This is a genomic window from Frigoribacterium sp. R86507 (genome assembly GCF_044597695.1).
In the GTDB taxonomy this organism is placed as follows: domain Bacteria; phylum Actinomycetota; class Actinomycetes; order Actinomycetales; family Microbacteriaceae; genus Frigoribacterium.
Genome location: NZ_CP139002.1, coordinates 1,412,830 through 1,524,278 on the forward strand (window position 1 = coordinate 1,412,830; position 111,449 = coordinate 1,524,278).

Here is a 111,449-nt window from a genome sequence, read left to right on the forward strand (position 1 = left end):
GCTGTCGATCCCGATGAACGCCGTGAGCTCGTTCGCGTAGAGCCGGCTGTACTCGAGGGCGTAGATGCCCGAGATCGAGTGCCCCATGAGCGCGTAGCGGTCGATGCCGAGCTGGCGCAGTGCTTCGTGCACCTCGCCTGCGATGTTCTCCGCCGTGCGGGGGGAGTCGGTCTGGTCGCTCAGCCCGGTGCCGAACGGCTCGACGGCGACGACACGGTGGGTGTCGTCGAGCTCGGAGATGAGCGGCTGGAAGTCGAGGCCGGGTGCCGCCGTGCCGAGGCCTGGCAGCAGGACGATCGTGTCCGCTCCGGACCCGCTGACGACGACGTTCATCTCTTTCCCGTCGACGGGTACCAGCTCGCCGTACGAGGTGATGGCGGCCAGCTCCGACTTCGTGGCGACGACGTTGACGATCGACGTGGTCGCCAACGTCAGGACGGGCAGGGCCACGAGGGCACCGACGGTCCACAGGGCCACCTTAAGGGATGTACGCACGAGGTCCTCTCTCCGGGCGTTCGAGTCGGGTCCGAACGCTCCTCCGGAAGCACACCAGAGGGCGACGGCCTCGAGAAGTGCCGAGGCGTCACGACATCCTGTGACGGATGTCATCACCGGCCGTTCCCGCCCTCGCGGGCCGTCGCTCTCCGTTATTTTCGAGGGGTGATGAACTCTCGTGGCTCTCGATCACCCGACGGTCGCGGACGGACGGGTCTCGACCTGACCGGCCGCGATCTGACCCGCAACCCCGACGTCGTGGTCCGTGACGTCGAGGTGACCTCGGACGGGTGGCACGTGCTCCGGCGCACCACCTTCGACGTGAAGGGTCGCGACGGGCGGTGGTCGACCCAGCAGCGCGAGACGTACGACCGCGGCAACGGGGCGACGATCCTCCTGCTCGACCCGAGGCGGGGCACGGTCCTCCTCACCCGGCAGTTCCGGTTCCCCGCCTACGTGAACGACCATCCCGACGGCATGCTGATCGAGAGCGCCGCGGGCCTGCTCGACGACGACGACCCCGAGACCGCGATCCGTCGCGAGGCGCAGGAGGAGACGGGCGTCGAGGTCGGCGACCTGATCCACGTCTTCGACGCCTACATGAGCCCGGGCTCGGTCACCGAGCGGGTGCACTTCTACGCCGCCTCGTACTCCGTGGCCGATCGGACCGGCGACGGCGGTGGTCTCGAGGACGAGGGGGAGGACATCGAGGTCCTCGAGCTGCCGTTCCGGGACGCTCTCGACATGATCACCGACGGGCGCATCGTCGACGGCAAGACGATCATGCTGCTCCAGTGGGCCGCCCTGAACCCGGGCCGACTCGCCCTCCCGTCCTGAGCGAGTGGCCGCGGGTGGTCCGTGTCACGTGTTCGGGAGCCACTCCCGGATCGTGGCCGCGACCCGATCGAGGTGCGACTCGAGCAGGAAGTGTCCACCGTCGACGAGCTCGACGCGAGCGTCGAGGGCGTCGCGGGTGAACGCACCCGCACCGGCGGCATCGAAGATCTCGTCGTTGCGGCCCCAGATCGCGAGGACCGGGACGCGGGAGGCGCGGAGCCAGGAGTGCACGGCGGGGTACAGAGCGCGGTTGGTGGCGTAGTCGCGGAAGAGCGCCAGTTGGACGTCGTCCTGTCCCGGTCGGGCGAGGAGCGCGAGGTCGTGTTCCCAGGCATCGGGGTCGACGGACGTGGGGTCCGGCACGCCGTGGGTGTACTGCCACTCGACCGCCTCGCGGCCCAGGGCGGGCCGGAGCGCGTCGCGCGTCTCGGACGTCCGTTCGGCGGCGTCGGCCCAGATCGGGTCCCAGAAACCCGGCACGAAGCCTTCTTCGTACGCGTTGCCGTTCTGCGAGACGACAGCGGTCACCGCATCGGGCTCGGCCAGCGCGAGGCGCCATCCGACGGGGGCGCCGTAGTCCTGCACGTAGATCGAGTACCGCGCGACGCCGATGGTCGACAGGAAACGACCGGTCACCCGCGCCAGGGCCTCGAAGGTGTACTCGAACTCGTCGACCGACGGGGCGGAGGAGCGGCCGAAACCGATGTCGTCGGGGGCGATGACGCGGTACCGGTCGGCCAGTGCGGGGATGAGGTGGCGGAACATGTGCGAACTCGTGGGGTAGCCGTGCAGGAGGACGAGAACGGGCGCGTCGGCGGGCCCGGCGTCGCGGTAGAAGACGTCGAGCCCGTCGACGGAGACGGTGCGGTGGTGGACGGTGACCATGTCTAACCCCTTTGGATTGTTTTAGTGGTTACCCCGACGGTAGCATGGGCGAGATGCGCCGGACGGTGCGAGAGAGCGGGGAGACGTGCTTCGTGACGAAGAGCTGCTGCTGGCCGTGCTGAACAGCGCACCGGTGGTCGACGGCGTCCCGACGGACGCCCTCGAGGGCGCGGCGGGGCGAGATCTGGTGCGGACCTGGGGTGGCATCGGTTCCTCGGGCGAGGTCGCCCAGCTCCGGCGCGTGCGGGAAGCCCTGCACGCCGTCGTCCGCGGTGGCGACGACGGGGCCGTCGCCGAGCTCGCCGACGTCATGGACCGGGCCGTGCAGGTCCCGCGGACGACCCGGGACGGCGTCGTCTGGGAACTCCGGGTGCCCGACGACGACCGACTCGCGGCCGGAGCCGTGTCGGCGTGGTCGAGCGTGACCTCGACGCTGCCCGGGCGCCTCCGTGCCTGCGCGAACGACGAGTGCAACCTGTTCCTGGTGGACCACAGCCGTCCCGGCACCGCGAAGTGGTGCTCCATGGCGACCTGCGGCAACCGGATGAAGGCGCGGGCCCACGCACGCCGCGCGAAGGACTGAGCGCGCCTCCTCGGGGCCGCGCGCGTAGCGTCGCCCGGGTGGATGCTCCGGCCCTCGGCGCATCCCTCGATCGAGGGAGCGCGTCATGAAGGTCGTCATCACGGGATCACGCGGCAAGGTCGGACGCGCCGCCGTCCGCCGGTTCGTCGAGGCCGGGCACGACGTCATCGGCGTCGACCTCGTCCGGCCCGTCTTCGACACGGGCGTCGACGAGCCCGGCCGGTACGTGATGGGTGACCTGACCGACGCGGGGACCGCCTTCTCGGTCGTCGCGGGGGCCGACGTCGTCGTCCACGTCGCGGCCATCCCTCAGCCCACCGCGAATCCGGCCCACGTCGTGTTCCACACCAACCTGATGTCCACGTTCAACCTGGTCGAGGCGGCCGTGAGGTTCGGCGTGCCCCGCTTCGTCAACGTGTCGAGCGAGAGCATCGTGGGCAACTTCTTCCCCGAACGGCCCTTCCTGCCCGACTACGTGCCGGTCGACGAGGAGCACCCCCTGCACCCGCAGGACCCCTACGCCCTCTCGAAGGCGTTTGGCGAGCAGCTCATGGACGCCGCCGTCCGCCGCTCCGACCTGCGGGCGATCTCGATCCGCCCGTGCACCGTGCACGACGAGACCAACTACGAGGCGAACCTCGGCCCGCAGGTGCGCGAGGCCGACCCCGACAGTGCGAACTTCGGCAGCTACATCGACGCCGACGACCTCGCCGACGCGCTCCTGCTGGCCGCCGAGTCCGACCTGCCGGGTCACAAGGTCTTCTACATCGCAGCAGCCGACAACGCCGGCGGCCACGACTTCGCCGCCACCCTCCGCGAGCACCACGGCGACCGCATCGAGCTGCGCGAGCTCGACCGGGTCGACGCGTCGGGCATCTCCACCGCCAAGGCCGGCCGCTTGCTCGGCTGGACGGCGAAGCGATCATGGCGAGACCACCTCGACGCCGACGGTCGCCCCCTACCCCGACGGTGACATGGAGAGTCGGGTCGCCGCGCGTCGGTCGAGTCGATGGTGCTCGGTGATGCGGCCGGTCTACAGCTTGCGACCGGAGCGTCGTGCAGCACTGTGTGCCGCGATGCAGTGGGCGATCGTCTCGACGTCGTCGAGACGCCCGTCCGCGATCTCGACGATGAAGTCGTAGGCGGCGTCTTCGGTCATCGTCAGACGACGTCCGTTGACACCGAGGAACGTGATGAGACCGGCGAGTCCCAATCTCTTGTTGCCGTCGACCAGGGCGTGGTTCGTCACGAGCGAGTGCACCAAGGCCGCCGCTTTGAGGTCGAGGGTCGGGTACGCATCCGCCCCCATCACCGAGGTGCGCGGCCTCACGATCGCCGACTCGAGCAGCCCGGCGTCGCGGACGAGCACGTCGGCGTCGATCGCCCGTCGAGCGACCCGCAACATCTCGTCGAGGGTGAGGTGGATCATTCGCCGAGTCGACGCAGGGCTTCGGCGTAACGCGGGAGCTCGGTGTCGAGGACGTCATCGATGAGATCGGCGCGGCTGTGGTTCTCGACGTATTCGCGAACGGCCTGTCGTGCGACGTCTTGCATCGATCTCGATTCACGCGCCGCACGTCGGCGGAGCGCGTCTGTTTCGTCGTCGTCGAGGCGAAGCGTCATGGGCATGACCTGATGGTATCAAGGGTGATACCAGGCGGGAACCGGGTCAGAGCAGCTCGGCCAGCAGGGCGAAGGTCCGGTCGGGTGCCTCGAGCTGCATGTCGTGGTGCACGCCCGGCAGACGGCGGATCTGCCAGCCGGCCTGCTGGTAGCCCGACACGAGCCGTTCGGGCAGGACGGCGGGGGAGTCGTCGGACAGCACGATGACCGAGGGCACCGCGGGCGCCGTCGTCGCGACCGGGTGGAAGGCCACGTCGCGGAACACGCCCGTCGCCATGCCCGAGTCGAATCGGGCACGGGCCTGATCCGAGGAGGCGCGGGTCGCGTCGTCGTACCCGGCGCGCAGTCGCGCACCCTTCCGCGCCTGGGCGAGTGCCGCGACGCCCATCGTCACGGTGGGCACGGCCCAGAACAACCGTCCGGCGAGGCCCGTCGTCGGCAGGGCCAGGGAGAACCCCGGGTCGAGGTAGACGGCCGTCCGAGGCTGCAGCCGTTCGACGGCGCGGACGAGCACCGAGCCGCCCAGCGAGTGCCCGACGACACCGTCGAGGCCCCGGGGCAGGGCCGAGGCGACGTCGTCCGCGAACTCCTCGAGCCGGTACGACGACGCCCGGTCGCTCTCGCCGTGACCCCGCAGGTCGAGGGTGGTGACCGTGTACGAACCGGTCGCGACGAACCGGTCGACGATCGGCTTCCAGGTCGCGCCGTCGGCGCCGAGCCCGTGGACGAGGGCGACGTGGCGGTCGCCGTCGCCGGTGGTCGTGACGTTCAGGTGCATGACGACCATCCTGCCTGTCACCATGGGGCGTACGCCGGCCCGACCGAGCCGACGCACGCACGCACGCACGAGAAGGGCACGATCATGGCCGACGCCGGGTTCAGCAAAGAAGAGAAGGCCGCCGTGAAGCAGCGCGCCGCCGAGCTGCGGGCCGAGGCGAAGCGCCAGAAACTCGCCGACAAGTCGGCCGCCGAGGCGCAGGATGCCGCGGACGCCATCGCGGCCATGACCGACGTCGAGCGGCCGATCGCACAGATGGTGCACGAGGTCGTCGCCGAGCACGCCCCGAACCTCGCCCCCAAGACCTGGTACGGCTTCCCCGCCTACGCGAAGGAGGACGGCAAGGCCGTCGTCTTCTTCCAGCCGGGCGCGAAGTTCGGCACGCGCTATTCGACGCTCGGCTTCCAGGACGGCGCCCAGCTCGACGACGGCACCCTCTGGCCCACCTCGTACGCGGTGACCGCCGACGACGACGCGACCCGCGCCTCCGTCGCCGCCCTCGTCCGGAAGGCCGCCGGGCTCTGACACCGGCCGGGGTCGGCGCTATGATCGACCCCACAACACACGGGAGTCCGGTGAGCCGGGCTGAGAGGAAGCGAACCACGCTTCGACCGTCGAACCTGATCTGGGTCATGCCAGCGCAGGGAGGAGAAGAACCGATGTCCACGTCCACGCCCGAAAACCGTTCCACGGCGGCTCGCGACAGCTCGACCGGCTTCACGCCGAAGGCCCGCACCACCCCCACCCGGCGCTGGCGAGTCGTCGACATCGTGGTCGCCAGCGTCATCGGCGTCGCCGCCGGCGTCGTCTTCTGGGCCTGGGGCCTGGCCTACACGCCCATCGACAGCGTCCTGAGCTTCTCGGGCGGCTTCGAGGGCATCCTCAACGGCGGCTGGCTCTTCGCCGGCGTGCTCGGCGGCATCGTGATCCGCAAGCCCGGCGCCGCCGTCTACACCGAGGTCGTCGCGGCGGTCGTCTCGATGCTGATCGGCACCCAGTGGGGCTTCTCGGTGCTCATCTGGGGCATCGTCCAGGGCCTGGGCGCCGAGATCGTGCTCGCGATCTTCCTCTACAAGTCGTGGCGGATCGGCACGGTGCTGCTCGCCGGTGCCGTCGCCGGCCTCGCCGTCGGCCTGATGGACACGAGCTTCGCCTCGGCAGCCGCCTACGCCGCCGGGTCGAAGACGATCTACGTCGTGACCTCGGTCGTCTCGGGCACGGTCCTCGCCGGCCTGCTCTCGTGGCTCGCCGCCCGCGGCCTCGCCCGGACGGGCGCGCTGTCGCGGTTCGCCTCGGGACGCTCGGCGGACGCCCGGGTCTAGGCGCGCCTCGTCGTGGTCCTTCCCGTGAGCGGAGCGAGCGCCGGACGGCGGACACCGGAGGACGGTGCCCGCGTCACCGCCCGTGGCTGGGGGTGGCGGCACGCCGGTCGACGACTGCCCGCCGTCTCGCAGCTCGACCTCGACGTCGCCCCCGGTGAGCGCGTCCTGCTGCTCGGTGCGTCCGGCGCGGGCAAGTCGACGTTGCTCGCCGGTCTCGCCGGGGTGCTGGGCGGCGACGACGAGGGCGACGAGGCGGGCGACCTGCTGGTGGACGGCCGGCCCCCTGCCGAGCAGCGCGGCCGGGTCGGCCTCGTCCTGCAGGACCCGGACTCGCAGGTCGTCCTCGCGCGGGTGGGCGACGACGTCGCGTTCGGCTGCGAGAACCTGGGCGTGCCCCGCGACGAGATCTGGCGCCGCGTCGGCCACGCCCTCGACGCCGTCGGGCTCGACCTGCCGCTGTCCGCGTCGACCTCCGAGCTGAGCGGCGGCCAGAAGCAGCGGCTCGCGCTCGCCGGGGTGCTCGCCATGCAGCCGGGCCTGCTGCTCCTCGACGAGCCGACGGCCAACCTCGACCCCGAGGGCGTCGTCGAGGTGCGCGACGCCGTGGCCCGTGTCGTCGCCGACACCCGGGCGACGCTCGTCGTCGTCGAGCACCGGGTGTCGGTCTGGCTGCCCGTCGTCGACCGCGTCGTCGTGCTCGACGCCGGTGGGGGAGTCCTGGCCGACGGTCGACCCGACGACGTGCTGCGCGCCGAACGCGACCGCCTCGTCGACGCGGGGGTGTGGGTTCCCGGCGCCGCGCCTCCTGCGCCCGTCCGGTCGCGCACGACCGGTGACCTGCTGCTCACGGCGAGGGGACTCGACGTGGGGCACAAGGGGCCCAAGGGCCGCGCGGTCGCCGTCGGCATCGACCTCTCCGTCACCGAGGGGCGTGCGCTCGCGGTGACCGGCACGAACGGCTCGGGCAAGTCGACGCTCGCCCTCACCGTCGCGGGGCTGCTCGTGCCCGTCGCGGGCCACCTCGAGGCCACGCCGTCGTTCGCCGACGGTGCCGGCCCGTCTCCGATCCGCTGGAAGCCCCGGCAGTTGCTCACCCGCGTCGGCACGGTCTTCCAGGACCCGGAACACCAGTTCCTGACGGCGACCGTCCGCCGCGAGCTGGCGGTGGGTCCGGAGGCGCTGGGCGCGTCCCCGAGAGAGGTCGCGTCGCGCGTCGACCACCTCCTCGACCGGCTGCGGCTCGACCACCTCGCCGGCGCGAACCCGTTCACGCTCTCGGGCGGCGAGAAACGCCGCCTCTCGGTCGCGACCGTGCTCGCCTCACGCCCGTCGCTGCTCGTGCTCGACGAACCGACCTTCGGGCAGGACGCCCGCACCTGGCGAGAGCTCGTGGCCCTGCTCGCGGAGCTGCTCGACGAGGGCCGGGCGGTCGTCGCCGTGACCCACGACGCCGAGTTCGCGTCGACCCTCGCCGACGACGTGCTCGACCTGAGCGCACACGCTCGCCGCACCGACCCCGTCGTGGTGCGCCGATGAGCGTCCTCACCCCGGTTGTGGCGACCGGCGTGGTCGGGCGCGTGAACCCGGTCGCCAAGCTCCTCGCCGCCGTCGTGCTCGCGATCGCCCTGCTGCTCTCGATCGACTGGGTCTCGGCCGGCACCGCGCTGCTGCTCGAGGCCCTGCTGCTGCCTTTCGCCGGGTTGTCCGCCCGGCAGCTGCTCGCCCGCACGGCACCGCTCTGGATCGCCGCCCCGACGTCGGTCGTCGCCATCTCCCTCTACGGCCGCGACGGCGGGGCGTCGGTGGTCGAGTGGGGGTTTCTGTCGGTGACCGAGGGGTCGCTGGCCCTCGCCGGGGCGATCGGCCTGCGCATCCTCGCCGTCGGGGTGCCCGGCATCGTGCTGTTCGCGACGACCGACCCGACCGACCTCGCCGACGGTCTCGGTCAGGTGCTGCGACTGCCGGCACGCTTCGTGTTGGGGGGCCTCGCCGGGTTGCGTCTGGTCGGGCTGTTCATGGACGACTGGCGGCAGCTCGCCCTGGCCCGTCGCGCCCGGGGCGTCGCGGACTCGGGCGGGCCGATCGGGGCGCTGAAGCGGTTCGGACAGCAAGCGTTCTCGCTGCTCGTGCTGTCGGTCCGACGCGGCAGCAAGCTCGCCACCGCCATGGAGGCCAAGGGCTTCGGCGGCGACACACCGCGTACCTGGGCGCGTCCGTCGTCTTTCGGGCTGCGGGACGGCGTGCTCGTCGCCCTCGGCGTCGTCATCGCCGCCACGTCGGTGACCGCGGCCGTCCTGGCCGGCACGTGGGAGTTCGTCCTTGCCTGAGCGGGTCGCCGTCGACGACGCCGTCGGGGCCCTGCTGCGCCGAGCCGAGGAGGCGCGGGTCGGGTCGCGTCGCGTGGTCATGGTCATCGACGGCCGCTCGGGCTCGGGCAAGACCACGCTCGGCCGTGCGGTGGCCGCCGCGTGGCCCGCCGACCGGCTCGGACCCGTGCGCCTGGTGCACCTCGACGACGTCTACCCGGGGTGGCACGGCCTCGAGGCGGCGTCCCGCGTGGTCGAGACGTCGATCTTGTCGCCGGTCGCCCCGGGATGGCGGCGGTGGGACTGGGAGCACGCCCGCGCGGCGGCGTGGGAGGTGCTCGACCCGGCCGTCTCGCTGATCGTCGAAGGGGCCGGGGCGTTGACCCGCGCCTCCTCGTCGCTCGCCGACGTCCGGGTGTGGCTGGAGCTCGACGCCGTGGCCCGGCGTGCCCGCGCCTTGGCCCGCGACGGTGCGACGTACGAACCGTGGTGGGACGTGTGGGCCGAACAGGAGGACGCCCATCTGGCGGCGGAGGACCCGGCCTCGGTGGCGGACGTGGTGGTGGAGGGTCAGGCCCAGCCGAGTTCGTGCAGTTGGTCGTCGTCGATGCCGTAGAAGTGGGCGATCTCGTGGACGAGCGTGACGTGGATCTCGTCGGCGAGCTGCTCGAGGTCGTCGACGGCCGCGAGGTGCGGTTCACGGTAGAGGATGATGCGGTCGGGTAGCTCGCCGAAGCCGTACTGGCCGCGTTCGGTGAGGGCGACGCCGTCGTAGAGTCCGAGCAGGTCGAGCGTGCCGTCTTCGGGGCGGTCTTCCGTGACGAAGACGATGTTGTCGAGCCCGTCGACCATGTCGTCGGGCAGCAGATCGAGTTGGTCGACGACCATCGCGTCGAACGCCTCCGCGCTCACCTCCGACGGATCGATGCCCGCTGCCTGCCGTTCGTCGTCCACGTCTCCACCCTCCCACGCCGACGCCCCGGCCCCCTGAGTCGACGAGCGAAGCGACGCCTCACCCCGCAATGTCGCGACCGTGACGAGCGAAGCAATGTCGTGACCGTGACGAGCGAAGCGACGTCTCGACCGTGACGAGCGCAGCGACGTCTCGACGTTGACGAGCGCAGCGACGTCTTGACGGTGACGAGCGCAGCGACGTCTTGACCCTCGACGTCGTGGATGCGCTTGCGCATCCACGACCAGAAGGCGCCAGAGCCCGAAAAATCCCCTGCCCATCGGAGGGCAGGGGATTGCATTCGGGTGAGTAACGGGGCTTGAACCCGCGGCCTCCTAGACCACAACCAGGCGCTCTACCAGCTGAGCTATACCCACCATGCGCGACTGCCGAGGCGATCGCAACGAGAAGACTCTACTACAGCCTGGGGGCCCATTCGTCCACGACGGCCTTCGAGATCGCCTGGACGTCGTCGGTGGTGGGGCCGGGGTCGGCGACGAAGCCGGCGCGACGGTAGTACTCGAGTTCGCGAATGGATTCGAGGATGTCGGCGAGGGCGCGGTGGCCGCCGTGTTTCTGGGGGGCGTTGAAGTACACGCGGGGGAACCAGCGGCGGGCCAACTCTTTGATGGACGAGACGTCGACGCTGCGGTAGTGCAGGTGGCCGTCGACGCGGGGCATGTACTTCGCGAGGAAGGCCCGGTCGGTGCCGATGGTGTTGCCGGCGAGGGGGGCGTGCTGCTCGGTGGGGACGTACTTGAGGATGTACTCCAGCACCTCGAACTCGGCCTCGGCGAGGCTGACGCCGTTCGGGATCTCGTCGATGAGGCCCGACGAGCGGTGCATCTCGGTGACGAACTCGCCCATGTTGTCGAGGGCGGACTGGTCGGGTTTGATGACGATCGTGAAGCCCGGGTGCACGGGCGTCAGGTCGAAGTCCGTGACGACCACGGCCACCTCGACCAGTTCGTCGACCGAGAGGTCGAGCCCGGTCATCTCGCAGTCGATCCAGACCAGTCGGTCGTTGCTCGTAGCCATTCCGCGAGTCTAGTCCGGTGCCCTTCCGGCACCGCGCCTCCTGCCCCGGGCCCGTGCAGGAGGCGCGGTTCGGGTCGGTCAGATCGCCTCGCCGGCTCCGATGGCCTCCGCTTCGACCCGAGCAGGCTCGGGGCCGTCGTCGACCCGGCGCAGGGCCCCGCGCGCGGCCACCACCACCACGAAGGCGACGGCGACGCTCGAGGCCGCGAACACGTAGGCGGCGCTCGGGGCGATGGTGTCGGCGAGCAGGGTCGCGACGGGCGGGGCGACGGCGCCGCCGAGGAAGCGCACGCCCGAATACGCGCTGGACGCGACCGACCGGGGCAGGTCGGTGGCCTCCATGACGGACTCGGTCAGCACCGTGTTGAGCACGCCGAGCACGAGGCCGCCGACGACGACGCAGACCACGAGGGCGGCCGGCGTCGCGACGACGATCGCGGCGGCGACGAGGTCGAGCGCGAGCAGTGGAAGGGCGATGCGCAGGACGGTCGTCCGGCGCAGGCGTGCGGTCAGCAGCGGGGCGACCCAGACCGAGGTGATGGCGAGGCCGACGCCCCAGCCGAAGAACGTGAACCCGATGCCGAGTGCTCCGAAGCCGAGCGGGTACGGCGTGTAGGCGAGCAGGACGAAGAAGCCGATGTTGTAGAAGAGCGCGGTCGCGGCGAGGGCGCCGAGCGCCGGGTTGCCCAAGGCGCGGAACGGTGCCGAGAGCGCCGTCGGCGTGGGTTTCTCCGTCGCGCCGCCCTTGAGGAACAGCACGATCGCGATGAAGGCGATCGCCATCAGCGTGGTGACGCCGAAGAACGGGCCGCGCCAGCTGACCGAGCCGAGCAGGCCGCCGATCAGCGGACCGATGGCGATGCCGAGGCCGAGCGCCGCCTCGTAGAGGATGATCGCCGATGCCGTGCCGCCGGACGCCGCGCCCACGATGGTCGCGAGGGCGGTCGAGATGAACAGAGCGTTGCCGAGCCCCCACCCGGCGCGGAATCCGATGATCGACCAGACGTCGCCGCTGGTGGCGGCGAGCAGGGCGAAGACGACGATCAGTCCGAGCCCGATCAACAGGGTGCGCTTGGCGCCGAGTCGGCTCGACACCCAGCTGGTGAAGAACATCGCGACGCCCGTGACGGCGAGGTAGCTGGTGAAGAGCAGCTCGGTCTGCGTGGGGCTGGCCTTCAGGGACTCCGCGATGGCGGGGAGGATCGGGTCGACGAGGCCGATGCCCATGAAGGCGACGACGCAGGCGAAGGCGATGGCCCACACGGCCGTCGGCTGCTTCAGGATGCTCGGCTTCGGGGCGTGAGCACTGCCGGCCGAGGCGGGGGCAGGCGCGCTCACGCGAACACCGCCTCGGTGTCGGTGCGTTCGTCGGCACGGGTGCCGACCCGCGAGGCCAGCAGGCGGGTCGCGTGCTCGAGCACGGCCCATTCGTCGTCGTCGAGGTCGGCGAACAGGCCGCCGAGCGAGTCGGCGAGTTGCCCCCGCCATTCGGTGAGGGCCGCCGTGCCCTTGTCGGTGATGGCAATCAACCAGGCCCGGGAGTCGTCGGTGTCGGCGATGCGCCTGACCAGCTCGTCGTCGGCGAGCCCCCGCACGAGCTTGGTCATGGTCGGCTGCGAGACGCGGCTGGCCCGGGCCAGGTCGCCGACGCGCAGCTCGCCGTCCGTCGTCAGGATCGAGAGCGTCCGCCAGACGGCGGGCGAGGTGGTGCGGCCGGTCTCCTGCGCGGCGATGCGCGTCAGGCGATGGGTCGACGTCAGGAGGGATTCCAGGATGTCTGTCGGCTGGGAGGTCATCGGCCAAGTGTATAGCCAAGCTATATAGCTTGGCTATCCTTGTCGGGTGAGCGAAGCTGGGCGCCGACTCCGCGCCTCCTGGTAGACCTGTGGGCATGACAGACAGCAAGCCCACCGTGGCCGAGGGTTCCGAGTACGTCGTCTTCTTCGACGGCGGTCCGAGCGACGGCTCCACCGACACCCGCATCAGCACCGACGGTTCGTACGACGAGCAGATCACCGACTTCGTGTTGATCGACGGCATGGAGACCGGCATCGTCTACACCGCCACCGAGGCGAAGATGGTCGGCGAGCAGCTGCAGGTGCACTACTCGCTCGACGCGAAGGACAGCGACCCCGTCGACGACCCGGAAGACCGCAACGACGACCGCGACAACTGACGTCGGCGGCTCCGGCCGCGACGACGCACGAGACCGCAGGAGGCGCGGGGGAAGTTTCCCCCGCGCCTCCTCGTTGTCCTCGGCATGATGCTGGAGCTGTACACGTCCGCCTTCTGCGGTCCCTGCCACGCGGCCAGGGCGGTCGTGGCCGAGGCGAGCGGGCTCGTGCCCTCCCTCGTCGTCGACGAGGCCGACGTCGCCGCCCGGCCGGAGGCTGCCGAGAGGCGCGACGTCCGCAGCACGCCGACCATCGTGATCACGCGGGACGACGGCGAGGTCGTCTTCCGCTCGCCGGGAGTGCCGACGCTGGACCACCTGCTCGGGGCCCTCTCCCTCGCGATCTGATCACCGCGCACCCGTCATGGAAGGCTCATAGGGTCTCTGCGGCGTCGCCATCGACCGGTGCAAGGCCGCTGATGGGGTGGCGATCGATCGTGGTCCCATGCCCGATACCGACATCCTGCGTCTCGACATCGTGGTGCCCGTCTTCGACGAGGCCACCACCCTCGAGGCCAGCATCACGAGCCTCCATCACCATCTGACCCGCCACGTCACCGAGACCTGGCGCATCACCGTGGCCGACAACGCCAGCACCGACGGCACGCCGGCCCTCGCCGACGACCTCGCCCGACGCCTGCGGGGCGTGACCGTCGTCCACCTCGCCGAGAAGGGCCGAGGTCGTGCCCTCAAGCAGGTCTGGGCGGCCTCGCCCGCCGACGTGCTGGTGTACCTCGACGAGGACCTCTCCACCGACCTCTCGGCGCTCGGTCCACTCGTGGCGCCGTTGCTCTCCGGCCACTCCGACCTCGCGATCGGCACCCGGCTGAGCCGGTCGTCGCGGGTCGTGCGGGGCGGCAAGCGGGAGTTCGTCTCGCGCAGCTACAACTTCTTGCTGCGTCGGACGATGGGGGTGGGGTTCAGCGACGCCCAGTGCGGCTTCAAGGCGATCCGGCGCGAGGCTGCCGAGCGACTGTTGCCCCTCGTCGAGGACACCGGGTGGTTCTTCGACACCGAGCTGCTGATCCTCGCCGAACGCTCGGGCCTGCGCATCCACGAGGTCCCGGTCGACTGGGTCGACGACCCCGACAGCTCGGTCGACATCGTCTCCACGGCCGCCGCCGACCTCAGGGGGATGCTGCGGGTGGGCACGGGCATCGCCCGGGGCGCGATCCCGGTCCAGGCGGTGTACGACGCGATCGGGAGGCGTCCGTTCGAGCCGCCCGCGCCTCCCACGTTCTTCTCGCAGGTCGTGCGGTTCGGTGTCGTCGGGGTCGCCTCGACCGCCGCGTACGCGCTGCTCTACCTCGTCGCGCAGCAGGTGATGCCGGCCCAAGCGGCGAACTTTGTGTCGTTGCTCGTGACGGCCGTGTTCAACACGGCCGCCAACCGGCGGTTCACGTTCGGGGTGAGGGGAGCGTCTGGCGTGGCGCGACACCAGCTGCAAGGGCTGATGGTCTTCGTGCTCGCCTGGGTGCTGACCTCGGGGTCGCTCGTCGTGCTGCACGCCGCGGCACCCGCGGCAGGAGCCCAGGCCGAGCTGCTCGTGTTGACGGCCGCGAACCTCGTCGCCACCGTGCTGCGCTTCGTGCTGTTGCGCGTCTGGGTGTTCCGGTCGCAGGCGACGCACGTCACGCCGGGACCGGCCGACGAGCGGGTCGGTGCCACCGACCCCGTGTCCGACCTCACCACCCGCGTCGACGCCGTGGCCGGCGACGACGACGTCACGGCGGTCCGTCGATGAGCGCCGGGACGACGCCGGTGCCGCTGACCGATCGACGCTCGCCGTCCGGGTCGGCCGGCCAGCGCCTCCGTTCGCTCGCTCACCGTCTGGTGCGCGGGCGCGAGGACGCGGCACGGTGGGAGCGACCGGCGTTCCTCGCGCTGCTGGTCGCCACGGGGGCGTTCTACCTGGTGAACCTGTCGGCGAACGGCTGGGCGAACTCGTTCTACTCGGCCGCGGTGCAGGCCGGTTCGCAGAACTGGGAGGCGTTCCTCTACGGCTCGTCCGACGCCGCGAACTCGATCACGGTCGACAAGCCGCCCGCGAGCCTGTGGGTCATGGCCCTGTCGGTCCGGGTGTTCGGGCTGTCGTCGTTCAGCATCCTGCTGCCCGAGGCCCTGATGGGCGTCGCGACCGTCGGACTCGTCTGGGCCACGGTGCGGCGCCACTTCTCGGCCGTCGCCGCGTTCGTCGCCGGCGGAGCCCTGGCGCTGACCCCCGTCGCCGTGTTGATGTTCCGCTTCAACAACCCCGACGCACTGCTCGTGCTGCTGCTGACCCTCGCCACGTACCTGACCCTGCGCGGCGTCGAGACGGGCCGCGTCCGCTGGGTCGTCTGGGCCGGCGTGGCGATCGGCTTCGGCTTCCTGACCAAGCAACTCCAGGCGTTCGTCATCCTGCCCGTGCTGGCCGGGGTGTACCTCGTCGCGGCGCCCGTCCTGCTGCGCAAGCGGGTGCTGCACCTGCTGGCCGCGCTCGGTGCGGTCGTGGTGTCGGCCGGCTGGTGGGTCGCCCTCGTCGAGCTGGTGCCCGCGAGCATGCGGCCGTACGTCGGTGGCTCGCAGACGAACTCGTTCCTCGAGTTGACCTTCGGCTACAACGGCCTCGGACGGCTCACGGGCGACGAGACGGGCAGCGTGACGGGCGGGGGCGGCGGCACCGGCGCGGCCACCACGGGCATGTGGGGTGAGACCGGCATCACCCGGCTCTTCACGGGCGAGTTCGGTGGCCAGATCACCTGGCTGCTGCCGGCCGCACTGGTCCTGGGAGTCTCGGCCCTCGTGCTGTTCGGCTGGCGGCACCGCACCTCGGCCCGTCGAGCCACACTGCTGCTGTTCGGCGGCTGGACGGTGCTCACGGCGCTGGTCTTCAGTTTCATGTCGGGGATCTTCCACGCGTACTACACAGTGGCCCTCGCGCCGGCGATCGCGGTGACCCTCGGGGTCGCGGCCGACGTGCTGTGGCGGCGACGGGCCCGGCTGTGGGTGCGGATCGTGCTGGCGGCGTCGGCTCTGCTCACGGGCGTCTGGGCCTGGGTGCTGCTCGGACGGGCGGAGGCCTGGCACCCCTGGCTCCGGTACGTCGTCGTCGCGCTCGCCGTGGTGGGCGCCGTGCTCGTGCTGCTGCCGCGACGGGGTCGGGCGCTCACGGCGGCGACGCTCGCCGTGCTGGTCGCGGGCGGTTTGCTGGCTCCGGCGGCCTACTCGGTCGAGACCGTGTCGACGGCCCACACCGGCTCGATCGTCACGGCCGGGCCGACCGTGTCGGGTGGCACGGGCGGGTTCGGCGGTGGTGGCGCCGGTCGGTTCGGTGGTGGTGGCGGGGCCGCCGGTGGCGGGCCCGGTGGTACGGCTGGCGGCACGCCCCCGCAGCTGCCGGGCGGCACCGGCGGGGGAGCGGGCACCGCGTTCGGTCCCGGCGCCGGCACCGGCGCCGGCGCGGGAACCGCAGGAGGCGCGGGTACGGCCACGCGCGGATTCCCCGGTGGCGGGGGCGGAGCCGGCTCGTTGCTCGGCTCGGGCTCGGTCAGTGACGAGCTCGCCGCCGTGGTCGGCGCGGACGCGGACCGGTACACCTGGGTCGCCGCAGCCGTCGGGTCGAACACCGCGGCGGGCTACCAGCTCGCGACCGGCGACCCGGTCATGGCGGTCGGCGGGTTCAACGGCAGCGACCCGTCACCGACCCTGGAGCAGTTCGAGCAGTACGTCACCGACGGGCAGATCCACTGGTTCGTCGGAGGGACCGTCGGGCAGTCGAACGGCGGCAGCTCGTCCTCGAGCGAGATCGCGGCGTGGGTCGAGGCGAACTTCAGCCCGACCGAGGTCGACGGGGTCACGCTGTACGACCTGACCAGCCCGCTGGGCTGACCGGCCGGACGACGCGACCGGTCCGCCCGGCCGCCCCGCGCCTCGGGACGCGCGAGTCACTGCATTTCGTGCACCGCACCGCGACTCCTCGGGGTGTGGTGCACGAAACGCGGTGCGGAGCCTGGCTGGACCGCTACCGGGACGGAGGAGCGGGCACGGTATCGTGGACGGGTCCGCCCCCGTAGCTCAGCGGATAGAGCAGGAGCCTTCTAATCTCTTGGTCGCAGGTTCGATTCCTGCCGGGGGCACCACTCCACAGATGATCTACGCGGTGCTTCTCATCTCTTGGTCGCAGGTTCGATTCCTGCCGGGGGCACCACGCCACCGATGATCTACGCGGTGCTTCTCATCTCTTGGTCGCAGGTTCGATTCCTGCCGGGGGCACCACGCCACCGATGATCCACGCGGTGCTTCTCATCTCTTGGTCGCAGGTTCACTGTGGTGATGACGCTGGCTGCCGGGGGCACCAAGCCTCACCCCCCACGACGACGCGCCCCCGACCGAGGTCGGGGGCGCGTCGTCGTCCACGGGATCAGTCGTCCGCGCGTTCGGGTGCCGTGCGGCGGCGGACCTGGCTCGCACTGACCGGCTGTTCGTAGCGCTCGTCGTCCATCGGGTCGTCGCGGGTGTCGTCGTGGGACGCCTCACCCGACGTGACGGCCGGTGCCTCGGGCGCGGAAACCGGCGAGGGGCCCGCCAGCGGGGCGGGAGCCGTGGGTGCCCGGTAGGCCTCGTCGCCACCCCGGACCGGGGCATCGTCGAGGGCCGCGGGGCGGAGCGCTGCCGAGGGTGCGGCACCCGAGGGCGCGGAGGCATCGGTGCGTCGCTTCTCGGTCGCCGACGCGGCGCGCTGCTCGGCCTCCCAGGCCTTCTGCTTCGCGGCCGTGTCGCGGTCGACGTCGGCCTCTTCGTACTTCCAGCGGGCGAGATCGTCGCGGAAGAGCTTCTTGGCTCGCCCGGGACGTTTCTGCCACTCGACGAGACGGTCGCGGAGTTCACCCAGCGTCTGCTCGGACTGGAAGCTGAAGGACGCCGAGTTGCGCTTGATCTCGGCCAGTTCGTGAGCGGCCCAGTCGGCGGCGAGGGTGCTGCCGGTCGCGGGCAGCAACCGCAGGCGGACGTCGGCCTCGTGGCCGAGGTGATCGGCGTAGGCACGCTCCTCGACCCCGAGCGAGCTGTAGACGGCACCCTTGCGGGCCGCCGAGACGAGGGCCGCGACGGCCGCCGCCTTCGCCTCGTCCTCGTGCAACGACACGACGCGTCGCGTGCTCGCGCGGCCGATGAGAGCTGCGACGACGCCGGCCACGACGATGGCGACGAAGGGGATCACCGCATCGGTGACGACGCGCCACCCGTTGTCGGAAGAGAGCCATTCGACCAAACCGTTCCACCACTGCATGGGGCGAACACTACAGCCGAGGTCGAAGGTTGCACGGCTGCGACATGCTGGCGAGCCCGCCGTCGGTAAGGCCGTCACGGCCCCCGGTGGCGTCGTCGGGATCAGGCGAACCGGAAGCAGTCGGTGGCGTCGTCGCGACTCCAGAACTCGCCGATCTCGACGAACCGACGCTGACGGGGCAGGAACCGTTTGGCGCGGTACCGATCACCCTGCGGGTCGTCGAAGCGCTCGACGTAGCCCACGATCTCGCCACCGGGTCGGGTCACCCGGGCGAGGTCGTCGTGCACCTGGACGAGCTGCAGGCCGCCCCGGGTCGAGCGCAGGGCGGGGAGGGGAACGCCTGCGTGAGCGTGCTGGGCAGGCGGGACGATCGCGTGGTCGAGGGTGCTGCTGGTCATGAGGTGCTCCTGAGGTCATCCGGCCGATGCTGTCGAGAACACCCCTGACGCTAGGGGCGACCACCGACATCGACGTCGGACGCCTGGGAGGGCGCGGTGCCCGTCCGGCACCGCGCCGTCCGGTCAGCGGCCGGTGCCGTCGACCGCCAGCGGCTCGATCGCCGCGAGCTCGTCCTCGGTCAGCTCGGCACCGTGGAGCGCGTCCAGGCTGTCGTCCAGCTGGGCCACCGACGAGGCGCCGATGAGGGCGCTGGTCACGGCGGGTTGGCGCAGCACCCAGGTGAGCGAGAGCTGCGCGAGCGACTGGCCCCGCGCCTCCGCGATCTCGTTCAGGCCGCGGACGCGCGAGAGGTAGGTCTCGTCGAAGGCGTCCTCGGAGAACCAGCGGCCCTCGGCCGCGCGCGAGCCCGCGGGAGCGCTGCCCGAGAGGTAGCGGTTCGTCAGGAGGCCCCCGGCCAGCGGCGAGAACACGATCGAGCCGACGCCGCGGGACAGCAAGGTGTCGAACAGCCCTCGCTCGGGCCGGCGGTCGAACATGTTGTACCGCGGCTGGTGGATCAGCAACGGCACGCCCTCGGCCGCCAGGGCGTCGATCGCGGCCTCGGTCTGCGCCGGGTCGTAGTTCGAGATGCCGGCGTAGAGCGCCTTGCCCTGCCGGACGGCCGTCGCGAGCGCCCCCATCGTCTCGTCGATCGGGGTCTCGGGGTCGGGACGGTGCGAGTAGAAGATGTCGACGTGGTCCATGCCGAGCCGCCCGAGGCTGGCCTCGAGCGAGTTCAGCAGGTACTTGCGCGACCCCCCGTCGCCGTACGGCCCGGGGGTCATGTCGTAACCCGCCTTGGACGACACCACGATCTCGTCACGGTAGGGGCGCAGGTTCGCCGCGGCGATGCGGCCGAACTGCTCTTCCGCCGAGCCGTAGGGCGGGCCGTAGTTGTTCGCCAGGTCGAAGTGGGTGACCCCGCGGTCGAACGCGCGGAGCACGATGTCGCGCTGGGTCTCGAGTCCGCGGTCCGAACCGAAGTTGTTCCAGAAGCCCAGCGAGATGCGGGGCAGCTTGAGCCCGCTGCGGCCCGTTCGGACGTAGTCGAGTCGTGAGTACCGTGCGTCGTCGGCGACGTAGGGCGTGAAGGGTGATCTCATGCGGTCAGCCTAGGGCGGGGCCTCGACTCGGGAGTAGGTTCACGGGCATGACGACATTCGTTCTCGCCGGCGGTTGCTTCTGGTGCCTCGACGCGGTCTACCGCACCCTCGACGGCGTCACCGAGGTGGTCTCGGGCTACACCGGCGGAGACACCGTGCAGCCGAGCTACGACGACGTGTGCACCGGCCGGACGGGGCACGCCGAGGCCGTCGCGGTCACCTTCGACCCCGAGAAGCTCCCCGCCGACGTCGTCCTCGACGTCTTCTTCACCCTGCACGACCCGCGTCAGCTGAACCGGCAGGGCGCGGACGTCGGCACCCAGTACCGCTCGGCGATGTTCTTCGCCGACGACGAGCAGGAGGCGCTCTTCCGGGCGGCCCGCGATCGCGCCTCCGAGGCCTGGGACGGCGGTGTCGTCACGACGATCGAGCCGCTGCCCACCTGGTACGACGCCGAGGAGCACCACCAGGACTTCTTCGCCAAGAACCCCGGCCAGGGCTACTGCACGGCCGTCGCTCTGCCGAAGGTCACCAAGATCCGCAAGTCGTACGCGAAGTACGTGCTCGCCTCGTAGACGGGCCGCGCCGACCGGCGCGACCGACCGAGAGAAGAGGAAAGGGGCGCTCGACGATGAGTGACCAGAACACCTTGCACCGACAGACCTGGGTGGCCGTGGGCCCGGCAGGCGCGGTCGGCACCATCCTGCGGACCGACGACGGCTTCGCCGTGCGACTGTCCGCGAAGGGGCAGGACGGCGGCGTCTATCCGACCCTGGCCGTGGCCAAGAGCGCCCTGTTCGCGGCGTTGGGGCCGGGCGCCGACTACCCCGAGTTCCACGAACACTGAGGCTCGGTAGTCGCCGGACGACCTGCAGTCGCGTCGTCCCCCGAGCGGCCCCCGCAGTCTTTCTCCACAAGGAGGCGCGGGTGCCGTCCCGGGGGCGTCCCGCCTTCGCGAGACTCCCGTCATGACAGACACCATCACCCTCACAGGGATCATCGCGACCGACCCCCGGGCCCTCGTCACGCAGTCCGGCCTCTCCATCACGAGCTTCCGGCTCGCCTCGTCGCAACGGCGCTACGACCGCGTCAAGGGCGAGTGGGTGGACGGCGAGACGAACTGGTACACCGTCACGGCCTTCCGCCAGCTCGCCGACAACGTCCTGGCCAGCCTCCGCAAGGGGCAGCGGGTCGTCGTCACCGGGCGGGTGCGCATCCGCTCGTGGGAGTCCGGCGAACGCAGCGGCATGACGGTCGAGATCGACGCCGACGCGATCGGTCACGACCTCGTCTGGGGCAGGTCGACCTTCGAACGGCGGGTCGCGTCCGCCCCGGCCGCCGGGCCGGTGGCGCCGTCGGCCGCGGGTGGTGACGATGCGGACGCGACCCCCGACCAGAGCGGGGCGGCACCCGAGACGGAGGGCGACGGTGGGGCCGGTCAAGGTGGCCCCTCGGACGCTTCCGCGTCGGATGCGTCCGCGTCGGCCCCCGACCGGGTGGCGGTCCCTGACGACGGCGCGGACTGGGGTGCTCCACAGTCCGTCGGCGCCGACGAGGTGTTGGCCCCGTTCTGACCACCCGGGCACCCCCGTGTTCCCGGCCCGCGGGTCGGCACGCCGTAGACTCGACACGGCTGGCCGACCCGCGGCCGCCACCCGCGACGAAGGGCACCCGTGACCGGTTCGAGACCCCCACGCGGCCCGGCGCTCGCCGCGATCCTGCTGGCCGTGGTGGTCCCCCTCGTGGGCTGCACCTCGTCACCCGAGCCGGCGCCGACGACGCCGCCCACGGCGATCTCGACGGGCGCTCCGGCGTTCTCGTCCGAGTCGACGACGGCCGAGGCGCTGGCCCACTTCGACGAGGTGAACGCCGCGACCGTCGCGGCGAACGCCCGCCCGGGCGGGCGTGCGGTCGTCGACGCGCTGGTGGCCGCGGGCTTCGACAAGTCGACGATGCAGGTCACCGCCGACACGACCTCGATCGGCCGTGACGCCGACAGCGTGCAGTTCTCGGTGCTCTGGGGTCAGGACTGCTTGATCGGGCAGGTCTCGGGCGCCGGCTACACGAGCCAGACGGCGCCGGTGCTCGGCACGGGCGCCTGCCTCGTGGGGTCGACCCGAGCCATCGACTGGTGACGTCGGGGGCGGGGCCCCGCCCGATAGACTCGCTGCCATGGCCGAATACATTTACTCGATGGTGCGCGCCCGCAAGGCGGTCGGCGACAAGCTGATCCTCGACGACGTCACCATGTCGTTCATCCCGGGGGCGAAGATCGGTGTCGTGGGGCCGAACGGCGCCGGCAAGTCGACGATCCTCAAGATCATGGCGGGCCTCGACACCCCCAGCAACGGCGAGGCGAAGCTCAGCCCCGGCTACTCGGTCGGCATCCTCATGCAAGAGCCCGAACTCGACGAGACGAAGACCGTCCTCGAGAACGTCCAAGAGGGCGTGGGGCCGATCAAGCAGAAGCTCGACCGCTTCAACGAGGTCTCGGCCGCCATGGCCGAGCCCGACGCCGACTTCGACGCGCTGCTCGCCGAGATGGGCACCCTGCAAGAAGAGATCGACGCCGCCGACGCGTGGGACCTCGACTCCCAGCTCGAGCAGGCCATGTCGGCTCTGCGCACGCCTCCGGGCGATGCCGAGGTCGCGAACCTCTCCGGTGGTGAGAAGCGCCGCGTCGCGCTGTGCAAGCTGCTGCTGCAGAAGCCCGACCTCCTGCTCCTCGACGAGCCCACCAACCACCTCGACGCCGAGAGCGTGCTCTGGCTCGAGCAGCACCTCAGCAAGTACCCCGGCGCCGTGCTCGCCGTGACCCACGACCGGTACTTCCTCGACCACGTCGCCGAGTGGATCGCCGAGGTCGACCGCGGCCGCCTCTACCCCTACGAGGGCAACTACTCGACCTACCTCGAGAAGAAGGGCGAGCGCCTCCAGGTCCAGGGCAAGAAGGACGCCAAGCTCGCCAAGCGCCTCGCCTCCGAGCTCGAGTGGGTCCGCAGCAACGCCAAGGGCCGCCAGGCCAAGTCGAAGGCACGTCTGGCGCGCTACGAAGAGATGGCGAACGAGGCCGAGCGCACGCGCACCTTGGACTTCGAAGAGATCGTGATCCCCGTGGGCCCCCGCCTCGGCTCGCAGGTCATCGACGCCAAGAAGCTGCACAAGGCGTTCGGTGAGCGGGTGCTCATCGACGACCTGTCGTTCACCCTGCCCCGCAACGGCATCGTCGGTGTGATCGGCCCGAACGGCGTCGGCAAGACGACGCTCTTCAAGACCGTCGTCGGTCTCGAGCCGCTCGACGGCGGCGAGCTGAAGGTCGGCGAGACGGTCGACATCTCGTACGTCGACCAGAGCCGTGGCGGCATCGACCCGAACAAGAACCTGTGGGAGGTCGTGTCCGAGGGGCACGACTACATCCAGGTCGGCAAGACCGAGATCCCGTCGCGCGCCTACGTGTCGCAGTTCGGATTCAAGGGCCCCGACCAGCAGAAGAAGGCGGGCGTGCTGTCCGGTGGTGAGCGCAACCGTCTCAACCTGGCGCTGACCCTCAAGCAGGGCGGCAACCTGCTGCTGCTCGACGAGCCCACCAACGACCTCGACGTCGAGACCCTGGGCAGCCTCGAGAACGCGCTGCTCGAGTTCCCCGGCTGTGCCGTGGTCATCACACACGACCGGTGGTTCCTCGACCGCATCGCGACGCACATCCTCTCGTGGGAGGGCCTGAACGACGACGGCACCCCCAACTGGTACTGGTTCGAGGGCAACTTCGAGGCGTACGAAGAGAACAAGATCGAGCGCCTCGGTGCCGACGCGGCGAAGCCGAGTTCGGCCACGTACCGCAAGCTCACGCGCGACTGACCGGCACCGCACCGTCATGACCCGCCTGCACGTGCCGACCCGAGTCCGCTGGAGCGATCTCGACGGGTACCGACACGTGAACAACGCGTCGATGCTGCGCCTCCTCGAGGAGGCGCGCATCGACGCGTTCTGGTCGGCAGACGGGGCGATCGACGAGCGGTCGTCGGCCGCCGTCCTCGACGGCAGTCCGAACGCCATCACGATGACGCTCATCGCCCGGCAAGAGCTCGAGTACCTGATCCCCATCCCGTACCTGCGGGCCCCGCTCGACGTGCAGATCTGGGTCGGTCGTCTCGGCGGAGCGAGCCTCGAGGTCTGCTACGAGGTCTGGTCGCCCGAGGGCGTCGAACCCCGGCAGCTGTTCACCAAGGCCGCCACCACGATCGTGCTCGTCGACTCGGCGAGCAACCAGCCACGTCGCATCTCCGATCTCGAGCGCGACGCCTGGTCGCCGTTCGTCGAAGAACCCCTGGTCTTCCGCCGGCGCTGACCCGGCACGCGCCGGGTCAGCCTCGCGGCACCCGCACCATGCCCTCTTGCGCGACGCTGGCCACGAGCGTGCCCGCGCGGTCGTAGATGCGCCCGAGCGAGAGTCCGCGGCCACCGACCGCGTTGGGGCTCTCTTGCACGTACAGCAGCCACTCGTCGACTCGAGCGGGGCGGTGCCACCACATGGCGTGGTCGAGGCTCGCGACCTTGAGCCCGGGGGTGACGAACGCGACGCCGTGGCGGCGGTAGATCGGTTCGAGCAGGGTGTAGTCGCTGGCGTAGAGCAGCGCGGCGCGGTGCAGGTCGGCGTCGTCGGGCAGCGGGCCCGTGGCCTTGAGCCAGACGGCCTGGTGGGCGACGTGGTCGCCCTCGACGCTGAAGAACACGGGTGAGGGCACGTGACGCATGTCGAACGGGCGACGCGCCCACGACTGGGCGACGGGGTTGTCGACGGCCGACAACAGTTCGGCGTCGCTCGGGACGTCCTCGGGGTCGGGCAGCCCGGTGGGCATGTCGACCTGGTGGTCGAGCCCCTCGTCGGGGGTCTGGAAGGACGCGATCATCGAGAAGATCGGCACGCCGTCCTGCGAGGCCTGGGTGCGTCGGGTCGCGAACGAGCGGCCGTCGTGGATGCGGTCGACCGTGAAGGTGATGGGGATCGTGAGGTCGCCGGGCCGCAGGAAGTACGAGTGCAGCGAATGGACGTCGCGTCCGCCCCCGACGGTGCGCTGGGCGGCGACGAGGGCCTGTGCGGCGACCTGTCCGCCGAACACGCGACCGAGCGGCTCGGGCTGTGACCCCCCGGTGAAGACGTCCTGCCCGCCGACGTTGCCCGCCGGCGAGAGGTCGAGGGTGGACAGCAGGCTCTGCAGCGGATCGACGGTCACCCGATGTAGTTTAGGGGGCCGATGAACGACGCATTCACCCTCCCCGACTCCCTGTCCCTCAGCGATCTCGCGACCTATCTCGGGCGTGCCGGCCGGGTGGAGGACGGTTCGGTCCGGCTCATCGCCGGCTCGGGCGTCCTCGCCGTCTACGTCGCCGTCTTCTACCCGATGGGACTGCTCGACTCGAGCCCCACCGTGCTCGGCCTCCGCACCTTCCAGCTCGACGACCGACCCGAGTTCGACGCCGTGGTGCCGGTCCGGTCGCTGAAGGAGCGCCTCGTGCGCCTGCAGAACGACGTCGTCGACCCGACCGCGCCCGTCACCGTGTCCGTGCCCGCCACGGTCAACACGGTGACCTGGGCAGCCATCTCGCCGCCGCGGGGCGGTTGGGCGCGGCTCGAACCGATCGAGGCCGATCGCCTCCGCACGACGGCCGAGGCCGGCATCGCCCGCGTCGCCGAGGCGATCCCCACGGGCACCGGCGAGCAGATCGTGCACCGGGTGCGGGCCGATGTGTGGTCGGCACCCGTCGAGGGCGCCGAAGGAGTCCCCGCCGGCGCCGGCTTCGGTGCGCTCAGCCTGGGCTTCCTCGACGGCGAGGACGAGGTGACCGTCTTCGAAACCGGCACCTGGACGCGCCTCACGACGTCCAAGGGCCACGTCCTCGTCAAACGGCGGTCGTCCTTGCTCTGACGAGCGATCCGACGCCGAACGGTCCGGCGGCGAGCGGTCAGCGCTCGAACGTGTTGACCATGGCCTGGGCGGCACGGTCGAGGTAACCCCAGAGCATCGCGTCGTCGAGGGGCGCGAGTTCCAGTTCGTCGACGGCCACCCGCATGTGCTGCAGCCAGTGGTCACGTGCCTCGGGCGTCACCCGGAACGGCATGTGCCGCATGCGCAGGCGGGGGTGCCCCCGCTCCTCGCTGTACGTGGTGGGCCCACCCCAGTACTGCTCGAGGAACCCCGTCAAGCGCTGGATCGCGCCCTCGAGATCCGTCTCGGGATACATCGGCCAGAGCACCTCGTCGGTCCGGACGCCCTCGTAGAAGCGGCGGACCAGCTTCTCGAAGGTCGGCCTACCGCCGATCTGCTGCCAGAAGTTGCCCTGGACGGCATCGTCACCGAGACCCCGCCGGACGGTGACCGGCACGGCCGACGGCGGGGGAGTCACGGGCTGCGCACTGGACGGGCGCGGCGTCAGCGGGAGGTCGCTCACTTGCGCTTGCTCCGCGGCACGTGGGGCGTCGGCACCGTGCGCGGCGCCCGGGCACCCTGGACCGAGGAGGCGCTGTCGAAGCCGGTCAGGACGACGCTCGTCAACGAGGGCAGCACGATGTCCATGGCGTCCAGGGTCTTCTTGAGCCGTGACCGCAGCTCGCGGTCGACGTTGTCGCGGTCGGAGGACCGGGTCTTGGCGACGATGCGGATCACCACGTGCTCCTCGGCGATCGACTGGATGCCCCAGACCTCGGGCTGGTCGATGATGGCGCGCCTCCACTTGGGGATCGCCGCGAGCTCGTTGGCCGTGTTCAGCATGGCGTCCTGCACCTGGTCCACGTCGGCCGAGTACGGCACGGCGAGGTCGATGACCACGCGCGTCCAGCCCTGCGACATGTTGCCCACCCGCAGGATCTCGCCGTTGCGCACGAACCACAGCACGCCGTTGACGTCGCGCACCTGGGTGACCCTGATGCCCACCGCTTCGACGACACCGGCGGCGGGTCCGACGTCGACGACGTCCCCCACACCGAGCTGGTCCTCGGCGACCATGAAGATGCCGTTGAGCATGTCCTTCACGATGTTCTGGGCACCGAATGCGAGACCCGCCCCCACGACTCCGGCCGCGCTGACGATGGCGACGGCGTTGAAGTTGAGTTCGCCGAGGATCAACACGAGCGCGATGCCCGCGACGACGACCGTGACCACGTTGTTCAGCACGCTGCCGAGGGTCCGAGTGCGCTGCACGACGCGGACCGCCTGGAGCGGCGACGCCATGAGGGCCTGCGTGTCGTCGACGTTCTGCTTCCGCTTGATGCCGTTCACGACCTGGTCGACCACCCGACGGATGGTGAAGTGCAGGGCGACGCGCAACAGCACCGCGACGAGCAGGATCGCGGCGATCCGGATGGGAACTCGCCACATCGTCCAGAAGGCGTCCCAGTCGAAGGCGATCGGGGCGGCGGGGTCGGTGGCGGCAGCGAGAAGAACGTCCATATGAGCGACAAGTCAAGCATGCCCCCGCAACCCCACCCGGGAGGCGCCTGGACGCCGGAACGGCGGGCCCTGTGATAGGGCCCGCCGTCCGGGTCGGTCGTCGGGTCGCAGCGCGACCCGGGACGTGACTACTGCTGGTCGACCGCCTGCACCCGCAGGGCCCGCTCGACGCCCGCGACGCTCTCGCTCACGATGCGGCGCAGGGCCGGCGTCTCGGGGTTCGCCTCGAGCCACGCGTACGACGCGTCGACGAGCGCCTGGTCGGCGAGGCCGGCCGGGTACAGCCCCGAGACGAGGGTGTCGGCGATGTGGTAGCTGCGCGACTCCCAGATGCCGGTGAGCGACGAGAAGTAGCGCTCGACGAGGGGCTGCAGGATCGCCGGGTCGTTCGTGTGCTGGAACCCGAGGGTCGTCGCGCGGACGATGGCGTTGGGCTGTTCGGCGCTGTCGACGACCGACGCGAAGGCGGCGAGCTTGCCCTCGGTGGTCGCGATCGTCGCACGGGCCCGTGCGGCCGCCTGGGCGCCGTTCGCCGTGTTGTCCTCGGCGAGGGCGGCGTCGATCTCGGCATCGCCGGCACCGCCGACGAGCACGAGGCCCTCGAGCAGCTGCCAGCGCAGGTCGGTGTCGACGGTGAGGCCCTCGAGGGCGAGCGATCCGTCGAGCAGACCGGCCAGCGCCTCCTCGTGCGCCTCGGTGGACGCGATCGCGGCGAAGAAGGTGACGAACTGGAACTGTGCGTCCGACCCGGCCTCGGCACCTTGGGCCAGGGCCCAGAGGCCGTCGCCGACCTCGGTGATCGTGGAGGCGCGGCGTGCGGGGGCGACGTAGCTGCGGGCGGTCTGCAGCAGCTGCGAGAGCGTGGTGCGGATCGTCGTCGACTCGGTCTCGGTCGCGATGTTGTCGAGCACGAGTCGCACGTAGTCGGAGGCCGAGGTCTCGGCGTCGCGCGTCGCGTCCCAGACCGAGCCCCAGACGAGGGCGCGGGCCAGCGGGTTCGAGATCTTCGACAGGTGCGCGATCGCGGTGGCGAGCGACACCTCGTCGAGGCGGATCTTCGCGTAGGCGAGGTCGTCGTCGTTGATCAGCACGAGGTCGCCGCGGTTCAGGCCGACCAGTTCGGGCACCTCGGTGCGGGTGCCGTCGACGTCGATCTCGACGCGGTCGGTGCGCACCAGGGCGTCGCCCTGCAGGGCGTAGAGGCCGATGGCGAGGCGGTGCGGGCGGATGGTGGGGTAGTCGGCGGGTGCCTCCTGCAGCACGGCGAACGACGTGATGACGCCGTGCTCGTCGACCTCGAGCTCGGGACGCAGGGTGTTGACGCCCGCGGTCTCGAGCCAGAGCTTCGACCAGCTGGTCAGCTCGCGGCCCGAGGTCGCCTCGAGCTCCACGAGCAGGTCGCTCAACTCGGTGTTGGAGTGGTGGTGCTTCTTGAAGTAGGCGGCGACGCCGGCGTAGAAGGCGTCGATGCCGACCCAGGCGACGAGCTGCTTGAGGACCGACCCGCCCTTGGCGTAGGTGATGCCGTCGAAGTTGACCTGGACGTCCTCGAGGTCGGTGATCGTGGCGACGACGGGGTGGGTCGAGGGCAGCTGGTCCTGGCGGTAGGCCCAGCTCTTCTCCATCGCCTGGAAGGTGGTCCAGGCCTCGGTCCACTCGGTCGCCTCGGCGGTCGAGATGGTCGAGGCCCACTCGGCGAACGACTCGTTCAGCCAGAGGTCGTTCCACCACTTCATCGTGACGAGGTCGCCGAACCACATGTGGGCGAGCTCGTGCAGGATCGTGACGACGCGGCGCTCCTTGATGGCGTCGGTCACCTTGCTGCGGAAGACGTAGGTCTCGACGAAGGTGACGGCACCCGCGTTCTCCATGGCGCCGGCGTTGAACTCCGGCACGAAGAGCTGGTCGTACTTCTCGAAGGGGTACGCGTAGTCGAACTTCTCTTCGTAGTAGGCGAAGCCCTGACGGGTCTTCTCGAAGATGTAGTCGGCGTCGAGGTACTCCGTGAGCGAGCGACGCGTGAAGATGCCCAGCGGGATCGTGCGGCCGTCGGAGCTGGTGAGGTCGCTGCGGACGACGTCGTACGGGCCGGCGATGATCGCCGTGACGTAGCTCGAGAGCACGGGCGTGGGCGAGAACGTCCAGGTGCCGGTCTCGCCGTCGACGACGGGTTCGGGGGTGGTCTGGTTGCTGACGACCTGCCAGCGTGCGGGCGCGGTGACCGTGAACCGGAACGTCGCCTTGAGGTCGGGCTGCTCGAAGACCGCGAAGACGCGGCGGCTGTCGGGCACCTCGAACTGCGAGTAGAGGTAGACCTCGCCGTCGACCGGGTCGACGAAGCGGTGCAGGCCCTCGCCGGTGTTGGTGTACTCGGCGTCGGCGACGACCTCGAGCACGTTGTCGGCGGCCAGCTCGGCGAGCTGGATGCGGACGCCGTCGGAGACCGCGTCGACGTCGAGCGCGGTGCCGTTGAGCGTCACCGAGTGCACGGTGCGGGTGAGCGCGTCGATGAAGGTCGACGCACCGGGGGTGGCGGTGAAGCGCACGGTGGTCGAGCTGCCGAACACCTCGTCGCCGCGGGTCAGGTCGAGGGCGATCTCGTACGACTGCACGTCGACGACGTTCTTGCGCTCTTGCGCCTCGACGCGGGTGAGGTTCTCTCCGGGCACGCTGGCTCCATCCGTCTGGGGGGTGAGGGGGGACTCGTGGTCCGCTGAAAGCCTAGACCGGCTGTACGACGCCGGGGTGTTGACTGAGGGCATGACCGACACCCCCGCCCCCGCGTCCCACACCGTCGTCGACTTCTGGTTCGACCCCTCGTGCCCCTGGGCCTGGATGACCAGTCGCTGGGTCGACGAGGTCGCGCAGCACCGCGACCTCGACGTCACCTTCCACGTCATGAGCCTCGCGGTGCTCAACGAGGACGCCGACGTCAGCGACGAGTACAGGGCGAACTTCGCCCGCATGCTGCGCTACACGCGTCTCGTCACGGCCGCGGGCGAGCTCCACGGTCAGCAGATCGTCAAGCCGCTGTACGACGCCCTCGGCACCCGCATCCACCACGAGGGCGAGAAGGACGGCGACGTCGTCATCGCCGGGGCCGTGGCCGAGGTCGGGCTGCCCGCCGACTTCGCGCGGTACGCCGACGGCGACGAGTTCGACGAGCAGATGCGTGCCAGCCACTTCGACGGCATCGGCCGCGTCGGCCAGGACGTCGGCACCCCCGTGATCGCGGTCGACGGCGTGGCCTTCTTCGGCCCCGTCATCTCGCCCGCACCGAAGGGCGACGAGGCCGTTCGCCTCTGGGACGGCGTCGTCGCCGTGGCGTCGTACCCCGGGTTCTTCGAGATCAAGCGCTCTCGCACGGTCGGGCCGATCTTCGACTGAGGACCCGCGCCTCCTCGGATCCCGACGCGGACCACGAGGAGGCGCGGTGCCGGTCGGCCCCGTCGTGGCCCGGTTCTAGGATGGTCACCATGCGCATCCACGTGGCGACCGATCACGCCGGCCTCGACTTCAGCACGACCGTCATCCAGCACCTCACCGACGCAGGCCACGACGTGACCGACCACGGTCCGACGAGCTACGAGCCGCTCGACGACTACCCCTCGTTCTGCATCGCGGCGGCGCGGGCGACCGTGCGTGACCAGCGTGCCGGCCACGAGGCGCTCGGCGTCGTCTTCGGCGGCTCGGGCAACGGCGAGCAGATCGCCGCGAACAAGGTCGAGGGCGTCCGGGCGGCCCTGGTCTGGAACGACTCGACCGCGAAGCTCGCCCGTCAGCACAACGACGCCAACGTCATCGCGATCGGGGCACGTCAGCACACCGAGGCCGAGGCGCTCGCCTTCATCGACGCCTTCGTCGCCGAGCCGTTCAGCCACGACGAACGCCACGTGCGCCGCATCGCGCAGGTCGGCGAGTACGAGACCACGGGCGCGATCGCCGGTCACCCGGTCGACTGACGACGTAACGTCGAGAGCGGCAGGACCCCCACCGGGGCCTCGCCGCTCCGTCGTCTCCGCCGTCACGCGTGAGACCGTCACCATCGACCACCGAGAGAGGTGTCGCCGTGCCCGAAGGCCATTCCGTCCACCGCATCGCCAACCAGTTCGAGCAGAGCTTCGTCGGTCACCGCGTCGAGCTGAGCTCACCCCAGGGTCGGTTCGCCGACGGGGCGACCCTGCTCGACGGCGCCACGATGGTCGACGCGAAGGCCGTCGGCAAGCAGATGTTCCTCGAGTTCGACAACGGTCTGTGGTTGCACGTGCATCTCGGGCTCTACGGCGCGTGGGACTTCGCCGGCGACATCGCCACGGGCCATTCGATGGCCGAGTCGCGCACCCGTCGGGCGGCCACCCGCAAGGCCGAGAACGCTCCCGACGACGACGGCGAGGACTCCATGGCGAGCATCGGTGCCCCTCGCAGGACACGCGTGCGCATGGCCGAGCAGGAGAAGACCGAGGACGACATCGAGTCGTTCCCGCCCGAGCCCGTCGGGCAGGTGCGCGTGCGGTTGCTGACCGACACCGCCGTCGGCGACCTCCGTGGCCCGACGAAGTGCGAGGTCCTCGATGCGGCGGGTGTCGACCTGGCGATCTCGAAGCTCGGCCCCGACCCCCTGGTCGACTCGCCCAAGAAGGGCAGCGACCGCTTCGTCACGACCGTCCGCAAGAAGCGCACCCCGATCGGCCTGCTGTTGATGGACCAGAGCGTCGTCAGCGGCATCGGCAACATCTACCGCGCCGAGTTGCTGTTCCGGGCCCGGCTCGACCCGCACACGCCCGGCAACCAGGTGCCCGAAGAGGTGTTGCGGGCCCTCTACAAGGACTGGACGAAGCTGCTGAAGAGCGGCGTCGAGCTCGGCCAGATGATGACGATGGACGGCCTCACGAAGGCCCAGCACGCCAAGGCGCTCCGCAGCCGGGCCGACCGGCACTGGGTCTACCACCGCGAGGGCCTGCCGTGCCGCGTCTGCGGGACGAACATCGTGATGGAGGTGGCCGCGGGCCGCAAGCTGTACTGGTGCCCGACCGACCAGGTCTGACCGGGCCGCCGTGTTACGTGCGTGTCACAGCTTTCAGTCGTGGCTGAAACCTGTGACAGGGTGACACCATGCGGCACACCCCCACGTTCGTCCTGTCCGACGTCGACGAGGTCAAGCGGCTGGTCCGCGAGAACCCGTGGGCCACGATCGTCTCGCACACGGCGGCCGGGCTCGTCGCGTCGCACTACCCCGTCGTCCTCGAAGAGGACGCCACCGATCCCGAGGCGATCGTGCTCGTCAGCCACGTCGGACGCCCCGACGAGCGCTCGCACGAACTGGGCGAGCACGAGGTCCTGGTGATCGTCCAGGGCCCGCATGGCTACGTCTCGCCCGGCTGGTACCCGGCCGAGCAGATCATCCCCACCTGGAACCACGTGACGGCGCATCTCTGGGGCACGCCGGAGATCCTCTCCGACGACGAGAACTTCCGTGTGCTGGGTGAGCTCGTCGACCACTTCGAGCGCGTCATGCCCGAGCCGTCCACGCTCACCCTCGACGATGCGGGCTCGCGACGTGTCGCGAAGGGCACCGTCGGCATCCGCCTGCGCGTGACCCGATTCGACGCCCGCGCCAAGCTCAGTCAGAACAAGGCGCCCGAGGTCGTCGACCGCATCGTCGCCGAGCTCGAGCACGGCGAGCACTACGCGCAGCCGGCGCTCGCCGCCGAGATGCGCCGGGTGCGCGACCGATGACGGTCGGCGGCGGCACCCGGGCCGAGGAGGTGCGACGGACGCTGCTGAGGGACGTCCGCCTGGTCGGCGGCGGGCCCGCCCCCGTGGACGTCCTGCTCGACGGCGGCCGAGTCGTCGCCCTCGCGTCCGGTCTCGCCCCCGACGGTGCCGAGGTGGTCGACCTCGACGGCCGCTGGCTCGCCCCCGGCCTCTGGGACTCCCACGTCCACATGGACCAGTGGGCGCTGGTGCGCCGTCGGCTCGACCTGTCGCGGGCGCGGTCCGCCGCCGAGGCGGCCTCGATCGTGGGGGAGCGCCTGCGCGCCGAGCCGGTCGAGGCGGGTGGCACCCTCGTCGGCTACGGCTTCCAGGACGCACTCTGGCCCGACGGCCCGGGCCGTGCGCTGCTCGACTCGGTGGCCGGCGACGTGGCGGTTGTCCTGGTCAGCAACGATCTGCACTCCGTCTGGCTCGACTCGTCCGCCCTGGCCCGTCACGGTCACGCCGACCACCCGACCGGCCTGTTGCGCGAGCAGCCGGCCTTCGACGTCAGCGCCGCCGTGAGCGTCGTGCCGGACGAGCAGCTCGACGGGTGGGTCGCCGAGGCCGTCGACGCGGCCTCCGCGCGGGGGGTCGTCGGCGTCGTCGACCTCGAGATGACGCTGTCGCTCGACCGCTGGAGCCGGCGCGTGGCCGGCGGGACCCGCGGGCTGCGCATCCGTCCCGGGGTCTACCCGCGCGACCTCGACGCCGTCGTCGCCCGCGGGCTGCGCACCGGCGACGTGATCCCGGGCACCGACGGCCTCGTCACCATGGGACCGTTCAAGATCATCACCGACGGCTCCCTCGGCACGCGCACCGCGTGGTGCCACGACCCGTACCCCGGGCTCGAGGGCGACCCCGCGGCCCGGGGGGTGCGCATCTACGAGACCGACGAGCTCGTCGGGTGGCTGCGCAGCGCCTCCTCGGCGGGGTTCGTGCCGGCCGTGCACGCGATCGGCGACGCCGCGAACGCCCAGGCGCTCGACGCCCTCGAGCAGGTCGGCTGCGGCGGCAGCATCGAGCACGCGCAGTTGCTCGACGCGCGCGACGTCGACCGGTTCGCGCGCCTCGGCATCGTGGCCAGCGTGCAGCCCGAGCACGCCATGGACGACCGCGACGTGGCCGACCGGCTTTGGGCCGGCCGGACCGACCGCGCCTACGCGTTCGAGAGCCTGGTCGCCGCCGGCGTTCGGCTGCAGCTCGGCTCGGACGCGCCGGTGGCCCCGCTCGACCCCTGGGTGGCGATGGCCGCGGCGATCTCGCGGTCGCGCGACGGACGCGAGCCATGGCACCCCGAGCAGCGCCTGGTCGCCTCGGCGGCGCTCGCGGCCTCGACGGGCGGACGGGCGAGGGTGGAGGTCGACTCCGTCGCAGATCTCGTCGTCACCGAGGCCGACCCGCTCACCGCGACCGACGACGTCCTGCGCGCCCTCCCCGTCGTGGGCACGTTGCTGGCCGGTCGGTGGACCCACCGGACCCTCTGACCCCTGGCCCGGGTGTTTCCTCGATGTTTCGTGGCCATGAAGGTTTCAAAAAGTAGTGAAACTTTTGACGCCCAGGTCTTTCGCCGGGCGGCCACCCTCTTTAGCGTGGCGTCACACCGTCTCGTCACGGCATCGGAGTGCACCACCCGACCCGCCCCGCCCCGGGCGCTGGAGGACACATGAGAGCCACCCGTACGACCCTCGTCACCGCCGCCGCCACCGTCGTGGCCCTCACCCTCGGAGGCTGTGCCGCCGGAGGCGACAGCTCGTCCGCCGACGCGGGCGGCACCTTCGTCTACGCGACCGGAGAGCCGGACCACCTGACCCCCGGGCGTCAGACCGTCGCCTTCACCCAGGTGATGAGCCTGTTCGCTCCACTCGTCTCGGTCGACGCGGACAACGCGATCACCTACGTCCAGGCCGAGTCGGTCGAATCCGACGACAACGTGACCTGGACCATCACCCTGCGCGACGGCTGGACCTTCCAGGACGGCACCACCGTCACGGCCACGAGCTACGTCGACGCGTGGAACTACACGGCCGACGCCGCCAACGCCTTCGAGAACAGCGGCCAGCTCGCCGGCATCGTCGGCTACACCGACCTCAACCCTGCCGAGGGCGAGCCCACGGCGAGCACCATGAGCGGCCTCACCGTCGTCGACGACACGACCTTCACGGTCGAGCTGACGCACGCCGACAGCCAGTTCCCCCTGCAGATCAGCCAGGCCCAGACCGGCTTCTACCCGATGCCCGAGTCGGCGTACGACGACATGGACGCGTACGACCGCGAGCCCGTAGGCAACGGCCCCTTCGAGATGACCGAGCCCTGGGTGGACGACGCCGAGTTCACGGTAGAGAAGTACGCCGACTACCAGGGCGACGATGCCGCCCAGGTCGACAGCATCACCTACCGCAGCTACAGCGACCAGAACACCGCGTACACCGACGTGCTCGCGGGCAACGCCGACGTGCTGTTCCTCCCTGCATCCAAGATGACCTCGGCCGAGGCCGACTTCGGCGACCGGCTGTACTCGTTCGACGCCCCGGGCATCGACTACCTCGGCTTCCCGCTGACCGACGAGCGCTACTCGGACGTCCGCGTGCGACAGGCCATCTCGATGTCGATCGATCGCGACGCCGTGAACACCGCCATCTACGGCGGCCTCTACGAGCCGGCCACGGCCTTCACTCCGTCCGCCATGACGGGCACGCCGGACGGCCTCTGCGGAGAGTACTGCGAGTTCGACCCCGACGCGGCGAAGGCCCTGTTGGCCGAGGCCGGGGGCTTCGACGGCACCATGGAGATCGTCTACCCCGGCGGCAGCGGCGTCGACTCGCTCTTCGAGGCCTACGCGAACCAGATCCGCCAGAACCTCGGCATCGACGACGTCGTGGCCAAGCCGAGCACCGACTGGGCCGAGTACTACCAGGGGCTCGTCGATCGCACCACGGCCGGGCCGCACTTCGGCCACTGGGGTGCCCTCTACGTCAGCCAGCAGAACACGCTGCGGTCGCTGTTCACCGAGGCCGGCGGGTGCCACGACTGCACCTGGTACAGCTCGCCCGACGTCGACGCGCTGCTCGACGCGGCCGACCAGGCCGCGACGCCCGAGGCCGCTACCGAGGCCTACCGGGCCGTGCAGGAGCGGGTGCTCGAGGACTTCCCGGTCGCGCCCACTTTCTCCGACAAGTACTCCTACGTGACCAGCGAGAAGATCGCGACGCTGCCGCAGGCCGCGGGCAGCCCGATCGTGCAGGGGATCACCCTGCAGTGACGATCCACGACCGCGTCACCCGCACCTCCTCCGCCGTCGTCGGCTCGACGGACGACATCGTCCGTCGGGCCGGGGCGGTGCCGCCGCTCGACGGGTTCCCCACCCTCGACGACCTCTGGCGGCACTTCGCCCGCCTCGAGCGCGAGAACCCCGGTCTCGTCTCGAGTCGGCGGGTGGCGACGAGCCGCCTGGGCGAGCCGATCCATGCGTACTCCATCGGCTCGGGCTCGCGCGACCACCTCATCGTCGGCGGGGTCCACCCCAACGAGCCGATCGGGTCGTGGACGGCGATCCACCTCGCCGAGACGCTCTGCGCCGACGGCGACCTGCGGACTGCGCTCGACGCCACCTGGCACATCGTGCCGAGCATCGACCCCGACGGCGGCCGCCTCAACGAGGGCTGGTTCGCCGACCCGGGCGACCGGGGCCACTACGCACGGCGCTTCTACCGGCCGGCACCCGACGAGCAGGTCGAGTGGACCTTCCCGACCTCGTACAAGGACGCCTACTTCGACCGCGTGATGCCCGAGACGCTCGGGTTGATGCGCCTGATCGACGAGCTGCGGCCCGATCTCTACGTGAGCCTCCACAACGGCGAGATGGGCGGCGTCTACTACTACCTGAGCCGCCCCGTGCCCGAGTTGACCGAGGTGTTGCACGCGGTGCCCGCGTCCTTCGGGCTGCCGCTCGACACGGGCGAGCCCGAGTCGCCGTTCCTCGAGCGGTACGCGCCGGCGGTGTTCGGCACCGGCACGATCGCCGACGCCTACGACTACCTCGAGTCGCTCGGGGTGGACCCCGCGCTCGAGATCGCCGGCTCGTCGTCGAGCGAGTACGCGAGCCGACACGGCACCCTCGGGGTCGTGGCCGAGCTGCCCTACTGGAAGCACCCCGACGCCGACGACGGGTCGCCGACCGACGAGTCGTACGCCGACCTCTTGCGGCGGACGGGCGGTGAGATGACCGCCACGGGGGAGGCGCTCGTCGACCTCCTCGCGCGGGCGGAGCCCCTCCTCACGTTCGAGTCGCCCTTCCTGCGGGCCTCGCGCGCCTTCGTCCCGATGCTCGTCCGCATGGGGGCCGTCGACCGTGCGCGGGCCGCGAGCCCGGAGTCCGCCCGTCCCGCCACCGTCGCCGAGCGCTTCTCGTGCGAGGACCTCGTGCACTGCTTCCGGCTGCGCTACGGCGGCATGCTCCTGCGTGCGGTCGAGGCCGAGGCGGTCGCCGGCACGGCGACGGCGCCCCTGCGTCGCCTGGTCGACGAGACCGCGGTGCTCTACGCCGCCTGGCAGGCCGAGGCAGCAGCCGCCGACCGGGCCGAGGTCATCCCGATCTCGAGCCTGGTGGGCGTCCAGTACGGCGCCGTGCTGGCGGCCGCGGCCCACCTCGCGGCCGGGGACACCGCCGGGAACGCGACCGGGCCGGCCCCGCGATGAAGACCGTCCTGGCCGTGGTCGAGCGCGTCGGCGGCCTCGCCGTCGTCTTCGTCGGCGTGACCTTCGTGATCTACGTCATGGTCTTCGCCCTGCCCGGCGACCCGATCAGGGCGCTCGGCGGGGACCGTCCGCTCAGCGACGCGGTCGTCCGCGCCCTGCGCGCCGAGTACCACCTCGACGAGCCGCTCTGGCAGCAGTACACGCGCTACATCGGCGGGCTCTTCCGGGGCGACTTCGGCACGACCTTCACCGGGCAGTCGGTCGCCGACCAGATGGCCAGCCGGTGGCCGGTCACCGTCACGCTCGCCCTGTCGGCCTGGCTGCTCGAGATCGTCGTGGGCATCGGCCTCGGCGTGGTGTCGGCGCTGAAGCGCGGCACGCTGGTCGACCGGACCATCCTCGGCGGCACCATCGTCGCCAGCGCGATCCCGGTCTTCGTGGTGGGCGTGACGCTGCAGCTCGTCTTCGCGGTCCGGCTCGACTGGTTCCCCGTCGCCGGCGTGACGACCGGGTGGCCGACGGCCTACGTGCTGCCCGCCATCGTGATCGCGCTTTTCGGCCTGGCCTCGGTGTCGCGCCTGACCCGCGCCTCCGTGCTCGAGAACCTGAGCTCGGACTACGTCCGGACGGCTCGGGCCAAGGGGCTCACGCCGCGGCGGGTCATCGGGGTGCACGTGATGCGCAACTCGTTGATCCCGACCGCGACCTTCCTCGCGACCGACCTCGGCTACCTGCTCGGCGGCACGGTCATCATCGAGGGCATCTTCAACCTGCCGGGTGTCGGCAACCTGCTCTTCGGGGCCATCCGCAGCCACGAGGGCGCCACGGTGGTCGGCATCTCGACCGCGCTGATCCTCGTCTTCCTCGTCACCAGCCTCCTGGTCGACGCGATCCATGCCCTGCTCGACCCGAGAGTGCGCCGATGACCGAGAGCTTCACCACCCCCGTCGCCCCGTCCCTCGCCGACGGTCGTCGTCACCCCTTGAGGCGTGCCGTCCGGCGTCCGGGGTTCTTCGTGCCGGCCGCCGTGATCGCCGTGCTGGCCCTGATCGCGATCTTCCCCGGTCCCTTCGCCGGCCTGTTCGGTCACGGCGACCCGCGCGTCTGCGACCTCAACCTCAGCGGTGCCGACCCGACGGGCGGTCACCCCTTCGGGTTCGACCTGCAGGGCTGCGACGTCTACGCCAACGTGATCCACGGCACCCGCGCCTCCTTGTCCGTCGGCCTGCTGACCACGGTGCTCTCGATGGTCGTGGCGATCGTCGTGGGCACGATCGCCGGCCTGTACGGCGGCATCGTCGACGCGGCCCTGTCGCGCCTGACCGACGTCTTCCTCGGCTTCCCCCTGCTGCTGGGCGCCGTCGTGGTGCTCAACAGTGCCGGTGAGCGGTCCGTGCTGACGGTCTCGCTGGTGCTCGCCCTGTTCGGCTGGCCGACGATGGCGCGCCTCGTCCGGGGCTCGGTGCGCTCGGTGCGGCAGGCGGACTTCGTGCTCGCCGCGCGCACCATGGGCCTCTCGACCTGGCGAATCGTGACGCGCTACGTGCTGCCGAGCTCGCTCTCGCCGGTCTTCGTCGTCGCGACCATCACGGTCGGCGGCGTGATCGTCGCCGAGAGCTCGTTGACCTATCTGGGCATCGGCCTCGAGGCTCCCGCCATCTCGTGGGGCCTGCAGCTCTCGAGCGCGTCGAGCCAGTTCCAGAACGCACCGCACCTGCTCGTCTTCCCGGCGCTGTTCCTGGCCGTGACCGTGCTCAGCATCATCAGCCTCGGCGACACCCTGCGTGCCGCCCTCGACCCCCGCCGCCAGCAATGACGCCCCCCACCGGAGGACCCGTGACCCCCTCGACCGCCACCCCCGCCCTCACCGCGCAGCAGGTCACCGACCTGCGGTCCGCCCTGCCCTACGTCGACGGGTGGCTGGCCTATCGCCGCTGGCGCGAGCGGGTCCCCGGGGTGCAGACCGCGGTCTGGTTCGACGGAGGCCTACAGCTGTCGTCCGCCCACGGCCTGGCGGACGAGGAGGCGCGGGTCCCGCTGACCACGGAGCACCTGTTCCGCATCGCCTCGCACTCGAAGACCTTCACCGCCACGGCCGTCCTGCAGCTCGTCGAGCGGGGAGCCCTCCGACTCGACGACCCCGTGGGGACGTTCGTGCCGCGGCTGGCCGAGTCGGGGTCGTCACTGGCCGACGCCACCGTCCGCGAGCTGCTCGAGCACGGTGCCGGGGTCGTCCGGGACGGCCTCGACGGCGACTACTGGCAGCACGGCCGTCCGTTCCCCGACGAGGACGAGCTGCTCGACATGCTGCTCGACCACGGCGACAAGGCGCCCGCGGGGTCCGCCTTCAACTACAGCAACCTCGGGTACTCGCTGCTCGGCCTGGTCATCGCGGCGGCGTCCGGTCGGTCGTACGGCGAGTTCGTGACCGAGTCGATCGTCGACCGCCTCGGCCTCACCCACACGGGGCCCGAGTGGGACGACGCACGCGCCGCCGAGTACGCGGCGGGCCACAGCGGCCGCCACGTGTCGCAGACCCGGGTGAGGCTCGACCACGTCGACACGCGGGCCATGGCGGCAGCGACGGGTTTCTACGGCACGGCCTCCGACCTGGTCCGCTACGCCTCTGCGCACTTCGACGGCGACGAGCGCCTGCTGAGCGAGCACAGCAAGCGGCTCGCCCAACGGGAGGCCTGGCAGTCCGACGCGTCGCAGCCGGCCTCGGCGCACTACGGACTCGGGTTCGTGATCGACCGCGTCGGCGGGCACCGCGTGGTCGGGCACTCCGGCGGGTACCCCGGACACATCACCCGCACGCTCTTCGATCCCTCCATCGGGCTGGCCGTCTCGGTCCTCACCAACGCCGTCGACGGACCCGCCACCTCCCTCTCGTCGGGCGTGCTGCGCCTGCTCGACCTGGCTCGGGAGGCGGCCCCCGCCGGGTTGGCGACCCGCGCCTCCTCGTCCGGTGTCGACCCGGCTCGGTTCACCGGCCGGTTCGCGGGCGAGTTCGGCATCGTCGACGTCGCCCTGCTGGGCGAGAACCTGGTCGCGCTGCACCCCGGTACCCCCGATCCCGTCGACGGGCTCGACCGCCTGCGGGTGACCGGGCCCCGCGAGGTGCTCATCGCGCAGGGCAACGGCTTCGGGTCGGTGGGCGAGACCATGCGCTACGAGTTCGACGGCGACGGCCGGGTCACGCTGCTGCGCGGCTCCGGAGGCATGAGCATGCGCCCGGTGACGGAGCTCGACGGATGACGACGTCCGCGACCGTCGATCTAGGCTGGCGGCGAAGCGCCCGCCCTGCCGAGACGGGACCCCACGGATCGAGAGAACGCATGCCGAGCGACGACGCCACGACCGCCACGACCGTCACCCCCGTCGGCGACGCCGCCCGCCGCGAGTTCGTCGAACAGTTCGCCGTCATGTGGGAGATGGCCGGTTCGGCCCTGATGGACGGGCGCATCCTCGGCTACCTGATGATGATGCGCGAGCCCTTCGTCTCGTCGGCCGACCTGGGCTCGGCCCTCAGCGCCAGCGCCGGCTCCGTCTCGATGTCGACGCGACGCCTGGTCGACTCGGGGTTCATCAAGAGGCACGTCGTGCCCGGCGACCGCAGCCACTACTTCCGGGCCGAGGACGACATCTGGGGCAGCTGGCTCGCGGGCGAGCGCCGCTACCTCGACCGGCAGCGCATCACGATCGAGCAGGGACTCTCGGTGCTCGACCCCGCGAACGGACAGGACGAGGAGGTGCGGCGCCGATTGGTCAACGGCCGCGATTACATGGCCTGGATCTCGCAGTACCACCGCAAGATGCTCGCCGATTGGGAGGCCTTCAAGGCCGACCGCGACCAGACGGCCCCGGAGGCCGAGCCCACGCCGCCCGACCCGAACCAGGAGCCCCGATGACCGACCCGCTGCTGAGCGTCCGCGACCTCACCATCCGCTTCGACGTCGACGGGGTCGACCAGGTCGCCGTCCAGGGGGCCTCGTTCGACGTGCGCCGCGGGGAGGTGCTCGCCGTGGTGGGCGAGTCCGGCTCGGGCAAGAGCGTCAGCGCCATGTCGGTGCTGGGTCTGCTGCCCGCCAACGCCACCGTCGGCGGGTCGATCGTGTTCGACGGCGACGAACTGGTTGGGCGGCCCGAGAGCGCCGTGCGCCACCTGAGGGGCGAGCGGATCGCCATGATTTTCCAGGACCCCTCGGCGGCCCTCAACCCCGTCTTCACGGTCGGGTTCCAGATCGAGGAGGCCGTGCGGCGGCACGACCCCACCGTGAGCCGGGCGGCCGTGCGGGCCCGCGCGGTCGAGCTGCTGGCGAGCGTCGAGATCCCTGAGCCCGAGGAGCGGCTGAGGTCCTTCCCGCACCAGCTCTCGGGCGGCCAGTGCCAGCGGATCATGATCGCGATGGCCCTGGCCTCCGACCCGGCCCTGCTGATCGCTGACGAGCCCACGACCGCCCTCGACGTGACGGTGCAGGCCGAGGTGCTCGACGTGCTCCGCCGCCTCCAGCGCGGCTCGGGCACCAGCATCCTGCTGATCACGCACGACATGGGGGTGGTGGCCGACCTCGCCGACCGCGTCGTCGTGATGCGCTCGGGCGAGGTCGTCGAGACGAACGACGTCGGACCCCTGTTCGCCGCCCCGGCGGCCGACTACACGCGCGACCTGCTCGACGCCGTGCCCCGGGTGGGCGACCGGGTCGCGGTCGAGCCGCGTCCGGCCGACGCGGCGACGCCCGATGCGGAGGTGACGGGCGAGGCAGTCCCGGCGCTCGCCGTGCACGACCTCGTCGTCGAGTACGGCAACCGCCTCGTGGGCCGGTTCCGCGCCGTCGACGCGGTGAGCTTCGAGGTCGCCCGTGGTGAGATCCTGGGCCTGGTCGGCGAGTCGGGCAGTGGCAAGACGACGATCGGGCGGGCGGCGATCGGCCTGGCTCCGATCTCGGCGGGGAGCGTGCAGGCGACGGGGGTCGACCTGAGCACGGCCCGACGACGCGAGATCGCCGCCATGCGTGAGCGGGTCGCCGTCGTCTTCCAGAACCCGACGACGTCGCTCAACCCGAGGTACAGCATCGCCCAGACGGTCGCCGAGCCGCTGCAGGTGCGGCGGCGCCTCCGCGGCTCCGAACTGACCGACCGGGTCGACGCCCTGCTGGCCGACGTCGGGTTGGGTGGCGCGTGGCGGGAGCGGTACCCGCACGAGTTGTCCGGCGGGCAACGTCAGCGCGTGGCGATCGCCCGAGCGGTGGCGCTCGACCCCGAGCTGCTCATCGCCGACGAGCCGACGAGCGCTCTCGACGTCTCGGTGCAGGCCCGGGTGCTGGACGTCTTCCGCTCGCTGCAGAGCCGGCTGGGCTTCGCCTGCCTGTTCATCAGTCACGACCTCGCCGTCGTCGACTCGCTCTGCGACCGGATCGCCGTCCTGCGCTCCGGCCGCCTCGTCGAGATCGGCGACCGCAGCGAGATCCTGACCTCACCCTCGGACGACTACACCCGCCGCCTGATCGCCTCGGCACCGGTGCCCGACCCGGTCGAGCAGCGCCGACGTCGTGAGGAGCGCCTGAGCGCCTGAGCGCCTGAGCGTCTGACGGGTCGGCGCCGCGAGGCCGCTGCACGGCGAAGGCCGCCACCCCGGGCGGGGTGGCGGCCTTCGTCTGTCCGGTGAGGAGGGTCAGCCGGCGACGTGCGCGGCGAGGAACCAGCGGTCCTTCTCGAGGCCACGCGAGATCTCGATGGCGACGTCCTGGCTCGAGGCGTCGAGCTCACCGAGCTCGTCGATCGCCTCCCGGACGGCGACGAGGGACGCGTCGATCTGGGCGACCAGCTCGGCGATCGTCACGTCGATCTGGTTGAAGCCGGGGGAGGTCGGGGGGATGACCGTCTTGGCGGCGACGGTCTCGATGCGTCCGTCGACCGGCAGGCCGAGGGCGACGACGCGCTCGGCGGCGAGGTCGGCCCATTCGCGGGCGTGGTCGACGACCACGTCGATGAGTTCGTGGACGGCGACGAACGCGATGCCGCGCACGTGCCAGTGGGCCTGCTTGCCGTTGACCGACAGGGCCGTCATGTCGGTGACGATCTGGCTGAGGAACTGGGCGACGCCGGCGGCGACGTCGGGGTCGACGGAACCCTGGGGGACGGTGCGGGTGATGTCGGTCATGACGTGGTCCTTTCCTAGACGATGGAGGCAACGCTAGACGTCTGGGAGAATTCCGCAAGCAAGCTGAGGCTCGGCTCACCTAGGCCAGCCTCACCTCACCCGGCTCGCAAGGGGGGATAACCCCACCGGCGTTCCGGGCGCTGGCACCATGGGGTGGACGCCCCGCTCGGACCAGGCTCGAAGGCATGATCCAGGAGACCACCATCACCGCCGCGAACCCCTACCTCTCACCGCCGTCCCGCCCCGGCGGCTACCGACGACGCTGGCGCGAGCTGCCCCGCGAACTCGGCTACGTCGCGCTCTCGGCCGTCCTCGTCGTCATCGTGACGGTGGCCGCCGCGTTGTTCCTGCACACGGTCAGCGGGTCGAGCGACTCGCTCTTCACCCTCGTCTTCCTGGCGGTCGTCGTCTTCGGCGCGCTCTGGATCGCCCGGTGGTTCGGCACCTTCGAGGTGCTCCGCCTGGGCTGGGCCAGCGACCGTCCGATCCGACCCGTCGACTGGACGCCGAACACCGAGTGGGGCCGGTCGACGAACCGCTTCGTGCGGGCCGTCTCGGTCTTCGCCAACCCGCACTACTGGCTCTACCTGCTCTACGGCGTCGTGGTCTTCCCGATCGTGGCGGGCTTCACGACCTTCGTCCTCGTGGGCCTGCTGGCCGGCCCGGTGCTCGCGGTCCTGGGGGTCGTGCTCGTCTTCCAGGCGCTGCCGCCGTTCGACACCTTCAACTGGGCGTCCGCGATCGGCAACGGCGGAGGCGCGGTGCTCGTCGTCCTCGCACTGGCCCTCCTCGCCGGCGTCGTGCTGGTCTACCCCTACGTCGTCCACGGCTTCGTGGTCATGCACCAGGCGATCGCCGCCGTCATGCTCGGCGGGTTCCGCAGCGAGCAGCTCGAGGTCGAGCTCGCCGACCGCGAGATCTCGCGGACGGCTGCCCTGTCCGCCGAGGGCACGGCCCTCCGACGGCTCGAGCGCGACATCCACGACGGCCCGCAGCAGCGCCTCGTCCGCCTGCAAATGGACCTCGCCGCGGCCTCCCGCGCCGTCGACACCGACCCCGAGAAGAGCAAGACCCTCATCGAGGAGGCGCGGGTGCAGTCTCGCGAGGCCCTCGAGGAGCTGCGCGCCCTGTCCCGCGGTTTCGCGCCTCCGTTGCTCTTGGACCGCGGCCTCGTCGCCGCCCTCGAGTCGCTCGTCGACCGCTCGGTGGTTCCGACGACGATGCTCAACCGGGTGCCCGCGCACGTCGTGATCCCGAGCGACATCGAGCGCAACGCGTACTTCATCGCGTCCGAACTGGTGACGAACACGGGCAAGCACGCCGAAGCGGCCAGCGCCGACCTGGTGCTGCGCACGCGACAGGCTCCCGACGGCATCGGCACGCTGCTCGAGCTCGTCGTGACCGACGACGGGCGCGGCGGCGCCGGCCTGCGCGACGGCCACGGTCTCGCCGGGGTGCAGGAGCGCCTCGTGGGACTCGGCGGCTTCCTCGACATCAGCAGCCCGCAGGGCGGGCCGACCATCGTCACGGTGAGCATCCCGATGACGATCGAGGTGCCGAGCAACCCGACGCTGCCACTGCCGACCGAGCCGCTGCCGCCGTTCTCGTCGACGGCCGTGACCGAGCCGCTGCCCGACGCGGCGCTGCCCGACGGCACGCTGCCCGACGGGCCGCTCGACCCGCCGGCCGGGCCGCCCGCGCGCCCGTGATCGGTGGGCCGCGCCCGTAGTCTGGACGCGTGAGTCTCGAGAGCCCCTCCCGTCAGCCCCTCCGTGTCGTCGTCGCCGACGACTCGGTCCTGCTGCGAGAGGGGCTCGTTCGACTGCTCGACGAGATCGGGGTCGAGGTCGTCGGGGCGTACGGCGACGCCGACTCGTTGCTGGCCGACCTCGAACAGGTCCGTCCCGACATCGCCGTGCTCGACGTCCGCATGCCGCCCACGCACACCGACGAGGGCGTCCGGGCCGCGATCGAGGCGCGACGCCGTCGGCCCGACCTCGGCATCCTGCTGCTGTCGCAGTACGTCGAGGTGGCCTACGCCCGCGACCTGCTCGAAGCGGGCTCGGGCGGGGTCGGCTACCTGCTCAAGGACCGCATCGCTTCGTTCGACGAGTTCCGTGACGCGCTCGGCCGGGTGTCCGACGGCGGGACGGTCCTCGACCCGCAGGTGGTCTCGCAGTTGCTGGGACGCCGCAGCGATCCGCTCGCCGCGCTCACGCCGCGTGAGCGAGAGGTGCTGACGCTGATGGCCGAGGGGCGCACGAACGCCGCCATCGCGGCCGAGCTGGTCATCGGCACGGGTGCGGTCGAGAAGAACGTCACCTCGATCTTCCAGAAGCTCCTGCTCGAGGACAGCGGCACCGACCATCGTCGGGTGCTGGCGGTGCTCGCCTTCCTGCAGCACTGACTCGGCTCGTCCCCGGTTCGGCGGAGTTCCCGCGACCGGCTGCCGGACCGTCCGACGGATGTCGTCAGCTGGTGGTGCCCGGAGCGGCGTCGGCCGGGTCGGCGGGGGAGTCCGCCTGCGGGGCGACGGCCCGCGGGCCCGCCACGTCGAGGACGGCGTCACGCAACGCATGGCCGAGGGCTTCGTAACCGGCCGTCGTGGGATGGATGCCGTCGACGGTCGTGCCGGCGGCGAAGACGTCGCCCGCCCGGGCGAAGCCCCAGGGATCGGTGAAGGTCCAGCCCTTGTCGGCGACGTAGCGCTCGAGTTGCCCCTCGTACCGCGCCGCGGCCCGGGGTGCACGGTCGTAGGGCGGGATCGCGGCCACGACGACGTGCTCCGGCCGGATCGTGTCGACGATCGCGTCGTAGGACGCGGCGGACTCGGCGAAGGTCAGCCCGAGGCGCACGTCGTTCGTGCCGGACATCAGCACGAGGACGTCGACGTCGTCGACCGGCCGCACCGCAGCGGCCTGCTCCTGCACCGTCGAACCGCCCTTGGCGTAGCCGCCCACGTAGTCGACGCCGTTGCCCTGGGCGTAGGTCATCCAGGTGTCGGCGGTGAGTCCTTCGCTGAGCAGGCGGCCACCGCCGGCGGTCAACGAGTCGCCGACGATCGCGACCCGCACGCCTCCTGAGCTCGGAGCGACGGCCACGCCGGGTGCGGCGGCGGCCTGGACCGACGTGCCGGACCCGGAGGCGCTGGTCGCGTCGGTCGGAGGGGCGGCGCACCCGGCCGCGAGGGTGGCCACGACCGCGCCGACCAGCGCGACCCGTGCGAACGTCGCGCGTCTCATGTGGCCATCTTGGGTCACGTCGCGCCAGGAAAAATCATCCGCCAGCAGGACTTCCCCCCGAGTCGCCCGAGAGACGCCTGAACGGCGCCGACGCCTGCGTGCAGGCTGCGGAGAAGATCTCATCCGAGGCGCCCACCTACGCCGGACGCCTGCGTGCAAGGTGCAGAGAAGATTTCATTGAGGGCGCCTACCGGCGCCGACGCCTGCGTGCAAGGTGCGGAGAAGATTTCATTCGAGGCGCCCACCGGCGCCGGACGCCGGAGGCGTCGAACAAACACAGAGGGGATGACGGGAATCGAACCCGCGTGATCAGTTTGGAAGACTGAGGCTCTACCATTGAGCTACATCCCCGTGAGCGGCCTGGCCGCACGGGTGAGACCAGCATAAGGCATCCGACGAGGTCGCTCAGTCACGGGCCCTCGGCGTCGGCTAGACTCGACGCGGTCTTCACGTACCCGACCTCAACGGGGCTCACGCGTGATGGCCGGTTCCAGGCTGATACACGGGGCGTAGCGTAGTGGCTAGCGCGTCCGTTTTGGGGGCGGAAGATCGCAGGTTCGAGTCCTGTCGCCCCGACGATCGTCTACCTGCTGTCTCGGATGTGAGTTCAGCGCCACCAACACAGGAGAAGCCCCACATTGGTCCAGACCACGGTTGAGAAGCTCAGCCCCACGCGCGTCAAGCTCAACATCGTCGTCACCCCCGACGAACTCAAGCCCAGCGTCACGCACGCCTACGGTCACATCGCCGAGTCGGTCAACATCCCCGGGTTCCGCAAGGGCAAGGTGCCGCCGCCCATCATCGACCAGCGTGTCGGTCGTGAAGAGGTGCTCAACCACGCCGTCAGCGAGAGCCTCGACAAGTTCTACCGCGAGGCCGTGACCGAGACCGAGATCCGCGTTCTCGGTCGTCCCGAGGCCGACGTCGTCGAGTGGCCGAACGTCAAGGACTTCTCGGGTGACCTGAAGATCGCCGTCGAGGTCGACGTGCGTCCCGACTTCGACCTGCCCGAGTACGACGGCCTCGAGCTGACGGTCGACACGGTCGACATCACCGACGACGAGATCGCCGAAGAGCTGACGAACCTGCGTACCCGCTTCGGCACGCTGGTCACCGTCGACCGCCCCGCCACCACGGGTGACTTCGCGCAGATCGACCTGACGGCGACCATCGGCGACGACGTCGTCGACACCGCCAAGGGCATCTCCTACGAGCTCGGCTCGGGCGAGCTGATCGAGGGCATCGACGAGGCCCTCGAGTCGCTCACCGCGGGCGAGAGCACCACCTTCGAGTCGAAGCTGCTCGGCGGCGACCGCGAGGGCGAGACCGCCCTCATCGCCGTCGACGTCACGGCCGTCAAAGAGCGCGAGCTGCCCGAGGCCGACGACGACTTCGCCCAGATCGCCAGCCAGTTCGACACCATCGACGAGCTCAAGGGTGACCTGAAAGAGCAGCTGGCCAAGTCGAAGACCTTCGGTCAGGGTGCCCAGGCACGCGACCAGGTCGTCGAGAAGCTGCTCGAGGCCGTCGAGATCCCCGTCCCCGAGAAGCTCGTCGAGGACGAGGTCCACCGTCACCTCGAGCAGGAGAACCGCCTCGAGGACGACGAGCACCGCGCCGAGGTGAAAGAGAGCAGCGAGAAGGCCTTCCGCAACCAGATCCTCCTCGACGCCATCGCCGAGAAAGAGGCCGTCAAGGTCGAGCAGGACGAACTGACGCAGTACCTCATCCAGGGTGCGGCCCAGTACGGCATGGAGCCCGGCGAGTTCATCAAGGTCCTCGACCAGAACGGCCAGATCCCCGCCATGGTCGGCGAGGTCGCTCGCAGCAAGGCCCTCGCGGTCGTGCTCAGCAAGGCCAAGGTCGTCGACGGCAAGGGCGACTCGGTCGACCTGTCCGCCTTCACCGCGACCGCGGGCGTCGGCGGCGACGACGACCACGCGGGTCACGACCACGCGTAAGCAGCAGGGGCGGGTCGGCTGACCCGTCACGTCGAGAGGGCCGGGTGCGAAAGCGCCCGGCCCTCCGTCGTTCCCGGCACCGCGCCTCCCGGGCTCTCGGGTGTGTTCGCGGAGCCGTGGAGGCGCGGTATCTGCCGTGGGCGAACAGCCCGGAACCCGTGCGTTGGCTCCGATAGATTCGACGACAAGCGACAACGAATGGGAGCTCCACCATGGCCGACGTGACACTGCCCAACAGTGTTTTTGACCGACTGCTCAAAGACCGGATCATCTGGCTCGGCTCTGAGGTCCGCGACGAGAACGCCAACGAGATCGCCGCGAAACTGCTGCTGCTCGCTGCGGAAGACAGCGAGAAAGACATCTACCTCTACATCAACTCGCCCGGCGGGTCGATCACGGCGGGCATGGCGATCTACGACGCCATGGAGTTCGTGCCGAACGACATCGTCACCGTCGGCATCGGCATGGCCGCGTCGATGGGGCAGCTGCTCCTGACGGCCGGCACCAAGGGCAAGCGCTACATCACGCCGAACGCGCGTGTCCTCCTGCACCAGCCGCACGGCGGGTTCGGCGGCACCTCGTCCGACATCCAGACGCAGGCGCAGCTCATCCTCTCGATGAAGCGTCGACTGGCCGAGATCACGGCTGCGCAGACGGGCAAGACCGTCGAGCAGATCAACGAAGACGGCGACCGCGACCGCTGGTTCACCGCCGAAGAGGCCCTCGAGTACGGCTTCGTCGACCACATCCGCGGCTCGGCCACCGACGTCGTCGGCGGCGCCGGCACCGACCAGGCCTAGGCCCTTCGCCCCTTCGTCAGAACGAGAAAGAGAAGAACTCATGGAACTCCCGATGATGGGTGGCGCGGGTCGAGTGCAGACCCCCAGCTCCCGGTACATCCTGCCCAGCTTCGAAGAGCGCACGGCCTACGGCTACAAGCGTCAGGACCCCTACGCCAAGCTCTTCGAAGACCGCATCGTCTTCCTCGGCGTGCAGGTCGACGACGCCTCGGCCGACGACATCATGGCTCAGCTGCTCGTGCTCGAGAGCATGGACCCCGACCGCGACATCACGCTCTACATCAACTCGCCCGGTGGTTCGTTCACGGCCATGACGGCCATCTACGACACGATGCAGTACATCCGTCCCGAGATCCAGACGGTCTGCCTCGGTCAGGCGGCGTCGGCTGCGGCCGTCCTGCTCGCCGCCGGCCAGCCCGGCAAGCGTCTCGCGTTGCCCAACGCCCGCGTGCTGATCCACCAGCCCGCGACCGGTGGCAGCAGCGGCGGTCAGGCGTCCGACATCGAGATCCAGGCCGCCGAGGTGCTGCGCATGCGCACCTGGCTCGAAGAGACCCTGTCGAAGCACTCGAACAAGACGCCCGAGCAGGTGAACCGCGACATCGAGCGCGACAACATCCTGGGCGCGCAAGAGGCACTCGCCTACGGTCTCGTCGACCAGGTCCTCGGCTCGCGCAAGAACCAGCCGGCGGCGCTCACGCGCTGATCACGGCATGACGACGAAGGCCCCGGGCACCCGCCCGGGGCCTTCGTCGTGGCGGCGGAGGGGCGGGCGGCACGTCGCTCTTCCCCCACCCCGGTCGGATGTGCTCGAACCACCCGGGTCGGTCCGTGAGTGTCGGCGGATCGGGTTAGGCTCGTTGCACGAGGCGACCGGTCCCGGTCGACGACCTCAGCCAATCAGGGAGGCCGAGCATGGCGCGCATAGGTGAGAGTGCCGATCTGCTCAAGTGCTCGTTCTGCGGCAAGAGCCAGAAGCAGGTCCAGCAGTTGATCGCCGGTCCCGGCGTCTACATCTGCGACGAGTGCGTCGAGCTCTGCAACGAGATCATCGAAGAGCGCCTCGCCGAGGCCGGGGACGAGCCCGCGAGCGAGTTCGACCTGCCCAAGCCCCGCGAGATCTACTCGTTCCTCGAAGAGTACGTGATCGGGCAGGACGCGGCGAAGCGTGCGCTCTCGGTGGCCGTCTACAACCACTACAAGCGCATCCGTGCCGCCTCGACCCTCACGGCCGCCGAGTCGCTCGCCGACGAGGTCGAGATCTCGAAGTCGAACATCCTCTTGATCGGCCCGACCGGCTGCGGCAAGACCTATCTGGCCCAGACCCTCGCCAAACGACTCAACGTGCCGTTCGCCGTCGCCGACGCCACGGCGCTCACCGAGGCCGGTTACGTCGGCGAAGACGTCGAGAACATCCTGCTCAAGCTGATCCAGGCCGCCGACTACGACGTCAAGCGGGCCGAGACCGGCATCATCTACATCGACGAGATCGACAAGATCGCCCGCAAGGCCGAGAACCCGTCGATCACGCGTGACGTCTCGGGCGAGGGCGTGCAACAGGCGCTGCTCAAGATCCTCGAGGGCACCGTCGCCTCGGTGCCGCCGCAAGGTGGCCGCAAGCACCCCCACCAAGAGTTCATCCAGGTCGACACGACCAACGTGCTCTTCATCGTCGCCGGGGCGTTCGCCGGGCTCGAAGACATCATCTCGAACCGCGCCGGCAAACGCGGCATCGGTTTCGGTGCCCCGTTGCACAGCAAAGAAGACGAAGCAGCCCTCTTCAGCGAGGTTCTGCCCGAAGACCTGCACAAGTTCGGCCTGATCCCCGAGTTCATCGGTCGTCTGCCCGTGGTCACCACGGTCACGCAGCTCGACCAGCCCGCCTTGATGCAGATCCTCACCGAGCCGAAGAACGCCCTCGTGCGGCAGTACCAGCGCATGTTCGAGATCGACGGGGTCGAGCTCGAGTTCGATCGCGGCGCTCTCGAGGCGATCGCCGACCTGGCCGTCCTGCGTCAGACCGGCGCCCGCGGGCTCCGCGCCATCCTCGAAGAGGTCCTCGGTCCGATCATGTTCGACGTCCCGTCGGACGACACCGTCGGTCGAGTCGTCATCACTCGGGCCTCGGTGCTCGAGAACGCCGCGCCCACGATCGTGCCGCGCCTCGTCGAACAGCGCACCGAGAAGTCCGCCTAGCAGCGACGTCAGAACGCCCCCGCCGGTTCGGCGGGGGCGTTCTCGCGTCAGGCGAGGCCGCGTCAGTCGACGCGGTGTCAGGCGAGGCCGCGGCGTGCCAGCAAGGGCTCGACCCGGGCGTCCCGACCGCGGAAGTCGCGGTAGGCCTCGAGCGGGTCCTTCGAGCCGCCGACGCCCAGCAGGCGTGAACGGAACCGGTCACCGTTCTCGCGGGTGAGCCCGCCGTTCTGCTCGAACCACTCGACCGTGTCGGCGTCGAGCACCTCGCTCCAGATGTACGAGTAGTAGCCGGCGTCGTAGCCGCCCGAGAAGGTGTGGGCGAAGTACGTGCTCGAGTAGCGGGTGGGGACCGACGCGAGGTCGAGGCCCACCGCGGCCAGCGCCTCCTGCTCGAACGCCTCGACGTCGGTGACCGCTGCGGCCTCGGCCGACGACAACGCGTGCCACGCCTGGTCGAGCAACGCAGCAGCGAGGTACTCGCCAGTCTCGAAGCCCTGGTTGAACCCCTGCGAGGCGATGAGCGCGTCGACCAGAGGCTGCGGGAGCCGCTCGCCGGTCTCGTGGTGCACGGCGTAGTTCGCGAGCACCTCGGGCCAGAGCATCCACATCTCGTTCACCTGACTGGGGAACTCGACGAAGTCGCGGAAGACGTTCGTGCCCGAGAAACTCGGGTAGGTCACTCGGGCGACGAGACCGTGCAGGGCGTGCCCGAACTCGTGGAAGAACGTCGTCACCTCGTCGAGCGTCAGCAGGGTCGGCTGGCCGGCCGGCGGTTTCGGCACGTTGAGGTTGTTGACCACCACCGTCGGCAGGCCGGTCAGGGCGGACTGCGAGACGAGCGGGTTCATCCAGGCCCCGCCGCGCTTGCTGTCGCGCGTGTACAGGTCGAGCACGTAGAGGCCGACCTCGCCGCCGTCGGCGTCGGTCACCTCGAAGACTCGCGCGTCGGGGTGGTACGCGACCAGGTCGGGGCGCTCGGCGAACCGCAGGCCGTAGAGCAGCCCCGCGGCGAAGAAGACGCCGTCGTGCAGCACGCGCTCGGCCTCGAAGTACGGGCGCATCGCGGCCGTGTCGACGTCGTGCTTCTCGGTGCGTACGCGTTCGGCGTAGAAGGCCCAGTCCGAGGCCCGGATCGTGCGGCCGGCGACGCGCTCGAGCTCGGCCTGTTCGGCGCGCGCGTTGCGGGCGGCAGGAGGCGCGAGTCGCCCGAGCAGGTCGGCCACCGCCTCGGGGGTGCCCGCGGTCTCGCCCGCCGTGACGTAGGCGGCGTGCGACCGGAACCCGAGCAGCTCGGCCCGCTCGGCCCGCAGTCGAGCGATCTCGAGCACGAGCTCGCGGTTGTCGTGCTCGCCTCCGCGGCGTCCGCGCGACAGCGACGCCTGCATGATGCGATCGCGCAAGGCCTCGTCGGTCAGGCTCGCCAGGTAGGGGTGGCCGCTGAACAACACTAGGGTGATGACGTAGCGACCCTCGAGCCCACGCTCTCGGGCTGCCTCGGCGGCGGCGGCGATCGCCCCCGGGTCGAGTCCGTCGAGTTCGGCGACGTCGTCGACCACGACGGCGAGGTCGTTCGTGTCGGCCAGCAGGTTCTTCTCGAACCGCGTCGTCAGGGTCGAGAGCCGACCGTTGAGGTCACGCAGGCGGTCTTTGTCGTCGTCGCCGAGGGCAGCCCCCGAGCGTGTGGCCTCGGCGACGAGTCGCTCGACGAGGTAGCGCTGCTCGGCGGTCAGGTCGAGGGCGTCTCGGCGCTCGTGCACGCTGCGGAGTCGGGCGAAGAGACGCGGGTCGAGGCGGATGGCATCGGCGTGTGCCGCGAGCCGCGGGGCCAGCTCGAGTTCGAGGGCGTCGGTGGCCTCGGTCGAGTCCGACGAGGTCTTGTTGAAGAAGACGTGCTCGACGCGGGTGAGCGTGGCGCCGCTGCGTTCGAGGGCGGCGACCGTGTTCTCGAAGGTCGGCTCGGCCGGGTCGGTCGCGATGACCTCGACCTCGGCCAGCTGCTCGGCGAACCCGGCCTCGAACGCGGGGCCGTAGTCGTCGTCGGTGATGCTCGCGAACGGCGGCAGCGAATACGGCAGCGTGCTGGGGGAGAGGAACGGGTTCGTCATCAGCCCACACTAGGAGGCGCGCTAGGGTCGCCGCATGAGCGAACGCCCCGAGACGCACGCCCGGTACACCCACGGCCACCACGAGAGCGTGCTGCGCAGCCACTCGTGGCGGACGGTCGAGAACTCGGCCGCGTACCTCGAGCCGCACCTCGTGCCCGGGGTCAGCGTCCTCGACGTCGGCTCGGGGCCGGGGACCATCACCGTCGACATCGCCGGACGCGTCGCGCCCGGTCGGGTGATCGGCATCGACGCCGCAGCTGGCATCGTCGAACAGGCGACGTCCCTCGCGGTCGAGGCCGGGCTGCACAACGTCCACTTCGAGACGGCCGACCTGTTCGCGCTGCCGTTCGACGACGACGCGTTCGACGTCGTCCACGCGCACCAGGTGCTGCAGCACGTGGGCGACCCGGTGGCCGCCCTGCGCGAGATGCGTCGGGTGACCCGCCCAGGGGGAGTCGTGGCCGTCCGCGACGTCGACTACCACGGCTGCGTCTGGGCCCCCGAGAACCCCGGTCTCGACCGGTGGATGGACGTCTACCAGGCCGTGCACCGCGGCAACGGCGGCGAACCCGACGCGGGGAGGCGCCTCAAGGGCTGGGCGCTCGAGGCGGGCTTCGTCGAGGTCGCGAGCAGCGCCTCCGTGTGGTGCTTCGCCTCCGACGAGGACCGCACCTGGTGGGGCGACAGCTGGGCGGCCCGGGCGACGGAGTCGGCGTTCTACGCCGACGCGATCGAGAAGGGCGCGGCCACGCACGACGAGCTGCACGCGATCGCCGACGCCTGGCACACCTGGCGCGACGCCCCCGACGGCTGGTTGATCATGCCGCACGGCGAGCTGCTCGCCCGCGCCTGACCACGACCGACAGCCGGCGACCGGCGACCGGCGGCCGGCGAGTGATCGAGGAAGCACGACATGCCGCTCACCTCCGGAGGTGAGCGGCATGTCATGACATCTCGGCCGACGTGGCGCTAGTCGTCGTCGCCCTCGGCGTCGACGGGCTCGTGGATGCGGGCCTCGCCGGTGACGGCGTCGACCCGGATGACCGTGCCGTCGTCGAGCTCGACGACGGGGCGGTGCTCGAGCCAGGTGAGCGTCCAGCGCCAGGACGTCGCGTCGACCTTCTGGTCGGCGAGTTCACGCTCGACCTGCGCGACCGCCCCGAGGACCGCGGCGGGTAGGTCGGCCGGAGCCGCGCCTCCCACGCTCCACCGCGTGCCGAGCTGCATCAGGCACCCGCCGTCGGGGCAGGAGCGGCAGCGGTGCCCACACCGGAGCCCGAACCGGCTGCACCGGCGTCGGCCGGCACCTCGGCGAACACGATGTCACCGACCGCCAGCTCGTCGCCCTCGGCGAAGGACAGCTCGGCGATCTTGCCCACCGCCGCGAGGTCACCCGCCGCGAGCTTCACGAGCTCGAGCTGGGCCGAGGGGCCCGTGATGACGGCCGAGGCGACCGGGGTCTTCTGCGAGGCCTTGGCGTCGGACTTGGCCCGGCGCACGAAGATCAGGGCCTGACCGACGAGGCCGACGAGACCGGACGAGGTCTCGCCCTCGGTGAGGCCGAGTTCGTCGACGGTCGGCCACGCGGCCCGGTGCACCGAGTCGTCGTGCGTCCAGGACCAGACCTCTTCGGTGGCGAACGGCAGGTAGGGCGCGAGCAGCCGCAGCAGGCCCTCGAGCACCGTGCGCAGCGCGAGCACGGCCGAGGCCTGCTCGGCCGGCGTGGTGGCACCGTAGGCGCGCTCCTTCACGAGCTCGAGGTAGTCGTCGCAGAACGTCCAGAAGAACTTCTCGGTCGTCTCGAGCGCCCGGGCGTGGTCGTAGCCCTCGAGCGCCTCGGTCGCGGTCTCGATCACGGCGGCGAACGACGCGAGCAGGTCGCGGTCGAGCGGCTGGGTGATCTCGAACTCACCCGAGGGCAGCTCGAACGAGTACACGAACTTGGCTGCGTTGAGCACCTTGATCGCCAGACGGCGGCCGATCTTGATCTGCTTGGGGTTCTGCGGGTCGAACGCCGCGTCGGTGCCCAGCCGGCTCGACGCCGCCCAGTAGCGCACCGAGTCCGAGCCGTGGTCGTCGAGCATGGCGGCCGGGGTGACCACGTTGCCCTTCGACTTCGACATCTTCTTGCGGTCGGGGTCGACGATGAAGCCCGAGATCGACGCGTTCTTCCACGGCACGGTGCCCGACTCGAGCTGCGACCGGAGCATCGTCGAGAACAGCCAGGTGCGGATGATGTCCTGACCCTGGGGGCGCACGTCGTAGGGGAACACGAGGTCGAACAGCTCGGGGTCGCGCTCCCACCCGCCGGCCAGCTGCGGGGTGAGCGACGAGGTCGCCCACGTGTCCATCACGTCGACCTCGCCGACGAAGCCGCCGGGCACGCCGCGCTGCGACTCGTCGTAGCCGGGGGCCGCCTGGGACGCCGGGTCGATGGGCAGTTGTGCCTCGGTGGGCACGATCACCTCGTCGAAGACGGGGTTGCCGTCGCCGTCGAGCGGGTACCAGACGGGGATCGGCACGCCGAAGAACCGCTGGCGCGAGATCAGCCAGTCACCGTTCAGGCCGTTGACCCAGTTGTCGTAGCGGACGCGCATGAAGTCGGGGTGGAACGCCACCTGGCCGCCGCGCTCGAGCAGCGAACCCTTGAGCTGCTCGTCGCGGGCGCCGTTGACGACGTACCACTGGCGGGTCGAGACGATCTCGAGCGGCTTGTCGCCCTTCTCGAAGAACTTCACGGGGTGCGAGATCTTACGGATCTCGCCCACGAGCTCGCCCGACGCGGTCAACTGCTCGACCACGGACTGCTTGGCGCTGAACACCGTCTTGCCGGCCAGCTGGGCATAGGAGGCGCGTCCCGCCTCGGACGTGATCGCCTCGGGGGCCTCGCTGACGAAGCGGCCGTCGAAGCCGATCACGGCGCGGTTCGGCAGCTGCAGCTCGCGCCACCAGACCACGTCGTTGGTGTCGCCGAAGGTGCAGACCATGGCGATGCCGGAGCCCTTGTCGGGCTGGGCGAGGTGGTGGGCCACCACGGGCACCTCGACGTCGAACAGGGGCGAGCGCACGGTCGTGCCGAACAGAGCCTGGTAGCGCTCGTCGTCGGGGTGCGCGACGAGGGCCACGCAGGCCGGCAGGAGCTCGGGCCGCGTGGTGTCGATCAGCACGTCGCCCTGGCCGTCGGTGCGGTGGAAGGCGAGCTTGTGGTACGCCCCGGGCATCTCTTTGTCCTCGAGCTCGGCCTGGGCCACGGCCGTGCGGAACGTGACGTCCCAGAGCGTGGGCGCGTCGGCCTGGTAGGCCTCGCCGCGGGCCAGGTTGCGGAGGAAGGCCTTCTGCGCGATGGCCTGCGAGTCGTCGTCGATGGTGCGGTAGCTCTGGGTCCAGTCGACCGAGAGGCCGAGCTTCCGCCAGACGTCCTCGAACTGCTTCTCGTCCTCCACCGTGAGGCGCTCGCACAGCTCGATGAAGTTGCGACGCGAGATCGGCACCTGGTCGGCGGCCTTCGACGACTTGTTGTCGCCACCCTCGAAGGGCGGGGTGAAGTCCGCGTCGTAGGGCAGCGACGGGTCGCAACGCACGCCGTAGAAGTTCTGCACGCGACGCTCGGTCGGCAGGCCGTTGTCGTCCCAGCCCATCGGGTAGAACACCCGCTTGCCGCGCATGCGCTCGAACCGGGCCTTGACGTCGGTGTGCGTGTAGCTGAACACGTGGCCGATGTGCAGGCTGCCCGAGGCGGTCGGCGGCGGGGTGTCGACCGAGAACACGGAGGCGCGGGTCGCGTCGGTGCGGTCGAAGCGGTAGGTGCGGTCGGCCTCCCAGACCTGACCCCAACGGGCCTCGAGTCCTTCGAGGGCGGGCTTCTCGGGCATCGCTGACGTCATGGTCTTCTCCGGTTCTGTGGACGGCACCGTGTCGGTGGGGAGGTGCCTGGTTGTGGGACTCCGACCAGTGTACGCACCCTCGCGAGGGCTCCTCGGGAACCGCCACCGCGCCTCCTGGGCGCTGCGCCCGCTGCACCCCTGCGCACGCTGCACTGGTACTGACATGGCGGTTCTGCTAGGCTCGACCGGTTTTTTGCCGACGCTGGGGTCGACTGCCACCGCCCGACGACCTGGAGGCCTCATCCGATGTCAGCCAAGAAGAACGACAGCAAGAATCCCGCCCGCCGGAAGCTCACCACCGACGACGTCACCGTCGTCGAAGAGGGTCTGCTCAAGCGCGCGGTCAGCGCCGCCGCCCTCGGCAACGCCATGGAGTGGTTCGACTTCGGCGTCTACGCCTACATCACGACGACGATCGCCCAGGTGTTCTTCCCGCCGGGCAACGACGCGTTGAACATCCTGTTCACCTTCGGCACGTTCACCGCCGCCTTCATCGTGCGCCCGATCGGCGGCGCGTTCTTCGGCCCGCTCGGCGACCGCATCGGACGCCAGAAGGTGCTCGCGCTCACGATGATCCTCATGGCCGCGGGGACGCTCGCCATCGGCCTGATCCCGTCGTACGCGACCATCGGCCTCTGGGCGCCCGTCCTGCTGCTGCTGGCGCGCCTCCTGCAGGGCTTCTCGACCGGTGGCGAGTACGGAGGCGCGGCCACGTTCATCGCGGAGTACTCGCCCGACAAGCGCCGCGGCTTCATGGGCTCGTGGCTCGAGTTCGGCACGCTCGCCGGCTACGTTCTCGGTGCCTCGCTGGTCACCGGTCTGCAGCTCGGCATGAGCGAGGAGGCGCTGCTCGCCTGGGGGTGGCGCATCCCGTTCCTGATCGCCGGGCCGCTCGGCCTGATCGGGCTCTACCTGCGCCTCAAGCTCGAGGAGACGCCGGCGTTCCAGAAGCAGCAGGAAGAAGCCGCCGGACGCGAGCACGTCAAGGTGCCGTTCGTGAAGCTCTTCGCCGAGAACTGGCGTGCGCTGATCGTCTGCATCGGCCTGGTGCTGGTCTTCAACGTGACCGACTACATGCTCCTGTCGTACATGCCGACCTACCTCACCAACACGCTCGGCCGCAGCGCGACCTCGGGGCTGCTGCTCGTGATCGTCGTGATGGTCCTGATGATGATCGTCATCACGTTCAGTGGGCGGCTGAGCGACCGGTTCGGGCGACGTCCCGTGCTGTTCGCCGGCTGCATCGGGTTCCTGGTGCTGTCGTGGCCGGCCCTCAAGCTCGTGCAGTCCGAGAGCACGCCGCTCGTCTTCGTCGGCCTGCTGGTGCTCGGCCTAGTGCTCGTCACGTTCACGTCGACCATGCCGTCGACGCTGCCCGCGTTGTTCCCGACGATCATCCGCTACGGCGCCCTGGCCATCGCGTTCAACGTGTCGGTCTCGCTGTTCGGCGGCACCACGCCCCTGGCCACCGAGGCGCTGGTCGTCTGGGGCGAGGGCAAGGGCTTCTCGTGGGCCCACGACATCCCCGCCTTCTACCTGATGGCCGCGGCCGTGATCGGCCTCGTCGCCGTGTGGTTCACGAAGGAGACCGCCAACGAGCCGCTGCTCGGCTCGGGCCCGTCGGTCGCGACCGACGACGAGGCGCGCGAACTGGTCGAGGCCTACGCCGACGAGTCGAGCGACGTCGCGAAGTCGGACTGGGCGCTCGAGTGGGCGCAGTCCGGGCTGATCGACGTGGTCGACCCGAAGGCCGCCGAGGCCGACGCCGCCCGCCGCGCCCGTCCCTAGTCCCACCCTCCGCGTTCGAGACGACACGACGTGCCGCTCACCTTCGGAGGTGAGCGGCACGTCGTGTCATCCGGCCGGGCCGGTCGGGCGGGGTCAGGGGCGAGCGGCGAGCAGAGCGCGGGTGTGGGCGTGCTGCGGGGCGCCGAACACGTCCGCCGTGCGGCCCTGCTCGACGATCCGGCCCTCGTGCATGACGGCGACCCGGTCGGACATGTGCTCGACGACGTCCAGGTCGTGCGAGATGAAGACGTAGGCGAGCCCGTCCTGTCGCTGCAGATCGTCCAGCAGGTCGAGCACCTGGGCCTGTACCGAGACGTCGAGCGCCGAGACCGGCTCGTCGCAGACGATCACGCGGGGCCGCGGGGCCAGGGCGCGCGCGATCGCCACCCGCTGCCGTTGACCGCCGGACAACGTGTCGGGCCGTCGCGCCACCGTGTCGGCGTCGAGTCCGACCCGTGCCAGCAGGGCGACGACCTCGGGCTCGACGGGGCCGACGCGCGTGCTGCGGCCCGACGTCAGCGCGTCGGCCAGCAGGCGGCCGACCGTGACGCGCGGGTCGAACGAGCTCGCGGGGTCCTGGTAGACGGCCCCGAGGTCGCCGCGGCGGGGACGGCGATCACGCTCGCGCGCCGGGGCCCAGGGCATGCCGAGCAGGTCGACCGTTCCGGCGTCGGGATCGTCGAGGCCGAGCAGCAGGCGGGCCGTCGTCGTCTTGCCCGAGCCCGACGCTCCGACCAGGCCGAGCGTCTCGCCGGCCCGCAGCGAGAGCGAGACGTCGTCCACGGCGACCCGGTCCGGCCCTCGGCGCCCCGCGAAGACACGGCGCAGGCCCAACGCCACGAGGACGGGGCCGGGCGGGGGAGTCGCCGACGTGACGGGCGTCGACGGGCCGCCCGCGCCTCCTGACCGGGGTGTGCCGGAGGCGACCGGCGTCGTCGACGCGGGTGCGCCTCCGGTGTCGGGGCCGGCGGGCGTCACGGGCGCGGACAGGCGCCGACCCCGCGGGGCCCCACCCGGCAGCGCGGCCAGGAGCATGCGCGTGTAGTCGGCCCTCGGCGAGTCGAGCACGGTCGCCGTGGCGCCCTGCTCGACCACGCGCCCGTCGCGCATCACGACGACGCGGTCGGCGAGGCGGCGCACGACCCCGAGGTCGTGACTGATCGCGAGGACGGCCGTGCCCGTGTCGCGCAGGGCGGCGAGCCGGTCCACGACGAGGCGCTGCACCTCGGCGTCCAGGGCGGTGGTGGGCTCGTCGGCGACGATCAGGCCGGGCCGCAGGGAGAGGGCCGCGGCGATGAGCGCCCGCTGCCGCAGCCCTCCCGAGAGCTCGCCCGACCGCAGGCCACGGCGCACCTCGGGGTCGGGCATGCCGACCTCGGCGAGGACCTCGAGCACACGGGCCCGACGCGCGGTCGGCGAGAGTCGCGTGTGCAGTCGTAGGGCGTCGTCGATCTCACGGCCGACCGGGCGAAGGGGGTCGAGCGAGACCAGGGCGTCCTGCAGCACGAGCCCGATGCGCGGTCCGCGCAGCCGACGCCAGCGCCGTTCGGTCAGCGTGAGCAGGTCGTCGTCACCGAGTCGCAGGGTGTCGGCCGTCACCGTGCCACCGGTCAGTCCGAGCAGGGCCCGGGCGGTCACGCTCTTGCCCGAGCCGGACTCACCGACCAGGGCCACGCATTCACCGGGACGCAGCGAGAACGACACGTCGTCGACGGCGGTCACCCCGTCGAACGCGACGTGCAGGCGGTCGACGACGAGGTCGTCCGAGGAGGCGCGGTGGAGGTCGCCGAGAGCGGCGCCGGTCGGCGGCGGGTCCGTGGTCATCGCCGTCCTCCTCGTCCACGTCGTGCCAGACCGCGCCCCAGCACCGTGGCCGACGCCGCCGTCACCACGACGGCCAGCCCCGGGAAGACGGTCATCCACCAGGCGACCGCGAGGTACGTGCGCCCGGCCGAGAGCATCGCGCCCCACTCGGGCGCCGGGGGCGGCGACCCCAGCCCGAGGTAGCTGAGCGACGAGGCCCAGACCACGGCCTGACCGAGGCCCAGCGTGGCGAGCACGACGACGGGGGCGAGGGCGTTCGGCAGCACGTGGCGCAGCAGGACGACCCCGGGGCGGCGACCGAGCACGGTCGCGGCCTCGACCATGGGCGACCGGCGGACGGCCGCCACCTGGCTGCGGACGATGCGGGCGTACCCGGGGGCGGTCGCGAGGCCGACGGCGATCGTCGCCGGCACGGCCCCGGGTCCGGTGAACGCGATGACGACGAGTGCCAGCAGCAGGCCGGGCAGGGCGAAGAGGACCTCGAGCACGCGACTCACGCCCGCGTCGGTCGCCCGGCCGACGAGGCCGCGACCGCCGAGGCCCGCCAGGACGCCGAGGGCCACACCCAGCCCCGTGCCGATCAGCGTGGCGACGAGCCCGATCGTCAGCGAGGCGCCGGCCCCGTGGACGACGCGGGTCCACACGCCTCGCCCCGACTCGTCGGTGCCGAACGGGTGCGCGGGTGACGGACCGGCGAACGCGTCGGTCGGTGACACGGCGAGCGGATCGGCGGGTGCCAGCAGGCCCGGCGCGACGGCCATGAGAACCACGCCCAGCAGCAGGACGGCTGCGACGAGTTCCGCCGGTCGGAGGGGGAGGCGACGCCGGACGGCGCGGGACGAGGAGGCGCGGGTCGGGTGGGCGCCCCGGGGCAGGTCGGGCAGCACGGTCATGCCGCGCGTCCTCTCGGGTCGACCGCGCGCTCGGCCAGGTCGCCGAGCGCCACCACGACGACGTAGGCGAGGGCCGAGACGAGGGCGACGCCGGTCACGAGCGGGATGTCACGCAGTGTGACCGCCCCGAGCAGGGTGCGGCCGAGGCCCGGTCGGGCGAAGACCGACTCGACCACGACCGCGCCGCTGAGGAGTGAACCGAACGCCCAACCCGACAGGGCGAGCCCGGGCAGGGCCGCGTGTCGGAGCAGGTGGCGGACGAAGAGTCCCGACGGGCCCTCGCCCCGGGCGCGAGCCGAGAGGGCGAACGGTGTGGCTGCGGCGTCGAGGAGCGAGTCGCGGGTCACCTGGCCGAGGAACCCCGCGACGGGGATCGCGAGCGTGACGACCGGCAGGACGAGCCCCGCGGGGGTGCCCGTGCTCACCGGGGGAAGAAGCCCGAGCTCGGTGCTGAAGACCAGGATGAGCAGGCTCGCCAGCCAGAAGTGCGGCACGGCCGAGGCGACGACCTCGAGCCCCGACGACACCGCCGAGGCGATCCGACCGCTGAGGGTCGCCCACCAGGCCGTCGCGACCGCCAGCAGCCAGGCCACGACCAGGGCCAGCAGGGCCAGGCCGATCGTGCCCGGCAACTGGTCGAGCAGCAACCGGCCGACGTCGGTGCGCAGCGAGTACGAGGTGCCGAGGTCGCCCGTGGCGAGCCGCCCGAGCTGCGCGAGGTACTGGACGAGCAGCGGCTGGTCGAGGCCGTACTGGCGGCGGACAGTGACGAGCGCCTCGGCCGACGCCTGCGACCCCGGACCGCCGAGGATCGCCTCGGCCGGGTCGCCGGGGACGAGCCTGATGGCGAAGAAGATGAGCGTCGCGACGGCCCAGAGCACGAAGACCGCACCGAGCAGGCGGCCGACGAGCCACCGACCCGCCCGTCGCCACCGCCCCGGACCCACCCGGTCAGCTCGCCTTGTACGCGTCGTACATCGTCGGCGCCTGGACGGGCGGCAGGGCGCGGACGCCCTGGACGGCCGAGCGCACCAGGTAGTGGTTCTGCTGGTCGTACAGCGGCAGGACGTGCCACCCCTCGAGGATGATCTGCTGCGCCTGCTGGTAGAGATCGGCGCGCTCGTCGGCGTCGCTCGTCTCGGAGGCGCGGGTCAACAGGTCGTCGAGGGCCGGGTCGCTCGTCTGCGACAGGTTGGCGAAGTAGCCGCTCGGGGCCGGGGTGATGCCGTCGCTGTCGTAGAGGATGCGCAGCACGTCGGGGCCGACCTTCGTGTACGGCGCACTCACCAGGTCGTACTCGTTCGCGGCGAGGGCGCCGTACCAGCTGGAGAGGTCGAGGGGCTCGAGGGTGACGTCGAAACCGAGGTCCTTCGCACCGGCCTGGACCTGCTCGAAGAGCGACTGCTCGGCGGGGATCGACTGGTTCGTGCTGACCGGGAACGTCGCGGCGAGGCGTACGCCGTCCTTCGTGCGGAAACCGTCCGCGTCGCGGGTGGTCCACCCGGCCCGGTCGAGCAGGTCGTTCGCCGCGTCGGCGTCGACGTCGAAGAGCGACTCGTCGGAGAACGCCAGCGGTTCCACGCTCGACAGCGGGCTGTACGACCGCTTCGCCGTCCCGAAGAAGAGCGAGTCGATGCCCGAGTCGACGTCGACGCCGCGGATGAACGCCTCGCGGACGCTCGGGTCGTCGAAGGGCGCCTTGCCGGCGTTGAGCTCGATGCGGTTGGAGGCGCCCGGGCGCGGGGCGTCGATCTCGTCGAGCGAGTCGTCCTTCGCCGCGGCGACCAGGGTGTCGGGTTGCGCGTTGTCGATCACGTCGACCTGGCCGGCCTGCAGCGCGGCGTAGCGCGACGCCGAGTCGGGGATGAACCGCCAGACGATCTCGTCGAGGTAGGCGGGCCCCTGGTGCCCGGCGTCGGCCGGCGGCGAGCTGTAGTCGTCGTTGCGGGTGAGGACAACCTGCTGCTGCTTGGTCCACGAGTCGACCACGAACGGGCCGGTGCCGACCGGCGACTCGCAGTTGACCTCTTGGCTGCGGGTCAGGGCCTCGGGCGACTCCATGGCCAGCCAGGGCTGTGAGAGGGACTCGAGGAGGGCGCTGTCGGGCTCGCTCAGGTCGAAGCGTGCCGTGCGGGCGTCGACCGCCTCGACGCCCGTGACCTTGCCGAGGGCGAGGTACCCGGTCGACGACAGCGTCGTGGGGTCCTGGAGGTGGGCGACGTTGGCCGCCACGGCGGCGGCGTCGAACGGCGTGCCGTCGGTGAAGGTCACACCGTCCTTCAGCGTGAAGGTCCAGCTGAGACCGTCGGAGGCTTCCTGCCAGGAGTCGGCCAGCCACGGGACGACGTCACCGTCGGCGTCCTTCGACACGAGCGACTCGAGGTACTGCGTCGACACGAGCGCCTGCGGGTAGTTGCCGCCGACGTGGGGGTCGAGGCAGGTCGGTTCGGCGTCGCCCGAGGCGTAGGTGAGCGTGCCCCCGGAGATCGGGGTGGACGAGGCGTCGGGGTCGCCGCCGCTCGTGCAGCCGGCGAGCACGAGGCTCGCGACGGCGGTGGCGGCGATCAGGACGGGCAGGCGGCTGCGCATGGGGCTCCGGGCGTGGGGAGTGACGGGACGTCGGGTCTGATCCGACGACGCCGAGTAGAGGACAGCATTCGTGGACCGGGTGCAACAAGTGCGCCGTCGAGTCTAGCGGCATGATGGTGGCCATGTCAGATGGACCAGGCCCGACCCGCGCCCGACGGCCGGTCGGTCGACCACGCCGCTCGTCCGCCGAGATGCTGGCCGACGCGGCCGCCGAGCTGTTCCTCGAGAACGGCTACGCCGGGACGACCGTCGACGACATCGCCCGCCGGGCCGGCGTCAGCCGCGGCACGTTCTTCAACTACTTCGAGGCCAAGTCCGACCTCTTCTGGCTCGACCTCGACCAGAGCCTCGCCGGACTCGGGGACCTGCTGCGCGCCTCCTCGGGGCTCTCTCCGGTCCGCGCGGTCGAGGCCGCGCTCGTGGCGCTCGCCGAGGCCCACGACCCCGAGCGCGTGCCCTGGGCGCTGACCCAGTCCGAGGCGATGGCTCTGGGCGACGACCTGGTCGCGTCCGCCGCCGTCCGGTTCGTGCGCCAGCAGGGGGCCGTCGCGTCGTACGTCGCCGAGCGCTCGGGCCGCGATCGGTCGGACCTGTCGGCTCAGGTGGTCGGATCGGCCTTGATCGCCGCCGCGGCGGCCGCGATCTCGACCTGGGCACGGGCCGGTGTCTCGCGCGGGCCCCTCGGGCCGGTCGTCGCGGCGGCCGTAGGGCCGGTCGCGGACGGACTCGACACCCGGGAGGCGCGCTCGGCCTAGACGGTCGGGTCAGACGGTCGGGTTGGACGAGGTCGACGGCGACGTGGGGGAGAGCACGTCGACGAGCTCGGCGCGCTTGGGGAAGACCCACTTGTTCATGGCCCAGTAGCGGAAGACCATCGCGATCATGGTGCCGATCACGGGGCCGCTGACGAAGTCCGCTACCTCTTGGTGGGTGCGCGTGACGTTCGGCACCTCGAGGTGGAAGCCGTAGCGAGAGAGGTAGAGGGGCGCCGAGTTGAGGCCGATGCCGATGACGCTGACGATCACGAAGAGGAACATCTCGTAGCCGGTGTGGCGATCCCCGCGGTCGTCGAACGACCACTTCTTGTTCATGACGTACGAGACGACGGTCGCGATGATCGTGCCGACGGCCAGGGCGGTGACCGGGTGCTGGGGGATGACGAAGAGCTTCAAGCCGTAGTTGATCACCATGGTGATGACGAAGCCGATGCCGCCGACCACGAGGAAGCGCAGGGCGGAGGGGTGGGCCTTGGCCAGCCGGATCAACGAACGCACGACTCCAGGGTATCTCCGCCACCTTGCCGAAGACCGTGGGCCCGGGGCGCGTCATCCTCGAGGATGACGCGTGCACGTCAGGCGGATGGACTCGGGCGGAGGGACGGATGAACTGGTGAGTTCTGCTCGTCTGTTCGGCGAGCGAACCGATAGGTTCGGGTCATCGCCGCTCGAAGGGCTGCGGGAGCAGCGTCCGGGGGTGAGTCGGGGGGCGTTGTCGACACGCCCGGCTCACAGGACAGGACCACCATGAACAAGCCCTGGGAGGCGCTCCTCGCGACCTCCGCAGTCGTCTCCATCGCCCTGGGGGGCGTCGTCGTGACCTCGGTCTCCGCCTCGGCGGCGGACCTGCCGGTCACCGGCACAACGGAGGTGCCGGTCGACGTGGCCGCGCCCGGAACGGCACCGGTCGGGGCGGCCGCGCCTGCCGAGGCTCCCTCGCCCGCGGCGTCCGCCGCCCCCGCAGCACCGGCGCCCGCCGATGTGCCGCCCACCGACGTCCCGGTCGCCGACGCGCCGACGGCGGAGCCGGTCGAGCCCGACGCCGCGCCCGTCGCCGACGGGGCCGCGGCTCCGGACGCCGCTGCTCCCGCCGCCGACGAAGAGATCGCCGCCGCTGCGCTCGCGCCTGCTCCCGATGCACCCGTCCTCGACGGCGGGACCATCGGTCTCTACGAGGTGACCCGCGCACAGGGGGCGACCGACACCGACGTCCCGCTGACCTTCACCGGCACCGGCCTCGCCGGCGCCGTCGTCAGCCTCGACTTCGCCCGGGCGGACGAGGTCACGGACGCCGTCGACCCCGACGTCTCCGTCGTCGTCGGGGCGGACGGCCGGTGGTCGGCGTCCGTCCGCATCTCGGCGGGAACGTCGGTCTACACGGCCACCCAGCACACGGTCGACGCCGACGGCGCCGCCACGAGCGAGGAGTCCGCACCCTCCGCCGAGCGGCGCATCGTCGTCATCGCCCAGGTGCTCCCGCAATGGGGCGTCGTCGACCAGGAGAGCGACGAGAAGTGGGTCGCCGACATCGTGTCCGACGACGGTGTCGAATACGCCGAGGTCTTCGTCAACGGCACCACCGGCACCCTCTACCGCGCCGAGATCAGCCTCGTCAGCGTCGACCGCTCGACGACCTTCGAGGTCGTGCGTCCCGAGGAGTACGCCGACGGGAAGTGGGCACACTCGTTCGCGATCACGCCCGGCCAGTACCGCATCGCCGTGCGCCAGGTCAGCGACGAGCCCGGCACCTTCCCCCGCTACAACTCGGGACTGAACTACTCGCCCGTCATCACCGTGGTGCCGTCGAGCGACGTCGTGACGAGCGCCCCCGTCGTCACCACCCCGGGCAACGGCTCGACCCTCGTCGTCCCCGGCGGCCGTGACGGCGCGCCCGTCACGCTGGCGGGGACGGGGCAGCCGGGGTATCCGGTCGTCGCGTACGCCGAGCCCCGCGACGAGGACGGCACCTACGCCTACTTCGACGGGGCGGGCGGCGCTCCGCTCCTCGTCGGTGCCGACGGGCGCTGGTCGGCCGCCGAGCAGGAGCTGCCGGCTGGGGTCTACGACGTCACGGTGTACCAGTACGACTCGAGCCTGCAGAACCCCAGCGCGTCCGAGACGACCACGCTGACCTTCGAGGTCCGTGCCGCGACTGCCGTCACCCCCGCGGGCACCGGCAGCGCCGTGCGTCCCGCGACCGGCGGATCGTTGGCCTACACCGGCTCCGACGACGCGACCCGGTCTCTCGTGGGCGGCGGGCTCGCGATCGCCTTGGGCGCCCTCGGCCTCGTCGTGGCGCGCCTGCGCCGACGCTCCGCCACGGAGTCCGACGTGACGACGCTCTCGTAGTCGCGAGCGTGCCTCTGGCACGCCGAACCAGCACCAGGCAGGAGGCGGTGGTCGCCCCGGGCCGGACGGGCAGGTACCCTTCCTGCCCGGTCGACCACCGCCTCCTCGTCGTCCCGGGGCGGTGGTCCTTTCAGCGGCCACCTCGCGGGGCCCGGGGGTGGGGCGAGAGCGCCGCGTCAGCATCGGCCCACACGAGGGAGAAGACCATGAAGAACAACCTGTCGGCCGCCGTGGCGCTGCCGACCGTCGTCGCCATCGCCTTGGGGGGACTCCTGATGGCAGCGCCGGCGGCATCCGCCGCTCCGGCTCCCGTCGAGCAGAGCGTCGGAGGCGCGGTGCCGGTCGACGAGACCGCCCCGGCCGAGGCGCCCGCCCCGCCCGCGACCCCGGAGCGGGCTCCCGACGACGAGCCCGGCGACGTCGAGACGGAGGCCCCCGTGGTTGACGAGCCCGCTGCCGCCGCCGACGATGCGGTGGCCTCCACGCCGACCGCGGACGCCGCGACGACGCCGCCGACCGCCGCCGAGGTCCCGACGGCCGAGGCCGCCGTCGAGCCGGCCTTCGCCGTCACCAGCCCGGCCCAGGGGCAGGTGCTGGTGTCCGCCGGGGTGCGCGTCGAGGGAACGGCTCCGACGGGCAGCCGGGTGGTCGTGACGTCGTCCGACGACGGCTCCGGGGTCGTGGTGCCCGTCGTCGACGGGACCTTCGCCGAGGCCGTCTCGCTCCCGGCGGTCTCGACCGCTGAGTCGTACACCGTCACCGTCCAGGTGACGGGGGCCGACGGTGCCGAGCTGGGCGTGATCGAGCGCACGGTCGTCGTGGCAGGGCTGCCGACCAACGCCGCTCCCACGATCTCGACGCCCGGCGACGGCAGCGTCGTCGAGGGCATCCCCTACACCTCCGGCGACTTCGACACGGGGGCCATCGAGATCACGGGCACGGGCACGCCCGGCGCGATCATCGACCTCGACCTCGACGGGATCGACCCCGACGTCTCCTACGGCTACGACTACGAGCCCGCCGTGGTGAAGGCCGACGGTACCTGGACCGAGGCCGGCTACCGGCCGTACGGCACGTGGCGCGTCTCGATCCGACAGCTCACGGTCGACGCCGACGGCTTCGTGACGGCGCTGCCCTCGAGCTACGTCTCGGTCGTCGTCGACGTCGTGCCGCCCGCTGCCGCACCCGCCGCTGCTCCGGTCGTGACGTCGCCAGCCCAGGGCAGCACCGTCGTCGGTCGACCCGACCGCAGCCAGGGCGCGGGCGCGTCCCCGCTCGAGTTCACCGTCAGCGGCACCGGCACGCCCGGCAGCGCGATCGCGATCTACGGGTACTTCGACGACGGACGAGCCGCCATCGACCGCTACGCCGCGGCTGCCCGCGGAGAGAGCGACGGCGACGGCGACGGCGAGTTCGAGCCGCTCGTCGCCGGCCTGGCCCCGATCGTCGTCGCTGCCGACGGGACCTGGACGACGACCCAGAGCCTGGTCGGCCCGGGGACGTACTCGTTCGCCGCCTTCGCGCTGACCGGAGACCTCTCCTTCTTCCCGACCATGTCCGCCCCGAGCGACGTGGTGACCTTCACGCTCGTGGTTCCGACGGCCACCGCGACCACCGCCTCCCTCGCCTTCACGGGTGACGACGGCGTGGGTCCGTGGCTGGCCGGCGGCGTCCTGGCGATCGGGCTCGGGGCGGCCGCGCTCGCCCTGGTCCGCCGTCGCGGACGGCGCGTCAGCGACGCGGCTGCAGGCTCGGTTCGTCGGGCGTAGCCAGGGTCAGCACCGCCTCCTCCACCGCGTCGTGCTGCTCGAGCTCGCGCTCCACGCGGCGGAGGGCCACGGCCACGTGCTCCTCGCTGTCGTCGCCCGTCATGTCGACGGCGGCGACCAGGTAGAGCCGGCCCGGTCCGACGAACTCGGTGTGCAGGTAGGTGACCCGCTCGATCTCGGGTCGGGCCAGCAGGCGTTCGAGCACGGTCGACTCGAGTTCGTCCGAGGGGCTCTCGCCGACGAGGAACCGCCGGTTGCGGTCGATCAGCACCAGCGCGACCACGCCCAGCAGCACGCCGACGGCGATCGAACCGATCGCGTCGAACACCGCCGACCCGGTGACCTGGTGCAGGAAGATGCCGAGAAAGGCGATCAGCAGGCCGATTAGGGCCGCCGCGTCCTCGGCGAACACCGCCCGCAGCGTCGAGTTCGAGCTGCGCAGCACATGACGCAGCGTCGGCACCTGCCGCTCGGCCGCCGAGCCGCGGGCCTGGCGGAAGGCCTGCAGGAACGACGTGCCCTCGAGCGCGAAGGCGATCGCGAGGACGACGTAGTTGATCAGGTAGTCCTCCGCCTCCTCCTCGGCGGTCAACTGCGAGATGCCGTGCTGGATCGACACGACGGCGCCGACGGTGAACAGGCCGAAGGCGGCGAACATCGACCAGACGTACGTCTCCTTGCCGTAGCCGAGAGGGTGCGCGTCGTCCCGGCGCTTGACGCCGCGCTTGTCGGCGATGAAGAGGAAGACCTCGTTGCCCGTGTCCGCCCACGAGTGCGCCGACTCGGCGACCATCGACGCCGACCCCGTCAGGAAGGCGGCGACCGTCTTCGCGACGGCGATCAGCAGGTTGGCGAGGAACGCCACGATCACGGTGACCGTGCTCTCGGGCTTGGCCGGTGGGGCCGACGGGGTGGAGGACATGGCCTCGATCCTGCTCCTCGGGACGGCCTCGCGCCTCCCCGGCTCTGACGGTAGGATCGACCACGCATCGATCCGGCCATCACCGGGGAGCACCCGGAAGAAAGCGACCGGCGGGCCACGGCCCGGTGGTCGTCGGTAGAACCGGGCGGGGCAGGCCCGTCACAGCCGCAGCAGAGCGGTCGCGGTCACCGTCCGAGAGGGCGACGACGGCGGCAAGCGGGGTGGTACCGCGCCACCCGGGTCAGGCACCCGGACGGCGTCCTCGTGGTCAGAAGGTCCCTCGGCCAGTGCAGCGGGGGCGACCCACCGCACGACCTGGAGAACCGATGACCTACCCCAAGGGTTCCGACGCCACCGGCGTCCCCGCCTCGCCGCGCTTCCCCGAGATCGAGACCGGCGTCCTCGCCTTCTGGAAGCGCGACGACACCTTCGCCGAGTCGATCCGGGCCCGCGAGGGCTGCGACGAGTGGGTCTTCTACGACGGCCCGCCGTTCGCCAACGGGTTGCCGCACTACGGCCACCTGCTGACGGGCTACGCCAAGGACGTGTTCCCGCGGTACCAGACCATGCGCGGCAAGCAGGTGCACCGACGCTTCGGCTGGGACACCCACGGGCTGCCCGCCGAGCTCGAGGCGATGCGCCAGCTCGGGCTGACCGAGAAGCACGAGATTGACGACATGGGCATCGACGTCTTCAACGCCGCCGCCCGCAAGTCGGTGCTGCAGTACACCGACGAGTGGCAGCAGTACGTCACCCGCCAGGCGCGCTGGGTCGACTTCGACCACGACTATAAGACCCTCGACGTCGACTACATGGAGAGCGTCGTCTGGGCCTTCAAGCAGCTGCACGACAAGGGCCTCGCGTACGAGGGCTTCCGGGTGCTGCCGTACTGCTGGCACGACCAGACCCCCCTGTCGAACCACGAGCTGCGCATGGACGACGACGTCTACAAGAACCGCCAGGACCAGACGGTCACGGTCGCCTTCCCGCTCGTCGGCGCCAAGGCCGAGGCGCTCGGCCTGACCGGCGTCGAGGCGCTGGCCTGGACGACCACCCCGTGGACCCTCCCGACCAACATGGCGCTCGCCGTGGGGCCGGCCATCGACTACGTCGCCGTACCCCACGCCCTGCTGCCGGGCGAGCGCACCGGTGACCAAGAGCTGCTGACCGGCAGCGTGTTCCTGCTCGCCGCCGACACGCTCGGTGCCTACGCGCGCGACCTGGGCTACGAGTCCGCCGAGGCCGCCCAGGCCGCCGTCACCGCGACCTTCACCGGTGCCGAGCTCGAGGGCGTCGAGTACGACCGCATCTGGGACGTCTACGCCGACACCGAAGCCTGGGGCACCGAGAACGCCTGGCGCCTGCTGGTCGCCGACTACGTCGCCACGGGTGAGGGCACCGGCATCGTGCACCAGGCCCCGGCCTACGGCGAGGACGACCAGCTGGTCTGTGCCGCCGCCGGCATCCCCGTGATCGTCTCGGTCGACGACGGGGGGCGCTTCCTGCCGATGTTCGACGAGCTGGGCGTCGCCGGCCTGCAGGTCTTCGAGGCCAACAAGCCGCTCGTGCAGCGCCTCCGCGCCGACGGTCGCCTGCTGCGCCTCGCCAGCTACGAGCACAGCTACCCGCACTGCTGGCGTTGCCGCAACCCCCTGATCTACAAAGCGGTGTCGAGCTGGTTCGTGCGCGTCACCGAGTTCCGCGACCGCATGGGCGAACTGAACCAGCAGATCACCTGGGTGCCCGACAACGTCAAGGACGGCCAGTTCGGCAAATGGGTCGGCAACGCCCGCGACTGGTCGATCTCGCGCAACCGCTACTGGGGTTCTCCGATCCCGGTGTGGAAGAGCGACGACCCCGCCTACCCGCGCGTCGACGTCTACGGCTCGCTGGCCGAGATGGAGGCCGACTTCGGTCGCCTCCCGCTGAACGCCGACGGCGAGCCCGACCTGCACCGCCCCTACATCGACGAGCTCACCCGCCCGAACCCCGACGACCCGACCGGGCAGAGCACCATGCGCCGCATCGAGGACGTCCTCGACGTCTGGTTCGACAGCGGCTCGATGCCGTTCGCCCAGGTGCACTACCCGTTCGAGAACCAGCAGTGGTTCGACGAGCACAGCCCGGCCGACTTCATCGTCGAGTACATCGGTCAGACCCGCGGCTGGTTCTACACGCTGCACACGCTGTCCACCGCGCTGTTCGACCGTCCGGCCTTCTCGAACGTGGTCAGCCACGGCATCGTGCTCGGCTCCGACGGCCAGAAGATGTCGAAGAGCCTGCGCAACTACCCGGACGTCAGCGAGGTGTTCGACCGCGACGGGGCCGACGCCATGCGTTGGTTCCTCATGTCGAGCTCGGTGATCCGCGGCGGCAACCTCGTCGTCACCGAAGAGGGCATCCGCGAAGGCGTCCGGCAGTTCCTGCTGCCGCTCTGGAGCACCTGGTACTTCTTCTCGCTCTACGCCAACGCCGCGTCCGGAGGCGCGGGTCGTCACGCCGCCCCCGGTTACGACGCGCAGTGGCGAACCGACTCGAGCGACGTCCTCGACCGCTACCTGCTCGCAAAGACGCGCCTCCTGGTCTCCGACGTCGAGGCCGCGCTCGACGCCCTCGACACGCCGCGGGCCACCGCGACGCTGCGCGACTTCGCCGACGTGCTGACCAACTGGTACGTCCGGCGCTCGCGCGACCGGTTCTGGTCGGGCGACGACGTCGACGCGTTCGACACCCTCTTCACGGTGCTCGAGACGCTCACGCGGGTCGCGGCCCCGCTCGCACCGCTCGTCGCGGACGAGGTCTACAAGGGCCTCACCGGGGGTCGCTCGGTGCACCTGACCGACTGGCCCGACGCCTCGGCGTTCCCGGCCGACGACGCCCTCGTGGCCTCGATGGACGCCGTCCGCGCCGTCGCGTCGAGCGGTCTGGCGCTGCGCAAGGCGCAGGGTCTGCGCGTCCGTCTGCCGCTGGCCCGTCTGACGGTCGTCACGCCCGACCCGGCGGGCCTCGAGGCGTTCGCCGACATCGTGCGCGACGAACTCAACGTCAAGCAGGTCGTCGTGACCCGCCTGACCGAGGAGAGCCTCGGCGAGTACGGCGTCACCCGCAAGCTCACCGTGAATGCCCGGGCCGCCGGCCCCCGCATCGGCAAGCAGGTGCAGCAGGTCATCCCCGCGGCCAAGAAGGGCGACTGGCAGCCCGCGGGCGAGAACGTCGTCGTCGGCGGTGTCGAGCTGCTGCCGGGCGAGTTCACCCTCGAGCTGGCGGTCGCGGACGCGTCGAGCGCCCTCGCCTTCGTCGGCGACGGCGGCTTCGTGCTGCTCGACACCGCGACCACGCCCGAGCTCGAGGCCGAGGGCCTGGCTCGTGACGTCGTCCGCGCCGTCCAGCAGGCCCGCAAGGTCGCCGACCTCGACGTGTCCGACCGCATCACGACGACGCTCACGACCGACGCCGTCGCGGCCGCCGCCGTCGAGGCGCACCGGGAGCTGATCTCTCGCGAGACCCTGACCACCGAGTTGATCGTCGACGTCCACGAGGGCGTCGGCGAGAGGCCCGAGAAGACCGTCGTCGGATCGGGCCCCGGCTCGGCCGTCGTCGTGGAGGTACGACGCGCATGACACCCAAGAAGAACGACCGCACCGGCGAAGCCGCGGACGACCGCGGGGGTGAGTTCGCGGCCGGCGCGCAGCGCGTCTCCGACGAGCTGACGGCGCGCATCGGCGAGCAGGCCCCGCAGCCCCGGCTCGAACCGACCCGGCGCGCCGTCGAGCTGCTCGGCGACCCGCAGCGGGCCTACCCGGTGATCCACCTCACGGGCACCAACGGCAAGACGTCGACCAGCCGCATGATCGAGAGCATCCTGCGGGCGCACGGCCTGCGCACCGGCTTGATGACGAGCCCACACCTCGTGCGCCTCAACGAGCGCATCGTGATCGACGGCGAACCGATCAGCGACGAGCGCCTGGTCGCCAACTGGGACGACATCCAGCCCTACCTGACCATGGTGGACACCGACCTCGAGGCCTCGGGCGAGCCCGCCCTGACCTTCTTCGAGGCCCTGACGGTGCTCGCCTTCGCCTGCTTCGCCGACGCCCCCGCCGACGTGGTCGTGCTCGAGGTCGGCATGGGAGGCGAATGGGACAGCACGAACGTGGCCGACGGCCAGGTCGCCGTCTTCACCCCGATCGCGCTCGACCACCAGAACCGACTCGGCTCGACCGTGGCCGAGATCGCCCGCACCAAGGCCGGCATCGTCAAGCCCACCGCCGCCGTCGTCTCGGCGTCGCAGACCCCCGAGGCACTGGCCGAGCTCGCACGCGCCGTCGAGCTGAGCGAGGGGTCGCTCGCGGTCGAGGGCACCGCCTTCGGCGTCGAGTCGACCACCGTCGCGGTCGGCGGCCAGGTCGTCACCATCCGCGGGCTCGCCGGTCGCTACGACGACCTGCTGCTGCCGCAGTTCGGTGACCACCAGGCCCAGAACGCGGCCGTGGCGGTCGCGGCCGTCGAGTCCTTCCTCGGCGGCGGGTCGCAGCCGCTCGACCACGAGGTCCTCGCCGAGGGACTCGCGAGCGCGACCTCTCCCGGTCGCCTGCAGATCGTGGCCAACGAGCCGACGATCCTGGTCGACGCCGCGCACAACCCGCACGGCGCCCGCGCCCTGGCCAAGGCGCTCGACGACTACTTCCAGTTCGGCGGCGTCGTCGCGGTGCTCAGCGTGCTGGCCGACAAGGACGCCGCGGGCATCGTCCGCGCCCTGGCGCCCACGGTCACCCAGTTCGTCGTGACCAGCTCGCAGTCCGACCGGGCGATCGACGCCGACGAGCTCGCCGCCATCGCGGTGGGCGTCGTGGGCGCGGACCGCGTCGTCGTCGAGACCGACCTCGTGGCGGCCCTCCGCACGGCGCGCGACCTGGCCGACGAGGTCGAGGGCGACGAGCCCGGCGGCGTCGTCGTGACGGGTTCGATCACGCTGGTCGGCGACGTCATCGCCCTGTCGCAGCAGCCCGAGGGGCTCTCGTGACGACCGCGCCGCCTCCCGCCGGAGGGGGCGCCGGCGCCGGCGGTCGGACCCCTCGCCCCCGTCGACGTCGTGGTGCGGCCGAGAGCCTGCTCTCGATCGTCCTCGTCCTCGAGGCCATGACGCTGTTCTTCGTCACCCTCGTGGTCTTCGGTCGGCAGCTGCTGCCGGCCGGTGTCGCCTGGGGCGCGGGCCTCGGCGCGATCGTGCTGACGCTCCTGATCTCGCAGACCCTGCGCTGGCGCTGGGGCGTCGCCCTCGGCTGGCTCGTCCAGCTCGGCCTGGTGGCCTGCGGGTTCCTCGACCCGGTCATGTTCGTCGTGGCCGCCCTGTTCGTCGCGATCTGGACCTACTGCCTCGTCAAGGGCACGCAGCTCGACCGCATGAACGCCGCCCGGCTGCGCGACGCCCCCGGCGACGGGGCCTGAGCCGGCACCCACCGACCCGTTCGCCGGGCGTCCGCCCGCGAGCCACCCGCCACCCACCGAAAGAGGAGCAATGTCCGATCTCGAAGAAACCCTCGTCCTCGTCAAGCCCGACGGCGTCGCCCGCGGCCTGACCGGCGAGATCCTGCGCCGCATCGAGGCCAAGGGGTACTCGCTCGTCGACGTCCGCCTCGTGCAGGCCGACCGCGACCTGCTCGCGAAGCACTACGAGGAGCACGTGGGCAAGCCCTTCTACGAGCCCCTCGTCGAGTTCATGCAGAGCGGCCCGACCGTCGCGCTGCGGATCGCCGGCAACGCCGTCATCGCGGGCTTCCGCTCGTTGGCCGGCACGACCGACCCCACGACCGCGGCTCCCGGCACGATCCGGGGCGACCTCGGCCGCGACTGGGGCCTGAAGGTGCAGCAGAACCTGGTGCACGGCAGCGACAGCCCCGAGAGTGCCGCGCGAGAGCTGGCCCTCTGGTTCTGAACCACCCGCCGGCGTGACGCCGGAGACCACCGAGCCCGCGCCTCCTGATCGATTCAGGAGGCGCGGGCTCGGTCGCGTCGACGGCTCGCGTGGTCAGGGGGTCGGCGTCGCCGTCGATCCCTCGGTCTCGCCCGTGCTGGTGTCGTCGGTCGAGGCGCCGTTCTGCACCTCGGCGACGAACTGGGCGAAGGTGCTGGCGTCGGTCAGCGAACCCTGGTACTGCTGGCCGTTCACCAGGACGAGCGGGGTGCTCGCGAGCTTGTCGAGCGACGAGTTCGGGATCGGGTCGTTCAGCGCCCGCTGGGTGGCCGAGGCGACCCAGTCCTCGAAGTCACCGCCCTTGATGCACGAGGGGATCTGGTCGTCGGTCGCCCCGGCACCCTGCACCAGGGTGACGAGCTCGTCGTTCGTCAGGCCCCGGGTGTTCTCTTCGGGCTGTTGCGCGAACAGGGCCGTGTTGACGTCGAGCGCCTTGTCGGGCTCGTAGTTGGCGACGCAGGCGAAGGCGTTGGCGGCCCGGGTCGAGTACCGGCTGCCCTGCGAGGCGTTGTCGAGGAACCCGATGGGGTGGATCGCCAGCGTCGCAGCGCCGCTCGAGACGGCTTCGTCGAGCTGCTGGGCGTTCGTCGTGTCGAACTGGCCGCAGAACGGGCACATGTAGTCGAGGTAGACCACGATCGACGGCACGTCACCGGAGGCGCTCGGGGCCGGGGTCGGCGTCGCGTCGGCCGCGAGGGCGCCGCTAGGGACGGCGGTGACCGCCCCGTTCGAGCCCTCGAGCACGAGGCCGTCGCTCGCCATGTTCGCGGGGCCGGGACCGGCCGGCTTGATCGACTGCGTGATGACGAGGGCGACGATGGCGAGGACGGCCACCACGCCGACGACCAGGCCGCCCTGCAGGAGCCACTTGTTGCGTCGGCGCCGTCGGGCCTCGGCCTCACGGGTGATGCGGGCCTTCTCGCGGGCCGCCTCTCGGCGTTCCTTCTTGCTGGCGGGGGAGTCGGTGGGTGGCGTCATCAGTCCTCGTCGTGGCTCGGGGGTCGTCGGACCAGACTGGCGAGGCCGTCCTGGATTCTGCTGGGAGCACCCTGAGTGCGACGCGCGGTGTCGGCGCGACCGCGCCGGGGACGAGAGGAGGCGCGGGTCACCCGAACAACGTCGGCAGCAGCAGCGGGAACACGACGACGATGGTCGTGGCGACGACGATGTAGTTGAGCACCGGCAGCACCCACGAGTAGGGGAGGAACCGTGCCGCCGCCCGCTGGAGCGGCCCCTCGGGGACGGTGACGCCCCGAGCCGCGCCCCACACCGTGAACACCCAGAACAGTGGGATGGTGAAGAGCCAGACGAGCATGCACCACGGGCAGAGCGCGCCGATGACGAACACCGTCTGCGTGAAGAGCCAGGTGACGAAGACCCAGGCGAGCAGCAGCCCGAGGTTGAACGCCAGCCAGAACCACCGAGCGAAGCGGGCGCCGGCGAGGAGGCCCAGGCCCACCGCCACGGGGGCGGCGAAGCCGATCAGGCCGAGGATCGGATTGGGGAAGCCGAAGAGCGAGGCCTGCCAGCTGTTGATGACCGGCGAGCAGCCCACGAACGGGTTGACGTCGCAGCCGAGCGCCGCGCCCGGGTTCTCGAGCAGCCGGAACTTGTCGAGGGTGAGGGCGAAGGCACCGACCAGGCCGCCGAGACCGGAGACGATCAGCAGCACGGCGGCCACGAACGGGGTGCGGCCGGTGGGCAGGGTCACGGCCCGAGGCGTCTCGACGGTCACGCTCAGCAGTATCGCACGGGCCGTCGAGGCGTCCGCTTTGACCCCACCCCGGCGTGGGCGTGCGATAATCGAGCCAGTCGTGGGGCCCAGGCCCCGAGATCCAGGCTTACCGGGCACTGCCGGCCGTCGTCGTGACGCGAGAGATCGCGTTCTCGACCAGGTCGAGCCGAAACCGGGCCAGAGCGCAGGCGCTCATCGTCGGATGGCCAGTTCCGAACCAGCAAGAGCGACACGAAGAACAGCACGTCGACGAACGACACCGAGGGCGACGACCGCAGGTCGGTCGACACCCCGGGTGACCGAACGTGACGTGTCCGACAAGGCGCGCCGTGAGAGGGCGCGGTGGTCAGGGGCAGGTGCCACGTCACCGCCCGACCACGACACGAGAATTCCTGCCGACGGCATGGCCTCGGCGGGGCGAGGAGCGCACCGCAAGTGGTGAACGACAACACAGACAACGACGGACGTCCGAAGAAGAGAAGGGGATTGTTCGCAGGCCTGAGGGCTCGCCAGGCGGCGGTCGACGCCGCCTCGGCGACGACCCCGGCCGCGCAGCAGCCAGCACTCCCTTCACCCGTCCGGACGACAGACGACGCCCAGGAGGCATCACCCGTGACCCACGAGACCGAGACCACCGACGAGCAGGTCGCGGCCCAGGCCCCGACCTCCGAGCCAATCACCACCGACGCCGTCGCCGAGGCGTTCGTCGCCGCGGCGGCCCAGCCGGCCCAGGCCGATGACGAGTCGTCCGCGTCGCCGATCCCGGCGAACCTGACGACCACGTCGCTGATCTTCCACGCACCCGAGATCACCGTCCTGCCGGCACGCCCCGGGCGACGACAGCGCGACGATCGCGACGACCGGTACGACCGCGACGATTCGTGGGACGACGACCGCGATGGCGACGACGACCGTGACGAGCGCGACGACCGTGACGAGCGCGACGACCGCGAGCAGCAGCCCGCCTCGCGCCGCCGTCAGCGCGGCCGCTCGCAGGACCGCGAAGAGCGCGACTCCGAGACCCGTGGTCGTGATCGCGACCGTGCGCCCCGCCAGGCGGAGCTCATCACCGAGCCGCAGCGCATCAAGGGTTCGACGCGTCTCGAGGCGAAGAAGCAGCGTCGCCGCGACGGCCGCGACGCCGGGCGCCGCCGCACCGTCATCACCGAGGCCGAGTTCCTCGCCCGTCGCGAGAGCGTCGACCGCAAGATGATCGTCCGCTCGTCGGGCGACCGCATCGAGATCGGCGTGATGGAGGACGGCACCCTGGCCGAGCACTACGTCGCCAAGGCGCAGAACGTGTCGCTCATCGGCAACGTCTACCTCGGTCGCGTGCAGAACGTGTTGCCCAGCATGGAAGCCGCCTTCGTCGACATCGGACGTGGCCGCAACGCCGTCCTCTACTCGGGCGAGGTCGACTGGGACTCCCTGTCGACGGGCAACCAGCCCCGTCGCATCGAGCTGGCCCTCAAGCCCGGCGACCGCGTGCTCGTCCAGGTCACGAAGGACCCCGTCGGCCACAAGGGCGCTCGTCTCACGAGCCAGATCTCGCTGCCGGGTCGCTACCTCGTCTACGTGCCCAACGGCTCGATGAACGGCATCAGCCGCAAGCTGCCCGACACCGAGCGTGCGCGTCTCAAGAAGATCCTCAAAGAGGCCCTGCCCGAGAACACCGGCGTCATCGTGCGCACGGCGGCCGAGGGTGCGACCGAAGAGCAGCTGACCCTCGACGTCAAGCGCCTCACGAACCAGTGGGCCGACATCGAGAAGAAGGTCGCGGCGGGCAACGCCCCGAACCAGCTGCACTCCGAGCCCGACCTGCTGATCAAGATCGTGCGCGACGTCTTCAACGAGGACTTCCACGAGATGGTCATCGACGGCGACGAGGCGTTCGAGACGCTGCAGTCCTACCTGGCGGCCGTGGCCCCCGACCTCATGGACCGCGTCAAGCGCTACGAGGGCGACAAGGACGCCTTCGACGAGTACCGCCTCAACGAGCAGATCGAGAAGGCGCTCGACCGCAAGGTCTGGCTGCCCTCGGGCGGTTCGCTCGTCATCGACCGCACCGAGGCGATGACCGTCGTCGACGTCAACACCGGCAAGTTCGTCGGCTCGGGCGGCAACCTCGAAGAGACGGTCACCAAGAACAACCTCGAGGCTGCCGAAGAGATCGTCCGTCAGCTGCGTCTGCGCGACATCGGCGGCATCATCGTCGTCGACTTCATCGACATGGTGCTCGAGTCCAACCGCGACCTCGTGCTGCGTCGCCTGGTCGAGTGCCTCAGCCGCGACCGCACCAAGCACCAGGTCGCCGAGGTCACGTCGCTCGGGCTCGTCCAGATGACGCGCAAGAAGCTGGGCCTCGGCCTGGCCGAGTCGTTCTCCGAGGCCGGCAGCGCCGCGCGCGTCCAGGAGCAGCAGCCCCGCAAGGGCGGCCAGCAGGGCGATCGCCGACGGGGCGGCCAGGCGGGCGGGTCCGGCAAGTCGGGCGGCAACGGCCACAACACGGGCGCCGGTGCGGGCACCGGGCCCCAGTCCGGTCGCGGCGGCCCCTCGGCGCCGACCGGTGGGGCGCACCCCACGACGGGCACCCACGCCATCACCGACGACGTGAAGAACGCCCTCTCGCGCATCGCGGCGAGCACCATCGCCCACGCCGAAGAAGGCGGCGTCAAGGACGACGACGCGGCCAGCCAGGCCGCGGCGGCCGTCGAGGCCGCCATCGACGCCGCAGCGGCGGGTGCCACGAAGGTCGAGCCGTCTGCCGAGGCCGCCGGTGACACCGCGGACGACGGCCGTCGCGGTCGTTCGGGCCGCAAGGGTCGCCGTGGTTCGTCCCGCGCCGCCCGCGAGGCTGGCGAGACCACCGACGAGTCGGCGCGCGCCGAGTCGGCACGCGCCGAGTCGACGACCACCGACTCGAGCGCCGGCGTCATCGAGATCCCCGCGGCGGCCCCGGCCGAGCGGTCGGCCCCGGCCGCTGCCGAGGCCGCACCCGTCGACGAACCTACGGAGGCGCCGGTCGCGAAGACCACGGAGCGTCGCCGCTCGTCGGCCACGGTCTCGACCCCGGACGCCACGGTCGCGATCCTCGACATCCCCGTGGCGACCACGCGTCGCGAGCCGCGTCGCATCAGCAGCCAGGACGCCGAGCAGCTGCTCGACTCGGTGTTGGGTGCGTTGCCCGAGCCGAAGCAGCCCGGACAGGGGCGTTCGCGTTCGCGCCGCGCCTCCAGCCAGGGAACGACCGCGGCGGCTCCGGCCGAGCCGACGACGTCCGGCGAGTCCGGGCCGTTCATCCTGGGCGTGGGGGTCAGCTCCGACGATCTGTGAGTCGTCTAGGGTGACTTCGTGCCTCTGACCCAGCCCGGAACCCCGACCGTCAGGTCGAGGTTCCGGGCTGCGTCCGTCTCGGCCTCGGGGCCCGAGGGGCGCGAACGTCTGCTCGTGGCGGGCACGGCCCTCGTCGTCGTCCTGGTGGCCCGCTTCGCCCTCGGTCTCGTCGCCCTCGTCGGGTCGGCGGTCGGCTTCTCGGTGACGGCGTTCCCCAGTGGGTTCGTCGCGACGCCGGTCGGGCAGTTCCTGGGCAGCTTCGTGCTCTACCCGTTCCCGTTCTACGTCGCCTCGTTCGTCGTGCTCGTTGCCGTCCGGCCGCTGACGCCGCGGTCCGACCTCCGGACGGTGATCCGCCACGCGGTCGTCGCGGGCGGCGTCGGGACGATCGCGCTGGCGGTCGTCGGAATCGTCCCGGGCATCGTGCTCTCGATCGACGGCGGCACCTGGGTGAACCTCGCCCTCTACCTGACGACCATCCCGCTGTCGGCCGGCATCGTCGACACGGCCCTGCTCGTCGCCGGCGCCGTGCTCGCCCGACTGTGGCTGGGCGGCGGCGACGGTGACGAGGTCTGGGCGGTCGAGCCCACGCCCCGGGTCGCCGAGGCCGGGGCGGGCGACGACGCGACCGACGCCGAGGACCACACCGCGCCTCCTGCCGTCGCGGACGACCGGCTCACCCGCGTCCCGACGACCGTTGCCGCGGGACCGTCGGCCCCCGTCGCCCCGCCCGAGCGTCCCGTCGTACCGGCGCACCCGGCCCCCGCGCCGGAAGACTGGTCGCGCTTCGCGCCCCCCACCGGTCCGAGCGAGGACGACCGGTGAGCGCTCCCGTCCAGGAGCGCACCGAGCGCACCGAGCACGGCGTCGGTCGTCGTGCGCGCCGGGCTCCGTCGCGCGTCCCCTTGCTCGTGGCCGGTGGGCTCGTGCTCGGCGTCCTCGTGGCGGTCCGCCTCGCCTCACCCCTGCTCGGCCCGGGGCTGCTGCCGAACGCGCTGCAGGACTTCGTCACGCTGACCATCAGCGTCATCGTCGAGTCCATGCCGTTCGTCCTGCTCGGCATCGTGCTGTCGATCATCGTGCAGGAGTGGCTGCCGCAGGCGTTCTTCTCGTCCTGGCTGCCGAAGAGGGGGCTGCCCCGTCGGGCGGTCATCTCGTTCCTCGGCATGTTCCTGCCGGTCTGCGAGTGCGGCAACGTGCCGTTGGCGCGCGGGCTCGTGCTCAAGGGCTTCACGGTCTCGGAGTCCATGACCTTCCTGCTGGCGGCGCCGATCCTGAACCCGATCACGATCATCACCACGCACCAGGCGTTCGGGTGGGACAACGGCATCCTCGTGGCGCGGCTGATCGGCGGGTTCGTCATCGCGAACCTGATCGGCTGGCTGTTCAGCAAGCACCCGAACCAGCAGAGCCTGCTCACCTCCTCGTTCGCGGCCGAGTGCCGGGTCGACGACGGCCATGCGCACGGGCGGGGTCGCACGGCGAAGAGCGTCGACCTGTTCCGCCGCGAGATGTCGACCATGATGCCGGCGCTCTTCATCGGTGCGGCCATCGCCGGCGCGATCCAGACGATCGTGCCGCGGTCGGTGCTCGTGACGCTCGGCAGCAACCCCGTCTGGTCGGTGCTGGCGATGATGGTGCTGGCCTTCGTCATCTCGATCTGCTCGAACGTCGACGCGTTCTTCGTGTTGCCGTTCGCCTCGACGTTCATGCCCGGCGGCATCGCCGCCTTCCTCGTCTTCGGCCCCATCATCGACGTCAAGATGCTGGCCCTGCTGAGGACGACCTACACACCCAAGGTGCTCGGGCAGGTCACCCTCGTGGTGGCCCTGACGAGTGCCGCGATCGGACTGGTGGTCAACTATGTCGCCTAGCCCTGCTCCCGGCCCCTGGCGCCGACTGCTCGACCGGTGGCAGGGGGTGCTGCTGACGCTCGTCGTCGGCGTCGCCACCCTCTGGCTCGCCGCGACCGGCCAGCTCGTGCTGTACATCCACCCCCGGTACGACGTCTTCACGGTCGTGATGATCCTGATCGGCATCGCGTTGTCGCTGGCCACGCTGGCGTTCTCGCCCGTCCGGGGCGACGACGCGCACGACGGCCACGACCACGACGCCGGCCATGGCCACGACCACGACGGGCGTCGCGACGCGGCCGAGGTGCCCGCGGTCGAGGACGGGTTCCGCCCGCGCCGCCGCCGACCGGTCGCCACGGGTGCCCGCCGCCTCGCCTTCTCGGCGGGCGTCGCCGTCACCGCCGCCATCGCGATCGCCGTCGTCGCCCTGCCCCCGGCGACCCTCACCAGTGCCACGGCCGGCCAGCGCGACGTGAACTCGTCGACCGCGGCGCTCGACCGCACGACCGTGGCCGACGCGACCGGCGCCTCCTCGGACGCCTACCGGTCGTTCAGCGTCCTGGACTGGGCCGGCCTGCTGAGGCAGACGACCGACCTCGCCTTCTACGAGGGCAAGACCGCCGACGTCGTCGGTTTCGTCACGCCGTCCGACACCGACCCCGACGATGTGTTCTACGTGTCGCGCTTCGTCATCACGTGCTGCGCGGTCGACGCCCAACCCGTCGGCGTGCCGGTCTACCTGCCGGGGTGGCAGGACCAGGTCGCCGCCGACGACTGGGTCGAGGTCACGGGTGGCTTCGACACCAACCGCAGCAGCTCGAGCCAGGACCCCGTCGCCCTCGTGCCCGACGACGTGACGACCGTGGGACAGCCCAGTGACCCGTACCTCTACTGAGGGCGGGCGGGGCCGGGGCACGACGGGAGGGGCCACGCCCGACCCGTTCGCGTCCGACCCCGTGTTCCTCACCGAGCAGGACGCCCGTGAGGCCGGTGCCCGCTGGCGCACGCGATGGATCGCCGTCGTCACCGCTCTGGCGGTGGTCTGCGCCGCCTTCGTCGGGCTGACCTACTTCCAGGGTCCGAAGGCGGGCGAGACGCAGGTCGACACGACGGCTGTGGTCGAACGTCCCGGCCAACAGCTGCGGGTGTTCGCCAACCAGGCGCTCGCCCACGTCGACGCCTCGCAGGTGGTCGTGACGCCCGCGGCCGCGTTCACGGTGCAGACCTCGGGCGACGTGGTCGCGGTGACCTTCACCGGCCGGCTCGCCTACGACACCGACTACCACGTCCGCATCGGCGGCGTCTCGAGCGTCTACCAACGACAGACCTCGACCCTGGAGGCGCGGTTCAGCACGCCCCCGGCGACGCTGTACCGGCTCGTGCGGGGTACGGGCGGGGCCGACGACCGCATCGAACGAGCCGGGCTGCGGGGCTCCGATCGCACGACCGTCTGGTCGGCGCCGCGCATCCAGGCCTACGAGGTGTTCGACTCGGCGGTCGCGGTCGTCACGGACGACGGGACGCAGAGCAGCCTCAGCCTGGTCTCGCTCGACGGGGCCGCCGTCGAGACCCTCCCCGTGCCCGACCAGCCGGGCCTGATCACGCGCTTCGCGGCCGACCGAGCCACCACGACGCTGGCGTTCTCGTTCCGTCCCACGGGCTCGGACGTCGAGACGCTCTACACGCTGCCCTTGCAGGGGCAGCGGGCGGTGGCGCCGGTCCTCGGACTCTCCGGGCAGCCCGTCGAACCGGCCGACTGGGCCTTCGTGCCGGGTGAGGACGTCGTCGTCGTCCAGGCCGTCGACGACTCGGTGAGCGTGATCGACCTCTCGGGAGTCGACCCGGTCCGCCCGGTCGGCACGTACTCGCTGCTGCAGGGTGTCTCGCTCGACGGCACCACCCTGATCGCCGCGTCGGCCATCGCGTCCATGGTCGTCGACCTCGCGACGGGGGACGAGCGCCCTCGCGCGCCCGCCCCGGTCGACGGGGTCCTCCCGTTCGCCGGGCCCCTCGTGGCCCTCGACTCCGACCATGTCGTCCAGCAGGTGTCGGTGCCGTCCGACGACGGGCTCACCTACCGCACGCTCGTGGTCGCCGACGACGGCACCACGTCGCGGACGCTCTGGAAGCCCCCGAGTGCGACGGGTGTGATCGAGGGCTTCGACGTCTCCCCGAACGGGCAGTACCTGGCGGTCCAGTCGGTCGGGGACGCGACGACGCCCACGGACTACTCGTACACGATCGACCCCGTGGCCCACGGGGTCACGACCACCATCGTCGACATCGCGTCGGGGGCGGTCGTGGCCAGCTACGAGGGCTTCGACACCACCTGGTGACCGTGCGGGGGCGGGGTCGCCCGAGTGGACGGGTGGCTCAGGACGTGAGACCGCGTTTGACCCGCTGGGACACCCGCAGTCCGCTGCGCTCGAGACGGCGGGCGAGGTCGAGGCCCGTCACGGCGACGGCGCCCCCGGCGATCAAATCGGCCCGTCGTGACTCGGGCACGTCGTAGTGGTCGTGGTCGAACCCCCGGCGGGGGATGCCGTGACGGGCGGCGAAGGCGTGCAACTCGTCGTACGAGTCGTCGCTCACCAGGTGTGCCCACAGGGTGTCGTGGGCCGGCCACACGGCCTCGTCGATCAGGATCACGCCCTGGATGCTAGTCGTCGGCCCGCCGACGGGCGCGCGAGTCCCCGAGCGGAGGAGGCGCGGGGCCGGCCGGCGGACGCGTTGACGGCCCCAGCGGCCCCCTGTACGATGGGCGGTTGGTGCGCGCAGGCTCGAGGCCGTGTCGTGCCGGACACCCCCAACTCTTAAGGAACAGTCATGGTCTACGCAGTCGTGCGCGCCGGTGGTCGGCAGGAGAAGGTCGAGGTCGGCACGATCGTCACCCTCGATCGCCTCAAGGCCGCCGAAGGCGACGCCATCACCCTTCCCGCCGTCCTGCACGTCGACGGTGACGCGGTCACCTCGGCCGCCGACGACCTGGCGAAGATCACCGTGACCGCCGAGGTCCTGAACGACCTGCGCGGCCCGAAGATCGTCATCCAGAACTACAAGAACAAGACCGGTTACAAGCGTCGCATGGGCTTCCGTGCCGACCTGACCCGCGTCAAGATCACCTCGATCAACTGAACCAGGGGCTGAGAACACATGGCACACAAAAAGGGCGCATCGTCCACCCGCAACGGTCGTGACTCGAACGCGCAGCGCCTCGGCGTGAAGCGCTTCGGCGGCCAGGTCGTCCTCGCCGGCGAGATCATCGTCCGCCAGCGCGGCACCCACTTCCACCCCGGCGTCAACGTCGGCCGTGGCGGCGACGACACGCTGTTCGCCCTCGCCCCCGGCGCGGTCGAGTTCGGCGCCAAGGGCGGCCGCAAGGTCGTCAACATCGTCGCCTCCGCGACGGCGACGGTCTAGCACGACCACGCGGCGTCGACACACGACCCGCATCGGCGGCCCCTCGCGGGTCGCACCGTCTGGGGCGAGCTTCCTGCTCGCCCCAGACGTGTTTGACCCGGGCAGCTCGCACCGGCACGCACAGACAAAGAGATCAAGCACCTCATGGCCACATTCGTCGACCAAGTGACCCTCCACCTCCGCGCCGGCAACGGCGGCAACGGCTGCGTGTCCGTCAAGCGCGAGAAGTTCAAGCCGCTGGCCGGCCCCGACGGCGGCAACGGCGGTCACGGCGGCGACGTCGTCATCGTCAGCGACAGCGGGGTCACGACGCTGCTCGGATTCCACCGAGCCCCCCACCGGTCCAGCGACAACGGCGGCTTCGGCATGGGAGACCACCGTGCCGGCACCAACGGCGAGACCCTCGAGCTCGTCGTCCCCGTGGGCACGGTCGTCAAGTCCGCCGACGGCACCGAGCTGATCGACATGGTCGAGCCCGGCATGCGCTACGTCGCCGCCGAGGGCGGCATCGGGGGCCTCGGCAACGCGGCCCTCTCGTCGACCAAGCGCAAGGCCCCCGGCTTCGCCCTGCTGGGCACCCCCGGCTGGGCCGGGGACGTGCTGCTCGAACTCAAGGTCGTCGCCGACATCGCGCTGGTGGGCTACCCGTCGGCCGGCAAGTCGAGCCTCGTCGCCGCCCTGTCGGCCGCGAAGCCGAAGATCGCCGACTACCCCTTCACGACGCTGCACCCCAACCTCGGCGTCGTCGAGTCGGGTGACACGCGCTACACGGTCGCCGACGTCCCCGGGCTGATCGAGGGTGCCAGCGAGGGCAAGGGGCTCGGGCTCGAGTTCCTGCGCCACGTCGAGCGCTGCTCGGCGCTGCTGCACGTCCTCGACTGCGCGACCCTCGACCCGGGCCGCGACCCGCTGACCGACCTCGACGTGATCCTGCGCGAACTCGAGGCCTATCCCGTCCCCGACGGCCAGAAGCCGCTGCTCGAGCGCCCGCAGCTGATCGCGCTCAACAAGGTCGACGTGCCCGACGGTCGCGAGCTGGCCGACTTCGTCACGCCCGAGCTCGAGGCCCGCGGCTACCGGGTCTTCGAGATCTCCGCCGTGAGCCACGAGGGCCTGCGCAACCTGTCCTTCGCCCTGGCCGAGGTCGTCGAGGCCAGCCGGGCCGAGATCGCGGCGCGCCCCGCGCCTCCTCGCATCGTCATGCGCCCCCGCGCCGTCAACGAGAAGCCCTTCGTCATCAGGGTCGAGGGCGGCACGTACGGCAACGTGTACCGCATCCTGGGCCAGAAGCCCGAGCGCTGGGTCGTGCAGACCGACTTCAACAACGAAGAGGCCGTGGGTTACCTCGCCGACCGGCTCAACGCCATCGGCGTCGAGGACGCCCTGTTCAAAGCCGGCGCGCAGGCCGGTTCGACGGTCGTCATCGGCCCCGAGGGCGGCATCGTCTTCGACTGGGAGCCCACCCTCACCTCGACGGCCGAGCTGATGACGAGCGCCCGTGGCACCGACCCGCGCCTGATCCAGAACGACCGTCCGACCCGCAACCAGCGTCGTGAAGAGTACTTCGAGCGCATGGACGCCAAGGCCGAGGCCCGCGCCGAGCTCCAGCGCGAACGCGCCGCCGGCCTGTGGACCGACGACGAGGGGTTCCTGGTGAAAGAGGGCGACGACGTCGAAGGCGACGAGCGGGCGTGACCGGGGGCGTCGTCGACCGCGCCGGCCTCGGCACGGCCCGTCGCATCGTGGTCAAGGTCGGCTCGTCGTCGATCAGCGGTGACAACGCGGGCCAGATCGAGCCGTTGGTCGACGCCCTCGCCGCGACGTACGGTCGTGGCGCTCAGGTGGTGCTCGTCTCGTCGGGAGCCATCGCCACGGGCCTGCCGCACCTGCGGGTCGACTCCCGTCCGACCGACCTCGCGACCCAACAGGCGGCCGCCGCCGTCGGGCAGAACGTCCTCATCTACCGCTACCAGCAGAGTCTGCGCCGCTACGGCATCGTGGCCGGGCAGGTGCTCTTGACGGCGGGAGACATGCAGAACCCCACCCACCGCAGCAACGCCCAGCGCGCCATGGAGCGCCTGCTCGAGCTGCGCATCCTGCCGATCGTCAACGAGAACGACACCGTCGCCACCCACGAGATCCGCTTCGGCGACAACGACCGGCTCGCGGCGCTGGTGTCGCAGCTGATCGGTGCCGACGCGCTCGTGCTGCTCAGTGACGTCGACGCCCTGTACACCCGACCGCCGCACGAACCCGGCGCCGTCGCCCTCGTCGACGTGCCCTTCGGCGACGAGCTCGCCGGGGTCACCTTCGGCGAGGCCGGCGCGGCCGGCGTCGGGACCGGAGGCGCGGGCACGAAGGTCGCGGCCGCCCGGTTCGCGGCCGAGGCCGGCACACCCGTCCTCGTGACGAGCACCGGCAACGTCGCCCGGGCCCTCGCGGGCGAGCAGGTCGGCACCTTCTTCGAGGCGGCGGGAGCCGCGGGGTCGGGACCTGCGGCGGGGGACGCCGGGTCCCAGGGCGAGCGACCGGCCTGACCCGCGCCTCCCGGGTGTCGTCGGGGTGACCGCCGGCGATCGTCGGCGGCCTCGCGGGACGGGGGAGCGGCGCATAGGCTTCGTGCATGTCGCTCATCGATGCCCCGGCCCCGTCGCTCACCGACAAGCTGACCGCCGCCAAGGCCGCCTCGCGCGTGCTCGCCACCGCGACGGCCGACCGCAAGGACGCGGGACTGCGGGCCGTCGCGGCCGCCCTGGTCGCGAACGTCGACCGCATCGTCGCGGCCAACGAACTCGACCTGGCGAACGCGCGCGAGAACGGCGTCGGTGCGTCGTTGCAGGATCGCTTGCGACTCGACTCCGGGCGGCTGGCCGGGCTCGCGTCGGCCACCGAGCTGGTGGCCTCGCTCGTCGACCCGGTCGGCGAGTCGGTGCGGGGCAAGGTGCTGCCGAACGGGCTGCGCCTCGACCAGGTCCGCGTGCCGTTCGGTGTGGTGGGCGCGATCTACGAGGCCCGGCCCAACGTGACGGTCGACATCGCGGCGCTCGCCCTGAAGAGCGGCAACGCGGCCGTCCTGCGCGGCGGCAGCGCGGCGCAGCAGTCCAACCGCGTGTTGGTCGAGGTCATGCGCGAGGCCCTGTCCGAGGTGGGGCTGCCCGCCGACGCGGTCGTCACCATCGACGAGTTCGGTCGTGACGGAGCCGGTGAGCTGATGCGCGCGCGAGGGCTGGTCGACGTGCTGATCCCCCGGGGCAGCGCCGACCTGATCGACACCGTCGTCCGCGAGTCGACGGTGCCGGTCATCGAGACCGGCGCCGGGGTCGTGCACGTCTTCCTCGACGCCAGCGCCGACGAGGGGTGGGCCGTCGACATCGTGCAGAACGCCAAGGTGCAGCGGCCGAGCGTGTGCAACGCGCTCGAGACGCTGCTCGTCCACCGTGAGGCGGCGGACCGCCTGCTGCCACCGGTGCTGGGTGCCCTGCGCGCCTCCGGGGTGACGATCCACGGCGACCGGCGCACGCTCGAGGTGTTCCCGGACGGCGTGCCGGCGACCGACGACGACTGGGCGACCGAGTACATGGGGCTCGACCTCGCGGTCCGGGTCGTGGCCGACGTCGACGAGGCCATGGCCCACATCGCCCGGTGGTCGACCCACCACACCGAGTCCATCGTGACCAACGACCTGGCGACCGCCGAGCGGTTCCTCGCCGGGGTCGACAGCGCGGTCGTCATGGTCAACGCCTCGACCCGCTTCACCGACGGCGGCGAGTTCGGTTTCGGGGCCGAGGTCGGCATCTCGACCCAGAAGCTCCACGCCCGCGGACCGATGGGGCTCGCCGAACTCACGAGCACCAAATGGGTCGTGCGGGGCCAGGGCCAGGTGCGCGGGTAGACTGACCGACGATCGTCACCGCCTGAACGGGAGAACCCATGCTCGACGCCTCGCTGCTGCTCGCCGAAGCCCACGAAGAACTCGCACCGCTGATCGCCCCGGCCCCGGTCATCGCCGGCGTCTTCGCCATCGCGTTCCTCGTCCTCGGCTACGTGGTGTTCAGCTACCGCGACGTCGCCAACCGTTCGCTGCGCAAGGCCAACAAGCTCGACCACCACGACGGTCCGATCGACGAGTTCGGTCACCCCGAGAAGCACTGACCGCCGAGGCCACCGAGATGGTCGTGACGGGCGCCACCGTGCCCGACGGCGAGGGCGTCAGGCGACCCCGCGTCGGCATCATGGGCGGCACGTTCGACCCGATCCACCACGGGCACCTGGTCGCGGCCAGCGAGGTCGCGCAGTCGTTCCACCTCGACGAGGTCGTCTTCGTGCCGACCGGCCAACCGTGGATGAAACCCGAGGTCAGCGAGGCCGAGCACCGCTACCTGATGACGGTCATCGCCACGGCGTCGAACCCGACCTTCACGGTGAGCCGCGTCGACGTCGACCGCGAGGGGCCGACCTACACGATCGACACCCTGCGCGACATCCGTCGCCTGCGTCCGACGGCCGAGCTCTTCTTCATCACCGGTGCCGACGCCGTGGCCCAGATCCTCGACTGGAAAGACGTCCAAGAGCTCTGGGACCTCGCCCACTTCGTCGCCGTCTCGCGGCCGGGGCACGACCTCAGCGTTAGCGGTTTGCCCGAGAGCGACGTAAGCTTGCTCGAAGTCCCCGCACTGGCCATCTCGTCGACCGATTGCCGCGCCCGGGTGGGTCGAGACTTTCCGGTGTGGTACTTGGTCCCCGACGGCGTCGTCCAGTACATCTCCAAGCACCATCTGTATCGGAGCGTTTCATGAGCACGTCCGACGGTCAGCCGCCCCTCACCCGGCGACAGATCCGCGACCTCGAGCGAGCCCGCGAGGCCGGTCAGGCCATCACCGGCGCCGTGCCCGTGGTACCCGCCTCGACCTCCACGCCCGCCCCACGCGCCGCCGCGAGCTCGACGGGTGACGTGCCGCTGCCGACGCCGGTTCCCTCGTCCGCCGCTCTGCGCGACGTCCCGCCCCCCGCACCGGGCTCGGTCGTCGACCCCGGCACCGGCCTGACCCGCCGACAGATGCGCGCCCTGCGCGACGCCAGCCAGACCCGCGACGCCTCGCCCGTGCCCCTGCAGGCTCCGGCCCCCGAGCCCCGTCGTCCGCTGGCCGACGCGCTCAACACCGTCGACGAGATCGCCCCCGCCGCCGACCGTCCGGCCTCCGCGCCCGGCGCGTCCGTTTTGGCTCCGGCAGCGGTCCGCCCCGCCTCGGCCCCCGTGCCGTCCGCCGCGTCGGACGACGACGCCGACTCGTCGGACGACGCCCCCGGGCCCCGCCGCACGGGTGCGGCCCCCACGGTTCCTCCGGTGTCCTCGACCCCCACGCCGGCGTCGACGCCGACGGTCTTCCCGTTCGCGTTGTCCGACGAGCAGGGCCGCGGCGGACAGGGCTCGCCGAGCGCGCCTCCTGCCCCGTCCCGCCCCGTGGCGTCGACGGCGCCGCGTCCGTCCGGTGCCGCTTCGGCGTCCGAGCAGCGTGACGAGCCGTCCGACGCCGCGCCCGTCGTGCCGTCCGGCCACTGGTCGACCCAGTCCGACGAGCCCGACGCGCAGTCCGTCCCGGGCCGTCAGCTCGGCACCAGCACGGGTCAGCAGAACGCCTTGATCCTCACGGACGCCCAGGTCGCCGACGTGACCGGTGCGCTCAACGCGACCGGCGAGATCATCATCACGGGCTCGATCGACCTGCCCCGCAGCCTGGCGTCGACCGGATCGCAGGCCCGGATCGACAACTCCGACATGGACCGCATCCTCGAGCAGGGCGACGCCGAGCAGGCGTCGAGCGACGCCGAGCCCGTCCGCGCCAGCCGGGCCATCAGCACGCACACGTCCACCCGTGCCGTCGTGCTGGCCGCGTCGCAGCCCAAGGGCAACCACCTGCCGCTGATCCTCGGCATCTCGGGCGGCGTCGTGGGCCTCGGTATCATCGGCTTGATCATCGGTGGCTTCGCCACCGGGGTGCTGGGCTGAGGCCCGACCCACCCGAACCGACCCCGGTCGGCCCGCATCACCACCTACCCCCTAAGGAACACGTGACAGCCACCCCTCGTGCCATCGAGCTGCTGCAGATCGCCGCACGCGCGGCCGACGACAAGCAGGCCGACGACCTCGTCGCCCTCGACGTGTCCGGCCCCCTGCCCCTGACCGACGTGTTCCTGCTGGCCACGGGCCGCAGCGAACGCAACGTGGTCGCCATCGCCGGCGAGATCGAGGACAAGATGCTCGAGGCCGGCGTCAAGACGCTCCGCCGCGAGGGTCGTGCCGAGGGCCGTTGGGTCCTGCTCGACTTCGGTGACGTCGTCGCGCACGTCTTCCACGACGAGGACCGTCAGTACTACGCGCTCGAGCGCCTCTGGAGCGACTGCCCGACGATCCCTCTCGACGTCCTGACCGAGTCGGCCGCCGCGCAGACCGAGGTCGCAGCGGACGCACCGGCCGAGGCCTGACCGCCCCGCGCCTCCCCTGTTTCGCCGCGTCGGCGAGACGTCACGACATGCCGCTCACCTCTGGAGGTGAGCGGCATCTCGCGTCTTCTCGAGGGCCCGCGACGAGGGCCCCGGTCGGGGTGAACTTGCGTGCTCGAAAAATGTAGTAATGTAGACGAGTTGCTTCCGACGGGGTGAAAACCTCACAAGAGCAACAGTTCTGGGTCTGTGGCGCAGCTGGTAGCGCACCTGCATGGCATGCAGGGGGTCAGGGGTTCGAGTCCCCTCAGATCCACCAGAACGGGTTCGAGAGAACCACACGAAGGCCCCTCCTCGAGAGGGGCCTTCGTCGTGTGTGGGGCATCTGTTCGAGGGCGACGGTGCCGACGCCGCCACGAAGTGAACACTCCGCCACGAGTTCTCGTGGCGGAGTGTTTACTTCGTGGCGGGTCGGGCGGTCGGGCGGGTCGAGTGGATCGGGCAGGCCCTGCGCTCACGCCGACGGGCGCATGCCCCGGCCTGTACCCGAGCCGACGGGCGCAGGGTGCCTAGCAGGCGCAGGGGGCGCAGGGGGCGCAGCGGGCGCAGGAGGCGCGGTTCGCGTCAGACGCGGGCGCGCAGGTCCGCCGATGCCCGGGCCGCGCCCTCGGCGAGCAGACCCTGGTCCGCGTGGACGAGTTCGCCGTCCGTCACGACCGCGTCGCCGCCGACCCAGAGCCGGGCCAGCGGAGGCATCGAGGCCAGCCCGAGGGCGGCCACCGGGTCGGCGATGCCGGCGAACTCCACCCCGTCGACGCGCCAGAGGGCGAGGTCGGCGAGCTTGCCGACCTCGATCGAGCCGAGGTCGGCGTCCCGGCCGAGCACGCGGGCGCCGCCGATCGTCGCCAGGCGAAGGCCCTGCCGAACCGAGAACGCGTCCGCGCCCGAGCGCAGGCGCCCGAACAGCACCGCCTGCCGGATCTCGGTGCCGAGCTGACCGGACTCGTTCGACGCGGCACCGTCGACCCCGAGGCCCACGGGTGCCCCCGCGCGCAGCAGGGAGGCGATCGGGGCGATGCCCGCGGCGAGTCGACCGTTCGACGAGGGGCAGTGCGCCACACCCGTCCCCGTCGCCGCGAACCGGCCGATCGCGTGGTCGTCGAGGTGGACGCAGTGGGCCATCCAGACGTCGTCGCCGAGCCAGCCGAGGTCCTCGAGGTACTGGGTGGGCGTGCGGCCGAAGCGCTCGAGGCAGAAGGCGTCCTCCTCGACGGTCTCCGAGCCGTGGGTGTGCAGCCGGACGCCGAGCTGCCGTCCGAGCACGGCGGCCTCGCGGAGCAGGTCGGGGGTGACCGAGAACGGCGAGCAGGGCGCGATCGCGATCTGGACCCGCGCGTCACCGGACGGGTCGTGGAACCGGGCCACCGCCTCCTGACCGGCGCGCAGCGCGGCGTCCGTCGTCTCGACGGCGAAGTCCGGGGGCAGGCCGCCCTGCGACCGACCGAGGTCCATCGAGCCGCGTGTGGCGTGCAGGCGGACGCCGACCGTGCCGGCGGCCCGGACGATGCCGCCCAGCAGGTCGCCGGCACCGGCCGGGAAGACGTAGTGGTGGTCGCCGACGGTCGTGCAGCCCGACCGCGCCAGCACGGCGATCGCGGCGGCGGCCCCGGCCTCGACGAGAGGCTCGTCGATGCGGGCCCAGGTCGGGTAGAGCGCGACGAGCCAGTCGAACAGGATCGAGTCCTGCGCGATGCCGCGGGTCAGCCACTGGTAGAGGTGGTGGTGGGTGTTCACCAGGCCGGGGGTCAGCAGGTGGCCCCGGCCGTCGACGCGCTCGGCCGGGATCGGCGCTGCATCCGGTGCCGCCGAACCGGGGACCGACCCGGGTGGGGCCAGCCCGGCGGTGCACCACGCGGGGGCGGGCCCCGGCCCGACGGCGACGATGCGCGATCCGTCGACGACGACGTGCCCGCCGGCGTGCTCGGTGTCGTGGGCGTCGACCGTCGCGACGTGGGCGTTCTCGACGACGAGCCGCTGGACCGGCGCCGCCGAGGCGGAGGCGGGTGCGGAAACGGGCGAGGTCACGCCGCCAGCCACGCCGCGATCTCGGCCGCGGCCCGCGCCTTGAGTTCCTCCGACGCCCCCGAGCACTCGATCGAGCTCAGCGCGCACGCGGCGAGCTGCTCGTCGGACAGGCCGAGGGTCGCGCGGGCCAGCTCGTACTCGGCGAGCACGCCGGGCCCGAACAGGATCGGGTCGTCGGCGTTGATCGAGCACCGCACGCCGGCTTCGACGAGGCGCTTCAGCGGGTGGTCCTCGATCGTGGGGATCACCGAGAGCAGCACGTTCGAGGTGAGGCACACGTCGAGGCAGACGCCCTCGGCGGCCAGGCGGGCCATCAGCGGCTCGCTCTGCACGGCCGTGACGCCGTGCAGGACGCGGTCGGCACCCAGGACGTCCAGCGCCTCCTCGATCTGGTCCGGTCCGGCGAGCTCGCCGGCGTGCGGCGTCGAGAGCAGGCCCGCGTGCTTGGCGATGCGGAACGCCTCCTCGTAGCGGGCCGCCGGGTTGCCACGCTCGTCGTTGGCGAGGCCGAGCGAGACGACGCCGCGGTCGGCGTACGCGGCGGCCAGGTGGGCGAGCTCGTTCGCGGCCTCGACGCTCTCGGTGCGGTCGACCGTGATCATCAGGCCGACCTCGACGCCCCATCGCTCGCCGCTCTCGGCGCAGGCCGCGAGCATCGCCCGCAGCGAGGCGTCGAGCGACCCGAAGGTGTCGACGTAGAACTGCGGGCTCGCCCCGAACTCGACGTAGGCGACGCCCTCGTCGGCGCAGTCCTCGATCGCCTCGTCGATCAGGCGGAAGAGGTTCTCGCTCTCGGCGAGGACCACGAGCATGCCCTGGTAGGTCGCGCTGAACTCGCTGAAGTCCCCGAAGCTGGTCGGCATCGGCACGACGACGCCCGACGCCGCCGCCATGTCGGCCAACGAGTCCGGTCGGATCGCCGCCTCCATGTGCAGGTGCAGGTGTCCCTTGGGCAGGGTGCGCAGGTCGCGAACGACGGCGTCGGCGGGCGAGGGAGAGGTCACCGAGGAGGCGCGGGTCGCGTCGGCGGGGGAGGTGGTGGTCACGAGCGGGCTCCGTGGATCAGGGCGTCGACGAACGACGGCAGGAAAAGGTCGGTGTGGACGGCGGTGACCGCCGTCGTGTCGGTGGACGGGTCGCCGGTCGGCACGGGGCCGTCCGGGTGCCAGTCGACCTCGGCGCCGTCGGCCGTGCGCATCACCCGGCCCCGCGTCGCGAAGCCGTCGTGGGTGATGCCGACGGAGCCGGTCACGCTGTCGGCGATCCACTCGGGGTGCACCAGCAGCGCCGCGGCGAGGCCGTCGTGCACGGGGCTGACCCGGCGGCCCCAGGCGTTGCGGTAGAAGTCCAGGTAGGTCGCCAGGACGTCGGCGGCGAAGGTGCCGGTCGGCGTGCCCGAGTCACGGAGCGCGGCGACGTGCGACTCGTCGGTGATCACCTGGGACGTCGCGTTCACGCCGACCATGAGGCGCGAGGTCGCCGGGGCGGCGAAGACCTCGCGAGCGGCCACGCCGTCGTTCTGCACGTTCGCGTCCACCATGTCGGTGCGGCCGAGGGCCGGGAAGGGCCCGCTGCCGCCCATGATCGTCACCGACCGGAACAGCGTCAGGAGGCGCGGTTCGGCCCTCAGCGCCAGGGCCACGTTCGTGAGCGGCCCCAGGGTGAGCAGGTCGATCTCGCCCGGGGACGCCCGGGCGACCTCGACGAGTCGCTCCGCCGCCGGGGTGTCGAGCAGCACGCGGGGGAGCGGCCGCTCGGCGACGACGTCACCGAGACCGTCGTGACCGTGCACGTAGTGGGCGATGTGCGCCTCCGCGTCCAGGGGTCCCTCGGCACCTCGGGCGACCGGCACGTCGTCGAGTCCGACGAGCCCGAGCACGTGTCCGACGTTACGCAGGGCGTCGTCGACCACGCAGTTGCCGTAGACGGCCGTGATGCCCACGATCTCGACGTCGGGCTGCGCGGCGAGCCAGAGCAGGGCGAGGGCGTCGTCGATGCCCGTGTCGGTGTCGACCAGCACGCGGCGGGTCACGCTGCGGCCGGTCACGCTGGGGTCGGTCACGACGCGGTCGCCTTGCCGGCGTTGGGGCCCCACTTCGCGAGCACCGCCGTCTCGACGAACGTCGTGATCGTGTAGAGCACGATCGAGACGAGCGTGATCAGCACGACGATCGCCCAGATCTCGCCGTACTGCGACTGCGACTTGGCGGCCGTGATGGCGGCGCCGAGGCCCTCGTAAGTGAAGAGCCACTCGTAGAGCATCGCGCCGGTGATGGCTCCCGGCACGGCGATGCGCATCGAGGCGAAGAAGTACGGCAGGGCCGTGGGGAACGCGACCTTGCGCATGATCGTCCAGCGGCTGCCGCCGTAGACCCGGATGAGGTCGACCGACTGGGCGCTGACCGAGCGGAAGCCGAGGCTCAGGTTGACCAGCAAGGGGAAGAACACGACCACGCCGCCGATGAAGCCGGCGGTGACGATCCCGTTGCCCAGCACGAGGTAGATGACGGGGGCCATCGCGAGCAGGGGCACGGTGCGCAGCAGCATGGCGATCGGCATGAACATGAACTCGACGGGCCTGATCAGCGTGAAGACGATCGCCACGACCAGCGAGCCGCCGACGCCGAAGACGAAGCCGATCGCGGCGTGCCAGAGGGTCACCCCGAGCAGGCCGGCGATGTGCACGCGGTTCTCGGCCGCCGTGGTCTGGCTGAGCTCGGAGTCGACGAAGAACCAGCGGAACACGTCGGCCGGGGTCTTCGCGATGAACGCGTTGGCCTGCAGCACGACGATGGCGAGGTTCCACAGGATGCCGAGGATGATCGCCGAGATGGCGATCGTCAGCACGGTGCGGCCGATCCGCCGCAGGACGAACCGGGCCGTCGAGGAGGCGCTGGTCGAGTCCGCGGGGGCGGCGACGCGGGTACCGGTGCCCGTGGGCAGGGTCGTGGCCATCAGAACCCCTCTCCGGCGCGGCTGTCGCCCGCCGACCAGGGCGTGACCAGTCGGCTGATCCGCCCGATGACGAAGTAGGCGATCCCGGCGATGCCGCCCGAGATCAGGGCCAGGGCCCAGAGCTTGACCGACGCCGCCGTGGCCTGCGCCGCGAGCAGCAGGATGCCGAGGCCCTGGTCGACGCCGATGAGGAAGTACTCGCCGAGCACCGCGCCGAGGAACGCGGCGGGTGCCGCCAGTTTCAGCGCCGCGAGGATGCTGGGCAGGGCGGCGATCAGACGGACCTTGACGAGCTGCGTCCAGCGCGAGCCGCCGTAGGCCGTGATCACGTCGAGCTGGGTCTCGCTCGCGGCCCGCAGGCCGAGCAGCGTGCCGATCACGGTGGTGAAGATCACGCTGAGCGCGGCCAGGAAGATCGACGTCGTCCGGCCGCCGGCGGGCGACATGAGCGTGACGATCGGCGCGATCGCGGTCAGCGGGATGCACGAGCAGACCACGGCGAGCTGGGTCGAGAGGCCCTCGAACCACGGCACGAGCAGCACGGCGAAGGCCAGTGCGAACGCGATCAGGTTGCCCCAGAGGAAGCCCCAGGCCGCGCTGCCGGCGGTCGCGCCGATGGCGCGCCAGTAGACGAGGTCGCTGAGGTCCGTGACGAGTTGGACGAGCACCTGGCCGGGTGGGGGCACCGACCCGGTCACCGAGAAGAGGGTGACGGCCACGACCTGCCAGATCGCGACGATCAGCACGATGCCGACGAGGGCGCCGACCCACGGAGGCGCGGCGGCCATCGAGCCGAGCACCGACCGTCGCTCACGCCCCCGGGCGGTCTCGGCCTGGAGCGCGACGCTCTGGCCCAGCTCCGCCTCGACCTCGCGCTCGGCGGTCTCGCGCGGCGACGTGTGCAGGTCAGTCATCGGCCACCGTCCCGTGCGAGCCGAACAGGATCTCCGAGATGCGGTCGACGTACGCGTGGAACTCCGGGGTGCGGGTCAGCTCGGGCAGGCGCGGTCGGGGCAGGTCGATCTCGACCACCTCGGCGATGCGGCCGGGCCGGGCGCTCATCACGGCGACGACGTCGGACAGGAACACGGCCTCGGCGATGCCGTGCGTCACCATCAGCGTGGTGGCGGGCTTCTCGCCCCAGATGCGCAGCAGCTCGACGTTCATGCGCTGCCGGGTCATGTCGTCGAGCGCGCCGAACGGCTCGTCGAGCAGCATGATGGTCGGCTGCACGGCGAGGCAGCGGGCGATCGAGACGCGCTGCCGCATGCCGCCCGACAGCTGCGCCGGCTTGGCCTTCTCGAAGCCCTTCAGGCCGACGAGGTCGATCAGGTCGTCGATCAGGCCGGCCGGGGGAGTGAGCCCGGCGACCTCGAGCGGCAACCGGATGTTGTTCTCGACGCTGCGCCAGGGCAGCAGGGCCGAGTCCTGGAACGCGATGCCCGTCTCGTGGCCGCGTTGCACCTCGGCCGCGGTCTTGCCGTTGATGACGACGCTGCCCGACGTGGGCGTCTCGAGCCCGGCCAGGATGCGCAGGATGGTCGACTTGCCGCAGCCCGAGGGTCCGAGCAGGCTGAGGAACGAGTCCTTCTTGGTGCCCAGGTCGATCTGCGTCAGGGCCTGCACGCTCTTCCGGCCGAGCTGGAACGACTTGGTCAGCCCCTGGATGTTGATGCCGGTGGCGAGCTCGGGTCGTCCGGCGGGGTCGCCCGTCGCCGTCGTGAGTGCGGTCGTGGTGCCGTCCGTCATGGTCATGCCGTGGGGATCGTGAAGGTCGTGATGAGGTCGGGGTTCTCTTCGTAGACCTCCTTGATGATGCTGAGGTCGAAGAGGTCGTCGGCCGACACGTCGGTGCCCATGGCCTTCAGCGAGGCGATGTTCTCGGCGACCAGCTCGTCGGTCATCGTGAACAGGCCGTTGGCGTTGACGTCCTCGGTGAGGATGAGGGTGTTCTGCGCCTCGGCCTCGGCGGTCTGCTCCTCGACGTCGAGGTCCTGGTCCTTGCCGTACTTCTCGGCGGCGTACTTCGCGCTCTGCTCCGGGTCCTTCACCGCGTCGGTCCAGCCCTTGATCTCGGCGACCAGGAAGGCCTTGAGCATGTCGCGCTCGTTGTCGATGGTGTCCTGCGTGACGGTGAAGGTCTCGGCGACGAACGGCAGTCCGTTGTCGGCGAAGCCCAGCACGACGGGGGTGAAGCCGTCCATCTCGGCGAGGATCGGCTCGTTCGTGATGTACGACATGTGCGCGTCGTACGCGTTGGTCTCGAGCGGGGCGATGTCGTACTGCGTGGCGACGAGCTCGACGTCGTCGAGCGTCATGTCGTTGGCCTTGAGGAAGCCCTCGAAGATCGTCTGGTTGCCGCCCGACTGCACGCCGATCTTCTTGCCCTTGAGGTCGGCCAGGGTGCGGATCGGCTTCCCCTCCTCGAGGGAGAGCAGGCAGAACGGGTTCTTCTGGAACGTCGTGCCGATGATCTTGAGCGCCGCGCCCTGCGCGACCGAGGGGCCGGTGAGCGAGGCCGACGACAACCCGACCTTGGCCTGTCCGGCGAGCAGCGCCTCCTCGGCTCCGGTCTGTCCACCACCGGCCAGCAGGGTGACCTCGCTGAAGCCCGCGTCGGTGTAGTAGCCCTTCTCCGTGGCGAAGTACTCACCCGCGAACTCGATGTTCTTGATCCATGAGAGCTGGACGGCGATGGTGCCGAACGAGCCACCCGACGCGGCCCCGCCGGATGCCGCGCCCGTGCCGGCCGACGAGTCGGTGCAGGCGGCGAGCAGGGCGGTCGTGCCGACGACGAGGGCGGCCGAACCGCCCAGGCGCAGGAACCCGCGGCGGTCGAGGGACGAGTCGCGGAAGGCGGGAGGAACGGAGAAAGGGCTCATGGGGGAACTCCTGAGGTTCGTTCGGGTGAGGTGTCGAAAAGCTAGACCCGGACTGTTTCATCGTCGTTTCGGTCGTGTTGCCGTCGTCGTCGACCTCGCGGGACGTTAGTTTCGGGTCATGGCCACCCGGGAGTCGTCCGACAAGAGGGCCGAACTCCTCGAGCGCGTCGTCGACCACGTGCTCGAGAACGGGGTCGGCCAGCTCACCCTGCGCGCCCTCGCGACGGCGGTCGGCTCGAACAACCGCATGCTGCTGTACTACTTCGGCAGCCGCGAAGAACTGGTCGTGGCGGCCCTGCACGGCGCCGAACGGCGGTTCCCGGGCATCGTCGGGGTCGTGGACCACCTGGCCGGGCCGGACCTGCCGCTCGACCAGCGCCTCCTCGCCGTCTGGCGGACGGTGTCCGACCCCGTCAACCAGCCCTTCAACCGGCTGTTCTTCGAGGTGTTCGGCCTCGCGAGCTTCGACCGCGAGCGCTACGCCTCACTGCTCGGCGACATCGGCACCGAGTGGGTGGGCCAGGTCGCGGCGGCGTACCGCGCCGAGGGCGTCGAGGAGGCGCGGGCCGAGTCGCTCGCGCACGAGACGGTCGCGCTCTGGCGCGGCTTCCAGGCCACGTTGCTCAGTGCCGGGTCGAGCGCTGCCGTCGACCGCGCGGCGGTCGACGCGATCGAGGCGCTCGTCGCCCGCGTCCGCGCCGCCGCCGTCGCCCGCTGACGGGACACCCGTGTTAAGAGCTTGTTTCGGGGCTGGACTCTGGGTGAACCATCCGGTTCACTGACGGCATGAAGCAGATCCGTCTCGGTGTGTTCGAAGTCGCCGGCCCCCAGGTCGGCGGCACCCTCAGCTGGTCCCACCCGCGCAGCGACTCGCTCGGCTACCACGGGCTCGACCTGTGGATCGGCATGGCGAAGCTGCTCGACCGTGCGGGCTTCGACTTCCTGTTCTTCGCCGACGGGTTCGGCTACCCGTCGATCGACGGCGACCTGCCCGAGACCGCGGCCCGCGGGGGCATCAACTTCCCCGGCATGGACCCCGCCCTGCTGATCCCGACCCTGGCCCGCGAGACCGAGCGTCTCGGTTTCGTCGTCACCTCGTCGACCGGCCTCGACCACCCCGTGCAGTCGGCTCGCCGATTCGCCACGCTCGACCACCTGACGGGCGGCCGCATCGGCTGGAACATCGTCACGGGCGCCTCGCAGAACACCGTCGCCGAGCTCTTCGGCCACGACGAGATGCGCGGCCACGACGCCCGCTACGACCAGGCCGACGAGTACGTCGACCTGGCCATGACGCTCTGGGAGGGCTGCTGGGAGGACGGCGCCTTCCGCGGTGACGCCGAGGCCGGCGTCCTCGCCGACCGCGATCGCATCCACCGGGTCGAGTTCGCCGGCGAGCACTTCCGCTCGTCGGGCTACTTCACGGTCGCACCGTCGCCGCAGCGGACGCCCGTCCTGTTCCAGGCCGGCACGTCCGACCGGGGCCGCGCCTACGCCGCGCGCAACGCCGAGTGCGTCTTCGTGCAGGGGACGACGGTGCCGAAGACCGCGGCGAACGTCGCCGACATCCGGGCCAAGGCCGCCGCCCTCGGCCGTGACCCCGAGTCGGTCAAGATCATGGTCGGGCTGACCGTCACGGTCGCCCCGACCCACGACGAGGCCGTCGCCCTGCGGAAGGAGTTCGACGACCTGCAGACCGACGAGGTCGTCGCGGTCCTCTACGCGGGCAACACCGGCATCGACCTGCTCTCGCTCGACCCGTCACGCGACCTGACGCAACTGCAGGACGACGGCGGGCCCGTCGGGCAGATGGGGCAGAGCAACATCGACCGCTTCCTGCCGAAGGACGGCTCGCCGGCGCCGACCGTGCGCGAGATCCTCGACGACCTGCGCGGCAAGGGAACCCGAGGGCTCCAGCTGGTCGGCGACCCCGTCGAGGTCGCGGACGAGCTCGAGCGCCTGGTCGACGAGACCGACCTCGACGGCTTCCTGCTCGAGCCGATCTTCGGCACGGCCGACCTGGCCGACTTCGCCGACCTCGTCGTGCCCGAGCTGCGCCGCCGTGGCCGCATGCCGGCCGAGCCCGCCACGGGCACGCTGCGCGAGCAGATGCTCGGCCGTCCCGGGCCGCACCTCTCGGCCGACCACCCCGGCGCGCGCTTCGCGGTGGTGCCGGCGACGGTCTGAGGTCGTCCTCGGTTCAGGAGGCGCTGCTCGCCCAGGCGCGGATCGCCGGGTACAGCTCGGGCAGCGTCGTCGCGCGGTGCGTCGGCCGGGCGTCCGGGGCGGGGAACCGCTCCACCAGGGCGGTCGGCGATCCCTGGGCCGCGGCCGGCTCGAGGTCGTTGGGCCAGATGTCGCCCACGCTGAGCAGACGGTCGGGCCGGTCCTCGAGACCCGCGTCGGCCCGGAGCCGGTCGAGCACGGCGGCCAGACCGGTCGGCTTCCGCGCGTCGGTGACGATCTCGTCGACGCGGTCGGCGAGCCCCAGCCGCTCGAGCGGCTGCACGACGCCGTGCTCGGGGGAGTTCGTGACCAGCACCACGTGCACGCGCTCGGGCAGCGAGTCGAGCAGCTCGGCGAGCCCTTCGGGGGCCGTGGTCTCGAGGCGGCCGTCGGCCAGGGCCGCGCGAGCCCCGGCGTAGGCCGCCGAGCGGGCCGCGTCGTCGACGCCCAGGGCCCGCGAGACCCGCTCGGCGACGACGTACCCGTCGGGGGAGCCGTCCGCGTGAGCGATCGCCTCGTCGACCCCGGCCGGCTCGTCGTCGAGCGGGCTGCCCACGAACCGGGCCAGCACCGCCTCGACCAACCGGGGCGGGTGCCGTTCGGCGGTCGCCGCGAGGGCCTCGTCGAGGAGGCGCGCGTAGGTCAGCACCGGACCGTCGCCCAGGCAGACGGTCCCGTCGAAGTCGAGCACGAGGACGTGGGTGGTGGTCATCCCCCGATCCTGCCCCACGAGACGTGGGTCGGCGGGGCGCCGTCGCGACCGGAGCGTGTGGAGGGGCCGTGGTGGGGACGCCGCGACTGAGAGCGCGCCAAGGAATGCTGTGGGCCGACTGTGCATTCCCTCCGCGTCGACGCGAGCGCGATAGAACGGGAGCATGAGCAACGAGCAGGACACCACGCCCACCCCCGACGACCGCCCGCGCCCCGCGTACGGCGAGTACGCGCCGCAGGGCACCGGGCAGCAGCCCGCCGGTCAGCCGGCCTCTCCCGACCAGGGGCAGCAGCCGGGCCAGGTGCCCGGTCAGCAGGGCGCTCCGTACGGCCAGCCCGGCTACGGCCAGTCCGGTCACGGTCAGGCCGGGCCGCAGGCGACCCCGACGACGGGCACGCCCGGCCCCGGTGGCATCGGCGCCTTCGCCGGCGCGGGCTATCCCCAGGTGCTCGCCTCCTTCACCAAGTACGAGGACGCCCAATCGGCCGTCGACCTGCTGTCCGACGAAGGGTTCCCCGTCGAGAGCGTCTCGATCGTCGGACACGACATCCGCACCGTCGAGAACGTCTCGGGTCGGCTGACCTCGGGCAAGGCCGCCGGACGCGGCGCCGGTGGCGGTGCCTGGTTCGGCCTGCTGCTCGGACTGCTGTTCGGCATCTTCGCCCCGAGCGCTGCGTGGATCGGCGTGCTGCTCGTGGCCGTCGGCCTCGGTGCGCTGTGGGGTGCCCTGTGGGGCTTCGTCGGCCACAAGATGCTGCGCGGTCGTCGCGACTTCTCGTCGGTCCGCACCATGGAGGCCGGCCGGTACGAGGTGCTGGTCCGCGGCGAACTCGCCGCCCGGGCGCACCAGACGTTGGCGCAGGGTCGCAAGGTGGCCTGACCGGCGCCCGCCGCGCCTCCTCGGTTCCGCCCGTCCGCGCCCGCCCCGTTCGTCGGGGCGGGCGCGGTCGTGTGTCTCGGACCGCCGCCCTGTCGTTGGGGCACCAATCGTTGGTAGACTAACGACCATGACGAGACCCGAGCGGCACCACGACCACGGCAGCAGGTTCGGCGACCTGGTCGAGCGCATGAACGCCCGGCTGCGGCCCTACATCGGCGGCGCTCAGCTGGGGTTGAAGAACGAGGCTCCGGCGGTCGCGCCTCAGCACGGTGGCGTCTGCCCGCTCTGCGGTGCGCCGATGGACGAGCACGTCGTCGATCGGACGGGCGTCCGCACCATGGTGCACTGCCCGGTGCCCCGGGCATGAGCGCCGCCGGTGCCGCGGGCATGAGCGCCGCCGGTGCCACGGGCGCGAGTGTCGCGGGTACTGCGGGCAGGGATGCGGTCGGCGACGCGGGTTCCGGCGCAGCCGGGGGCGCGGACCCGCTCGAGCTCGAGAGTCAGATCTGCTTCGCGCTCTCCGTCGCGTCGCGGGGGGTCGTGGCGGCCTACCGTCCGGTGCTCGAGCCTCTCGGGCTGACGCACCCGCAGTACCTCGTCATGCTGGCCCTGTGGCAGCACGCACCGCTCTCGGGTCGTGAGCTCAGCCGTCTGCTGCGGCTCGATCCGGGCACGCTCAGTCCGCTGCTGAAGCGGCTCGAGGCCCAGGGGCTGCTGACCCGCGGGCGACGGGCCGACGACGAGCGGGCGTTGTCGATCGAGTTGACCCCGGCGGGTGCCGAGTTGAGGCGCGAGGCCGAGAGCATCCCCGGCCGCATGATGGCGCGGCTCGGGGTGACGCACGACGAGCTCGTCGTGCTGCACCGCACGATGACGAAGTTGATCGTCGCCGCCGACGCCGAGGGCGACTGACCTCGTCGGTCTCCGTCGCGCCTCAGCGCAGCGGTGCGGGCACGGTCGCCGACCGCGACCACACGACGTCGACGGTGCGCCCGAGGACGCGGGTCGCGATCTCGCCGGCCAGCGCCTCGCGGAAGTGCGTCGCGGCCCGCTCGTCCGAGACGACGACGTCGACCCGGAGGCCCGCGAGCTCGTCGGTCACGAGAGCCGGGCCGTCGGCGAAGCGGACCAGGTACTGGTGGTCCTTCACGGGCACGTTCTCGTAGTGGTCGCGGAGGCTCTTCTCGAGCAGGCGGACCGAGTGGATTCCGTCCTTGGGCTTCACGAGGGCGCTGAGCGAGATCATGCGTCGATGCTGCACCCCGGGGGCGACCGGGGCGTGAACGGGACGTGACGGGCGCCTGGGCGTTCGCCGCGCCTCCTCGGTGTGTCGGCCGTGCGCGGCGTGCGGGTACGAGCGGCGCCCGGAACCGCCGGGCGGTCGAGGCGTGCCGAACCCGACCGGCCGCAGGGCGCGAGGCGTGCCGAACCCGACAGGGACCGAGCGACGCGCCGCCTGAGAGGGGCGTCGGGCGGCGTGTCGCAGTCGAGTGGTCGCGAATTACACAGCGGGAGGCAATTGCCGGCCTGCATTCGGCGGGAAGACAGGAGGCGCGGGGCAGGCGGGGATGGGAAGTGCCGGAGGCGCGGGTCAGGTCGCGGGGGAGCCGCCGGACTCGGCGACGAACTCGTCGACGGTCGTGTCGATCAGCTGCCACGAGCGGGAGAAGGCGGCGTCCGCGTCGCCGGCCCGGATCGCGAGGGCCAGGTCGAGGTGCAGCTCGGCCGCCGCGGGCGTGTACTCGGTGATGGTGAACCGGCGTTCTTCGGTGCGGGTGCGCAGCAGCGCCTCGACGGTCGAGGCGAAGTGCCCGATGACGTCGTTGCCCGAGCCGCGCAGCACGGCCGTGTGGAAGGCGACGTCGGCCTCGAGGTAGGCGCGGCCGTCCCCGGACTCGGCGGCCGCCACCATGGTGCGCGCCGCGTCCTCGACGGCCGAGGCCTGGTCGGGCGTGAAGGCCAGGGCGCTCAAGCGGGCCGCGACCGGCTCGAGGCCGAGTCGCAGCTCGAGCAGCTCGCGCATCTGGACGAAGTACTCGGGGCTGCGGCCGCGCCAGAGGATGATCTGCGGGTTCATGAGGTCCCATGAGGTGCGGGGGAGCACCTGCGTGCCGATGCGCTGGCGCGGTTCGACCATGCCGAGCGACTGCAGCACCCGCAGGGCCTCGCGCAGCACCGACCGCGAGACGGTGAACCGGGCCGCGAGGTCGTCGAGGTTGAGGATGGAGCCCACGGCGAGCCGGCCGTCGACGATCTCGGTGCCGAGGACGTCCACCACGCGGGCGTGCAGGCCGCGTTCTCGTGATGCGGAGAGTCCGGGTGTCATCGTCGACTCCTAGGGGAGAGGGGTGCGGAAAGGAGGGGTGGCGCGGTCGTGGTGACTGTGGCACACTTCATAAGTCTGATTATTCACACTAATCAGACTCGTCCGCGAGACAAGACTGCCAGACATCCGTCGGGCGCAGCCGGACGACAACCCCACGGGCTCCGGCCCACGACGAAGAGGTCGCAGTGAAGCGTCCTCGGAAGGACGCGACGGAATGCACCTCCTCGCTGCGGCGACCGCCGCCCCCACGCCCTCGGGCACCGACGCGCAGTTGATCATCGCGGCCCTCGTGGGCATCGTCGTGATCGTCGGCCTCATCACCTGGCTGAAGGTCCACCCCTTCCTCGCGCTGCTGCTCGGCGCCGTCGGGGTCGGCATCGGCGCGGGCCTCGCCCCGGGCGACGCCGTCACGAGCTTCGGCACCGGCTTCGGCTCGACCATGACGAGCGTCGGCATCCTCATCGGACTCGGTGCGATGTTCGGCAAGCTGCTCAGCGACTCGGGCGGAGCCGACCGCATCGTCGACACCCTGATCTCGCGCTCGTCCCAGAAGGCACTGCCCTGGGTGATGGCCCTGATCGGCGCGCTGATCGGCCTGCCGATGTTCTTCGAGGTCGGCCTCGTGCTGCTGATCCCGGTGATCGTGCTCGTCGCCCGCCGCTCGGGCCTGCCGCTCATGCGCATCGCGATCCCGGCGCTCGCCGGCCTCTCGGCGATGCACGCCCTCGTGCCCCCGCACCCCGGTCCGCTGCTCGCCGTGTCGACCGTCGGCGCCGACCTCGGTCTCACCCTCGGACTCGGCGTGCTCGTGGCCATCCCCACCGTGATCGTGGCCGGGCCGCTGTTCTCGAAGCTCGCCGCGAAGTGGGCTCCCGTTCCGGTGCCCGACCTCTTCGTCTCGAAAGAGGAGGACGGCGGCGAGGGCTCGGCCCGCAAGCGCCCCAGCTTCGCGAACGCCCTGGTCGGCATCCTGCTGCCCGTCGTGCTGATGCTCGCCCGATCGATCCGCGAGGCGGCACTGCCGACGGCCACGGGCACCTGGGTCGACCTGCTCGAGTTCCTCGGGACGCCCATGGTCGCGCTGACCGTCGCCGTGCTCTACGCGATGGTCTTCTACGCCCGCGCCGGGGGCATGGACAAGGCCGCCGTCTCGAAGACGCTCGGCTCGTCGTTGCCCGACGTCGCCGGCATCCTGCTGATCGTCGGCGCCGGCGGCGGGTTCAAGCAGGTGTTGATCGACACCGGCATCGGCACCGTCATCGGCGACGCCGTCTCGGAGTCGGGCGTCAGCGTCCTGCTCGTCGCCTGGGTCGTCGCGGCCCTCGTGCGCGTCGCCACCGGGTCCGCCACCGTCGCCACGGTCACGGCCGCCGGCATCATGGCCCCGCTCGCCGCCGACATGTCGACCCCCGAGGCGTCGCTGCTGGTGCTCGCCATCGGCGCGGGCTCGGTCTTCCTGTCGCACGTGAACGACGCCGGCTTCTGGCTCATCAAGGAGTACCTCGGCACCACGGTGGGGCAGAACTTCAAGACCTGGAGCCTCATGGAGTGCGTCCTCAGCCTCACGGCCCTCGCCGGGGTCATGCTCGCGAGCGTGTTCATCTGATGCCCGTCCTCGAGAACGCGGACCGCGCCTCCTCGGGTGCCGCGACGCACGCAGGAGGCGCGGTGCCGGCGGGCGGGCCCTACGCCGCCGATCCCGTGCTCGTCGTCATGGGCGTGTCGGGTTCGGGCAAGTCGACGGTCGCGGCCCTGCTCGCCGAGCGGCTCGGCTGGGACTCGTACGAGGGCGACGACCTGCACCCCGACGAGAACGTCGCGAAGATGGCCGCCGGCACCCCGCTCGACGACGACGACCGGGCTCCCTGGCTCGACACGGTCTCGTCCTGGATCGTCGAACACGCCATGGCGGGCGTGCCGGGCGTGATCACCTGCTCGGCGCTGAAGCGGAAGTACCGCGACGTGCTGCGCGAGCACAACGTCGTCTTCGTCTACCTGCGCGGCAGCCGCGACCTGCTCGGCGACCGCATGGCCGCCCGTGAGGGACACTTCATGCCTACGGCACTGCTCGACTCGCAGGTCGCGACGCTCGAACCGCCCGAGGCCGACGAACGCCACGTCGTGGTCGACGCCGGTCGCTCGCCTGAGGACGAGGCCGACGACGTGATCCGGGCGCTGGGACTGACGCCGGTCGCCTGACCCGACCCGCGCCTCCTGCGCTCCTGCCGGTGTTCGTGACCGGTGTTCGTGACCGGTGCTCGAGTGGGCAGAAGGCGCTGGTCACGAGGTGGGCGACGGCATCTTCCGCCCTCTCGGCGGATCGGCGCGTTCACCCGGTGGACGCCGGGGGTTCGCCGGGCCGCCACCCGCCCTGCCTAGGCTCGTGGCGTGCACCGGCGGCCGGGTGCGAGGGGTGGGGGACGATGTCGAGGGCGACGCAGGCGGGGCGGCTGCGGGTCGACCCGATGCGTCCCGTGCTCGACGGCCACGACGTGTGCCTCGACCCGCCGGCGACGGCACAGGTCTGGCTCGGCACGGGACTCGGCTTCAGCGAGATCGCGGTGCCCGGCGTGCGCCTGGCGCGGGGGGACGCCCTGGTCGCCGTCGAGCTCGCCGCCTTCGGCCCGGACGAGGTGCTCGCCCTCGTCGGCCGTGGTGCGGCGTCCCTGCCCGTGGTGCCGGGCGGCTCGGCGGTCGGGCGGGTCGTCGAGGCCGACGAGCATGCCCGGGCGCACGACGGTCGTCGGCTGCGGTCCGGCATGCGCGTCGTCTGGTCCGGCGCGGTCGCGTGCGGGCGGTGCGTCCCCTGTCATCGGGGTCTGGCCTCGGCGTGCGTCTCGGGCGAGCGGTACGGCGAGGAGCGCACGCGGCGCAGCTGGCAGCTGTCCGGCGCGGTCGCGAGCCACGTGCACCTGCGCCGGGGGACCGCCGTGGTGGTCGTCGCCGACGACGTGCCTGCCGCCGTGCTCGCCCCGATGGCGCGCGTGACCGCGACGGCCGCGGAGGTGCTGCACCGCGCCTCCTCGGTGATCGGGCTCTCGGGGGTGCCGTCGCTCGCGGGGCAGGTCGTCGTCGTGTCCGGCGCAGGCGCCGTCGGACTGGTCGCGACGGCGATGGCCGCCGACGCCGGGGCGCGCGTCGTGGTCGTCGACCCCCAGGAGGCGCGGCGCGAGCGGTCGCGCGCGTTCGGCGCCGTCGCCGTGGCCGACCCCGCGGCGTCGACCGGGTCGCACGCCCTGTCACGGGTGCTCGCGTCGGTCGACCGGTCGGGGCGTCACCGCACGGTCGGACTCTCGTTCGAAGGGGTCGCCGGGGTGTCGGCCCTGGTCGGACAGGTGGCCGTCGGGGGAGTCGTGGTGTCGGCGGGGTCGGCGGCGGCGGCGGGCGGTCGGGAGGTGAGCGTGAGCGGCGCCCGGCTGGTCGAGGGTCTCGTCACGGTCACCGGCGTGCGCGACGCCGAGCCCGAGCGGCTGGATGCGGCCGTGGCGTGGGCGTCCGCAGCGTGGCGGCGGTGGCCGCTCGAGTCGCTCGTCGGCAGGACGATCCCGCTGGCCGAGGTGGGCGAGGCGCTCGTCGCGACGGACGCGGACGACGGGCTGACCGGGGTCGGGGTCGGCGACGGGCCCACCACGCGATGAACCCCGTTCCGTGCGGAGAACCCCGT

The 111,449-nt window shown here is 71.4% G+C and carries 108 protein-coding genes, 5 tRNA genes, 1 pseudogene and 1 riboswitch (1 of these 115 running past the window's edge); of the genes and pseudogenes, 72 read left to right on the forward strand and 42 right to left on the reverse strand.

Annotated features, from left to right (window positions below; genetic code table 11):
• Positions 1-495 carry the 5' portion of an alpha/beta fold hydrolase gene (locus tag SJY14_RS06735; protein WP_071256682.1) on the reverse strand. The gene continues 444 nt to the left of window position 1, outside the view, so 495 of the gene's 939 nt are visible here — the first part of the coding sequence; the start codon lies at positions 493-495; the stop codon falls past the left edge of the window.
• A gap of 168 nt (positions 496-663) precedes the next feature.
• On the opposite strand from SJY14_RS06735, the gene SJY14_RS06740 reads away from it, so the two are divergent.
• Complete coding sequence (locus tag SJY14_RS06740) at positions 664-1,332, forward strand: NUDIX domain-containing protein (RefSeq protein WP_071256680.1); 669 nt, start codon at positions 664-666, stop codon at positions 1,330-1,332.
• Positions 1,333-1,356: 24 nt separating this feature from the next.
• Here SJY14_RS06740 and SJY14_RS06745 read toward each other — a convergent pair whose 3' ends face one another.
• Entirely contained in the window at positions 1,357-2,217 is an 861-nt protein-coding gene (locus SJY14_RS06745) for an alpha/beta fold hydrolase (protein WP_396600143.1), read from the reverse strand.
• 82 nt (positions 2,218-2,299) lie between these two features.
• Between SJY14_RS06745 and SJY14_RS06750 the strand changes: the two are divergent.
• The 3 genes and pseudogenes from SJY14_RS06750 to SJY14_RS06760 all read left to right on the forward strand — a co-directional run.
• A pseudogene (locus tag SJY14_RS06750) lies at positions 2,300-2,623 on the forward strand (ABATE domain-containing protein); the annotation flags it as partial.
• A gap of 15 nt (positions 2,624-2,638) precedes the next feature.
• On the forward strand, positions 2,639-2,800 hold the full coding sequence (locus tag SJY14_RS06755) for a CGNR zinc finger domain-containing protein (protein WP_396600259.1): 162 nt from the start codon (positions 2,639-2,641) through the stop codon (positions 2,798-2,800).
• A gap of 85 nt (positions 2,801-2,885) precedes the next feature.
• A complete protein-coding gene (locus SJY14_RS06760) occupies positions 2,886-3,773 on the forward strand; it encodes an NAD-dependent epimerase/dehydratase family protein (protein WP_396600144.1) in 888 nt (295 codons plus the stop codon).
• Between the two features lie 60 nt (positions 3,774-3,833).
• Here the strand turns inward: SJY14_RS06760 and SJY14_RS06765 are convergent, their stop codons facing one another.
• The 3 genes from SJY14_RS06765 to SJY14_RS06775 are packed head-to-tail and all read right to left on the reverse strand — an operon-like array spanning position 3,834 to position 5,201.
• Positions 3,834-4,229, reverse strand: a complete 396-nt coding sequence (locus SJY14_RS06765) for a type II toxin-antitoxin system death-on-curing family toxin (protein ID WP_071256675.1) — start codon at positions 4,227-4,229, stop codon at positions 3,834-3,836.
• Entirely contained in the window at positions 4,226-4,423 is a 198-nt protein-coding gene (locus SJY14_RS06770; protein WP_071256674.1) for a ribbon-helix-helix protein, CopG family, read from the reverse strand. Before SJY14_RS06770 ends, SJY14_RS06765 begins: the two co-directional genes overlap by 4 nt.
• Before the next feature lie 46 nt (positions 4,424-4,469).
• A complete protein-coding gene (locus SJY14_RS06775; RefSeq protein WP_071256858.1) occupies positions 4,470-5,201 on the reverse strand; it encodes an alpha/beta fold hydrolase in 732 nt (243 codons plus the stop codon).
• Positions 5,202-5,285: 84 nt separating this feature from the next.
• On the opposite strand from SJY14_RS06775, the gene SJY14_RS06780 reads away from it, so the two are divergent.
• The 5 genes from SJY14_RS06780 to SJY14_RS06800 all read left to right on the forward strand — a co-directional run bounded on the left by SJY14_RS06780 (position 5,286) and on the right by SJY14_RS06800 (position 9,445).
• A complete protein-coding gene (locus tag SJY14_RS06780) occupies positions 5,286-5,726 on the forward strand; it encodes a hypothetical protein (RefSeq protein ID WP_071256673.1) in 441 nt (146 codons plus the stop codon).
• Positions 5,727-5,756: 30 nt separating this feature from the next.
• Positions 5,757-5,865: riboswitch (TPP riboswitch) on the forward strand.
• Positions 5,861-6,523, forward strand: a complete 663-nt coding sequence (locus SJY14_RS06785) for an ECF transporter S component (RefSeq protein ID WP_071256672.1) — start codon at positions 5,861-5,863, stop codon at positions 6,521-6,523. (Overlaps the previous riboswitch by 5 nt.)
• A gap of 24 nt (positions 6,524-6,547) precedes the next feature.
• Positions 6,548-8,059 (forward strand): ABC transporter ATP-binding protein, encoded by a 1,512-nt coding sequence (locus SJY14_RS06790; protein ID WP_177174824.1) that lies wholly within the window; start codon positions 6,548-6,550, stop codon positions 8,057-8,059.
• Positions 8,056-8,850, forward strand: a complete 795-nt coding sequence (locus tag SJY14_RS06795) for an energy-coupling factor transporter transmembrane protein EcfT (protein ID WP_071256668.1) — start codon at positions 8,056-8,058, stop codon at positions 8,848-8,850. Before SJY14_RS06790 ends, SJY14_RS06795 begins: the two co-directional genes overlap by 4 nt.
• Positions 8,843-9,445, forward strand: coding sequence for a hypothetical protein (locus tag SJY14_RS06800; RefSeq protein ID WP_255364286.1), 603 nt, complete (start codon positions 8,843-8,845; stop codon positions 9,443-9,445). The genes SJY14_RS06795 and SJY14_RS06800 overlap by 8 nt, the downstream gene beginning before the upstream one ends.
• Here SJY14_RS06800 and SJY14_RS06805 read toward each other — a convergent pair.
• The 5 genes from SJY14_RS06805 to SJY14_RS06825 all read right to left on the reverse strand — a co-directional run bounded on the left by SJY14_RS06805 (position 9,400) and on the right by SJY14_RS06825 (position 12,615).
• Positions 9,400-9,717: a metallopeptidase family protein gene (locus SJY14_RS06805; RefSeq protein ID WP_071256854.1), complete on the reverse strand. Its 318-nt coding sequence runs from the start codon at positions 9,715-9,717 to the stop codon at positions 9,400-9,402. The two genes, SJY14_RS06800 and SJY14_RS06805, sit on opposite strands and share 46 nt — an antisense overlap.
• 368 nt (positions 9,718-10,085) lie before the next feature.
• A tRNA-His gene (locus tag SJY14_RS06810) sits at positions 10,086-10,158 on the reverse strand.
• Positions 10,159-10,198: 40 nt separating this feature from the next.
• Entirely contained in the window at positions 10,199-10,819 is a 621-nt protein-coding gene (gene orn / locus SJY14_RS06815) for an oligoribonuclease (protein ID WP_043596986.1), read from the reverse strand.
• Between the two features lie 78 nt (positions 10,820-10,897).
• Positions 10,898-12,157 carry an MFS transporter gene (locus SJY14_RS06820; RefSeq protein WP_071256666.1) on the reverse strand — a complete coding sequence of 420 codons (1,260 nt, stop codon included), beginning with the start codon at positions 12,155-12,157 and terminating at the stop codon, positions 10,898-10,900.
• Positions 12,154-12,615: a MarR family winged helix-turn-helix transcriptional regulator gene (locus SJY14_RS06825; protein ID WP_071256664.1), complete on the reverse strand. Its 462-nt coding sequence runs from the start codon at positions 12,613-12,615 to the stop codon at positions 12,154-12,156. Before SJY14_RS06825 ends, SJY14_RS06820 begins: the two co-directional genes overlap by 4 nt.
• A 95-nt stretch (positions 12,616-12,710) precedes the next feature.
• Here SJY14_RS06825 and SJY14_RS06830 point away from each other — a divergent pair, with 95 nt between their 5' ends.
• The 5 genes from SJY14_RS06830 to SJY14_RS06850 all read left to right on the forward strand — a co-directional run bounded on the left by SJY14_RS06830 (position 12,711) and on the right by SJY14_RS06850 (position 17,113).
• Complete coding sequence (locus SJY14_RS06830; RefSeq protein WP_043597121.1) at positions 12,711-12,995, forward strand: hypothetical protein; 285 nt, start codon at positions 12,711-12,713, stop codon at positions 12,993-12,995.
• 84 nt (positions 12,996-13,079) lie between these two features.
• Positions 13,080-13,340, forward strand: coding sequence for a thioredoxin family protein (locus SJY14_RS06835; protein WP_396600145.1), 261 nt, complete (start codon positions 13,080-13,082; stop codon positions 13,338-13,340).
• Between the two features lie 97 nt (positions 13,341-13,437).
• Complete coding sequence (locus SJY14_RS06840) at positions 13,438-14,736, forward strand: glycosyltransferase (RefSeq protein ID WP_396600146.1); 1,299 nt, start codon at positions 13,438-13,440, stop codon at positions 14,734-14,736.
• Positions 14,733-16,862, forward strand: a complete 2,130-nt coding sequence (locus SJY14_RS06845; RefSeq protein WP_396600147.1) for an ArnT family glycosyltransferase — start codon at positions 14,733-14,735, stop codon at positions 16,860-16,862. Before SJY14_RS06840 ends, SJY14_RS06845 begins: the two co-directional genes overlap by 4 nt.
• A gap of 175 nt (positions 16,863-17,037) precedes the next feature.
• A tRNA-Arg gene (locus tag SJY14_RS06850) sits at positions 17,038-17,113 on the forward strand.
• A gap of 281 nt (positions 17,114-17,394) precedes the next feature.
• Here the strand turns inward: SJY14_RS06850 and SJY14_RS06855 are convergent.
• The 3 genes from SJY14_RS06855 to SJY14_RS06865 form a co-directional block, all read right to left on the reverse strand.
• Complete coding sequence (locus SJY14_RS06855; RefSeq protein WP_071256660.1) at positions 17,395-18,261, reverse strand: hypothetical protein; 867 nt, start codon at positions 18,259-18,261, stop codon at positions 17,395-17,397.
• Between the two features lie 101 nt (positions 18,262-18,362).
• Positions 18,363-18,659 (reverse strand): hypothetical protein, encoded by a 297-nt coding sequence (locus tag SJY14_RS06860; RefSeq protein WP_255364285.1) that lies wholly within the window; start codon positions 18,657-18,659, stop codon positions 18,363-18,365.
• A 123-nt stretch (positions 18,660-18,782) separates the two neighbouring features.
• Positions 18,783-19,802 carry an aldo/keto reductase gene (locus SJY14_RS06865; protein ID WP_071256659.1) on the reverse strand — a complete coding sequence of 340 codons (1,020 nt, stop codon included), beginning with the start codon at positions 19,800-19,802 and terminating at the stop codon, positions 18,783-18,785.
• Positions 19,803-19,849: 47 nt separating this feature from the next.
• Between SJY14_RS06865 and msrA the strand changes: the two genes are divergently transcribed.
• The 6 genes from msrA (at position 19,850) to SJY14_RS06895 (ending at position 24,150) form a co-directional block, all read left to right on the forward strand.
• Positions 19,850-20,377, forward strand: coding sequence for a peptide-methionine (S)-S-oxide reductase MsrA (gene msrA, locus SJY14_RS06870; RefSeq protein ID WP_071256658.1), 528 nt, complete (start codon positions 19,850-19,852; stop codon positions 20,375-20,377).
• A 56-nt stretch (positions 20,378-20,433) separates the two neighbouring features.
• Complete coding sequence (locus SJY14_RS06875; RefSeq protein ID WP_071256657.1) at positions 20,434-20,649, forward strand: hypothetical protein; 216 nt, start codon at positions 20,434-20,436, stop codon at positions 20,647-20,649.
• 121 nt (positions 20,650-20,770) lie between these two features.
• On the forward strand, positions 20,771-21,376 hold the full coding sequence (locus tag SJY14_RS06880) for a single-stranded DNA-binding protein (RefSeq protein WP_071256656.1): 606 nt from the start codon (positions 20,771-20,773) through the stop codon (positions 21,374-21,376).
• Between the two features lie 99 nt (positions 21,377-21,475).
• Positions 21,476-21,937, forward strand: a complete 462-nt coding sequence (locus tag SJY14_RS06885) for a DUF6993 domain-containing protein (RefSeq protein ID WP_071256655.1) — start codon at positions 21,476-21,478, stop codon at positions 21,935-21,937.
• A 37-nt stretch (positions 21,938-21,974) separates the two neighbouring features.
• Complete coding sequence (gene ettA, locus SJY14_RS06890; protein ID WP_396600148.1) at positions 21,975-23,660, forward strand: energy-dependent translational throttle protein EttA; 1,686 nt, start codon at positions 21,975-21,977, stop codon at positions 23,658-23,660.
• A gap of 16 nt (positions 23,661-23,676) precedes the next feature.
• Positions 23,677-24,150 carry a thioesterase family protein gene (locus tag SJY14_RS06895; RefSeq protein ID WP_071256653.1) on the forward strand — a complete coding sequence of 158 codons (474 nt, stop codon included), beginning with the start codon at positions 23,677-23,679 and terminating at the stop codon, positions 24,148-24,150.
• 16 nt (positions 24,151-24,166) lie between these two features.
• On the opposite strand, the gene SJY14_RS06900 is transcribed toward SJY14_RS06895, so the two are convergent.
• On the reverse strand, positions 24,167-25,036 hold the full coding sequence (locus SJY14_RS06900; protein ID WP_043597010.1) for an acyl-CoA thioesterase II: 870 nt from the start codon (positions 25,034-25,036) through the stop codon (positions 24,167-24,169).
• Between the two features lie 21 nt (positions 25,037-25,057).
• Here SJY14_RS06900 and SJY14_RS06905 point away from each other — a divergent pair, with 21 nt between their 5' ends.
• Positions 25,058-25,729: a hypothetical protein gene (locus SJY14_RS06905; protein WP_071256652.1), complete on the forward strand. Its 672-nt coding sequence runs from the start codon at positions 25,058-25,060 to the stop codon at positions 25,727-25,729.
• Positions 25,730-25,766: 37 nt separating this feature from the next.
• Here the strand turns inward: SJY14_RS06905 and SJY14_RS06910 are convergent, their stop codons facing one another.
• The 3 genes from SJY14_RS06910 to pepN all read right to left on the reverse strand — a co-directional run bounded on the left by SJY14_RS06910 (position 25,767) and on the right by pepN (position 29,919).
• Positions 25,767-26,186, reverse strand: coding sequence for a globin (locus tag SJY14_RS06910; protein ID WP_071256851.1), 420 nt, complete (start codon positions 26,184-26,186; stop codon positions 25,767-25,769).
• 62 nt (positions 26,187-26,248) lie between these two features.
• Positions 26,249-27,250, reverse strand: coding sequence for a mechanosensitive ion channel family protein (locus SJY14_RS06915; protein WP_071256651.1), 1,002 nt, complete (start codon positions 27,248-27,250; stop codon positions 26,249-26,251).
• Between the two features lie 128 nt (positions 27,251-27,378).
• Positions 27,379-29,919, reverse strand: coding sequence for an aminopeptidase N (pepN, locus tag SJY14_RS06920; protein ID WP_071256650.1), 2,541 nt, complete (start codon positions 29,917-29,919; stop codon positions 27,379-27,381).
• Between the two features lie 91 nt (positions 29,920-30,010).
• On the opposite strand from pepN, the gene SJY14_RS06925 reads away from it, so the two are divergent.
• From SJY14_RS06925 to SJY14_RS06980, 12 genes are all read left to right on the forward strand, one after another.
• Positions 30,011-30,637: a DsbA family protein gene (locus SJY14_RS06925; protein WP_071256649.1), complete on the forward strand. Its 627-nt coding sequence runs from the start codon at positions 30,011-30,013 to the stop codon at positions 30,635-30,637.
• Between the two features lie 89 nt (positions 30,638-30,726).
• Positions 30,727-31,212: a ribose-5-phosphate isomerase gene (locus SJY14_RS06930; RefSeq protein ID WP_043597130.1), complete on the forward strand. Its 486-nt coding sequence runs from the start codon at positions 30,727-30,729 to the stop codon at positions 31,210-31,212.
• A gap of 107 nt (positions 31,213-31,319) precedes the next feature.
• Positions 31,320-32,294 carry an Fpg/Nei family DNA glycosylase gene (locus SJY14_RS06935; protein WP_396600149.1) on the forward strand — a complete coding sequence of 325 codons (975 nt, stop codon included), beginning with the start codon at positions 31,320-31,322 and terminating at the stop codon, positions 32,292-32,294.
• A gap of 68 nt (positions 32,295-32,362) precedes the next feature.
• Positions 32,363-32,986, forward strand: coding sequence for an FMN-binding negative transcriptional regulator (locus tag SJY14_RS06940; protein ID WP_396600150.1), 624 nt, complete (start codon positions 32,363-32,365; stop codon positions 32,984-32,986).
• A complete protein-coding gene (locus SJY14_RS06945) occupies positions 32,983-34,491 on the forward strand; it encodes an amidohydrolase (protein ID WP_396600151.1) in 1,509 nt (502 codons plus the stop codon). The genes SJY14_RS06940 and SJY14_RS06945 overlap by 4 nt, the downstream gene beginning before the upstream one ends.
• A 179-nt stretch (positions 34,492-34,670) precedes the next feature.
• On the forward strand, positions 34,671-36,266 hold the full coding sequence (locus SJY14_RS06950; RefSeq protein WP_071256645.1) for an ABC transporter substrate-binding protein: 1,596 nt from the start codon (positions 34,671-34,673) through the stop codon (positions 36,264-36,266).
• Entirely contained in the window at positions 36,263-37,702 is a 1,440-nt protein-coding gene (locus SJY14_RS06955; protein WP_396600152.1) for a M14 family zinc carboxypeptidase, read from the forward strand. Before SJY14_RS06950 ends, SJY14_RS06955 begins: the two co-directional genes overlap by 4 nt.
• Positions 37,699-38,628 (forward strand): ABC transporter permease, encoded by a 930-nt coding sequence (locus SJY14_RS06960; protein WP_055973755.1) that lies wholly within the window; start codon positions 37,699-37,701, stop codon positions 38,626-38,628. Before SJY14_RS06955 ends, SJY14_RS06960 begins: the two co-directional genes overlap by 4 nt.
• Entirely contained in the window at positions 38,625-39,518 is an 894-nt protein-coding gene (locus SJY14_RS06965) for an ABC transporter permease (protein ID WP_071256643.1), read from the forward strand. The genes SJY14_RS06960 and SJY14_RS06965 overlap by 4 nt, the downstream gene beginning before the upstream one ends.
• 20 nt (positions 39,519-39,538) lie before the next feature.
• Complete coding sequence (locus SJY14_RS06970; protein WP_255364283.1) at positions 39,539-40,960, forward strand: serine hydrolase; 1,422 nt, start codon at positions 39,539-39,541, stop codon at positions 40,958-40,960.
• Between the two features lie 80 nt (positions 40,961-41,040).
• Entirely contained in the window at positions 41,041-41,613 is a 573-nt protein-coding gene (locus SJY14_RS06975) for a GbsR/MarR family transcriptional regulator (protein WP_083396439.1), read from the forward strand.
• The gene (locus SJY14_RS06980; RefSeq protein WP_396600153.1) at positions 41,610-43,277 is read left to right on the forward strand and encodes an ABC transporter ATP-binding protein; all 1,668 of its coding nucleotides are present in this window, start codon (positions 41,610-41,612) and stop codon (positions 43,275-43,277) included. The genes SJY14_RS06975 and SJY14_RS06980 overlap by 4 nt, the downstream gene beginning before the upstream one ends.
• Positions 43,278-43,376: 99 nt before the next feature.
• Here the strand turns inward: SJY14_RS06980 and SJY14_RS06985 are convergent, their stop codons facing one another.
• On the reverse strand, positions 43,377-43,865 hold the full coding sequence (locus SJY14_RS06985) for a Dps family protein (protein ID WP_043597026.1): 489 nt from the start codon (positions 43,863-43,865) through the stop codon (positions 43,377-43,379).
• A gap of 185 nt (positions 43,866-44,050) precedes the next feature.
• Here SJY14_RS06985 and SJY14_RS06990 point away from each other — a divergent pair, with 185 nt between their 5' ends.
• Together SJY14_RS06990 and SJY14_RS06995 are read left to right on the forward strand one after the other, a co-directional pair.
• Positions 44,051-45,574 carry a sensor histidine kinase gene (locus SJY14_RS06990; protein ID WP_071256640.1) on the forward strand — a complete coding sequence of 508 codons (1,524 nt, stop codon included), beginning with the start codon at positions 44,051-44,053 and terminating at the stop codon, positions 45,572-45,574.
• A gap of 29 nt (positions 45,575-45,603) precedes the next feature.
• Entirely contained in the window at positions 45,604-46,272 is a 669-nt protein-coding gene (locus SJY14_RS06995) for a response regulator transcription factor (RefSeq protein WP_071256639.1), read from the forward strand.
• Between the two features lie 64 nt (positions 46,273-46,336).
• Here SJY14_RS06995 and SJY14_RS07000 read toward each other — a convergent pair whose 3' ends face one another.
• The gene (locus tag SJY14_RS07000; protein WP_396600154.1) at positions 46,337-47,107 is read right to left on the reverse strand and encodes an SGNH/GDSL hydrolase family protein; all 771 of its coding nucleotides are present in this window, start codon (positions 47,105-47,107) and stop codon (positions 46,337-46,339) included.
• A 280-nt stretch (positions 47,108-47,387) separates the two neighbouring features.
• A tRNA-Gly gene (locus SJY14_RS07005) sits at positions 47,388-47,458 on the reverse strand.
• 152 nt (positions 47,459-47,610) lie between these two features.
• Here SJY14_RS07005 and SJY14_RS07010 point away from each other — a divergent pair.
• From SJY14_RS07010 to clpX, 5 genes are all read left to right on the forward strand, one after another.
• A tRNA-Pro gene (locus SJY14_RS07010) sits at positions 47,611-47,683 on the forward strand.
• Between the two features lie 62 nt (positions 47,684-47,745).
• The gene (gene tig / locus SJY14_RS07015) at positions 47,746-49,068 is read left to right on the forward strand and encodes a trigger factor (protein ID WP_043597032.1); all 1,323 of its coding nucleotides are present in this window, start codon (positions 47,746-47,748) and stop codon (positions 49,066-49,068) included.
• 212 nt (positions 49,069-49,280) lie between these two features.
• Positions 49,281-49,868 carry an ATP-dependent Clp protease proteolytic subunit gene (locus SJY14_RS07020; RefSeq protein ID WP_043597035.1) on the forward strand — a complete coding sequence of 196 codons (588 nt, stop codon included), beginning with the start codon at positions 49,281-49,283 and terminating at the stop codon, positions 49,866-49,868.
• Positions 49,869-49,908: 40 nt separating this feature from the next.
• Positions 49,909-50,574 (forward strand): ATP-dependent Clp protease proteolytic subunit, encoded by a 666-nt coding sequence (locus SJY14_RS07025; protein ID WP_055973728.1) that lies wholly within the window; start codon positions 49,909-49,911, stop codon positions 50,572-50,574.
• Between the two features lie 209 nt (positions 50,575-50,783).
• Complete coding sequence (gene clpX, locus SJY14_RS07030; RefSeq protein WP_043597039.1) at positions 50,784-52,064, forward strand: ATP-dependent Clp protease ATP-binding subunit ClpX; 1,281 nt, start codon at positions 50,784-50,786, stop codon at positions 52,062-52,064.
• Positions 52,065-52,141: 77 nt separating this feature from the next.
• Here clpX and SJY14_RS07035 read toward each other — a convergent pair whose 3' ends face one another.
• Positions 52,142-54,169 (reverse strand): M3 family metallopeptidase, encoded by a 2,028-nt coding sequence (locus SJY14_RS07035; RefSeq protein ID WP_396600155.1) that lies wholly within the window; start codon positions 54,167-54,169, stop codon positions 52,142-52,144.
• Positions 54,170-54,203: 34 nt separating this feature from the next.
• Here SJY14_RS07035 and SJY14_RS07040 point away from each other — a divergent pair, with 34 nt between their 5' ends.
• On the forward strand, positions 54,204-55,022 hold the full coding sequence (locus SJY14_RS07040; protein WP_071256635.1) for a methyltransferase domain-containing protein: 819 nt from the start codon (positions 54,204-54,206) through the stop codon (positions 55,020-55,022).
• Between the two features lie 116 nt (positions 55,023-55,138).
• On the opposite strand, the gene SJY14_RS07045 is transcribed toward SJY14_RS07040, so the two are convergent.
• Both SJY14_RS07045 and valS read right to left on the reverse strand, forming a co-directional pair.
• Entirely contained in the window at positions 55,139-55,396 is a 258-nt protein-coding gene (locus SJY14_RS07045) for a hypothetical protein (RefSeq protein WP_055973718.1), read from the reverse strand.
• Complete coding sequence (gene valS, locus SJY14_RS07050) at positions 55,396-58,053, reverse strand: valine--tRNA ligase (protein ID WP_396600156.1); 2,658 nt, start codon at positions 58,051-58,053, stop codon at positions 55,396-55,398. Before valS ends, SJY14_RS07045 begins: the two co-directional genes overlap by 1 nt.
• A gap of 246 nt (positions 58,054-58,299) precedes the next feature.
• On the opposite strand from valS, the gene proP reads away from it, so the two are divergent.
• Positions 58,300-59,841, forward strand: a complete 1,542-nt coding sequence (proP, locus tag SJY14_RS07055) for a glycine betaine/L-proline transporter ProP (RefSeq protein ID WP_071256633.1) — start codon at positions 58,300-58,302, stop codon at positions 59,839-59,841.
• A gap of 93 nt (positions 59,842-59,934) precedes the next feature.
• Here the strand turns inward: proP and SJY14_RS07060 are convergent, their stop codons facing one another.
• The 4 genes from SJY14_RS07060 to SJY14_RS07075 are packed head-to-tail and all read right to left on the reverse strand — an operon-like array spanning position 59,935 to position 65,147.
• Entirely contained in the window at positions 59,935-61,665 is a 1,731-nt protein-coding gene (locus SJY14_RS07060; RefSeq protein WP_083396436.1) for an ABC transporter ATP-binding protein, read from the reverse strand.
• The gene (locus tag SJY14_RS07065) at positions 61,662-62,558 is read right to left on the reverse strand and encodes an ABC transporter permease (protein WP_083396435.1); all 897 of its coding nucleotides are present in this window, start codon (positions 62,556-62,558) and stop codon (positions 61,662-61,664) included. Before SJY14_RS07065 ends, SJY14_RS07060 begins: the two co-directional genes overlap by 4 nt.
• The gene (locus tag SJY14_RS07070) at positions 62,555-63,505 is read right to left on the reverse strand and encodes an ABC transporter permease (protein WP_071256632.1); all 951 of its coding nucleotides are present in this window, start codon (positions 63,503-63,505) and stop codon (positions 62,555-62,557) included. The genes SJY14_RS07065 and SJY14_RS07070 overlap by 4 nt, the downstream gene beginning before the upstream one ends.
• A 4-nt stretch (positions 63,506-63,509) precedes the next feature.
• The gene (locus SJY14_RS07075) at positions 63,510-65,147 is read right to left on the reverse strand and encodes an ABC transporter substrate-binding protein (protein ID WP_071256631.1); all 1,638 of its coding nucleotides are present in this window, start codon (positions 65,145-65,147) and stop codon (positions 63,510-63,512) included.
• 122 nt (positions 65,148-65,269) lie between these two features.
• Between SJY14_RS07075 and SJY14_RS07080 the strand changes: the two genes are divergently transcribed.
• Complete coding sequence (locus SJY14_RS07080) at positions 65,270-65,902, forward strand: TetR/AcrR family transcriptional regulator (RefSeq protein ID WP_396600157.1); 633 nt, start codon at positions 65,270-65,272, stop codon at positions 65,900-65,902.
• A 9-nt stretch (positions 65,903-65,911) separates the two neighbouring features.
• Here SJY14_RS07080 and SJY14_RS07085 read toward each other — a convergent pair whose 3' ends face one another.
• A complete protein-coding gene (locus SJY14_RS07085; RefSeq protein WP_396600158.1) occupies positions 65,912-66,421 on the reverse strand; it encodes a GtrA family protein in 510 nt (169 codons plus the stop codon).
• 249 nt (positions 66,422-66,670) lie between these two features.
• Here SJY14_RS07085 and SJY14_RS07090 point away from each other — a divergent pair, with 249 nt between their 5' ends.
• Positions 66,671-68,272: a hypothetical protein gene (locus SJY14_RS07090; RefSeq protein WP_396600159.1), complete on the forward strand. Its 1,602-nt coding sequence runs from the start codon at positions 66,671-66,673 to the stop codon at positions 68,270-68,272.
• Positions 68,273-68,478: 206 nt separating this feature from the next.
• On the forward strand, positions 68,479-70,041 hold the full coding sequence (locus SJY14_RS07095) for a hypothetical protein (protein WP_396600160.1): 1,563 nt from the start codon (positions 68,479-68,481) through the stop codon (positions 70,039-70,041).
• On the opposite strand, the gene SJY14_RS07100 is transcribed toward SJY14_RS07095, so the two are convergent.
• Positions 70,004-70,963, reverse strand: coding sequence for a cation diffusion facilitator family transporter (locus tag SJY14_RS07100; RefSeq protein WP_396600161.1), 960 nt, complete (start codon positions 70,961-70,963; stop codon positions 70,004-70,006). The two genes, SJY14_RS07095 and SJY14_RS07100, sit on opposite strands and share 38 nt — an antisense overlap.
• 326 nt (positions 70,964-71,289) lie before the next feature.
• Between SJY14_RS07100 and ileS the strand changes: the two genes are divergently transcribed.
• The 4 genes from ileS to ndk all read left to right on the forward strand — a co-directional run bounded on the left by ileS (position 71,290) and on the right by ndk (position 76,898).
• Positions 71,290-74,583: an isoleucine--tRNA ligase gene (gene ileS / locus SJY14_RS07105; protein ID WP_396600162.1), complete on the forward strand. Its 3,294-nt coding sequence runs from the start codon at positions 71,290-71,292 to the stop codon at positions 74,581-74,583.
• The gene (locus tag SJY14_RS07110; RefSeq protein ID WP_083396433.1) at positions 74,580-75,986 is read left to right on the forward strand and encodes a folylpolyglutamate synthase/dihydrofolate synthase family protein; all 1,407 of its coding nucleotides are present in this window, start codon (positions 74,580-74,582) and stop codon (positions 75,984-75,986) included. Before ileS ends, SJY14_RS07110 begins: the two co-directional genes overlap by 4 nt.
• Positions 75,983-76,411, forward strand: a complete 429-nt coding sequence (locus SJY14_RS07115) for a DUF4233 domain-containing protein (protein WP_396600163.1) — start codon at positions 75,983-75,985, stop codon at positions 76,409-76,411. Before SJY14_RS07110 ends, SJY14_RS07115 begins: the two co-directional genes overlap by 4 nt.
• Before the next feature lie 70 nt (positions 76,412-76,481).
• Positions 76,482-76,898, forward strand: a complete 417-nt coding sequence (gene ndk / locus SJY14_RS07120; protein ID WP_055973686.1) for a nucleoside-diphosphate kinase — start codon at positions 76,482-76,484, stop codon at positions 76,896-76,898.
• 93 nt (positions 76,899-76,991) lie between these two features.
• Here the strand turns inward: ndk and SJY14_RS07125 are convergent, their stop codons facing one another.
• Positions 76,992-77,915, reverse strand: coding sequence for a thioredoxin domain-containing protein (locus SJY14_RS07125; RefSeq protein WP_054145971.1), 924 nt, complete (start codon positions 77,913-77,915; stop codon positions 76,992-76,994).
• Positions 77,916-78,042: 127 nt separating this feature from the next.
• Complete coding sequence (locus tag SJY14_RS07130; RefSeq protein ID WP_255364281.1) at positions 78,043-78,672, reverse strand: vitamin K epoxide reductase family protein; 630 nt, start codon at positions 78,670-78,672, stop codon at positions 78,043-78,045.
• Between the two features lie 486 nt (positions 78,673-79,158).
• Between SJY14_RS07130 and SJY14_RS07135 the strand changes: the two genes are divergently transcribed.
• From SJY14_RS07135 to SJY14_RS07155, 5 genes are all read left to right on the forward strand, one after another.
• Complete coding sequence (locus SJY14_RS07135; RefSeq protein ID WP_255364280.1) at positions 79,159-82,005, forward strand: Rne/Rng family ribonuclease; 2,847 nt, start codon at positions 79,159-79,161, stop codon at positions 82,003-82,005.
• 18 nt (positions 82,006-82,023) lie between these two features.
• On the forward strand, positions 82,024-82,830 hold the full coding sequence (locus tag SJY14_RS07140; protein WP_071256623.1) for a hypothetical protein: 807 nt from the start codon (positions 82,024-82,026) through the stop codon (positions 82,828-82,830).
• Positions 82,827-83,879 (forward strand): permease, encoded by a 1,053-nt coding sequence (locus tag SJY14_RS07145; RefSeq protein WP_071256622.1) that lies wholly within the window; start codon positions 82,827-82,829, stop codon positions 83,877-83,879. Before SJY14_RS07140 ends, SJY14_RS07145 begins: the two co-directional genes overlap by 4 nt.
• On the forward strand, positions 83,869-84,753 hold the full coding sequence (locus tag SJY14_RS07150; protein ID WP_083396432.1) for a TIGR03943 family putative permease subunit: 885 nt from the start codon (positions 83,869-83,871) through the stop codon (positions 84,751-84,753). Before SJY14_RS07145 ends, SJY14_RS07150 begins: the two co-directional genes overlap by 11 nt.
• A gap of 61 nt (positions 84,754-84,814) precedes the next feature.
• Positions 84,815-86,194, forward strand: coding sequence for a hypothetical protein (locus SJY14_RS07155; protein ID WP_071256620.1), 1,380 nt, complete (start codon positions 84,815-84,817; stop codon positions 86,192-86,194).
• Positions 86,195-86,231: 37 nt separating this feature from the next.
• Here the strand turns inward: SJY14_RS07155 and SJY14_RS07160 are convergent, their stop codons facing one another.
• Positions 86,232-86,507, reverse strand: a complete 276-nt coding sequence (locus tag SJY14_RS07160) for a DUF4031 domain-containing protein (RefSeq protein WP_369825321.1) — start codon at positions 86,505-86,507, stop codon at positions 86,232-86,234.
• 177 nt (positions 86,508-86,684) lie between these two features.
• Here SJY14_RS07160 and rplU point away from each other — a divergent pair, with 177 nt between their 5' ends.
• The 10 genes from rplU to SJY14_RS07210 all read left to right on the forward strand — a co-directional run bounded on the left by rplU (position 86,685) and on the right by SJY14_RS07210 (position 94,038).
• On the forward strand, positions 86,685-86,993 hold the full coding sequence (rplU, locus tag SJY14_RS07165) for a 50S ribosomal protein L21 (RefSeq protein WP_071256619.1): 309 nt from the start codon (positions 86,685-86,687) through the stop codon (positions 86,991-86,993).
• Positions 86,994-87,011: 18 nt separating this feature from the next.
• Positions 87,012-87,278 carry a 50S ribosomal protein L27 gene (gene rpmA / locus SJY14_RS07170; protein WP_071256618.1) on the forward strand — a complete coding sequence of 89 codons (267 nt, stop codon included), beginning with the start codon at positions 87,012-87,014 and terminating at the stop codon, positions 87,276-87,278.
• Positions 87,279-87,422: 144 nt separating this feature from the next.
• Positions 87,423-88,973: a GTPase ObgE gene (gene obgE, locus SJY14_RS07175; protein ID WP_071256617.1), complete on the forward strand. Its 1,551-nt coding sequence runs from the start codon at positions 87,423-87,425 to the stop codon at positions 88,971-88,973.
• On the forward strand, positions 88,970-89,815 hold the full coding sequence (gene proB / locus SJY14_RS07180) for a glutamate 5-kinase (RefSeq protein WP_396600164.1): 846 nt from the start codon (positions 88,970-88,972) through the stop codon (positions 89,813-89,815). Before obgE ends, proB begins: the two co-directional genes overlap by 4 nt.
• Before the next feature lie 86 nt (positions 89,816-89,901).
• Positions 89,902-91,170, forward strand: a complete 1,269-nt coding sequence (locus tag SJY14_RS07185) for a glutamate-5-semialdehyde dehydrogenase (RefSeq protein WP_396600165.1) — start codon at positions 89,902-89,904, stop codon at positions 91,168-91,170.
• A gap of 38 nt (positions 91,171-91,208) precedes the next feature.
• Entirely contained in the window at positions 91,209-91,430 is a 222-nt protein-coding gene (locus SJY14_RS07190; protein ID WP_043597092.1) for a hypothetical protein, read from the forward strand.
• 17 nt (positions 91,431-91,447) lie between these two features.
• A complete protein-coding gene (gene nadD / locus SJY14_RS07195) occupies positions 91,448-92,074 on the forward strand; it encodes a nicotinate-nucleotide adenylyltransferase (protein ID WP_082383319.1) in 627 nt (208 codons plus the stop codon).
• Positions 92,071-93,285 carry a hypothetical protein gene (locus SJY14_RS07200; protein WP_396600166.1) on the forward strand — a complete coding sequence of 405 codons (1,215 nt, stop codon included), beginning with the start codon at positions 92,071-92,073 and terminating at the stop codon, positions 93,283-93,285. Before nadD ends, SJY14_RS07200 begins: the two co-directional genes overlap by 4 nt.
• A 62-nt stretch (positions 93,286-93,347) precedes the next feature.
• Positions 93,348-93,761: a ribosome silencing factor gene (rsfS, locus tag SJY14_RS07205; protein WP_071256613.1), complete on the forward strand. Its 414-nt coding sequence runs from the start codon at positions 93,348-93,350 to the stop codon at positions 93,759-93,761.
• Positions 93,762-93,962: 201 nt separating this feature from the next.
• Positions 93,963-94,038: transfer RNA gene (locus SJY14_RS07210), tRNA-Ala, on the forward strand.
• Between the two features lie 305 nt (positions 94,039-94,343).
• Here SJY14_RS07210 and SJY14_RS07215 read toward each other — a convergent pair.
• From SJY14_RS07215 to SJY14_RS07245, 7 genes are read right to left on the reverse strand one after another with little or no spacing between them, the layout of a single operon-like run.
• Positions 94,344-95,804: an 8-oxoguanine deaminase gene (locus SJY14_RS07215; RefSeq protein WP_396600167.1), complete on the reverse strand. Its 1,461-nt coding sequence runs from the start codon at positions 95,802-95,804 to the stop codon at positions 94,344-94,346.
• Complete coding sequence (add, locus tag SJY14_RS07220; protein ID WP_396600168.1) at positions 95,801-96,850, reverse strand: adenosine deaminase; 1,050 nt, start codon at positions 96,848-96,850, stop codon at positions 95,801-95,803. Before add ends, SJY14_RS07215 begins: the two co-directional genes overlap by 4 nt.
• Positions 96,847-97,866, reverse strand: coding sequence for a nucleoside hydrolase (locus tag SJY14_RS07225; RefSeq protein WP_177174818.1), 1,020 nt, complete (start codon positions 97,864-97,866; stop codon positions 96,847-96,849). The genes add and SJY14_RS07225 overlap by 4 nt, the downstream gene beginning before the upstream one ends.
• Positions 97,863-98,759: an ABC transporter permease gene (locus SJY14_RS07230; protein WP_054145986.1), complete on the reverse strand. Its 897-nt coding sequence runs from the start codon at positions 98,757-98,759 to the stop codon at positions 97,863-97,865. Before SJY14_RS07230 ends, SJY14_RS07225 begins: the two co-directional genes overlap by 4 nt.
• Entirely contained in the window at positions 98,759-99,673 is a 915-nt protein-coding gene (locus tag SJY14_RS07235) for an ABC transporter permease (protein ID WP_055973638.1), read from the reverse strand. The genes SJY14_RS07230 and SJY14_RS07235 overlap by 1 nt, the downstream gene beginning before the upstream one ends.
• On the reverse strand, positions 99,666-100,514 hold the full coding sequence (locus tag SJY14_RS07240) for an ABC transporter ATP-binding protein (protein ID WP_396600169.1): 849 nt from the start codon (positions 100,512-100,514) through the stop codon (positions 99,666-99,668). Before SJY14_RS07240 ends, SJY14_RS07235 begins: the two co-directional genes overlap by 8 nt.
• Entirely contained in the window at positions 100,511-101,641 is a 1,131-nt protein-coding gene (locus SJY14_RS07245) for an ABC transporter substrate-binding protein (RefSeq protein ID WP_071256610.1), read from the reverse strand. Before SJY14_RS07245 ends, SJY14_RS07240 begins: the two co-directional genes overlap by 4 nt.
• 118 nt (positions 101,642-101,759) lie before the next feature.
• Here SJY14_RS07245 and SJY14_RS07250 point away from each other — a divergent pair, with 118 nt between their 5' ends.
• Both SJY14_RS07250 and SJY14_RS07255 read left to right on the forward strand, forming a co-directional pair.
• Entirely contained in the window at positions 101,760-102,359 is a 600-nt protein-coding gene (locus SJY14_RS07250; RefSeq protein WP_055973631.1) for a TetR/AcrR family transcriptional regulator, read from the forward strand.
• 68 nt (positions 102,360-102,427) lie between these two features.
• Positions 102,428-103,828 (forward strand): NtaA/DmoA family FMN-dependent monooxygenase, encoded by a 1,401-nt coding sequence (locus tag SJY14_RS07255; protein ID WP_052505346.1) that lies wholly within the window; start codon positions 102,428-102,430, stop codon positions 103,826-103,828.
• Between the two features lie 13 nt (positions 103,829-103,841).
• Here SJY14_RS07255 and SJY14_RS07260 read toward each other — a convergent pair whose 3' ends face one another.
• On the reverse strand, positions 103,842-104,579 hold the full coding sequence (locus SJY14_RS07260; RefSeq protein WP_071256609.1) for an HAD family hydrolase: 738 nt from the start codon (positions 104,577-104,579) through the stop codon (positions 103,842-103,844).
• 163 nt (positions 104,580-104,742) lie between these two features.
• Here SJY14_RS07260 and SJY14_RS07265 point away from each other — a divergent pair, with 163 nt between their 5' ends.
• From SJY14_RS07265 to SJY14_RS07275, 3 genes are all read left to right on the forward strand, one after another.
• Positions 104,743-105,459, forward strand: coding sequence for a general stress protein (locus tag SJY14_RS07265; RefSeq protein ID WP_255364278.1), 717 nt, complete (start codon positions 104,743-104,745; stop codon positions 105,457-105,459).
• 127 nt (positions 105,460-105,586) lie between these two features.
• Positions 105,587-105,826: a hypothetical protein gene (locus SJY14_RS07270; RefSeq protein ID WP_055973623.1), complete on the forward strand. Its 240-nt coding sequence runs from the start codon at positions 105,587-105,589 to the stop codon at positions 105,824-105,826.
• Positions 105,823-106,371 (forward strand): MarR family winged helix-turn-helix transcriptional regulator, encoded by a 549-nt coding sequence (locus SJY14_RS07275; protein ID WP_396600170.1) that lies wholly within the window; start codon positions 105,823-105,825, stop codon positions 106,369-106,371. Before SJY14_RS07270 ends, SJY14_RS07275 begins: the two co-directional genes overlap by 4 nt.
• Positions 106,372-106,393: 22 nt before the next feature.
• On the opposite strand, the gene SJY14_RS07280 is transcribed toward SJY14_RS07275, so the two are convergent.
• Positions 106,394-106,705: a hypothetical protein gene (locus SJY14_RS07280; RefSeq protein WP_043596011.1), complete on the reverse strand. Its 312-nt coding sequence runs from the start codon at positions 106,703-106,705 to the stop codon at positions 106,394-106,396.
• Positions 106,706-107,050: 345 nt separating this feature from the next.
• Positions 107,051-107,785 carry a FadR/GntR family transcriptional regulator gene (locus SJY14_RS07285; RefSeq protein ID WP_071256608.1) on the reverse strand — a complete coding sequence of 245 codons (735 nt, stop codon included), beginning with the start codon at positions 107,783-107,785 and terminating at the stop codon, positions 107,051-107,053.
• Positions 107,786-107,999: 214 nt separating this feature from the next.
• On the opposite strand from SJY14_RS07285, the gene SJY14_RS07290 reads away from it, so the two are divergent.
• The 3 genes from SJY14_RS07290 (at position 108,000) to SJY14_RS07300 (ending at position 111,423) form a co-directional block, all read left to right on the forward strand.
• Complete coding sequence (locus SJY14_RS07290) at positions 108,000-109,391, forward strand: GntP family permease (RefSeq protein ID WP_071256607.1); 1,392 nt, start codon at positions 108,000-108,002, stop codon at positions 109,389-109,391.
• Between the two features lie 107 nt (positions 109,392-109,498).
• On the forward strand, positions 109,499-109,984 hold the full coding sequence (locus SJY14_RS07295) for a gluconokinase (protein WP_231567136.1): 486 nt from the start codon (positions 109,499-109,501) through the stop codon (positions 109,982-109,984).
• Between the two features lie 224 nt (positions 109,985-110,208).
• On the forward strand, positions 110,209-111,423 hold the full coding sequence (locus SJY14_RS07300; RefSeq protein WP_071256606.1) for a zinc-binding dehydrogenase: 1,215 nt from the start codon (positions 110,209-110,211) through the stop codon (positions 111,421-111,423).
• Positions 111,424-111,449 lie beyond the last annotated feature (26 nt).

Coding starts and splice junctions, on each gene's coding strand:
- SJY14_RS06740 (WP_071256680.1), top strand. CDS start 664: ATGAACTCTCGTGGCTCTCGATCACCCGACGGTCGCGGACGGACGGGT.
- SJY14_RS06745 (WP_396600143.1), bottom strand. CDS start 2,217: ATGGTCACCGTCCACCACCGCACCGTCTCCGTCGACGGGCTCGACGTC.
- SJY14_RS06760 (WP_396600144.1), top strand. CDS start 2,886: ATGAAGGTCGTCATCACGGGATCACGCGGCAAGGTCGGACGCGCCGCC.
- SJY14_RS06765 (WP_071256675.1), bottom strand. CDS start 4,229: ATGATCCACCTCACCCTCGACGAGATGTTGCGGGTCGCTCGACGGGCG.
- SJY14_RS06770 (WP_071256674.1), bottom strand. CDS start 4,423: ATGACGCTTCGCCTCGACGACGACGAAACAGACGCGCTCCGCCGACGT.
- SJY14_RS06775 (WP_071256858.1), bottom strand. CDS start 5,201: ATGCACCTGAACGTCACGACCACCGGCGACGGCGACCGCCACGTCGCC.
- SJY14_RS06780 (WP_071256673.1), top strand. CDS start 5,286: ATGGCCGACGCCGGGTTCAGCAAAGAAGAGAAGGCCGCCGTGAAGCAG.
- SJY14_RS06785 (WP_071256672.1), top strand. CDS start 5,861: ATGTCCACGTCCACGCCCGAAAACCGTTCCACGGCGGCTCGCGACAGC.
- SJY14_RS06795 (WP_071256668.1), top strand. CDS start 8,056: ATGAGCGTCCTCACCCCGGTTGTGGCGACCGGCGTGGTCGGGCGCGTG.
- SJY14_RS06805 (WP_071256854.1), bottom strand. CDS start 9,717: ATGGTCGTCGACCAACTCGATCTGCTGCCCGACGACATGGTCGACGGG.
- orn (WP_043596986.1), bottom strand. CDS start 10,819: ATGGCTACGAGCAACGACCGACTGGTCTGGATCGACTGCGAGATGACC.
- SJY14_RS06825 (WP_071256664.1), bottom strand. CDS start 12,615: ATGACCTCCCAGCCGACAGACATCCTGGAATCCCTCCTGACGTCGACC.
- SJY14_RS06830 (WP_043597121.1), top strand. CDS start 12,711: ATGACAGACAGCAAGCCCACCGTGGCCGAGGGTTCCGAGTACGTCGTC.
- SJY14_RS06835 (WP_396600145.1), top strand. CDS start 13,080: ATGATGCTGGAGCTGTACACGTCCGCCTTCTGCGGTCCCTGCCACGCG.
- SJY14_RS06840 (WP_396600146.1), top strand. CDS start 13,438: ATGCCCGATACCGACATCCTGCGTCTCGACATCGTGGTGCCCGTCTTC.
- SJY14_RS06845 (WP_396600147.1), top strand. CDS start 14,733: ATGAGCGCCGGGACGACGCCGGTGCCGCTGACCGATCGACGCTCGCCG.
- SJY14_RS06855 (WP_071256660.1), bottom strand. CDS start 18,261: ATGCAGTGGTGGAACGGTTTGGTCGAATGGCTCTCTTCCGACAACGGG.
- SJY14_RS06860 (WP_255364285.1), bottom strand. CDS start 18,659: ATGACCAGCAGCACCCTCGACCACGCGATCGTCCCGCCTGCCCAGCAC.
- SJY14_RS06865 (WP_071256659.1), bottom strand. CDS start 19,802: ATGAGATCACCCTTCACGCCCTACGTCGCCGACGACGCACGGTACTCA.
- msrA (WP_071256658.1), top strand. CDS start 19,850: ATGACGACATTCGTTCTCGCCGGCGGTTGCTTCTGGTGCCTCGACGCG.
- SJY14_RS06875 (WP_071256657.1), top strand. CDS start 20,434: ATGAGTGACCAGAACACCTTGCACCGACAGACCTGGGTGGCCGTGGGC.
- SJY14_RS06880 (WP_071256656.1), top strand. CDS start 20,771: ATGACAGACACCATCACCCTCACAGGGATCATCGCGACCGACCCCCGG.
- ettA (WP_396600148.1), top strand. CDS start 21,975: ATGGCCGAATACATTTACTCGATGGTGCGCGCCCGCAAGGCGGTCGGC.
- SJY14_RS06895 (WP_071256653.1), top strand. CDS start 23,677: ATGACCCGCCTGCACGTGCCGACCCGAGTCCGCTGGAGCGATCTCGAC.
- SJY14_RS06905 (WP_071256652.1), top strand. CDS start 25,058: ATGAACGACGCATTCACCCTCCCCGACTCCCTGTCCCTCAGCGATCTC.
- SJY14_RS06915 (WP_071256651.1), bottom strand. CDS start 27,250: ATGGACGTTCTTCTCGCTGCCGCCACCGACCCCGCCGCCCCGATCGCC.
- SJY14_RS06925 (WP_071256649.1), top strand. CDS start 30,011: ATGACCGACACCCCCGCCCCCGCGTCCCACACCGTCGTCGACTTCTGG.
- SJY14_RS06930 (WP_043597130.1), top strand. CDS start 30,727: ATGCGCATCCACGTGGCGACCGATCACGCCGGCCTCGACTTCAGCACG.
- SJY14_RS06940 (WP_396600150.1), top strand. CDS start 32,363: ATGCGGCACACCCCCACGTTCGTCCTGTCCGACGTCGACGAGGTCAAG.
- SJY14_RS06945 (WP_396600151.1), top strand. CDS start 32,983: ATGACGGTCGGCGGCGGCACCCGGGCCGAGGAGGTGCGACGGACGCTG.
- SJY14_RS06950 (WP_071256645.1), top strand. CDS start 34,671: ATGAGAGCCACCCGTACGACCCTCGTCACCGCCGCCGCCACCGTCGTG.
- SJY14_RS06960 (WP_055973755.1), top strand. CDS start 37,699: ATGAAGACCGTCCTGGCCGTGGTCGAGCGCGTCGGCGGCCTCGCCGTC.
- SJY14_RS06965 (WP_071256643.1), top strand. CDS start 38,625: ATGACCGAGAGCTTCACCACCCCCGTCGCCCCGTCCCTCGCCGACGGT.
- SJY14_RS06975 (WP_083396439.1), top strand. CDS start 41,041: ATGCCGAGCGACGACGCCACGACCGCCACGACCGTCACCCCCGTCGGC.
- SJY14_RS06980 (WP_396600153.1), top strand. CDS start 41,610: ATGACCGACCCGCTGCTGAGCGTCCGCGACCTCACCATCCGCTTCGAC.
- SJY14_RS06985 (WP_043597026.1), bottom strand. CDS start 43,865: ATGACCGACATCACCCGCACCGTCCCCCAGGGTTCCGTCGACCCCGAC.
- SJY14_RS06990 (WP_071256640.1), top strand. CDS start 44,051: ATGATCCAGGAGACCACCATCACCGCCGCGAACCCCTACCTCTCACCG.
- SJY14_RS07000 (WP_396600154.1), bottom strand. CDS start 47,107: ATGAGACGCGCGACGTTCGCACGGGTCGCGCTGGTCGGCGCGGTCGTG.
- SJY14_RS07020 (WP_043597035.1), top strand. CDS start 49,281: ATGGCCGACGTGACACTGCCCAACAGTGTTTTTGACCGACTGCTCAAA.
- SJY14_RS07025 (WP_055973728.1), top strand. CDS start 49,909: ATGGAACTCCCGATGATGGGTGGCGCGGGTCGAGTGCAGACCCCCAGC.
- clpX (WP_043597039.1), top strand. CDS start 50,784: ATGGCGCGCATAGGTGAGAGTGCCGATCTGCTCAAGTGCTCGTTCTGC.
- SJY14_RS07035 (WP_396600155.1), bottom strand. CDS start 54,169: ATGACGAACCCGTTCCTCTCCCCCAGCACGCTGCCGTATTCGCTGCCG.
- SJY14_RS07040 (WP_071256635.1), top strand. CDS start 54,204: ATGAGCGAACGCCCCGAGACGCACGCCCGGTACACCCACGGCCACCAC.
- SJY14_RS07045 (WP_055973718.1), bottom strand. CDS start 55,396: ATGCAGCTCGGCACGCGGTGGAGCGTGGGAGGCGCGGCTCCGGCCGAC.
- valS (WP_396600156.1), bottom strand. CDS start 58,053: ATGACGTCAGCGATGCCCGAGAAGCCCGCCCTCGAAGGACTCGAGGCC.
- proP (WP_071256633.1), top strand. CDS start 58,300: ATGTCAGCCAAGAAGAACGACAGCAAGAATCCCGCCCGCCGGAAGCTC.
- SJY14_RS07060 (WP_083396436.1), bottom strand. CDS start 61,665: ATGACCACGGACCCGCCGCCGACCGGCGCCGCTCTCGGCGACCTCCAC.
- SJY14_RS07065 (WP_083396435.1), bottom strand. CDS start 62,558: ATGACCGTGCTGCCCGACCTGCCCCGGGGCGCCCACCCGACCCGCGCC.
- SJY14_RS07075 (WP_071256631.1), bottom strand. CDS start 65,147: ATGCGCAGCCGCCTGCCCGTCCTGATCGCCGCCACCGCCGTCGCGAGC.
- SJY14_RS07080 (WP_396600157.1), top strand. CDS start 65,270: ATGTCAGATGGACCAGGCCCGACCCGCGCCCGACGGCCGGTCGGTCGA.
- SJY14_RS07090 (WP_396600159.1), top strand. CDS start 66,671: ATGAACAAGCCCTGGGAGGCGCTCCTCGCGACCTCCGCAGTCGTCTCC.
- SJY14_RS07095 (WP_396600160.1), top strand. CDS start 68,479: ATGAAGAACAACCTGTCGGCCGCCGTGGCGCTGCCGACCGTCGTCGCC.
- SJY14_RS07100 (WP_396600161.1), bottom strand. CDS start 70,963: ATGTCCTCCACCCCGTCGGCCCCACCGGCCAAGCCCGAGAGCACGGTC.
- ileS (WP_396600162.1), top strand. CDS start 71,290: ATGACCTACCCCAAGGGTTCCGACGCCACCGGCGTCCCCGCCTCGCCG.
- SJY14_RS07110 (WP_083396433.1), top strand. CDS start 74,580: ATGACACCCAAGAAGAACGACCGCACCGGCGAAGCCGCGGACGACCGC.
- ndk (WP_055973686.1), top strand. CDS start 76,482: ATGTCCGATCTCGAAGAAACCCTCGTCCTCGTCAAGCCCGACGGCGTC.
- SJY14_RS07125 (WP_054145971.1), bottom strand. CDS start 77,915: ATGACGCCACCCACCGACTCCCCCGCCAGCAAGAAGGAACGCCGAGAG.
- SJY14_RS07150 (WP_083396432.1), top strand. CDS start 83,869: ATGTCGCCTAGCCCTGCTCCCGGCCCCTGGCGCCGACTGCTCGACCGG.
- rplU (WP_071256619.1), top strand. CDS start 86,685: ATGGTCTACGCAGTCGTGCGCGCCGGTGGTCGGCAGGAGAAGGTCGAG.
- rpmA (WP_071256618.1), top strand. CDS start 87,012: ATGGCACACAAAAAGGGCGCATCGTCCACCCGCAACGGTCGTGACTCG.
- obgE (WP_071256617.1), top strand. CDS start 87,423: ATGGCCACATTCGTCGACCAAGTGACCCTCCACCTCCGCGCCGGCAAC.
- SJY14_RS07185 (WP_396600165.1), top strand. CDS start 89,902: ATGTCGCTCATCGATGCCCCGGCCCCGTCGCTCACCGACAAGCTGACC.
- SJY14_RS07190 (WP_043597092.1), top strand. CDS start 91,209: ATGCTCGACGCCTCGCTGCTGCTCGCCGAAGCCCACGAAGAACTCGCA.
- nadD (WP_082383319.1), top strand. CDS start 91,448: ATGGTCGTGACGGGCGCCACCGTGCCCGACGGCGAGGGCGTCAGGCGA.
- SJY14_RS07200 (WP_396600166.1), top strand. CDS start 92,071: ATGAGCACGTCCGACGGTCAGCCGCCCCTCACCCGGCGACAGATCCGC.
- SJY14_RS07230 (WP_054145986.1), bottom strand. CDS start 98,759: ATGGCCACGACCCTGCCCACGGGCACCGGTACCCGCGTCGCCGCCCCC.
- SJY14_RS07235 (WP_055973638.1), bottom strand. CDS start 99,673: ATGACTGACCTGCACACGTCGCCGCGCGAGACCGCCGAGCGCGAGGTC.
- SJY14_RS07240 (WP_396600169.1), bottom strand. CDS start 100,514: ATGACCATGACGGACGGCACCACGACCGCACTCACGACGGCGACGGGC.
- SJY14_RS07245 (WP_071256610.1), bottom strand. CDS start 101,641: ATGAGCCCTTTCTCCGTTCCTCCCGCCTTCCGCGACTCGTCCCTCGAC.
- SJY14_RS07250 (WP_055973631.1), top strand. CDS start 101,760: ATGGCCACCCGGGAGTCGTCCGACAAGAGGGCCGAACTCCTCGAGCGC.
- SJY14_RS07255 (WP_052505346.1), top strand. CDS start 102,428: ATGAAGCAGATCCGTCTCGGTGTGTTCGAAGTCGCCGGCCCCCAGGTC.
- SJY14_RS07260 (WP_071256609.1), bottom strand. CDS start 104,579: ATGACCACCACCCACGTCCTCGTGCTCGACTTCGACGGGACCGTCTGC.
- SJY14_RS07265 (WP_255364278.1), top strand. CDS start 104,743: ATGAGCAACGAGCAGGACACCACGCCCACCCCCGACGACCGCCCGCGC.
- SJY14_RS07270 (WP_055973623.1), top strand. CDS start 105,587: ATGACGAGACCCGAGCGGCACCACGACCACGGCAGCAGGTTCGGCGAC.
- SJY14_RS07275 (WP_396600170.1), top strand. CDS start 105,823: ATGAGCGCCGCCGGTGCCGCGGGCATGAGCGCCGCCGGTGCCACGGGC.
- SJY14_RS07280 (WP_043596011.1), bottom strand. CDS start 106,705: ATGATCTCGCTCAGCGCCCTCGTGAAGCCCAAGGACGGAATCCACTCG.
- SJY14_RS07285 (WP_071256608.1), bottom strand. CDS start 107,785: ATGACACCCGGACTCTCCGCATCACGAGAACGCGGCCTGCACGCCCGC.
- SJY14_RS07290 (WP_071256607.1), top strand. CDS start 108,000: ATGCACCTCCTCGCTGCGGCGACCGCCGCCCCCACGCCCTCGGGCACC.
- SJY14_RS07295 (WP_231567136.1), top strand. CDS start 109,499: ATGGGCGTGTCGGGTTCGGGCAAGTCGACGGTCGCGGCCCTGCTCGCC.
- SJY14_RS07300 (WP_071256606.1), top strand. CDS start 110,209: ATGTCGAGGGCGACGCAGGCGGGGCGGCTGCGGGTCGACCCGATGCGT.